Origin of the sequence: Brevibacillus humidisoli, from assembly GCF_020923435.1 — a bacterium.
In the GTDB taxonomy this organism is placed as follows: Bacteria; Bacillota; Bacilli; order Brevibacillales; family Brevibacillaceae; genus Brevibacillus_E; species Brevibacillus_E humidisoli.
Genome location: NZ_CP087263.1, coordinates 2,645,301 through 2,760,643, shown reverse-complemented (window position 1 = coordinate 2,760,643; position 115,343 = coordinate 2,645,301). Strand labels below are relative to the sequence as shown.

The following is a 115,343-nucleotide window of genomic DNA, read 5'->3' as shown; positions in this document are numbered from 1 at the left end:
CCTCACGCTGCCGGTGAAGGTAGACAGGCAGAGTCCGCGTGTCAGTGCATCGCTTGACGGCAATCGGATTCGATGGAGCGCCAAGGATAAGGATGTGCAGGGCTATCTGCTCTATGTGGACGGATTGAAAGTGGGCGGTCCGTTTTCCGCTTCCGTAGATAGCACACTTATCAGTCAACCGCATAAGACCATTACGTTGGTGGCGTACGATTATGCCGGCAATATCACAGTTGTTCCCGTCACCGGACAAAGTGATGTGACCCCTCCGTACATTCAGTTTCCTGACGATCTGTTTGAGCAGGTGGTGGTAAGCGACCAGCCGGAGGTGGCGATTCATGGGCGAATCGTAGGTGAGGATATGGTAGACCGGGTGAAACTGTCGATTCACAAACAACCGGTCCCGGTGGAGGGGGATGGGCAGTTTGAAACGATTTTGCGCCTGTCGGAAGGGCTCCACTATATCACCTACAGCGCAACCGACCTGTACGGCAATAACCGCCAGTTTACGCAACGGATCATCATCGATCAGACCCCCCCGGAATTGCTGCTCACAAATGACGGGACCGAGGAAGTCCTGTTCGATCCCAACACTAGGCAAGCTGTGCTGCCTCTCAGATTTCAATATCGGGACAAAACGTTCAAGGGGAATGTCAGCGTAAACGGCCAAATGATCGCCAGTTGGGAAGAAGAGCAGTTGGAGCTTCCAGTGGAGCGAAGCTTTCACCAGCCTGTTGCCCTGCAGCAGGGAGATAATAAGATCCTGTTGGAGGGGAGAGATGAAGCAGGTAATCTGACTGCACTTGCTCTGCACGCTTATCTAGATGGATCGTCTGGCACACTGGTGTTGTTTCATGATGAGCAACGCATTGAATACAAGGCGGAGCAGGCAAAACCATTGTCGATCGATCTTGGGCGGACCGAATACGAGGCTGCGGCAGGCGAGAGCCTTGTGATCACCGGGCGGGTCGTCGGGCAGGCACCGATTGGGCTACAGATTGTCTACGGTGACAATCGACTGGCCGCTGATGTAAATGACCGTGGGGAGTTCCGTTGTGTCCTCCAGGAGGTTGCACTGGGCAAAGCAAAATTGTCAGTGACGGCCACCGATTCATTGCGCCGAGAACGTCGGGTCGAGGCCAGTGTGGTCGGCAAACAGAAGCAGGAAGGTCGCTCGCAATAGACAGGGGAAAACGACTCACAGGAAAGATTGGGAGAAAAGGATGTTTTATCATGGAATAGACAGGGAATATGTATACAAACATTTTCCGATATTATCAGCTCGCAGGAGCGTATCAGCGAAGAGAGACGAGCAGCTTGCGGATCGGCGTCATCTGCTTCAACAGTTTGGGCTGGAGCCTGTCCATCTGTTGGAAGCGGCTGACGATTATCCGCCGCATCGTTGTGTCGAGGAGTGCTTCGCGTATGGGGACACGGTCTTTGCCTTTCAGACGCTGGAAGCCCCTTTTTGGCAGCTCAGCGTTAGGGAAGTGGGTGTGCCGATTCTCGATCTGCGTCGTGTGGATGCCATCTATACGGTACAGCCAGACCAGCGATTGGCTTCGTTGTTTCGTGGTGTCCCGATCTACCTGGTGCTGGTAAGCAAAATCGGTGAACGGTCAATGAGGCTGTGGAGGGGAGAGAAAGCGTAACATGAAGACGGAATACATTACCCCGTTTCTCGAATCAGCGGCAACGGTGATTGAACAGGTATGCAACGTTGCGACGCTGCGCGGAGAGCTGGAGTTGAAAGAAGTCTCCCTTCGCGAAGATCACGTCTGGATCATGGTAGGTTTGGTCGGCCAATTCTCCGGTGACGTCCTGTTCGGGATTCACAGAGAAGTAGCTCTGAAGATCGTTTCGGCGATGATGGGCGGATTTCCGATCGCTGATCTAGATGAGATGGGCAAAAGCGCCATCTCCGAACTAGGCAACATGATCTCTGGGAACGCCAGCACACTCCTGTACAGCCGCGGAGTGCAGATCGACATCTCACCACCGATACTGGTCGACGAATCAGCTCCTCCCACTTTCAGCGGGAAAGCGCTCAGCATTCCCCTCACACTAGGAGAAATGGGGCAAATGGAGGTTCAGGTGCTTGTCATCAACTGAGCTTACCTTAATATGAGAAAAGGAACAGTGGTTTCCCTGATCGGTGAACAATAACCTGTCACCGGTCAGGGTTTTTTTATTTGAAAAAACAATATTTGCTTGACAGTGTGAGTCTACCCCATAACATTATTGTTGCAAATGATAATCAATTTCAATTAATAAGGCAATAAACTTGGGAGGAGAATTTTTCATGTTGAACAAGAAACGCTTTTTAGGAGTTCAAGCAACGATGATTTGCTTGATTATGTTACTGCTGCTGTTGACAGGCTGCGGCGGAACGGAATCAACGGTACAGCACCATTCTGCTACCGAACACACACCTGCTGAGTCAAACGATAAACTGACAGCGGAGAGTATGCCGCCTGCCGGTGAAGAGAGAACTGTCAAACACGCGATGGGGGAGACAAAACTTAGTGGAACACCTCAAAAGGTTGTCGTCCTGACCAGTGAGGGAACGGAAGCTTTGCTCGCACTTGGTGTCAAACCAGTGGGAGCAGTGCAATCAGGATTGGGCGACCCCTGGCACGATCACATCAAAGACCGAATGCAGGGCGTAGAGGTATTGGGTGATGAAACACAGCCAAATATGGAGCTGATCGCCAGCTTGAAGCCCGACTTGATTCTGGGCAACAAGGTGCTTCATGAGAAAGTTTATTCCCAACTGTCCAGCATGGCGCCAACTGTCTTCTCGGAAGATTTGGCCGGTGATTGGAAAGTGAACTTTCGTCTCTACGCCGAAGCTCTTAACAAAAAAGAGGAAGGCGATAACATCCTGCGTGAGTTTGACCAAAAAGTTGAACAGGCGAAGCTCAGGATGGGTGACAAAACAAAGAGCAAAGTCTCGTTGGTTCGTTTCCTGCCCGGCAAAGTGCGTTTGTACATGAAAGATACGTTCGCCGGTGTGCTGCTGGATCAAATCGGCTTTGCACGTCCCGCTTCCCAAGATAAAGATGAATTTATGGAGGTAATATCGAAGGAGCGCATCCGCGATATGGATGGCGATATCTTGTTTTATTGGGTGTCTGATTACGACGAGACAAAAGCTGCCGCTGAATACAAAAACGAATGGATGAAAGATCCACTGTGGCAGAACCTGAATGTATCCAAAACCAACAAAGTGTATCAAGTGGACGAAGTGATCTGGAACACTGCTGGAGGCGTATTGGCGGCCAATCTGCTGCTCGATGAACTTGTAACGTATTTTGAAGCGGAATAAACCGAGTTTGAATTCGGACAAACAATAGGACCGTCAGGGCTTTTCCCTGACGGTTTATCTATTTGTAAAGGCCAAAGATAATAAAGAAAAATAAAATAAATTTTAACGACTGGCAAATCTTTTGTTGATTGTAGTATCTTTTGGAATAGCGAAATGTGTATGAATAGTCAAAATACAAAAAGAGACAAACTAGGGGGTCTTGTCGTTGTTGCGCTCACTTCTGCAACTGGTTGTCATCTTTTTGCTCGTCCTGACAGTGGCGGGGGCGCCGCTGATGATTGGGATCAGGGGCGAAGCGATTACGATCCAACCGGAGAGTTTTGTGATTCATACGGTGAAGCTGCTGGAAGACATCTCCAGTGGTTCGCTGGGTACCTATTATCTAGGGGAGAACGAACGAGAGATCGCTGAGGATATCTGGAGGTATGCGGAGAACTCCTTTTTCCTGCTGTTTTCCAGTATGTTGATCGCTGTGGGCATTAGTATCGTGTTCGGGATCTTTCTCCATCGGTTTGGGCCAGTCAGAATCGTGCAGCGTTTCTTTGATGTGATGTCGACGATTCCAGATTTTGTCCAGGTTCTGTTTGCTCTCACACTAGCCATCTCCTTTTACAAGTGGACCGGGATTCGGCTGGTTACGCTCTCTCCGTTTAGTGAAAACAAATCGTTCTGGTTTCCGGTGCTGGTTCTTTCCCTGGGTCCAACCTTGTATCTGCTCAAACTGGTTACACTCAAGTACTACCAGACGAGCGCCGAGGATTACATCCGCACCGCCCTGGCGAAAGGCCTAAACGTCTGGCATATCAATCTGCACCACGTCTTTAAGAACATCAAGCCCTTTCTGATCGCCGATCTGAAAAAAGCGATTTCCGTCTCCTTGGCCAACCTGTTCATGGTGGAATATCTGCTCAATGTGGTGGGTGTGACACGCTTTATCTTTGGAGGGTATCAGTTTAATGCGGTAGCGATCGGGCTGTTTATCCTGCTGGTTCTCTCCACAGTGGTCTACCTGTCAATCCGCTTGATTCTCTACGTGTTTGAACGGGGGCTTGTCTATGAATAGGGGAAAATATCCGCTGTCGCTATGGATCGGTGGGCTGATGGTGCTGATGTTGATCTTGCTTGCGCTGTTCGGCCCCTATCTGGCACCTTATGACATCACATACCAGGAGAACGTTCGTACCGAGATCATTGATGGCAAAGAGGTACTGATCAAGACGCCAATGCCGCCGTCGTCCGCTCACTGGCTGGGGACGGATAAGTGGGGGTACGACATCCTCACGCTGCTTCTGCACGGGGCCCGTTACACCATGCTCGTCACCTTGCTGATCGCATTTCTCAGAATTCTGATTGGCACGTTGTTCGGGCTTTATTTAGGGATGGCAGAGCGAAGACAGGGGTGGTGGCTGGGAGTTGAAAACGCCTGGAGCCACATTCCGATCGTGTTGCCCGTCTATTTTCTGCTGCTGGGAATCAACTTCAACTCTGAACTCTCTGTGAGCGAATTGATCGGTTTGTTCGTAGTCATCGTGACCATCCTGGGTACCCCCAGCGTTGTCTCCTCGATCCGCCAAAAAACGGAACAGGTGAAAGAGATGCCGTTCGTGCTGGCCGCCGTTTCGCTAGGAGCAGGCCGTAACAGGCTCGTCCTGCACCACATCCTGCCTCAGCTGCGGGAAGAGATCATGCTCGTGTTTGTCATGGAAGTGATTGCCGTGATGACGCTTATGGGGCAGCTGGGCCTGTTTAACTTGTTCGTCGGCGGTACCATCATGCAGTTCGACCCTATGCTGTACCATTCAGTTACACATGAATGGGCGGGGCTGATCGGACAGGCACGCAACTTCATCTTCAGCAACAGCCTGTGGATCCTGTACGCTCCGTTAGGCGCCTTTATGCTGGCGATCATCGCTTTCAGCCTGCTGGCCAAGGGCCTGCGGGACCGGTCCAAGCAGCGTTACCAGCGCGTGCCGTATCTGTAGAGCGCTCGAGCGAGTGGAACGCATCGGCTGATCGATGAATAGGATGTAAGGCAAGAGCCTAAAATCCTTGTCACTTCGGCACCACCACCACCCCTGCAACATAGGATAAGGTGACTGTAATCCCTCAACCTTGTTCCTGTAGAGCCCACAAGGAGGGGTGGCACGATTGAAGGGTAGTGACCAAACCAAGCCGTTATTGACGAATCGCGAAAGAGAAGTGTTTGAGCTTTTGGTCCAAGACAAGACGACAAAAGAGATTGCCGGACAACTCTTCATCAGCGAAAAGACAGTACGTAATCACATAAGCAATGTGATGCAAAAACTCGGGGTTAAAGGCCGGTCTCAGGCGGTGGTCGAACTAGTTCGACTTGGACAATTAAAAATTTGAGCCGTGTCCACCCACCCTCCCTGCTCCTTTCCAAAGGAAGGGAGGTTTTTTGTTTTTGTCAAAGAATAGCGAAAATTGCACCATCTGATGGTGAAGAGAATCGTTCTTTACCGAGAGAAAACGGTTACATATAATGTGGGTTAAACACGCCGTAATCAAAAGATCGGTTTGGACAGCGCAGAGAGGGGGGACGTGTACATGCTTTCTTCGCGATCACGCGAACTGTTGAAAGGGATGATCGATGCTGGTCACCCTGTACGCATCAAAGATCTTGCCCGTGAGTTTCAAGTGAGCGAAAGAACGATCAAGTACGACCTGGAGGCGATTCGTCTCTGGTTGAAAGAGCAAAACGTCACTCTCTACTCTCAACCGAACAAAGGGATCTGGATTGAAGAAGGAAGCGAGAAGCGGGCTGAACTGCTCTGCCTGTTGTCAGAGACGGGGACAGGAGAGGTCTATCTCAATCAGAAAGAGCGGGTCCAGCACATCGTGATGGAACTGTTGTTCCGCGATGACTATCTGCGAATCGGCGATCTGGCCGATACACTGCTGGTTAGCCGCAACACGGTGATCTCTGACTTGAGAGAGGCGGAGTCGTTTGTCGAAAGCTGGGGGCTTGCGTTGGAGAGAAAGGCTCGTCACGGGCTTAAAATCACGGGGGATGAATTAAAGCGGCGCCTGGCGATGGAGAATCTGATCCAGACCTCACTGGACAGCAGTGAAATGTATCGGCTGATCCAGACCGCTTTATTCCAGTCGGAGCATCCGCTCCTGGTTGGCGAGTGGTTTCAGCGCTTTCAATTGTCAGAAGAGGATGACATCCAGATCAGACGGTCGATGGAGCGCTTGGCCAACAGGTTGAAAACAGAGATGGAGACGTATATTTCCGATCGAGTACTGATCAGTGTGATGATCCGTCTCTGCCTGTCGCTGCAGCGGATGCACAGACTGCATTCGGTTCATCTGTCCCACCCACCGCTTGGCGATGAGAGGGCACGTCAAATCTACCAACTGTTCCGCAGAGAATTGCACGGGCTAGGGCAGGAGATGGGTCTGGACATCCCGGACGTAGAAGTATCGTTTATCTGCCTGCCGTTGATTGGCACGACCCTGCCGCCCACTGATAAACAGCCGGAGGGAGAAAACAGACTGCTGGATTTCTACTCGCTGACAGCAGAGTTAATCGAGCTGCTTAGCTCGCGCTTGCGGCTGCCGCTTCAGGACGACCCGGAGTTGTCCGCCTATCTGCTGGCACACTTGTCAGACCGGATTGTGAAGCTGCAAAACGGAGTGCTTGACCCCAATCCGTTTGTCGACGACATCAAGCGTTCCTACCCCCAGATGTATGCGGCGGTCAAACAAGAATGTGAACACATTTTTCATAGACATGGCATTCGCTTGCTTGATTCCGACATCGCCTACATCGTCCTGCACTTTCAGGCTGCGTATGATCGCATGCAGGAGAGGAAAAAAGTGAATGCGCTGGTTGTTTGCGGCACGGGCAGAGGAACATCCCGTTTTTTGAAGACGTATCTGGAAAATGAGCTCAAGTCGCTGCGGGTGGTAGGGCTGTGCTCCAGCCTGGAAGTAGAAAAGTACCTGGCGACGAGAAAAGTAGATATTATCGTGACCGTACTGCCGCTGCAGTCATCGCTGCCGGTGGTCACTGTTCACCCGCTGCCAACCCGTCAGGATATCGCAGCCATCAAGCAGTTGGTGAAAGAGTTGGAACAGACGGCGGAAGATCCGCAACAGACACAGCGTCGACACACACCGGCATATACCGACCTGGGGACGGATCTCAATGAAAGGGATTTGCCGGTTCTGGAGCGTATCTCACAAGATGTGATTTGCAGAGGATTTGAGCTCAGTCAAAAGATCATTCACGAATTCCGTGAACATCTGACAGAGCAGGCTGCCAGCGGGTTGGTGCTGCACATCTTGCTGATGGTAAACCGGCTTACGTTTGGCTCGCCTTATCTGTATCCGGATGAACAAACGCGCGTGGAACAGGGCGGTGTGCTGCGGGATCGTTTACAAAGGCTGCTGGAGGAGACGCCGTTCCACCTGCCGCAGAGCGAGATTAGTGCCATACTGAGATATTTTTCACTGGAGAGGAGCATGATCAGAGGAGATGGAGATCGACCTGGTGATTACGAATGGATGGGTCATTGATCCGTCGCAGCAGGTAAATGGGAGGTACGATGTAGCCGTGGCTGATGGCAAGATCGTCGGCATCCGGGAGACGGGTAAGCATCATCTGACAGATCGAGTGCGAGAGGTGCTGGATGCGGACGGGATGCTTGTCACTCCGGGATTGATTGATCTGCATACACATGTATACGTAGGAGAAACCCCACTGGGGATCAGCGCCGATCAGGTTGGCGTGGAACAGGGGGTTACTACTGTCGTAGATGCTGGTAGCGCTGGCGCTCATACCTTTGCGGGTTTTGTAGAGAGAGCCGTGAAGCCATCGGTCACACAGGTGCTGGCGTATCTCAATATTGCAGGTGCGGGGCTCTGTGAGGGATTGTCCGAACTGGCCGACCTGAGCAAACTGGCACCTGCTGAGACGGCCGCCCTGATTCGCGAGAACCCGCTGATCCGAGGGATCAAGGCCCGCATGAGCGGATCGGTAGTAAAAGAGAGTGGCATCGAGCCGCTAAAGATAGCCAAACAGGCCGCACAACTAGCAGACGTACCGCTCATGGTTCATATCGGGAACGCACCGCCAAAACTGACGGAAATCCTGGATCTGCTGGGAGCAGGTGATGTAGTGACACACGCCTTTCATGGGAAAAAGGCGGCATCCTCGATGAAGAGGGCAGGCTGATTCCTGAGGGGGAAGCTGCTCTTGAACGTGGTGTGTTGTTCGACGTCGGACACGGCACAGCCAGTTTCAGCTTTGCCACCATGCGACAAGCGAGATCATTAGGAGTTGTACCGTATACGATCAGCACCGATATCTACTGTCAAAACATACGCGGACCGGTACACAGCCTGGCGATGACGATGACCAAGTTTCTGGCCCTCGGATTTCCGTTGGAGGAGGTTGTGGCTGCTGCGACGACAGCTCCTGCTGCCGTTTTGCGACTGGGTGAAGAGTTGGGGACACTGCGGGTAAGCACGGTGGCTGACATCTCAATCTTGCAGCTCACAGATAGGGTGGTCTCACTGATCGATTCGGAACAGGCAGCCATGACGTCAGAGCAGGTGCTGGAGCCCAGGTACACGATCAAATCGGGAAAGGTTTTGAAATGCAAATGATAATGGAAAACATAGTAGCAGAGATCGCGCAAGAGAACCAGCTAGAATTTACGGAAATTTCAGAATTAAAAAAACTGCTCTCCATCGTGGAAGCAGAGACACTGCAGGTAAACCTGGTGATACCAAACGATCGCTGGCTGGCGGTAGCCGTTCATTTATTGGGGTTTATCCGTCGGATCAACAGTGGCGAGACGCTCCCGCCGGTCGACCATGCGTTGTTCGCCGAGATCGCACCAGAGATGGTCTCATTGAGCGCCCGTGTGTTTGACGTGTACGGGGAGAAGACCAGTCGCCGTTATGACCAGAGCGAAATCATGCTGATGGCGGTTCATTTTGAGACAGCCAAAAGCCTACAGGAAGAACTTGGAGGAGGAGAAGATGGAAAACAAGGTAAAAGTGGTGATCGGTGATCGCCTTGGAAAGGGACAGAACATCGCCAAAGGTGTAGAAGCAGCAGGCGGTATTGCCGTTGTGATTCCAGGTGTAGGAGCCGACATGAAAGTAGGCGACGTGATGCAGGCGGAAAATGCCGACTTCGGACTCTCGTTTTGTGGGAGTGGCGGAGCCGGTGCCCTGACGGCAAAGACGAAATACGGGTATCCCGTCGAATATGGACTTCGTTCCGTTGATGGAGGCATATCCGCCTTGCGCAGCGGCTGCAAGGTGGTCGGATTCGGCTTTATGGATACGGAAGAGTTGGGCAGACGGATGACAGAAGAGTACATCAAGTTGAAGGGGAGATAAAGGTGTATAAAGAGCTGATCCACTCTTTGACGTTAAGCGGAAGTGGCGAAACGAAAGAAGCAGCGTTCAACCAGATCTTTGGTCAGATCAAAAAAACGATTGCCAGAGAGATTCCCGATCTTGTCGTCCGTATCGAGCCGATGCAGGTTGATGTGCTGTCGGCAGTGATGAGTTCGTACACGGAGCGATTCTTCGGCCTATTCTTTCCCAGGACGAGGATCAAGTACGAGATCAAGGCGATTGTGCAAGTCCGCCTCGGTCTGATCGAGCTGGACAAAATCGAATTCAAGCAGAAAGAACATCAGGTCTCAACCGTACAGCAATTGCTGCGGCAGGGATAAAGACAGAAGAAGACAAGGGGGAAAAGAATGGACACGTTCATGATTGTGGTCGAATCAATCATCATTGGGGCGCTAGTCGGCTTCGGAGTCGGTGCCGGTGCTGCACGCATGTTTCATGCTCCCAATGTACAGGGCATGGGGGCATTCCGTACCTTTGGCGAGTTGAATGCCTGCGCCGGGGACCCTATCTCGCACTTTTCATTTGGTCTTGGCTTTTTGTTTAATTCCTGGGCTTCCGTCGTCGGTGCCGGTGCCTTGACGCAGGACGTCGAACACCGGATTTTGCCCAACTGGGCGGCTGCTGTGTTGCTGTCCAAGAACAAAAACGTGGAGGAGACGCTGCACAACCCGAAAAAAATGGCCTTTGCCGGTGCGGCTGTGGGTGCAGTCGTCGTCACACTGCTGAACTCTACGGCTGCTGCGATCCCCGTGTCGATGCAGTTGGTGGCTACCGAGGTACTGGTGCCTGCAGCCAACTGGCTGATTAACCCGATCATGCCGATCGTCTTCTGGATGGCCGCGATCGACGCTGGACAGCGCACCGGATTATGGGGCACGGTGCTGGGGGGTCTGTCTCATCTGATCATGGGCAATGCCGTACCCGGTATTGTGCTAGGGATCTTGATCGGCAAAGGGGTGGATGATAGCGGCTGGAATCGCCTCACCAAAACGATGGTGACAGCCGTTGTGCTGCTGTTCGTCCTGAGTGGATTCTTCCGTGGATTCGATGCGGCTCTGCTGCACAGCATCGATGTTGACGTGCCACAATGGCTGATTGATCTGCACAAATTCTTTGGATCGGTGGTGAAATAAGGATGGAAACAACCAATCAACAGACGAAAGGTTTCTGGTATTCCGAATGGGCTTTTCCGCTGTTTGTGGCTTTCTTGTCGGCAGGTATTTTTGCCGGGACTCATCTCTATTACGTCTACCGTGTAGGGGCCTTTAACGACATTGCGGTCGTGGCCATGCTGGAAGCAGGGTTAAAGGGAGGCAGTTTTGGCGCGGCAGCTGCGTTTGGTGCCAGCTTCTTATTTGCCCGCGTCCTGGAAGGGCCGCTGGTGGGGATTCTTGACATTGGCGGTTCCTTACAGACAGGTGTAGGGATCGGGATCCCGGCGATGCTGCTGGGAGCAGGAATTACGGCTCCGCTTACTTCGTTCCCGCTCGCTCTGCTCACAGGAGCCGGACTGGGGCTTTTGATCGGTGGCGTGATTATCTTGATACGCAAGTTTACGATCAATTCGGCCAACTCTACGTTTGGAGCAGATGTGATGATGGGAGCGGGAAATGCGGCCGGCCGTTATCTTGGCCCACTGATCGTCATCTCGGCGATTATGGCTTCCATCCCGGTAGGCATCGGAGCCACAATCGGAGCGGCTGTCTTCTACTATTACAAAAAACCAATCGCGGGCGGAGCGATACTCGGGGCGATGCTGCTGGGAGCGATCTTCCCTATCGCCACCCAATAGGTTTGAAACAAAGGCGGGACAGATGATGAACATTTACCAACGCTACGGTTTGCGCCAGGTGATCAATGCAAGCGGCAAGATGACAGCACTGGGAGCCAGTGCTGTCCACCCTTCTGTCGCCCAGGCGATGGGGGAAGCAGCGATGGAGTACGTGGATATCGCCGCATTAATCAAAGCAGCCGGCCAAAAAATCGCCGCTGCAACGGGTGCGGAAGATGGCTGTCCTACCTTGGGCGCAGCCGCGGGGATCGCCATCTCAACCGCTGCGGTGATTGCCGGGACCAATCTTCGCTTGATTGAGCAACTTCCTTTATCAGAAGGACTGGCCAATGAGGTGATCGTGCAAAAAGGGCATGCGGTTCACTTTGGCGGATCGGTCGCACAGATGGTTCGGTTGGGCGGGGGCAAGGTAGTGGAAGCAGGCCACGCCAATCTGGTGGAAGCAGCGCACATCGAGGCGGCGATCAACGAACGAACCGTTGCCCTGCTATATATCAAATCCCATCATGCCGTGCAAAAAGGGATGCAGTCCCTCGAGACGATGCTAGCCGTTGCACATCGTCACGCCCTTCCCTTGATCGTCGATGCGGCCGCCGAAGAAGATCTGACCCGTTATGTGCAGGCAGGTGCCGATCTGGTGATCTACAGCGGGGGAAAGGCGATTGGCGGACCGACATCCGGTCTGATCTGCGGTCGAGCCAACCTGATCGAAGCGTGTCGCGCCCAGTACAAGGGGATCGGCCGCGCTATGAAAGTAGGGAAGGAAGCGATCATCGGTCTACTGGCTGCCCTAGCCCGATACGACCGCACCGAAGCGGAGGCCGAGCAGCAACGAAAACGGATGGAGTGGCTGGCGGAGAGAATCAACGAGCTGTCTGGTGTGAGCGCCCGTGTGATTCAGGATGAGGCAGGTCGCCCCATCTACCGGGCACAACTCACCATAGACAGAGAAGTGGCCGGGATAGATGCGTATGCGGTGATCCGCCGACTGGAGGCTGGCAATCCCGCTATCTATACCCGCAATCACTATGCCAACCTAGGGGTGATCAACATCGATCCGCGCCCCTTGTTCCAAGACCAGGAACAGATCATTCTGGAGCGGATCAGAGCGATTTTCGCCAATCCAGGAGAGGAGAAAAACCAGTGACAGAGAGAAAGCAACAGGTGAGACTGAACGTACTTGCCAGGGATGTAGAGAATGCGAAAGCGATTGTAGAGGAGACAGAGGGCAACGTATTGATCGGACTGATGGTGAAGCCGTACCCAACCGTCGAAGCGGCTGTTGACGTCGTACGTCAATATCAGCAGGCCAAGATCCCGGTCTCAGTAGGCTTGGGGGCAGGTGATCCCAGTCAATGGGCGAAAGTGGCGGAGGTGGCCGAACGAACCAAGCCGGAGCATGTTAATCAGGTATTTCCTGCTGCCGGCTATACGCTGGCCCGATTGCAGAGTGTTGGGAGCGCTCAGACGATCGTGAATGCCCTGATTACTCCCAGCGGCACACCAGGTAACGTGATCGTTTCCACCGGTCCGCAAAGTCAGGCTTATCCCGATCCGATATCTTGTGACGCAGCGTGTGCGATGCTGGCGGAGATGGGCATCCCTTCGGTCAAATTTTATCCGATCAACGGTGTTGACAGGCTGGACGAAGTGGTTGAGATGGTAAAGGCTGCTGTCCGTCACCAGATCCGCATCTTTGAGCCAACAGGCGGGATTGATGTACAGACGATCGGCCAGGTCGTACAGGTGTGTCTGGAAAATGGTATGGAACAAGTGATTCCGCATGTCTATACGGCTATTGTTGACAAATCTACTGGATTGACACGGATAGAGGATATTCGTCAGTTGCTGCGGGCCATATCGTAAGAAAGATACGTTTGATGGATGGGAGTGGTGATCGACATGATAGAGAAAAAGATTGTCGTCCAACTGGAACAGGGGCTGCACGCCCGACCTGCCGCTGCATTTGCACAGAAGGCCACTTCGTTTACAGGCGAGATTTCCATCAGCAACGGGGGCAAGTCAGTCAACGGGAAAAGCATTGTCGGGATCATGTCGCTGGCGGTGAAAAAGGGAGACGAAGTTGTGATAGCAGCCGACGGTCCCGATGAACGAGAAGCCATTGCCTGTCTGGAGCGACTGTTGGTTGACGGTGATCATGGATGAACAATAAGGACATCAAGCTGGTTGCCATCGATATTGACGGTACATTGCTGGACCGGGATAGCCAACTGCATCAGGATACGGTCGATACGCTGCAAGCGGTGAGGAAGGCCGGCATACAGGTTGTACTGGCCAGCGGCAGGACCTATCGATCGACGGCAATGATTGCCGAACAGGTCGGACTAGAGATCCCTATCGTTGCCTATAACGGTGCATTTGTTGCCCGACCAGGTGAGGAGCAGCCGCTCTGGAAAAGACCACTGCCCCTCACCAAAGCCCAAATGTTTTTGCGAGAAGCAGAAGCAATGGGCTGCTATGTCAAGGTGTATGTAGATGATCATTTGTACGTCCAGGCGGCGACAGAGGAAACGATCCGTTTTTCGGCCATTCATCAGGTAGACTATACGGAAGTGGGGGTGGGCCAGCTCTCACGGATCGACGTTGCGCCGATGAAGATCGTGATCATCGATGAACCGGAGCGGATTGACCAACTCTATCATCGCTTCCAGCACTGGACGGCGATTTTTAGCATGATTCGGGACTCTCCGCGGGGCATCGAGATCGTCCACAAGGGCGTGAATAAAAGTATCGGCATTGGCAAGCTTTTACCGTTGATGGGGCTTACCTGGGTACAGATCATGGCGATTGGCAATGAGCAAAATGACCTTGAGATGGTAACCGCTGCCGCCGTAGGTGTTGCGATGGGCAATGCCAGTACGCGTCTGAAACAGGAGGCTGATGTGATCACACTGTCGAATGACGAGCAAGGGGTAGCCCGCGTCTTGCAGCAAATGCTGTTGCTGGGACGAGGATGAGCGAAGAGCGGTCCATTGGGCCGCATCTGTTTCTGCTCTTGCTCATCCTTGTCAAAAGGAAGGGACGGGTACAGGCAGCTAGGTATTTTGATGCAGCGAATGGAGTCAAATCATACAAAATTTATCGATATTTTGGATTTGATGTGATAGAATCGTTTTTGTGATGACACAACAATGGTTATGAACAGCAACAACAGGGTATACACATAATAAAGACCGACAGGTGGGGCAACACCTGTCGGGCCTGTACAATAGTCGTTCCACGGACGGGACGGCTCGTAAGTGCAGGCGAGTGACCTCCCGGCTTAATCAGTGGCAGGGGAGGTCACTTCTTTTTGGTCGAGAACAGGAGTGCGATCAGTGTCCCAAACGCAAGCATCAGACTTAATGCCTCGTACACTGTCATGGCGTCACCCCCTTTCGCACGGGGATGAGCCGACTGTCCTCGAGGAGCCGAGTCTATTGTACATGGTAAATTATAACATGATTAACAGATCCGCAAAATCCTATCATCTAAGAAAAATGTTTCAAGTGCCATAACCTACTGTCGCTCCTGAAATAGGCCTGCACGGCTGCAGAGCTTGCCCTTACCATTGGCTCGTACAACCTGATGAGAGGGTGAGAGCCGGACTTAGGATTTGCTGGACAATCCATGTGCTGCCGCAAGAAACGTCTCTACCGTGCGGGAAAAGGTGACACTCCGCCCGTCGTTTTGCGAGCGAAGTGTCACCTGTCCCATTTTAGTAAGGCTGCCAGCGAAGTCGTCTCGCCTGCAGGTACCGATCCTGGACGTGGGGCCAGTTGACGACATTCCACCAGGCTTCAATATATTTTGACCGCTGGCTTTGATACTTGAGGAAGTAGGAGTGCTCCCAGACGTCGAGGACGAGCAGCGGAATCGATTCCCACTGGCTGAGGTTTTGATGCTTTTCTGCCTGCAGGATCGTTGTTCGTTGGGCGCGCGGCGACCAGACAAACAAGGCCCACCCGCCTCCCTCCACTTTTTCAGCGGCTTTGGAGAAATGGCGCTTGAAAGCATCAAACGAACCGAAGTCACGAATGATTTGCTCGGCAAGTTCACCTTGTGGCGTGCCGCCTCCGTTCGGATGCATCACCTGCCAAAATATCGTGTGCAAGTAATGTCCGGCACCGTTAAAAGCAGCTTCCCGCTCCCAGTGCTTGATGAGGTCAAAATTGTTGGTTGTTCTGGCTTCAGCCATCATGGTTTCGGCTTTATTCAAACCCTCAACGTAATTGCGATGCAGGATATCGTGATGGATCCGCATCGTTTCCGCGTCGATATGCGGCTCAAGAGCATCGTAATCGTAAGGCAGCGGCGGCAGTTTGTGCGCGCCGATGGGAACGGGTCGATTGATTGGCACTGGCTGACGCACTTGATTGGAAACAGGGAGCATTTGGTGCGATGGCTCGGATTGGCTGTTCTGGATCTGCCGCAGCAGCTGATGAAAGCGCTGCTGGATCTCCTCTGCTTGCGTCGTAAGACGGGTAATCTCAGTCTTGGGATCTCCTTTTTTGCGGAGCATGCTTGCTTTTTTGCCTATCTCCATAAATGCGTCGGTAAATCCGGCCAGATCTCGTTCTATATCCTGGGAAGGAAACTTGCGCCGCAGGTATTCTACCCACTGCATTCCCCATTGACTCCAGTCGATTAACTGCTGAATCTCATGTCTCAACACGATTCCTCCTTCTCTCCTGTACACTCGGAAAGTTGTCAGTTCGCGAAACTAAGTTTTTCTCATTCCCTTCCCACTATATGAGAAACGCCCAGCAAGGGTTCTGACCTCGCCAGAGAGGGTAGTACGATACGGGGCTGTGAAGAGAGAAGGGGTGCTGTCGGGAGGAACGCCTGCTAAAATAAAGTTGCGTGGCTATCTGAGTCCGCATATGGTAATAGCACCGACTTATCCCTTTCAAACAAAGGAGACTCCCAGACATGAGCAAACCGCAAGCAATCGGCATTATAGACTCTGGCGTCGGCGGACTAACGGTAGCGCGTGAAGTGATACGTCAATTGCCACGGGAACAGATTATCTATTTTGGCGACAATGCACGATGTCCGTATGGATCGAGGCCTGCGGACGAAATCAGGATGTTTACCAATCAAATGGTACAGTTTGTATTGCAATACCCTGTGAAAGCGTTGGTGATCGCCTGCAACACGGCGGCTGCCGTCGTGTTGGAAGAGGTGCGGAGCCGAACGGCGGTTCCGGTCATCGGTGTGATCGAGCCGGGTGCCAGAGCAGCGATTTCCGCTTCAAAGACGGGACGAATCGGCATCATCGGCACAGAGATGACGGTTCGGGCGGGAGCGTACGAACGAGTGCTGCAGCGGCTGAAACCAGATTTGTACACGATGGGCATGGCTTGTCCGCCTTTTGTCACTTTGGTGGAAAGCGGCCGATATCACACGCCGGAAGCACGGCAAATTGTGGAGCAAGTAATTGCTCCGCTTACACATGAAGAATTGGATACGCTGATCCTGGGCTGTACCCACTATCCGCTCCTGGCTCCGCTGATCGAGCAGGCAATCGGCAGTGACGTGACGTTGATCAGCTCAGCGGAAGAGACGGCACGTGAATTGAGTGCGCTGCTCTCCCTTCACCAACTCTACGCCGATCAGGGCCAGAGCAGGGTACGGCACCAGTTTTATACCAGCGGTGATGCACACCTGTTTCGACAGATCGGTGAAGAATGGATGGGATTCGAGATTGACGTTGAAACGAAATCACTCGATACGATTTATCAAGTGAAGTAAGCAGCGACGGATTCTGTCAATCGCTTTTGATGATTTGGGCAGTTTGTACGTTTCTTTCGGACAATGTACGCATAAACCCAAGCCCTGCTCGTATACATGTAGTACAAAGTGTGTCGAGGAGGTTGGGAAACTATGGTACTACGGCGCATCGGAGTTATGACTGCCGTGCTTGGAATCAGTACCGTTCTGCTTACAGGTTGCGGGTTGTTCGGCCCGGAAGAGGAGACGCGAACCAGTATAGATCCACCACCGCTTACCGAGGACGGCGGCGTAGAGATCGACGCAAGCGATGCGATCGACAGTGGCATCACTGATCCTGATGCGTCGGGGACGGATGACCAGGAGACCTCGCAGACCATTAATCGAACGGTCTACCTGCTGGATGCCAATGACTATGTCGTCCCGGTCACATTGCCGCTTCCTCAGACGGATGGTCCGGCCAAACAGGTGCTCAGTTACATGGTAAAAGGTGGACCGGTCGAAGAACTGCTGCCACAGGGGTTTGCTGCGATATTACCGGAGGGAACCAATGTGCTTGGGGCAAATATCTTGGAGGGCACGGTCACAGTAGACTTCTCTCCCGAGTTTACCAAGTACGCACCTGAGCAAGAAGAGGAGATCCTGCACGCCATTACGAGAGCGCTCACTCAGTTCGATTCGATCGAAAACGTGGAGATTTGGGTAAACGGCACTCCGCTGTCAGAGATGCCAGTCAACAAAACACCGATTACCGCGCTGAATCAGTCGACCGGGATCAATCTGGAATTGGCTGAAGGGGCCACTCCGGGAAGGACGAGTGCCGTGACGGTCTACTTTCAAGGTCAGCTTGATCAGGAACGCACCTACTATGTCCCGGTGACGCGCCTGATACCGGAGACCGACGATGTGGCCAGGGCGGTCGTAGAAGAATTGATCAGAGGGCCTAAGGAAGGTTCCCCGCTGTTCAGCTCACTGCTTGGCACGACAGAGGTAATCAGTGTTGAGAAGCAGGATGAGACGGTGGTAGTCAATCTGAGCGATGATGTGCTCAAGTATAACAATGGAAAAGAGGCCAATCCGGAAGCGATGCAGTCACTGGTATTGTCGCTCACGGAAAACACAGGGGCAAACAAGGTACAGGTGATGGTGGAAGGCAAGCCGCTTACTACTGCTGGTTCATACGATTTCAGCAAGCCGGTTGTGCGTCCGATGGAGATTAACTCATTCGCATTTTGACGGAGTGCCAACGTTAGTGGCGTGACTTAGACTGTCGACAATGGGGAGGTGTGGGGGGAGATGGTCCCCTGTCCCCGCCGCTTACGCTGTTGCCACCTACAGAGAGGCAAGATTGCCCGCCACGCCGGAATGGCGTGGTTTTTGTTTTTACGTTAGAACTGCGGTTGATGTCAGGGTTTGGCTACTATGTCCTCTTTTCATCGGGCAAGCTAGGTGTGGGAAGGTAGTGGCACAAGAGAACCTGCCTTGTTATAATGGCAAAAGTAGCCATCACTGTGTAGAGTGTTCGGGGCATGAAACAGATTCTAGGAGGAACTTGTATGAGAGTCGATGGACGAGCAAACGATCAGTTGCGTTCGATTACGATCACACGCGACTTTATCAAGCATGCGGAAGGGTCTTGCCTGATTGAGGTTGGCGATACCAAAGTGATTTGTACAGCCACGCTGGAGGAACGCGTGCCCCCCTTTATGAGAGGAGCAGGCAAAGGTTGGGTGACGGCTGAGTACGCGATGCTGCCCCGGGCGACCGAGACCCGCAATACTCGGGAGTCGTCAAAAGGCAAGGTTGGCGGACGTACGATGGAGATTCAGCGGCTGATTGGCCGTGCCCTGCGCTCGGTCGTCCACCTAGAGGCGATGGGAGAGCGGACCATTTGGCTCGATTGTGACGTAATCCAGGCAGATGGGGGAACACGGACGGCTTCCATCACCGGCGCATTTGTCGCGATGGTGGACGCGATGAACAAACTGGTCCAATCCGGGGTGTGGAAACAACTGCCGATCACTGATTTTCTAGCTGCTACATCCGTTGGCATCATCGACGGCGAAGCTGTCCTCGATCTAAACTACATAGAAGATTCGTCCGCAATCGTGGATATGAATATCGTGATGACCGGCTCAGGCAAGTACGTGGAACTGCAAGGGACTGGCGAGGAAGCGCCGTTTGGCGCGGACCAACTGCAGGCATTGCTCGCATTGGCTGAAAAAGGAGTTATGGAGTTAATCCACTTGCAGCGAGAGACACTGGGCGAGCTGCCCATGCTAGGTGCGGTTGAGAAAGCAGACGGGTCGCAGTCTGCATCGCAGACGCCGGATGGAGCGAAGCAGCCGAGCGATTCCGCTGAGCTAACGGAGGAAAACCGTGTCTGATCGGATGGAAGGCAAACGGATCGTATTAGCCACACGCAATCAGGGTAAAGTGCGGGAGTTTGACAAGCTGTTTGCCCGACTCGGCTGGGAAACGGTTAGTGTGGCAGCGTATCCGGATGCACCAGAAGTGGTGGAAGACGGGGATTCGTTTGAGGCAAATGCGATCAAAAAAGCGACGACGATCGCCAACTACCTCGGACTGCCTGCGATTGGCGACGATTCGGGTCTAGAAGTGGATGCCCTCAAGGGGGCGCCGGGTGTCTACTCGGCACGGTATGCGGGGGAGCGCGCCAGTGATGAAGAGAACTGGCGAAAACTATTGTCCGAACTGAAAGATGTGTCGCTGTCCAAGCGCACCGCTCGCTTCCGCTGTGTGCTGGCGTACGTCGAGCCCGGCCAAGCTCCGATTGTGGCCAGCGGCCAGTGCGAAGGGGTCATCGTGCACGAACCTGCAGGTGACGGTGGCTTTGGCTACGATCCGGTGTTTTTCCTGCCGCAGCGGATGTGTACCATGGCGCAGTTGGAACCGGACGAGAAAAACAGGATCAGCCACCGGGCCCAGGCGATGCAAAATTTGCTGCAAAAGCTGGAGGAGGCGATCCGATGAGCGCGTTGATTGTCAGCGATACCCATGGACTGGTCTATGAAGTAAAACAGACAGTAGAGAGACACCGACCAGAAGCCATCTTTCACTGTGGCGATTTTTGTATCGATAAAGGGAGGGAGCCGTTTTCAAGCATGCGGTTGGTCCGCGGCAATTGCGATACAGACCGGGGAGTGCCGCTTGAGCTGACCACCCATTGGCATCAGCTAAAGATTTACCAGACTCACGGTCATCTATACGATGTGAAAAGCTCGCTGATGAAACTTCACTACCGAGCGGAAGAAGTGGGGGCCAATGTCGTCTTGTTCGGTCATTCCCACTTTCCGTTGTGCACGGAGGAACGCGGGGTTCTCTTTTTGAATCCGGGCAGTCTGCAGCTTCCACGCGGCTATGATGTTCCGACGTATGCCTGTCTGGAACAGCTCGCCTACGACAGCGATCAGGTAGAGGTGGAAGTCCGTTTTTTCAATCATCACGGTGAACCTGTGACCGATCGGGGAGGGCGTTTTACCCTTCGTCGTTGAGTTCTTGAAATTCTGTAAGCATGTTGATATACTATAGTGGTTATGAACATCATCGTATTGCTACCTATAGATTGGCCCTAAGCGGGCAATCTTCTTGGATACAATCTAGGAGGGAGAAGTTTACGTGGCTGCAAAATGGGAAAAGGTAGAGAATAACCAGGGGGTCCTCACGGTTGAGGTGGAAGCCGAACAGGTAGACCACGCTCTGGATCAGGCATTTAAAAAGGTTGTTAAAAAGGTAAACGTTCCAGGTTTTCGCAAAGGCAAAATTCCGCGCAAGATTTTTGAAGCGCGTTTTGGTGTAGAATCACTGTACCAGGATGCGCTGGATATCCTGCTTCCTGAGGCGTATGGACAAGCTGTTCGCGAGACGGGGATCGAACCGGTTGACCGCCCGGAAGTGGATGTCGAACAGATGGGAAAAGGTGAAAAGCTGGTATTTAAGGCGACCGTTACAGTTAAGCCTGAGGTAAAACTGGGTGAGTACAAAGGCCTGGAGATCGAACCGAAAGATTTCACCGTGACGGATGAAGATGTGGAAGCTGAGCTGAAGCAGATGCAGCAGCGTCATGCCGAGCTGTACGTAGTGGAAGACGGCGGTATCGAGCAGGGTGACATGGTGCTGATCGACTTCGAAGGTTTCCAAGACGGCGTGGCATTCGAAGGCGGAAAAGCGGAAAACTACTCGTTGGAAGTAGGTTCCGGTACGTTTATCGCCGGCTTCGAAGATCAACTTGTCGGGATGAAGCAGGGTGAAGAGAAGGAGATCACCGTCACCTTCCCGGAGGAGTACCACTCCCCCAACCTGGCCGGCAAAGAAGCGCTGTTTCAGGTGAAAGTGAACGAAATCAAGCGGAAAAACCTGCCGGAGTTGGACGACGAGTTTGCCAAAGATGTGAGCGAGTTTGACACACTGGAAGAATTGAAGGCAGACGTGAAGAAAAACCTGGAGGAAAAAGCTAGTCGCGAGAAAGAGACTTACGTTCGTGAACAGTTGGTGTTGAAAGCATCGGAGAATGCGGAAATCGATATTCCCCAAGTGATGATCGAACACGAACTGGACCACATGGTGAATGAGTTCGCACAGCGTTTGCAGTACCAAGGGATGGATATCGAGCTCTACTACCAATTCTCCGGGATGGATGAAAGCCAACTGCGCGATCAGTTCCTCGATGATGCGACCAACCGCGTTCGCACCTCGCTGACGCTGGATGCAATCGCCAAGGCGGAAGAGATCCAGACAACCGAAGAAGACGTGACGGAAGAGTTGAACAAACTGTCCGAGATGTACAATCGTCCTGCGGAGGAACTGCGCAAGCTCTTCACCGCACAGGATGGTCTCGCCGGGCTATACCGCGACATTCAAACGCGCAAAACGGTAGATTTCCTGGTTGCAGAAAGCAAAGTAACCGCATAATCTAAGCACAAGGCACGAACACTCTATTCGTGCCTTGTTTTTCCAAGCGTCCCTTTCCGTACACTTGCGTCGGCAAACCCGAAGTAGTTCAATCGAGGTAGTGGATCTGTAGGAACAGTGGGCAAACAGGTAGAGGAGGTTCATCTGTATGTTGATTCCTATGGTAATCGAGCAAACCAACCGCGGCGAACGGGCATATGACATCTACTCGCGACTGCTGAAAGACCGGATCATTTTTTTGGGAACGGCGATCGATGACGATGTGGCCAACCTGGTCGTCGCTCAGCTGCTTTTTCTGACTGCTGAAGACCCCGAAAAAGATATTAGTCTGTACATAAATTCTCCTGGCGGCTCCGTCACAGCCGGGATGGCGATTTACGACACGATGCAGTTTATCAAACCAGATGTGTCTACTATTTGCATCGGAATGGCTGCCAGCATGGGAGCGGTCTTGCTGGCAGGCGGTGCAAAAGGAAAGCGATACGGGTTGCCAAACAGCGAAGTGATGATTCACCAGCCGCTGGGGGGCGTTCGCGGCCAGGCGGAGGACATCCGGATTCATGCCGACTGGATCTTAAAAACCAAGCGTCAGTTAAACGAAATCTTGGCGGAGAGAACCGGCCAGCCCTACGAACGCGTAGAACAAGATACCGACCGTGATCGCTTTATGAGTGCTGAGGAGGCAAAGCAGTACGGGTTGATCGACGACGTGATTGTTCGCAAGGAATTGTCCTGACGAGAGGTGATGAGTGATGTTTAAATTTAACGATGACAAGGGCCAGCTCAAATGTTCTTTCTGCGGCAAGTCGCAGGAGCAGGTCCGGAAGCTTGTTGCAGGTCCGGGCGTATACATTTGCGACGAGTGCATTGAACTGTGCAACGAGATCGTTCAGGAAGAGTTGGGCGGCGAAGAAGAAATCGATCTGAAGGAAATCCCGAAACCGGTGGAGATCCGTCATATTCTTGACGATTACGTAATCGGTCAGGAGATGGCGAAAAAATCACTGTCGGTTGCGGTTTACAACCATTATAAACGAATTAACTCCGGCGCGAAGATCGAAGATGTGGAACTGCAAAAATCCAATATTGTGCTGATCGGACCGACCGGGAGCGGAAAGACTCTGCTTGCACAGACGCTTGCGCGCATTCTCAACGTACCGTTCGCGATTGCGGATGCCACATCGCTCACGGAAGCCGGTTACGTCGGGGAAGACGTGGAAAACATCTTGCTCAAGCTCATCCAAGCGGCTGATTATGATGTGGAACGGGCCGAAAAAGGGATCATTTACATTGATGAGATCGACAAGGTGGCTCGCAAGTCGGAAAATCCATCGATTACTCGTGACGTTTCCGGTGAAGGGGTGCAACAGGCGCTGTTGAAAATCCTGGAAGGTACCGTTGCAAGTGTGCCTCCGCAGGGTGGACGGAAACACCCACACCAGGAGTTTATTCAAATCGATACGTCCAACATTCTGTTTATCTGCGGTGGCGCTTTTGACGGAATCGAGCAGATCATCAAACGCCGCATTGGCAAAAAGGTAATCGGATTTGGCGCCGATTTGGCCACAGACGGTGTGAAAGGCGATCTGAAACCAGGTGAATACCTGAAGTACGTACTGCCTGAAGACTTGTTGAAATACGGGTTGATTCCCGAGTTCGTCGGTCGTCTGCCGGTATTGGCCACACTGGAGCCACTGGACGAGGAGACACTGGTGCGCATTCTGACGGAACCAAAGAACGCACTTGTGAAACAGTATCAAAAACTGCTCAGTCTCGACGGGGTAGAGTTGGAGTTCGAACCGGGAGCACTTACACAAATTGCCAAAGAGGCGATCAAACGGAATACCGGCGCCCGGGGCCTGCGGGCGATCATCGAGCAGATCATGCTTGACATGATGTATGAATTGCCGTCGAGAGAAGACGTGGAGAAGTGTCTGATCACGGAAGAGACGGTGCGTGATCGGGTCAGTCCGAGACTAACCAACAAAGACGGCAACCTCCTGCACGGTGAAACCGCCTGATCTCGTCATAGGCACTCCGAATGTCGGAACCTATTTCATACGCCATCCTTTCGAGGGTGGCTTTCTTCGTTTACTCCCTCCTCCCTCAGGCAATACTACACAATAGCGAACACACGCAGAGCGGGTTGGGAGGGATGATGAATAATGGGCTATACAACGATGGTGATTGCAGGAATTGAAGTGGTGGTCGGTATCATTATCGGCACCTACTTTTGGAATTTGTTAAAAACGCAGCGGAGCAGTAAAAACTCGGTGGATCGAGAATCGAGAAAAGAAGTGGATCAGTTGCGCAAGATGCGCATGGTCGTCTTGACCGAACCACTTTCGGAGAAGACGCGTCCGGCCAAGCTGGACGAGATTGTCGGTCAGGAGGACGGATTGCGAGCACTGAGAGCGGCGCTTTGCGGTCCCAATCCACAGCATGTGATCATCTATGGCCCCCCTGGGGTAGGCAAAACCGCGGCCGCACGGGTCGTACTGGAAGAGGCGAAAAAAAACCCGCTTTCCCCCTTTAAGAACGATGCCAAATTTGTGGAGATTGACGCGACGATTGCCCGTTTTGATGAGCGAGGCATTGCTGACCCGCTGATTGGTTCTGTCCACGATCCGATCTACCAGGGTGCAGGGGCCCTCGGCCAAGCGGGTGTCCCCCAGCCTAAACCGGGAGCAGTAACCAAGGCACACGGCGGGGTGCTGTTCCTGGATGAAATCGGGGAGCTTCATCCGATCCAGATGAATAAACTGTTAAAAGTGCTGGAAGACCGTCGGGTGATGCTGGAAAGCGCCTATTACAGCGAGGAAAATTCGCAAATCCCCACTCACATTCACGAGATCTTTCAACAAGGACTTCCAGCTGATTTTCGCCTGGTGGGAGCCACCACACGCACTCCTGAAGAGATCCCTCCGGCGCTTCGTTCCCGCTGTCTGGAGATTTTTTTCCGCCCCTTGAAGCCTGCTGAGATCGGCAGCATTGTGCGCACCGCGGCCAGCAAGATGGACGTGGAACTGCTGCCAGAGTCGGTGCAGGTCATCGAGCGGTATGCGACGAATGGTCGGGAGGCGATCAATACCCTGCAGATCGCTTCCGGCATTGCCTTGACGGAAGAACGACGCACGATTCAGGCTTCCGATGTAGAGTGGGTGGTGCACAGCAGTCAGAAATCGCCGCGCCAGGAGAAACAGGTTCACCAGCAACCGCAGATTGGACTGGTTAACGGCCTTGCCGTTTACGGTCCCAACATGGGTGTGGTGATGGAAATCGAGGTGACGGCGACTCCGGCCAAGATGCCTGGCACCGGTCGGGCGACCATGACCGGTTTGGTGGAAGAAGAGGAACTGGGCGGGCGAAGCCGTACGATTCGCCGCAAGTCAACGGCCAAGGGATCGATTGAAAATGTACTGACTGTCTTGCATCGAATCGGTGTGAAGCCGTACGACTACGACCTGCACATCAACTTCCCCGGAGGTATCCCGGTGGACGGACCGTCCGCAGGCGTCACGATTGCGGTGGCCATCTACTCCGCGATTTGTGAGAAACAGGTTGACAATCTGGTTGCCATCACGGGTGAAGTGAGCATTCATGGAAAGGTAAAACCGGTTGGCGGAGTCGTATCCAAAGTGGAGGCGGCGAAACAGGCAGGGGCTGCCCGAGTGCTGATTCCCGAAGAAAATTGGCAATCGATCTTCGAGAACATGGAAGGAATCGAAGTGATTCCGGTCAAAACCGTTCAGGAAGCGATCAATCTGGCTGTCCTGCACGAAGAGGAGAAAAACGAGGAACCGGCAGCAGAACCGTTCGCCATTCCTGTCCAGCCGGATGAGTTGGCATCTCCTACGCTGCCCATGTAGTGTGCGGGAAACTGTATGCGGTATTAGACATCGCTTTTGGTTTACGCTAAAATTGTACAAAAACGTCTTACTTTCTAGGAAAGTGCTATTGACAAGAGGATTGGGGAGGTGCTTGGCCATGGGTGAATCGACGAAACGAGAAATCCCGTTGCTGCCGCTTCGGGGCTTGCTCGTCTACCCAAGCATGGTACTCCACCTGGATGTAGGCCGAGAGAAATCGATTAAGGCTCTCGAGAGCGCGATGGTGGATGACAACAAAATCTTATTGGCCACACAAGAAGAAGTACAGATCGAAGAACCGGATGCAGAACAGATTTACAAGGTAGGAACAGTAGCACGCGTCAAGCAGATGTTGAAACTCCCGAACGGAACGATTCGCGTTCTCGTCGAAGGACTGCAGCGGGCTAAGATTAATGAGTTTATTCGCCAGGACGACTACTTTCAGGTTTCCATTACCTATCTGGATGAGGTCAAATCAGACGATAATGAAGTGGAAGCACTGATGCGTACCGTTCTTCAACATTTTGAGCAGTACATCAAACTGTCCAAAAAAATTTCGCCAGAAACGTTTACCTCCGTCAGCGATATTGATGATCCGGGTCGGCTCGCTGATGTTATCGCGTCCCACCTGCCGCTGAAGATGAAAGACAAGCAGGAAATCCTGGAGACGATTGAGGTGCAGCAGCGTCTGGAGCGTCTGCTCAACATCCTCAACAACGAACGGGAAGTGCTGGAACTGGAACGCAAGATCAGCCAGCGTGTCAAGAAGCAAATGGAGAAGACACAAAAAGAATACTATCTGCGCGAACAAATGAAGGCCATCCAAAAAGAGCTGGGTGATAAGGAAGGACGCGCCGGTGAAGTGGAAGAACTTCGCGCCCAACTGGACAAGTCGGATATGCCGGAGAGAATCCGCAGCAAGATTGAAAAGGAACTGGAACGTCTGGAAAAAATGCCGTCTACTTCGGCAGAAGGCAGTGTGATCCGTACTTATATCGATACCCTGTTGGCATTGCCGTGGACGCGCAAGACGATCGACAATCTCGATATCAGCCACGCGGAAAAAGTGCTCGACGAAGATCATTACGGATTGGAAAAGCCAAAGGAGCGGGTGCTGGAATACTTGGCCGTCCAGAAGCTGGTCAACAAGATGCGGGGGCCGATCCTTTGTCTGGTAGGACCGCCCGGAGTCGGCAAAACCTCGTTGGCTCGCTCGATCGCCCGCGCGATGGAACGCGAATTCGTGCGAGTCTCGTTGGGGGGGCGTGCGTGATGAAGCGGAGATTCGTGGTCATCGCCGTACGTACGTGGGAGCGATGCCTGGCCGGATCATTCAAGGGATGAAGACAGCCGGTACCGTAAACCCCGTCTTTTTGCTGGATGAGATCGACAAGCTTGCTTCCGATTTCCGCGGCGACCCCGCTTCGGCGCTGCTGGAGGTACTTGATCCCAACCAGAACGACAAGTTCAGCGATCATTACATAGAAGAGACATACGATCTGACCAACGTGATGTTTATCACTACGGCCAATACCCTGCACACGATTCCGCGGCCCCTGCTGGATCGGATGGAGACGATCTACATCTCTGGCTATACGGAAGTAGAGAAACTGAAGATCGCACAAGGGTACCTGCTGCCCAAGCAAATGGAAGACCATGGACTGGGCAAAGATAAACTGCAGGTAAATGAGGAAGCGCTGCTCAAAGTAATCCGTCACTACACGCGGGAAGCGGGCGTTCGCAATCTCAACCGTGAAGTAGCCAATCTCTGCCGCAAAGCAGCCAAGTTAATCGTCTCAGGTGAGAAGAAGCGAGTCGTCGTCACCCCCAAAACGGTGGAGGGTCTGCTTGGCAAGCCGAAATACCGCTATGGTTTAGCCGAGGCAGAAAACCAGGTAGGCAGCGTTACCGGATTGGCCTGGACGGAAACAGGCGGTGATACGCTAAATGTAGAAGTTAGCCTGTTTCCGGGAAAAGGCAAGCTAACACTAACCGGTCAGCTTGGAGACGTGATGAAAGAGTCGGCGCAGGCAGCATTTAGCTACATCCGCTCCCGAGCCAATGATTGGAACATCGACCCGGATTTCCACGAAAAGAATGATATTCACATCCATGTGCCGGAGGGTGCGATTCCCAAAGACGGTCCATCTGCAGGGATTACCATGGCGACAGCACTCATATCAGCGCTCACCTCTATCCCTGTACGCAAAGAAGTGGGCATGACGGGTGAAATCACGCTGCGTGGACGGGTGCTGCCGATCGGCGGTCTCAAGGAAAAGGCGCTATCTGCCCACAGGGCCGGATTGACAACGGTGATCCTGCCCAAAGATAACGAGAAAGATATCGATGACATCCCGGAAAGTATACGAAACGAGTTGAAGTTGATTACGGTAGAGCACCTCGATGAGGTGTTACGTCACGCACTCGTGAAGAATGATCTGGTGAAGTAAGATGAAAGTATTATCCGCAGAGTTTGTGATCAGTGCGGTTGCCCCCAAACAGTATCCAACGGACGGTCTTCCCGAGGTAGCGCTCGTAGGCCGCTCCAATGTGGGCAAATCGTCTCTGATTAACAAGATGTTGAACCGCAAGTCACTAGCCAGAACCAGTTCCAGACCGGGCAAGACCCAGACGCTCAACTATTTTCGGATCAATGGGGAACTCTACTTTGTGGATTTCCCCGGATATGGCTACGCCAAGGTCTCCAAATCAATCAAGTCCCAATGGGGCAAGATGATTGAGACATACCTGACAGGCCGTGAAGAGTTGAAGCTTGTGATTCAATTGGTCGATATCCGTCATCCACCGAGTAAAGACGATATTGCGATGTATGACTGGTGCAAGCAGATTGGTCTGCCGACCGTTATTGTCGCTACTAAAGGGGATAAAATCGCTCGAGGCCGTTGGTTGCAGCACACCAAAGTAATCCGCCAGGACCTTCGGCTGCGGGGAGATGATACGATCATCATCTTTTCCGCCGAGACCGGACAGGGACGCGATGAGCTGTGGTCGGAAATCAACAGAAGGCTGTTTCGGGAGGAAGAAGCATGAGCAGCACCGAGTGCTTTCCGCTTCGCGGTGTTATCGAAGGATTTTATGGGAAGCCGTGGACACATCAAGAGCGGCTGGACATGATCGCATTTCTGGCCAATCATCGCTTTAACAGCTACTTCTACTCGCCAAAAGATGATCCGTATCTACGGGAGCGCTGGATGGATCCGCATCCGCCGGAGCAGTTGGAACAACTGCGGCAGTTGGTGGAACAAGCAAATCAATGTGGACTGATGTTTTTTTATTGTGTGAGTCCCGGACTGCAGTTGGAATATGCCAGTGACGCTCATTTCAACCTTCTGGTCGGGAAGTACCGTGTGATGTATGAGCGGGGGTGTCGTCATTTCGCGCTGCTGTTTGATGATATCCCACTCGCGTTAATGCACCCTAACGATAGCACACGATTCGACCATCTGGCAGAAGCACAGGTGCATCTCACCCAGCGCTTGTGGCATACCCTTCAACAGTGGATGGATGATCCCAACCTGATAATCTGCCCAACCCAATACCATGGGTTGGGCAGTGAACCTTACATCACCTATCTCAGCCGACATCTTCCGCAGGAGGTACCCGTCTTTTGGACAGGACGCTTTGTCTGCTCTCCTTTTTTGACAGAAGGGGATGCCCGCTATTTTGAACAGGAGTCCCTCCGACGTCCCTTATACTGGGACAACTATCCAGTCAACGACTTGGCGATGTCCGATGAACTGCATATCGGTCCGCTTCTGCACCGCGACCCCATGTTGTACCGCTACGCTGCAGGTTACGTCTCCAATGCGATGCAAATGGCAGAAAGCTCCAAAATCCCGTTGCTGACGATCGCCGATTACCTGGCAGATCCAAAACAGTACGATCCGGAACAGTCGTGGCGTTGCGCAATCGTGCAGGTGGTGGGTGAAGCGGATGCGGAGGCCTTCATGCAGTTTGCCGACAATGTGCGCAGTTCATTTTTAAACGATCGGGAATCGCCCGTACTGATGGAGACGCTGCAGCAGTTTCGCTACCGTTTTTTGTACGGTGATCGCGGCGAGGCAGTGAACCGATTAAAGCAGGTTTTCGCGGAGATGGAGCAAAATGCGATTCGTTTGCTTGACGGGATGCAGAACCGGAAGCTGGCTCGGGAAATGCGCCGTTGGCTGGAAAAATATTGGCATTGGGCCAAGGTGGGACTTGTCGCTACAGCGCTGATCGAGGAAGGGATGAAGGGAAGAACGGTGCATGCAGCCGTTCATCTGCTCCGGTTAAAGCGGTGGATGAGAAAAACGGAACGTTTGCCGGCCAAGGTTTGTGGAGACGTCATGAGGCTGTTCGTAGGTGCCGTGCTGCAGGAGGCGACGAAGCGAACCTAATCCTCTTTAGACATATCATTCCTGAATCATGGTCATCCTACACACAGGAGGGATGAGACCATGGATAACGATCTGCTGTTAATGAAGGAATTAACGGAAACGGCAGGTCCGCCCGGTTTTGAAGTGCGCATCCACAACCTGATGCGTGGGCAAATCGAGCGGCATACCGCACATGTGATCAGCGACAATCTGGGTAGTATTGTTGGCAGGATGGGAGAACAAGGGCCTAAGATCCTGCTCGCAGGGCACATGGACGAAGTAGCTTTTATGGTCAGCCATATTACAAAAGACGGCTTTTTGCGTATGCAGCCATTGGGCGGTTGGTGGGGGCACGTGGTTCTGGCACAGCGTGTGAAGGTCCTCTCGCGCAAGGGCGATCTGACAGGGGTGACCGGCTCCAAAGCACCACACGTCCTATCGATTCAAGAGCGAAAAAACGTGCTCGATATCGATACGATGTTTGTGGACATCGGCGCCTCAAGCCGGGAAGAAGCAGAAGCCTTTGGTGTAGAAGTGGGTGATCCGATCGTCCCGGTCTGCCCGTTTGAAGTGCTGCCCAATCCGCGTCTGCTGCTGGGTAAGGCATGGGATAACCGGGCGGGATGCTACGTAGCGTTAAAGGTAATGGAGAGATTGAGACAGGAGGATCATCCCAACACGGTATATGCTGGAGCGACGGTGCAGGAAGAAGTAGGTCTGCGCGGTGCCCAGACGTTAGCCAACACGATTGCACCAGATATTGCTTTTGCCCTCGATGTAGGCGTTGCGGGAGATACTCCCGGGATGAACCAGAAAGAAGGTCATTCCCGCTTGGGAGCTGGGCCACTGCTCGGTTTTTACGATACCAGCATGATTCCCCATCTCAATCTGCGTGACCTGGTGATTGAGACGGCAAGAAAACATCGCATCCCATATCAAATCGACCTGATGCCGGGTGGAGGAACCGATGCCGGAAAAATCCACACGGCAAACCGCGGCGTTCCCACCATGGTCGTAAGTGTCGCGGCCCGCTATATTCACAGCCACGTGTCGATCGTACACCGGGATGATCTTGAACATTCGATCCGTCTGCTGGTGGAATTGATCAAGATCCTTGACCACAGTATGGTGGAACGGATTAAAGGACTGGAGCGTCATGTTGGCACAGTAAAAGCTCAAGGCAGCATCATGGAGCGGGAACCTAGTTATGTATGAGAAGACTCTGTCGTGACACGCATGTTGCGCCGCAGTTCGTCTCACGGCAGGTTGACAAAGGAGGGAAGTGACTGTGATGCAGGATCGGGAGAATCGATTTCCACCGGCGATGCAGGATGTGGGAACGCCGGAGGAAATGAGTCCGACGGAAGGAATCACTGAGTCGTACAATGAGACTCCGCCTATCGTAGAAGTAAACCGGCCCCTGTCCGCAGGTGAGCCGACGGAGATCAGAGAGGCGCTTGCTCTCGGAGATATCCGTGAGGAACGGCTGGATAAATAATAGGAGCCCCTCATCCATTGAGGGGCCCAGCCTGTAGACAAAGTTCCGTAAGGAACAGGGTCTGCAGGCTTTTTTGTTGAATATAGAACATGTTACGTTTTCAATAGTTATTTTTGGAGGTGGCATTATGCTTAATAAGCAACAGGCCGAAGGCCGTTATCAGATATCTGCATTCTCGTTAGATGAGTTGGTGCCAAAAGATCATCTCGTACGAAAAATCGAAAATGCAATCGACTTTTCATTCATCTATGACTTAGTGGAAAGCCTCTACTGTCATGACAACGGCAGACCCAGTGTTGACCCTGTAGTCTTAGTCAAAATTGCTCTCATCCAATATCTTTTTGGTATTCGTTCCATGCGGCAAACGATTAAAGAGATCGAAACCAATGTTGCCTATCGGTGGTTCATTGGCTATGACTTCAGTCAGCCCATTCCCCATTTCACGACCCTAGGCAAGAACTATGTTCGCCGTTTTCGGAATACTCAACTCTTCGAGTCGATCTTCCTTCGAATATTGGAAGAGGCGGTACATCATGGATTCGTGAAGCCTGACGTGCTTTTCATCGATGCTACGCATGTAAAAGCCAGTGCGAATAAGCATAAATACGTGAAAGAAATCGTTGAAGAACAAGCCAAGAAATATCAAGAGCTACTGGACGAAGAAATCAATCAGGATCGTATTGCACATGGAAAGAAGCCCCTTGAAAAAAAGACAGAAACTTCGAAGAAGGAGGTGAAGGTCAGCACAACTGACCCGGATTGCGGATTGTTTGTAAAGGGGGAAAAGGAACGTGTATTTGCCTATAGTTTTCATACGGCATGTGATCGAAATGGATTTGTGCTTGGCGCAAAGGTAACGCCAGGCAATGTGCATGACAGTCAGGTTTTTGAGGATGTTTTGAATCAAGTGCGACAGACGTTCGAACAACCTCAGGCTGTGGCGGTGGACTCCGGATACAAGACGCCTTACATCAGTAAAACACTGATTGATGACCAGATTCGCCCCGTTATGCCCTACACAAGACCACGCACCAAAGAAGGTTTTTTTAAAAAGTACGAATATGTGTATGATGAATATTTCGACTGCTACATCTGCCCGAACGAGCAAATCTTAACATATGAGACAACAAACAAGGATGGGTACCGTATCTATCGATCAAATTCTCAAGTTTGCCGAAGTTGTCCGTTTTTGAAACAATGCACGGAAAGTAAAGACTACACAAAGAGAGTGAGTCGCCACATCTGGGCTGATTACCTCGAAGAGGTAGACCACCTCCGGCATACCGAGGAAAACAAACAGATCTATAGCCAACGGAAAGAAACGATTGAACGTGTATTCGCTGATATGAAGGAAAAGCATGGCATGCGTTGGACGACCTTACGAGGACTGGAGAAGGTCACGATGCAGGCGATGCTTGTTTTCGCTGCCATGAACTTAAAAAAAATGGCGACCTGGCTATGGAAATCAGGTCGCCAAAAGGTGAAGGATCAAAACACCTTCGGTATTTTCATCAAATTATTAAACAAACGCCCTCTGCTGTTCGTTCAGCGAGGGAGTTTGTCTGCAATCTGAGCCCCTCATCCATTGAGGGGCCAGGGGACTGACCCCATAGACTCGGCGACTGCCGGGTTTTTTTATTGTTTAGACTGTGAGCGGGCCAGTTTTGCCCGTTTCCATGAAGCCAGCCAAGTACTGATGGGCAGCTCCGCCAGAATCATGCCGCTGAAGATGAGCACACAGCCGAGCAATTGCTTCGCAGTCAGCACCTCATCAATCCACAGATAAGCTGTGAGTGCGGCAAAGACCGGCTCCAGCGCGAAGATCAGGGCTACACGGGTCGCTGACGTCTTCTTTTGCAGTGCTGTCTGAGCGAGGAAGGCGAACGCGGTGGCAAAAATCGAGGTAATCAACAGACCCCAGAAGACATCGGCGTGCAGGTATGTTTCCAGAACCAGTGCCTGCTGCCAGTTTTCAAAGAAAAGGGCGTAAAGCAAGCTAAGCACGGATACGACCCACAACTGGACAATCGCCAAGGGGAGTGCCTCATAATGAGGCGCATATTTGCCGGTAAAGACAATTTGCAGGGCAAAACAGACTGCGCAGCCAAACACCAACAGATCGCCCAGATTGAGACTTAGCGTGCCGGTAAAGGCAAGCAGGTAGAGGCCGCCAACAGCAAGCACGACTCCAACGACTGCCGGCCACTTGATCGCATCTCTAAGTATCAGATAGGAAAAGAGCGGAACCAAGACGACGGACAATCCGGTGATAAAGCCTGCCTTGGACGGTGATGTATACAAAAGCCCTACAGTTTGCAAGGCGTAACCGCCAAACAGCCAAAACCCGATAAATACGCCTGCTGCAACCAGCTTCCAGGAGAAGATGGAACGCAGGTTGCGTGATACGATCAGCAAGACAACCGTCAGAAAGAAGGCAGCAATCGCAAAGCGGACTGCGTTAAACATGTTGGGATCAAGAAAAGCAATTGCATTTTGGACAATGACGAATGTGGCGCCCCAGACAAAGGCAATAGCAAACAAAGTGAGATCCGCCGCGTAAGACTTGTTCATGTCGGTTCCTCTTTTCTGCGTATTCAGACGATTGCACGTTTTCTATCTATACATATTACCTGATTGCAAAAATAAGGTATACTGGAAATAAGAAGTGGCAATATTTTGATATATTCAACAGGGGAAAAAGGGGGAGTTTGATGAACCCAACCATGCTTCGCACGAGACGAGCCCGTCGTGCCGGTGCCAAGGTGCGCAAGGTAGCAGAACAGATAGCGGCGATCTTGGCTGGAAGTCTTGACCTGTCCGGACAGCGGGAAGAAATCAGGAAGTTGTTGGACGAAGAACTGAAAGAGCATGAATACTTTGTCATTGTCAATGAAGAAGGTCGCGGCGTCCTGCACACCAACCGACTGCGTGAGGGCATGCTGTTTGAGGATGAAGTGGGTCAGCGGTCGGCGAAAGCTGACGAACTGCTGCTGCAGCTGTATCCCCGCAACACAGGCGAGTGGCTGATTGATGCTGCCTATCCGATTATCCGTCAGGGAAACCACTCCTATGTGCTGCGGCTTGGTATGGTGTTGCATCGTCCCTTTCTCGGCCCGGTCATCTGGGGCGTTGTCCTGCTGCCTGTATTGACAGCGCTTACAGTCGGGGTGACAGCGGAGTTGAGCATAGAGATGCTGCTGTTGTTGGGCGGCAGTTCTCTCTGTATGGCACTGCTTGCGGGTGGCTGGCTGTATCGGTTTGTGCGAACGCGACTGATGGAGTGGCACCGAATGGCGCGTGATATCTCGGCGGGCAACTTGCAGTCGAGGATTGAGACGCGATCCCGTGACCAGTTTCATCAGATGGGATTTGAACTGAACAAGATTGTGTTGGGCATCAGAACGATCATTCAGGAGATAGCGGCCACGTCAACAACCACTCGTGAGGTAAGTCAGGTGCAGGCTGCACAAGCAGAAGAACTGTCGGAGACATTTGATGAGCTGAGCGGCATGATGGAACAGTTTCGTACGGGAGCGGACAAGCAGGCGGATGGGGTCCATCAGGCAATCAGACGTATGGAATTGATGTTGACCATGCTTGACGAGATGCAGGCAGCGATCGCAGAAGCAATCAATGTAAGCGAAGCAGCCGCTGATGCCACCCATCGCGGTACAGGAGCAGTGGGAGCGGCGGCACGACAGGTCACACAGGTGGAGCAGGCGATGGGACGCTCTACCGAACGCATCCGTTCACTGGCAGCTGGAGCCGACCAGATCGGCGAACAGGTATCGGCGATTACCCGTATTGCCCGGCAGACCAACACGTTGGCGCTCAATGCTTCTATCGAGGCAGCCCGTACAGGTGAACAGGGGAGAGGATTTGCCGTTGTAGCCAATGAAGTGAGAAAACTGGCGGAAGAGACAGCTGCGTTCGCAGAATCGATCCTGTCCGGTATTGAAGGGATTCGCACAGAAGCCTCGGAAGCGGCTGACGGAGCCGAGCAGAATCTGCAGGAACTGCATGCGGCAACCGGCCATGTCAACCAGGCGGGGGAGGCCATTCGCGCCCTGCAGGTGGTAATCAGTTCGCTTCAGGACCAGTCCGTCGACAATGGCGAACGAATTGGTCACATCCTGGAGCACTGCGGAGCCATTCAGCAGACGATGAGAGAAGTGGAGTTGATCGCCAGTCAGTTCACCGAAGCGGTGGGAACGGCAGCCAGCTCGGTTGAGGAGCAGAGCGGGCAGATACGCACGCTGGCGGACGATGCCAATACGTTGGCCGACAAGTCGCAATCGCTAGATGAGATTGTGGGCCGATTCCGTTATTGACCTTTCCACACCCTGTATAGAACTCTCAAAACTAGGTCGATGGACAGAACAAAGCAGCGTTGAAGAGAATCGATAAGAGTATGATTCTGTACTGAGACAGTAGGTCAGACAATCCCTGCAATTCCCAAGGATCAAAAGAGCCGACGGCAAAGTAAAACAGCAGACACAAGGGGAAAATCACAACCAATGTCAATCCGACCTGGAAGAGTCCAGAGAACAGCCAGCCAACTCGCTTGAATGACTGCGTGATATAATCCGTCATCAGCGAGATCGGCAAGGAGAAGATGAGGAAGCAGTTTACCACCACAAAGCTGTAGACAAACAGCAGCGGGAGGTAGAACGAGAACTGCATTCCCCAGGTCATGATCGAGATAATGGAGGCGATGACGACAGATACTATTTTTTTCGCCGCACCCAGGTTCTCTATGATCGATTCCTCCTCTGAAGTCAAACAAAAACATGTTTGCCAAGCATTTTATCAATCTTACTAATATATAGTAAATCAGAACAAGAGGCGACCTCCCAGATGGATAGACCTAGCTAGTGAACGATTTACGGGGATAGGAGGAAAGATCATGAACATTCGTTCCTATAAGCCTGAAGATTGGCAGCGGCTGTGCGAGATTCACGACTCATCTCGGCTTGATGAGTTGCGCTTGACGGTAGGAACAGAAGCTTTCTTGTCTTTGCAGCAAACTGCGGAGACGGAAGGCTTATTTGAAGGAAGACTCGATGTTGCAGAATTGAATGGGTTGGTGGTAGGCTTCGTCGCCTACGATGACGAAGAACTAACTTGGCTCTATGTTGATCCGCTTTATTACCGCAAAGGAGTCGGCAGGAACCTGCTGCGCCATGCGATCGCAAACGCAGGTCCCGTTTTTCATAGCAACGTCTTGGAAGGAAATCGACCCGCACTGCAACTGTACTTATCAGAGGGGTTTATCGTTGTCGAGCGTATGGAAGGCCGACTCGTCGGCAACGAAGCGTTTCCAGCGAGTGGCTACTTGCTGAAGCGAAGGAAGGAGTAACTTTGATCCTAAGGCTGTTCCACAGGTGGATTCATACCTTGTGGAGCAGTCTTTTTTTATGTGATCGTCACTTTTTTCGATCAGATACATCATCTCGCTAGAGCTTTTTGCTCCAGTCATTCAGCTCTAAAAAAACACTTGAGGGAATCGAAACACTGTGTTAAATTAAAAATAATCCTTTTTGATAATAATTATAAAATGATTTCAAATATAATTTTACTCTTATTATCAAAAAGACAAAGAACACGCAGAGGTGATCATCATGGAGAAAAAGAACATTCTGACCACAAACCAGGGGGCTCCTGTCGCGGATAACCAACACTCCAAAACCGCCGGACGCCGTGGCCCTACGCTGCTGGAAGATTACCATTTGCTTGAAAAGTTAGCCCACTTCGACCGTGAGCGCATTCCGGAACGCGTGGTTCACGCCCGGGGGGCCGGAGCATTCGGTGTGTTTAAACCCGTCCAGAGCATGAGCACATACACGCGAGCAGCTTTCTTGCAGGATCCGGCCATTGAAACCCCTGTATTCGTCCGCTTTTCAACCGTGATCCACGGAGGCCACTCTCCAGAGACCTTGCGGGACCCACGCGGTTTTGCCGTCAAGTTCTATACCGAAGAGGGGAACTACGATCTGGTGGGCAACAATCTACCTGTGTTTTTCATCCGCGATGCGATGAAGTTTCCGGACATGGTTCATTCACTGAAACCTGCGCCGCACACCAATGTCCAGACGCCGAACCACTATTGGGACTTCATGTCGCACTCGCCGGAGTCTACTCACATGCTGACCTGGGTCTTCTCCGATTACGGCATCCCGGCCAATTACCGGCAGATGGAAGGTTCCAGTGTCCATGCCTTCAAGTGGATCAACACCGCAGGTGAGGTAGTCTATGTCAAATATCACTGGAAACCGCAGCAGGGAGTGAAAAATCTGACAGCTGCTGAAGCGAGAGAGATCGGCGCGGATGACTTCAACCACGCTACCAGCGACCTGTATGAGGCGATTGAACGTGGAGATTTCCCGCGCTGGGATCTGTATGTGCAAATCCTTGAGCCGGAAAAGATAGACGATTTTCCGTTTGATCCGCTCGACCCGACAAAAGTATGGCCAGAAGATGTCCTGCCGCTGGTACATGTGGGAACCATGACCCTAAACCGCAATCCGCTCAACTACTTTGCGGAAGTAGAACAATCTGCGTTCTCCCCAAGCGCAGTCGTGCCGGGAATCGAACCGTCAGAGGACAAACTGCTGCAGGGGCGTCTGTTCTCCTATCCAGATACGCAGCGCCACCGGTTAGGCCCCAACTACCTGCAGATTCCGGTCAACTGCCCGTTTGCGCCGGTGCGAAATCATCAGCGAGACGGCTTGATGACGGTGAAGGCAGATCCATCTCCGTACAATTACGAACCGAACAGCCGTGACGATTCTCCAGCAGAAGCGCCTGCCTATGCGGAAAGCAGCGCGAAGCTAACGGGGCATACTACGCGTCAGACGATTGAGAAGACGGATGACTTTACGCAGGCTGGTGAGCTGTACCGACGCTTTACGCCTGAGGAACGGAATCGACTGATCGAGAATCTGGTCCATGACCTAAAGGATGTAGACCCACAGATCCAGCTTCGCCAGATCTGCAACTTTTACCGCGCGGATGCCGAATACGGTACACGGGTAGCAGAAGGGCTGGGGGTTGATCTCGCTGGATTCTTTGCGGGCCATCCCTCTTCCTGACATGGATGTGTCTGAGCCACCGTTGACGCTTGCTTTGTTCATCCACTGTCTTGTCTTTCGACAAAATCCTGGGCTGGCGTTGATCGTCAGCCCTGTTAATAAACTTTTCACATTTTAAACGACTCCCGCTGGGACATAATGTTATAATAATAGTGCATTTCATAGAGTCAAAAGCACGTGGCAACTGGGAGGAAGACTATGGAAATCTTGACACTTGGCCTTAACTACAAAACGGCTCCTGTCGAAATCCGCGAAAAGTTTACGTTTAGCGACGACAGTACTCCACGGGCTCTTCATCTTCTCTCCCAGACGAAGAGCGTGGTGGAATGCGTCATTCTCGGAACTTGCAACCGTACGGAGATCTACATCGTTTGCGACCAACTGCACACAGGCCGTTTCTATACACGCAACTTCCTCGCTGAGTGGTTCGGCGTTGATCGCGATTCGTTTCAGGAGCATATCTATATGAAGGAAAACGATGAGGCGATTGAACATCTGTTCCGCGTCACCTGCGGGCTTGATTCGATGGTGATGGGGGAGACCCAGATTCTCGGTCAGGTACGTGATGCCTTCTTCCTGGCGCAGAAGCACCAGACGACGGGTACAGTCTTTAATACGCTGTTCCAGCAGGCGATTACGCTGGCCAAGCGGGCCCACACGGAAACCGGCATCGGACAAAACGCCGTCTCCGTCAGCTACGCGGCGATTGAATTGGGCAAGAAAATTTTTGGCACGTTTGAAGATAAGTCGGTGCTGATCCTGGGTGCCGGCAAAATGAGTGAACTGACGGCAAAACACCTGCATGCCAACGGTGTGTCTCAGGTTCGGGTGGCGAACCGGACGCTGGAGCGGGCGCAGCTGCTGGCCCGTAAGTTTCAAGGAGACGCCTGTACGATGGACCACCTGGCGGAAGCCCTGTTGGAAGCTGACATCGTGATCAGTTCCACGGGAGCCTCTGGCTACGTGGTCACCTATGAACAACTGAGGCCGATCATGAAGCAGCGCAAACATCGTCCGCTGTTTATGGTCGACATCGCCGTGCCCCGCGATCTCGATCCGCGCCTGCATGATCTGGATAACGTCTATCTCTATGATATCGACGATCTGGAGGGGATTGTGGAGAGCAACCTAGAGGAGCGCTCCCGGGAAGCAGAGCGCATCACCGGGATGATCAGCGAAGAAGTGGTGGCCTTCCAAAACTGGCTCAATACGCTGGGGGTCGTTCCGTTAATCTCTGCTTTGCGTGAAAAAGCGTTTGTGATCCATGGCGACGCGATGCGCAAGATTGAAAACAAGCTGCCTGATTTGACGGAGCGGGAACGGCACATTATCCGCAAACATACACGAGGGATTATCAATCAACTGCTGCACGACCCTGTCGTTCGTCTCAAAGAACTGGCTGTGCAAAAACGCGGCGACGAGGTGCTGGAGATGTTCTCGACCATCTTCGCGTTGGAAGAGATTATCGAACGCCGCCGCCAAGAGGCCGACTGGGAGGAAGAGAAGAAGCACGCGGCAGGGGTCAAAGAGAAAGTGATGGCCGCTCATTCCAGAGAGTAGACACATACGAGTTTAGCGATGGAAAGAGAGGGGACGACAGATGGCAGATGCGAGATGGATCTACGATTTGACGATCTTTCTCTATGCGGCGAGTGTCCTCTTTTACTTTAACGATTTTTTGCTGCGCAACCGGAAAGCCAATCTGATCGCTTTTGGCCTGCTGGCTGTCGTTTGGTTGCTGCAAACCGCTTTTTTCGTCTCACAGATGGCCGCGAAAGAGTACTTTCCGGTGCTGACGTTGTTTGAGACGCTCTTTTTTTATTCATGGGTATTGGCAACGGTCTCATTGGTGATCAACTACTTTTTCCGGATTGACCTACTGGTTTTCTTTGTCAACGTAATCGGCTTTGTCGTGCTCGTCTTGTCGATGTTCTTTCCCGAGACCACGCCACTGGCTCAGATGAAGGTGATCGTTTCCGAACTGCTGTTCATCCATATCACGATTGCGATTCTGAGCTACGCCGCCTTCTCTCTGTCGCTGATCTTGTCCGTGATGTTCCTGCTGCAGCACAACATGCTGAAGCAGAAAAAGTGGTCTCCGCTGCTGCGTCGCCTGCCCAGCCTTGGTAAAATGGAACTGTTTTCACACAGGATGAACATGGTTGGCGTGCCGATGCTGTTTCTGGCGATGATTTTGGGTGCCATCTGGGCCTATCTGGTACACGGCAACAGCTTCTGGTTGGACCCAAAAGTATGGATGTCGCTGCTGGTGCTGTTGGCGTACTCGATTCTGCTGTACAAACGGAGCGCAGAGAAATGGCAGGGGCGAAAGTTGGCGGTATGGAATCTGGCTGCCTTTTCCATCCTGTTATTAAACGTGCTGTCTACTGACTTCTCAAAATTTCACCAATGGTTGTAATCAAGAGGGGATGACCTGATGAGAAAGCAGTACCCGCTGATGTTGGATCTTACAAAACGCACCTGTTTGGTGGTCGGTGCAGGGGAAGTGGCTGTACGCAAAATCGAGTCGCTTCTTGCGGCAGGCGCAGCCGTAACCGTAATCTCACCCGAAGCTGACCCGCAGGTGGTAGAGTGGGCCGCTCAGGGACAGCTCCAATGGCACCAGACTACCTACAACGGCCAGGATGTGCGCAGTTACGCACTGGTCATCGCGGCTACAGATCGTCCGGACGTGAACCTTGCCGTCCACCGGGCCGTCACAGACTGTGGCGGCTGGATCAATGTCGTCGATCGGCCTGATTTGTGCACTTTCACCGTTCCGTCTGTCGTCCGGCGGGGAAAGCTGGCTATAGCAGTCTCCACCTCTGGTGCCAGTCCCAGTCTCGCCCGAAAGATCAAACAACGGTTGGAGGGTGAGTTTGGGACCGAGTATACCGGGTATGTCGACTTCCTCGCCGAGATGAGACAGCGCGTGCTCGCGCAAGTAGATGACCCCGGAGTGCGAAAACAAATCTTTCGCCGATTGCTTGGCGACGTGTATCTGCATGCTTCTGACGAACACCGATATCGGATGGCAGAGGCTTTACTTGCAGAAGCTCAGACCGATGACGGAGGACAGGGAGGCAACGATGATGAAACAGTGGAAAGTTGGAAGCCGCAGAAGCAAGCTGGCGCTTACGCAGACAAACTGGGTCATTGAACACTTGAAACAGTTTGACCCTACCGTCGATTTTGTCGTAGAAGAAATTGTGACCAAAGGGGACGTGATCCTGGACGTTACGCTGTCTAAAGTAGGAGGCAAGGGGTTGTTCGTCAAAGAGATTGAACAATCTTTGCTTGATAAACAGACAGATCTGGCAGTCCACAGTATGAAGGATGTACCTTCCGAGCTGCAGAGCGGGCTCGTGATCGGTGCTGTGCCGAAACGGGTTGATCCGCGGGACGTGTTGATATCGCGAGAAGGCACTACACTGGATGAACTGCCGCATGCTGCGCTGGTGGGGACGAGCAGCCTGCGTAGAGCCTCACAACTGCTCGCCTATCGTCCTGATTTGCGGATCGAATCGATTCGCGGCAACATCGATACGAGGATGCGCAAGTTGAACGAAGGCAATTTTGATGCCATCGTGCTGGCAGCAGCCGGACTGGAGCGGGTCGAGTGGGAAGGGGCAGTCAGTCAATACTTGCCTATCGACATCAGTCTGCCGGCTGTCGGACAGGGGGCGTTGGCGATCGAGTGTCGCGCCGATGACGATGAACTGCTGGCGCTGCTGGCCCGTCTCGACGATCAAGAGACGAGGCTTGCGGTTAGTGCGGAGCGGGCCTTTTTGCAGCGGCTGCAAGGGGGCTGTCAGGTTCCGCTCGGGGCGTACGCTACGCTTGCCGGAACAGGAGATGACGGCACACCATCGATCCGCTTGACCGGATTCGTCGGATCACCTGATGGACGTCGTCTGTTTAAACATTCTCAGACAGGTAGTGATCCGGCTGCATTAGGCCGTGCCGTAGCAGAGCATCTGCTCTCCGATGGTGCGGGTGAGGTGCTGGCGGAGGTATTGGAGGAGAATCAGGGATGAACAGAGGAAAGGTGTATTTAGTCGGTGCTGGTCCGGGCGACCCCAAGCTGCTTACGATTCGCGGATTGGAGACGATCCAGGAGGCGGATTGTATCGTATACGACCGTCTGGTCAGCCCGCGCCTGTTGGCCAACGCCAGAGTAGATGCCGAGATGATCTACTGCGGCAAGCTACCGGATCGGCATACGCTTACCCAGGAAGAGATCAATCAGGTATTGGTGGAGAAAGCGCTTGACGGTAAAATCGTCACCCGTTTGAAGGGAGGCGACCCTTCCATCTTTGGCCGGGTGGGCGAAGAAGCAGAGGAACTGGCTAAACACGACATCCCGTTTGAGATTGTACCGGGCATCACATCCGGCATCGCTGCTCCGGCATACGCCGGAATCCCGGTGACCCATCGTGATTTTAACTCATCGCTGGCCATTGTCACTGGTCATGAACGTCCAGACAAAACGGACTCAAGCATTAATTGGGAAAAGCTGGCCACTGCGGTTGGGACGATCATCTTTTACATGGGAGTGGGCAATCTGCCGTTTATCCGGGAACAGCTGATCAAATACGGACGCGCACCGGAAACGCCGGTGGCATTGATCCGTTGGGGAACCACGGTGGAACAGCAGACGGTTGTCGGGACGCTGGCCGACATCGTAGAGAAACGGGAACAGGCTGGATTGACCAATCCCGCGATCATCATCGTGGGGGAAGTGGTTTCCCTTCGCGACAGGCTGCAGTGGTTTGAGAAAAAGCCGTTGTTCGGCAAGCGGGTACTGGTCACAAGGGCGCGCAGTCAGGCCAGCGAGTTGTCGGAGCAGATCATGGAGCTGGGCGGGGAGGCATACGAGTTTCCACTGATCAAGATGGTCCCGCCAAAAGAGCTGGAGCGACTGGATGAAGCACTGTGGAAACTGGACCAGTTTGACTGGGTTATCTTTACCAGTGTCAACGGTGTCAACCATTTCTTCAAACGGCTGCGTGAACTGCGCATCGACATTCGCACAATGACAGGGCGCCTGGCGGCAGTCGGACCAAAAACGGCAGAAGCGTTGGAAGCGAAGGGGCTGACCGTCAGCGTGCTGCCGGGAGAGTTCCGTGCGGAAGGGCTGCTGGAACGGTTGAAGGACGAGTTGAAGCCAGGTCAGTCCGTGCTGCTGCCGCGTGCGGATGTTGCTCGTGAAGTTTTGCCTAAAGAACTGCGAGAGCGTGGACTGAACGTAACGGAAGCAGATACGTACCAGACGGTGATCGATGCTGAAAACAGTGCTGAGACAGCTGCACTGCTGAAAGAAAAAGCGATCCACATCGTCACCTTTACCAGTTCCTCGACTGTGAAAAACTTCGTCCAGGCACTGGAGGGATACGATCTGCAGGAACTGCTTGCCGGGGTACAGGTTGCCTGTATCGGCCCGATAACCGCTCAGACGGCACGTGACCTGGGACTGCCCGTACACATCGTCGCGACCGACTCTCACATTCAAGGGCTGGTGGATGCCATCATCCAAAGTCAGGGGAGGGAGAAACAAGATGCAGCCGTTTGAACGACATCGTCGCCTGCGCAAGACGACGGCCATGCGCAATCTCGTTCGTGAGCACCACGTACGGATAGAGGATTTGATTTATCCATTGTTTATTGTGGAAGGAGAAGGAATCAAGGAAGAAGTGCCCTCGATGCCAGGAGTCTACCATTTCTCACTGGATCGGTTGGATGAAGAACTGCAGGAGGTTGTCAGCCTAGGGATTCAGGCTTTGCTCGTCTTTGGCGTCCCGGCGGACAAAGACGATTGCGGTTCACAGGCCTATGCCGAGGATGGCGTCGTCCAGAAGGCGATCCGCCGGATCAAAGAAAAGCATCCTGAACTGTTGGTCATCGCTGATACCTGCCTTTGCCAATATACCGATCACGGGCATTGCGGTGTCATCGGGGAGGGCTACGTGCAAAACGATCCATCGCTTGCCCTGCTTGCCCAAACCGCCGTATCCCAAGCTAAAGCGGGGGCCGATGTGATTGCTCCATCCAACATGATGGACGGTTTTGTCGCCGCGATCCGCCAGGCTCTGGACGAAGCCGGGTATGCTGACGTGCCGATCATGTCATACGCCGTTAAGTATGCCTCTTCCTACTACGGCCCATTCCGCGATGCGGCTCATTCTGCTCCCCAGTTCGGCGACCGCCGGACCTACCAGATGGATCCGGCCAATGCCCGTGAAGGGCTTCGAGAAGCGGCAGCTGACGTTGCCCAGGGAGCAGATTTCCTGATGGTAAAGCCTGCTTTGGCTTATATGGACATGGTGCAGCGTCTGAGAGAACGGTTTGACCTGCCGCTGGTCGTCTACAATGTGAGTGCCGAATATTCCATGGTGAAAGCAGCAGCGGCCAACGGCTGGATTGACGAGCAGCAGATCGTATGGGAGACGATGGTTGGCTTTAAACGGGCTGGTGCTGATCTGATTATCACGTACCATGCCAAAGACGTGGCCAGATGGCTGCAAGGAGGGAAGTAAATCATGTCAGTAGATTTGTTGGATACGTTGGACAAAGAGATTCTGGATCTGATTCAGAAAGAGATTCCCATGGTCGATCAGCCATTTCAAGTGATTGCCGAGAAACTGGGAACGGACGAAGAGACGGTACTGACCCGACTGCGCAATATGAAGGGAGATCAGATCCGGCAGATTTCGGCCATTTTCGATACCAAAGCACTTGGTTACAAATCCAGTCTGGTAGCGGCGAGAATTGCTCCGGACAAACTGGACGAAATGGCGGTAAAGGTATTTAATCAGCACCCCGGCATCACGCACAATTACAAGCGCAACCACGATTTCAATCTCTGGTTTACGATTGCTGTACCACCCAACAGTCGGCTTGGATTGGAAAAAACCGTTGACATTCTTGGTGAACTGGCTGCTGTAGAGTCGATTCGCATCCTGCCAACGCTGAAGCTGTTTAAGATCGGTGTGCAGTTGGATGTGAAAAAAGAGTCGAAAGCAGATGACAAAGCAGCTCCCGTCTACACCGAAGAGATGCGCAATGCTGCGATGGAAAAACAAGTAACGGACCAGGATATCGCTGTGATCCTGGAACTGCAGAAAGATCTGCCGCTCGTCTCCCGTCCATTTGACGAATGGGCGGCTAATCTCAAGATGACCACGGATGAGCTGTTCGCGCACGCCGGCCGGTTGGTGGCAGACAACAAAATGCGTCGTTTTTCTGCGGTGTTGAACCATCGCAAGGCAGGCTTCCGCGCCAACGGCATGGGCGTTTGGAACGTACCGGTGGAGAAGACGGATGAGATCGGATACAAAATGGGATCGTTCCGTGCTGTCAGCCACTGCTACTTGCGTCCCACCTATCCCGATTGGAAATACAACATCTTTACCATGGTTCATGGACGGGATATGGAAGAGTGCGAGTCGATTCTGCAGGCCATCGAGGACGAGACCGGCATCACGGACCGGATCACCCTGTACTCCACCAAAGAATACAAGAAAACCCGTGTCTCCTACTTTACGCCGGAGATTTACGAGTGGGAAGCGGAAGTCATCGAGCGTCTCAGCCTGGAGAAATCAGAGTAAACAAGGATTCCGAGAAAAAGAGCGCTTGTTGCTTCTATCCGCAAACAGGCGCTTTTCCCCTATACCTACCCAAAGTTGAGGTGAGGCAAAGATGACTCGATCGATTCAACGGTCGACAGAGATGTTTGCAGAGGCGAAGCAGTACATCCCCGGTGGTGTAAACAGCCCGGTTCGCGCCTTCAAGAGTGTTGGCGGCAATCCGCTGTTTATCGAAAAGGGGGAAGGCTGCCGGGTGACCGATGCAGATGGACATACATACATGGATTACATTGGATCATGGGGCCCGCTGATACTGGGTCACGCGCATCCAAAAGTCCTTTCTGCGATTCAGGAAGCGGCTGTGTTGGGGACCAGTTTTGGCGCCCCTACCCAGCGGGAGACAGAGATGGCCAAACTGGTTTGCGAGATTGTGCCCTCAGTAGAAGTGGTGCGGATGGTCAACTCCGGTACGGAGGCGACGATGAGTGCACTGCGTCTGGCCCGTGGTTATACCAAGCGCAATAAAATCATGAAGTTTGCGGGCTGTTATCACGGTCACGCGGACAGCCTCCTGATCAAGGCAGGTTCCGGCGTGGCCACGCTTGGCCTGCCAGACAGTCCGGGTGTGCCAGAGACAACTGCGGTCAACACCATCACTGTCCCCTATAACGATCTGGAGAGTGTGAAGCTGGCTTTTGAACAGTTTGGCGAAGATCTCGCCGCCGTGATCGTCGAACCTGTAGCCGGCAACATGGGCGTTGTCCCCCCGCAAACGGGCTTTCTGGAGGGATTGCGGGAGATTACCCGGGAGTACGGCAGCCTGTTGATTTTTGATGAGGTGATGACTGGTTTTCGGGTCGCACTTGGCGGGGCACAGCAGTTGTATGGTGTCACCCCGGATTTGACGACGATGGGGAAAGTAATCGGCGGCGGTCTGCCGGTCGGAGCGTACGGTGGCCGGCGGGAGATCATGGAGCAAATCGCACCGGCGGGACCGATTTACCAAGCTGGCACTTTGTCAGGAAATCCGCTGGCCATGGCCGCCGGTATCGCCACCTTGCGGGAATTAGCTAAACCGGGCGTGTATGAACAACTGGATGCCCGTTCCGCCCGCTTGGCGGAAGGCCTGGCCGCAAACGCGCGCAAGTTGGGAATTCCGCACACCGTGAACCGTGTCGGTTCGATGGTTTGCCTGTTTTTTACTGATACCCCTGTGATGGACTACGAGACGGCCAAAACGGCCGATTTGCAGCGGTTTTCCGCCTATTTTCACAACCTGCTGGACGAGGGCGTCATGATTCCCCCTTCGCAGTTTGAAGGGATGTTCGTCTCGCTCATGCACAGCGACGAGGATATCGAACATACGATTGAAGCAAGCTATCGAGCGATGGAGCGCCTATAGTTTCGACCTGCCCAAACGCGAGACGATGTGTCTTGCGTTTTTCGGGTTTCACTCGTTATTTAGGATTTACATAGAGGTACGTTTATGTTTTAAATAGACTTGTCATGTTATTCTTATTTTTTGAAAGGAGAGATCGTTGTGAAGCACTTTCGTCGTACTAGTGTCGGCGTACTGACGACGGCGATGGCGGTCGCGATGCTGGCTAGCCCGGCTGCTGCTGCACCACTGCAGTCCGTCAACCACGTTGACTGGCTGGTGAACGAAGCATTGGTGACCGGTGATGCCAAAGGGGGACTATCCCTGGAACGAAACGTGTCCCTGGGCGAAGTGGCAACGGTGTTTGCCCGTCTAAAAGGGGCGTCGGTCACACCTGCTGTGAGCGGATATTGGGCGGCTCCCTATCTGGCTTGGGCCGGGGAACAGGGAGCCGTGACGGCTGATGAAGCGAGCGCGCCGAACCAGCCAGCCAGTGCCGCCAAGATCAAGGAGATGGCCAAAGTGTTCGGCTACGAGATCCAATTGGCCGACAGTGATACGGTGAGCCGCCAAGACTTTTTCCAGGCACTGGGGGATGCTGCATCGCTCCATATCACGATCGGCCACGTAAATGACGTGCATGGACACATACAGGAAGATAGTTTCAACAAAGAGTATGGCTACGCGAAAATGGCCACTCTGATCAAGGAATGGCGGGGCGAAAACGACAACTTCCTGCTGCTTGATGCCGGGGACACATTCCAGGGAACGATTTATGTAAACCAGTTCCAGGGAGAAACGGTCGTACCGATTTTGAACAAGTTGGGTTTTGATGTGATGGCTGCGGGCAATCACGAGTTTGACTTCGGTCATCAGCAACTGATCAAACTGCGTGATCAACTGGAACACCCGATTTTGTCCGCCAATATCTCTAAAGCGGATGGGACAGGCTTGCTCGCTCCTTCCGTGATCAAAGAGATAGACGGTGAAACATTTGCGATCTTCAGCCTTACTGCCGAAGATACACCGATCCTCACCCATCCGGACAACGTCGAAGGTCTGACCTTTAAAGATCCGGTCGAAGTGGCCAAGGCAACTGTACCGGAATTGAGAAAGCAGGCCGATCATGTCATCCTGCTCTCCCATGTGGGTTATGAAGTAGACAAGCGGATTGCTGAGAACGTAGACGGTATCGACCTGATCATCGGCGGACATTCGCACACTGCATTAAAAACGCCGGAAAAGGTGAATGATACCTATATTCTGCAGGATTGGGAATACGGCAAATCGATTGGACGGGCAGACCTTTTCTACTATAATGACGAACTGGTAGCATTCAGTGGCGGCTTGGTTGAGTACGACGAAACAGTGACTGCCGATCCCGAAGTCGATCAACTGGTTCAGGAAGTGGTACAAAAGGTTGATGAATCGATGAATGTTGTGATCGCCAAGTCGGAAGTAGCTCTGGATGGCGACCGCAATTTCGTCCGCAAGCGCGAAACAAACGTAGGGAACTTGATCACGGATATCATGCTGGAGCGTACCCAGTCGATCCCGGGATACGAGGCTGACGTGGCGCTTACCAACGGCGGCGGAATCCGTACGCAGTTGGACGCAGGAGATATCACGAAAAAAGATCTCTACAGCCTCCTGCCATTCCCGAATACATTGGCCGTTGTGGAAGTAACCGGCGAAGAACTGAAACAGGCACTCGAGAATGGTGTAAGCCAAGTGGAAGAAGGAGCCGGACGCTTCCCGCAAATCAGCGGCATGTCCTTCTCGTACGATCCCAAAAAGCCAGCAGGCGAGCGGGTCGTCGAGGTAAAAGTAGGCGACGAACCGCTTGATCTGAACAAAACGTACAAAGTAGCGACAAACGACTTCATCGCCGCAGGTGGAGACGGCTACGAGTCACTGAAGAAAGAGGACTTTTTCAACACCGGACTGACACTCTACAGCGTGATGGAAGAAGCATTGATCCAGAAAAAAGTGGTCAATCCACAGGTAGAAGGACGGATCGTGGAAGTTCAATAAGACAACATACGCACTGCAGCACAAAGCTGTCGGGATTATCCCGGCAGCTTTTTTGCGTGGCCTGACAAAACGGAAGGATTAGTTTGGGGAGGTCCCCCCTCCTTCTACAAAGGAGCGAATCTGTTTTTCTCTTTGCACTCCCCACTATGCTCGTCCCAAGCAAAGGGCCGTCAGGGTAGAACTGCCACCTCAATTGTCAGCCACCATCTACCATCGGAGGTGCAGTTCACCTGACGGTTTTTCTCACATGACCTCGCCAAAGCGAAAGGATAGTTGGTCTAAACCGGGCCTGCTGTCCATATAGTATAGGGAAATGTTTTGTACTCGAAAGGAGGAGCACACGTGACACGTCATGATGAGTTGCTGTCGTTTCAAATCAGGGAAACGGTCTTCCTCTCTTCGGATAAAGCAGGTATCGGAGAGTTGAAAGAACTGGAGCTGCTCCCGGATGTAGAGATAATAGAGAACACACAGGAGATTTCGATTACGGGCTGCCTGCAACTGTACGGCAAATACGAACCGGCAAGGAGCGCCCAGACGGACGAGTCAGGCGGATCGGAGACCTTGCTATCGGCGATGCAGTTTACCCCGTTTCGACTGGAGGAAGAGCAGCAGACTAGTTACTACGCCAGGGGCGAACAGGATCTGGCCCATCGAATTCCGCTCAACGTCACGATCCCGCTGTCGCGAATAAAGGAGATCGGCGAGATATACGCGATCGTGGATAGTCTCGACTATGAGATGAAGACGCCCTATCAACTGCAGATCCAAGCGGAATTGAAGATATCAGGCATAGAATTAAAAGAAGAGGAAGCGAAGGATGCCAAGCCAAACGAGGTCTGGGAGTATGTCCACGTGGCCAGTCAAGATGGGCAGCAGGAGGCAGAGCCGGTCTCGATCGACGACATTGAACGGAAGCTGGCCCAATTGGAGCAGGAAGTGGAGGAGCAGCGGCAGAGGGAGCGAACCGATCCGCCTGCACCCTATCTGGCAACCAATAGTATCCAGAAAGACCACGAGAGAGATGCTGACCTTGTTCCGCCTACGTACTCTAAACCAGCTATGCCAGCTGCGCCGTCGGAACAGCAGGATGAGAGCGTCACATCGGCAGGGGAACAGCGGAGTGAAAGCCGGAAGAACTTGATTGATTTCAACGCCTTCCACCGTGCTTCTACCGAGGCAGGAAAGCAGTCTGGTGAAGGACTGGCAGTCACGCCGGCAGCCGGAAGATCGTCGGAATCTGAAGGAATGGCAGAATCTGCAGCAGAGCCGGCAGCAAGAAAACAGCAGCAAGGAAGAGACGATTCGGAAGGCGAAGGCACACCATCTACAGAGGCAATCGCTCAACCGGCGTCCGGGGACTCTCAACAGCATGATTTGCCGACAGGGGGAGAAACAGCGGACGGATCGATTGAACAGGTGTCCACAGAGGCGGAGTATCCGGCGGAAGTGTCGGAATTGGCGGAACAGACGGATGAGACGGAGCAACTGACGCCGGAAGCAGTGGAGCCAGAGCCGACTGCACCACCGAACAGTGAACGGGAATTCAAAGTGGCGATCAGCGGAAAACCCTCGAAAGAGATAGAAGAATCGATAAATATAACGTCTATTTTTTCAAATGCCAGACGTGCTGTCGCTGAACAGCCAGCTGCCCAACAGGAGGGAGAGCCAGCATCCGAAACCACAGTGCAGGATGATGAAGGGACGTCAGAAGAGATGGAAGCAGTGGGGAATCTCACCTCGTTTGTGCGCGGTGAAGAAGAAACGTTCAGCAAGCTGAAAATGTGTATCATCCAGCGCGATGAGACGATTCAGGAGATTGCGGAACGATATTCACTCACCGTGTCACACATTCTCGAGGTAAACAACTTGTCATCCGAACGTTTGGTGGAGGGGCAAGTCCTTTACATTCCCCAGTGAGGGAAGGAGAGAGAAGCTGGTGGCACGTGAACGGATTCAGCTCAGCTACATTTGTCAGCGCTACAAGATCCGGGTGATCGATGTAAAGGCCAGAGGTGATCATTATCTGCTGGAGACCAACCGGGGGCCGAAAGAACTGCATATTTGGCCGCGGCTGGATGTGCTCCGCTGGTCGTTCGCCTGGCGTGAACAGTTGGCCAGGCAGGGATTTCGCGAAGTAGAGCGGTTTATCCGCACACGGGACGCCAAGCCGTACGTGGTCGTGCGGAAGACCGGATTTACCTTAAACGATCATTTGCGGGATGTTGAGACCTTTAGCCCTACGTCTGAACAGGCGAACCAGTGCGGCCAAATAGCGGCACGAATGCACCAGGCGCAGGCTATGAGCGAATACCCGCAAGTCGTTGACTTGCTAAGACGGGAACAGAGCCATGCGGAGTCAGAAGTGAAGCGGGCACGTGAGTTGTATCAGCAGTTGAAGCAAAGTCCCAAGGGGCTTGGCCAATCGTTCCGGTGGGTTGTACAGCAGTTCCCGGCTTTGCTGGAGCGGATGGATCGAAGTGTAGAGCTCCTCCACTCCCCTTTGTTGAACGAGGAACTGTTAGCGGCCTCTCATCTCAGTCTGGGACCGGAAAACTGGGCTTGGCTGGATGGCAAACTGTTCTTGCATGGTTTTTATCGCTCCACATTGTCCGTACAGCCGCGTGACATGTCTCTGTACCTGCAGTATTTATACCAACAAGACGAGACGTTTGAGCGGGTCGATGCTTTTCTTGACGGCTACGAGCAGATCAAACCACTCCGATATGAGGAATATCTCTTGATGCTTGCGTTTCTGGCTTTTCCCGCACCTACATGGAAACAAGTTGAACAATTCGTAACGGATGGCCAGGAGTCAGATGAGGAGGCGGTCGGCAACATCAGACAGACCCTCCAAAAGCAGCAGGACTTAGATCACCTGCTGTTGCATCTTGCCCGGCGTTCGGAACGGTTGGGAAGAGGGATCGCCAATGAGCCGATTTGAGGATATTTACCCGTTGTTCGGAGAGTATGACATGTTTGCTCAGACAGTTGATGTGGTAAAGGAACCAAATGTCTACAAAGCGATCACACCTTATGGTTCGTTTGTCTGCAAACGAACCACTGCACCGCAGGGAAGGCTCCACTTTATGGGGGGGGTACTCCGTCACCTGCAGCAGCGAGGTTGGGACGGGGCGATTCCTTTTGTCTACACCAAGTACGATGAACCGTTTGTAAAACGCGGGGAGCACACCTACTACCTGACTCCATGGCAGCTTTCTGTCCCCTTTGATCGTATGCAGTTGTCCACTTGGGGAGAGGCTACGCTTGTCCGTCTGGCCGAACTTCACCATCTGACGCAAAACTATCGATTCGATGATCCGAGGCAGGTGGAACCGCTCGTCAACTCGCTGCTGACCCGTTGGCAGGATTGGACGGACAAGACCAAACGCTGGGCAAAGGAAGCGGAAAGCAGTCAATACCCCTCACCATTTGATATCGTTTTGCTGGCCAATCAGGCATTTTTACTTGATTTGGCCGAAAATGCGGTTCGTCTGCTGCGGGAATGGAGGGAGCGGCATCGCACTCATGCCCATTTTCGTCTATCGATTATTCACGGCCATCCTCAACCCGCCCACACCCTGGTAGATCGTTCCGGGCAAGTCCGGCTCATCAACTTCGACCGATCGGCATTCGATACACCGGCCCGAGATGTGACGATGTTTTACCGTACCTACTTTCAGATGGGAGGCACGGAAGCGTCAGCCAGCGAACTGTTTAACAAATACACAACTGTTTTCCCCCTGCGACCGGAGGAGGTATCGCTGGTCTCCATTTTTTTACTTTACCCCGAGCGAGTGATGCGTGATATCGAGATGTATTACGAGCGAAAGCAGGACTGGAACGAACTTTTTGCAGTTAGGCGGATGGAAAAGGACATCGATCGGCTGATGCATCTGTCCAGATGGGTGCAGCAGGCGTTCTAAGCAGTGGGATAACCGCACCTTTCACGGAGGAGCGGTTTTTTTTTGTTTTGGATCACGGTTTCGTTAGAGCCACTCCAACAAGATAGCTGCGTAGAGAAGCGCCAACAAGCCGAGAAGGATCACGTCAAACGTAGTAGGGAGAAGCACGGTGCGGATGAACTGGAAAATGATCAGCGGAAGCAGGATCTGTTTGCAGCCGTACTTGGCGCGTATATAGAAAGGATGGTGTTTCCATCGCCGGTACATGGTCATCACCTCTATTCAGCATATGCGGCTAAGGGGAATGCGGTGTCGCTGCAGTGGGCAGCTATCTCTCGGCTGACGATGATCGAGTGGATCTGTTGGAGTGGATGACAGCATCCAGGAAAATAGGTGAAGCGGACAGCCGGTACGCCATTTTGTGGTATGATGAACATGTGATCATAAGTCCGTCCTTATCCATTCTATGCAGGGCGGCGGATAGAAAGAGAGAGGAGAGCGTTTCATCTATGACCCATCACAACACACAAATCCACATGCAGCAAGCACAGCATCAAAAGTTGACCCCGCTGAAGATCTTGAAACGCATGTTTTTTATCATACTGGGGGCTATCGGGGTTGCCGTTTCTCTGGAGGAGTTTCTCGTCCCTAACAACATTATTGACGGGGGTATCGTGGGGATCTCCATCATATTGTCTCACTTGACAGGTTGGGCGCTGGGTTTGTTTTTGTTTGTGCTCAATATTCCGTTTCTGATCATTGGCTACAAACAGATCGGCAAGACATTTGCGCTATCTACGTTATTGGGCGTCACCGTACTCTCACTGAGCACCATGTATCTGCATCCGTTTCCTCCCCTTACCGAAGATCCGCTGCTCGCAGCTGTCTTCGGGGGAATTATCCTCGGTATCGGTGTCGGTCTGGTCATCCGCTATGGCGGATCACTTGACGGAACGGAAATTGTTGCCATCCTGATCAACAAAAAGACGCCATTTTCCGTTGGCGAGACGGTCATGTTCTTCAACATTTTTATCTTGAGCAGCGCCGGGTTTGTCTTTGACTGGGATCGTGCGATGTACTCGCTGATCGCCTATTACATCGCCTTTAAAATGATTGATATTACAATTGACGGGTTTGTCGAGTCGAAATCCGTTTGGATCATTAGCGACAAGCATCAGGAGATCGGGGATACTCTGCTTGCCCGTTTAGGACGCGGCGTTACCTATTTACGTGGCGAAGGAGGATTTACCGGAGATGACAAGAAAGTAATCTTTTGTGTGGTGACCCGACTGGAGGAAGCCAAACTAAAGTCTATTGTGGAAGAAGTGGACCCAACCGCTTTTCTGGCAATCGGCACCATCCATGATGTGAAGGGCGGCCGTTTCAAAAAGCGGGACATTCATTAAGTTTTAATCGCTTGTTAAGGGGGAATAAAATCAGCAGGATGATACGGGGAGTCAGACTGCAGAGGAGGTGTAGGGGTGATCTGGCAGGCATTTCTCTACATACTAGTCTTGCTCGTCTCATTGATTCTGCTGCTTACGTCACGTTATCTGGTCACGATCAGGCGCTGGTATGACTTCTCATTTTTACAGGGAGTGGCCTTTTTTTGTTGGGGACTGGGGCACTTGTTCAGCTTGCACGATGACCCGCTGTACCAGATCGGCAGCACTGTCCTCCTGTACCTGTTCTACTTGTTCTTCTTTCTCGCATTTCGGGCGTTTCCACTATCTCCTCACCTTTATTTCGACCGCTGGAAGACGTATTTGGATGCTGTCTTGTTGACGGTCATCTACACTTCGCTCAGCATTTGTATACTGGTCAATCCTGCAAAACGTGATTGGTACGATTTGTTGATACATCTGCAAACCGGCTTGTTTCTATCCGTAACAGGACTGTTGATGATTGCGGCACATCGCCGAAGAAGTGTGTGGGGACGACACAACGGGGGACTGTTTGCCTCGATTTTGTTTTTGTTGGTGGATTCGCTCACTTACTTACTGCCGGATTGGCTTGGCTTTTTTCTGATGACCGGCACGTTGGGAGGGCTCCTGTATTACCAGTTGACGACTGCGGAGACAGCACCACAAGTGGAAGTACAGGAAGAATACGTCTATTTCCAGCAGAAGCTGCAGTTTTCGTTGCGTGATGAGACCGTAGGCAGTTTGTTGATCGTTCTCAGCGTTTTGGCGATGATGATGACCCCTGATGCAGATATCGCTTATGAGGTGGGGATGGGGTGTTTTGTTGTCCTCATGCTTGTGCGCTGGCTGCTGTCGATTCGCAGCAACAACCAAATCGCCAACGAATTGTTCGTGATTTCCCGCAACCTGGAAAAACATTTTGCTGACAACTTGCGGGAGAAATATTCGAAAAACGAAAAACTTTCTCATCTGCTAACTGTAAAGCAACGCTATGAAAAACTGCTGGTGGCAAGCAATGAGCATAACATGCGAACGATTCACTACGAAAACCTGCACAAAATGATTGAAGAGATCGTGAACGTCTGGTACGACACGTTGACTGGCATTACGTTTTTACGTGTTTCACTCCAATCAGAGACGGGAACATCATATTACGAGGTGGTGCGCAGCGAGAATGGTTTTTTGGTTGACCCCTCGTATATGACCGTCACGGTTCGGCTAACGGTTAGCGAGAATGCCGATACCCTGCTGTCGCCCCGTTATGTGGTGGTGGAAGCGGTCAAAGATTTGCCAGCAGTGAGCAAGGAAGAAAAACCTTTTTTTGACCTGCTGGCGATTCACGTACGCGGGCTGATCCAGCGATGTCTGCAAAACCAGCAGTCGATGGAGATTCGTCTCATGGAGCAGGAGATGGAGCTGGCTTCCAAAATACAGTTCACACTGATCCCGCGTGAGCGGCTTTCTCTTCCTTATGCGGAAGCCAAAGCGGTTTACATTCCAGCCGCGTACGTGGGAGGCGATTATGTAGATTATTTGGCTGTCGATAATCGCTACAGCTGCTATCTGGTAGCCGATATTTCCGGGCACGGCCTGCCCGCCAGTCTGCTCACCACTGGCATACGCAGCGCGTTTCGGGCCGTGATCCAGACCTGCATCTCACCTGACGAGATCCTGTCCAGACTAAACCGTCTGTTGTATGAAGACTTGTCCCGCACCCGTTCATTTGTGACGATGTGCCTCGTCGTTCTGGATCAGGAGGCAGGCGTGTTGAGGATGAGCCGGGCCGGTCATCCTGCACCGATTTACTTGTCAAAGACGCGACAAACCGTCCTAGAATGTGGGCGCGGGGTAGGACTTGGTCTCTACGAAGACGCGGCCTATCCACTCGATGAATGGCGAATCGAAGAAGATGGGATGCTGCTGATCTACACGGACGGCTTAACGGATCTCGGACGCAAGAAGAACGCTCTCACACTTCAAGATTGGCTGCATCAGCTGGCATCTGCCAAAACCCAAGCAGGTGAACACTTCGACTCGATTGCAGCTGTAGAACAAAACATCTGGCGGCAGGCGAGGCAGTTGGAACAACAAGATGATATCTCCGTGCTGATTCTCGATTTGAAACAACGATTCATATTCGAGAAAGGAGAGAATGACGTTGTATCTATGCGATCGATGTCCTGATGATCCCAATTGCACGTTTTGTCTAAACGATCTTGGGGCGGGACACATGGCGCAAAAGGTAATCCCCCCCAGGCGGATCCGACTGGTTCACCTCACGACCGGAAAGAAGGTCATAGCGGAACTGCGAGCAGTCAGTCGAATAGCACTAGGCGTCTACATTAGTGGGCAGTGCCCGCCTGGCAGATACGAAATCGAACTGGATACAGACTTCCGAATTATCGGCAGCACCGTTAGAAAACTGAGTGATACCCCGTATCAAGTCGTTGATATCGAGAAAGTGCTGCGCAAGCAGGAAGTGCTGGATCGACTGTTGCTGGAGGAATTTCATCTCTGGCACTTGTCTCACGAGTTGGAACCGTCGGAGGTTTTAGCTGATCCAAGTGATCTGGCCGAGGAACAGAAGCAGTTGATCAAGCAGGAACTGGACAAGCTGTTTATTCTCAGGCAGATTCACGATATCCGGATGTTTATTTGGAAAAAAGGGAACTATCAACCGCTTGGAGAATTTTTTCTGGATAGCAGTTGTGAATCTGACATGAACCGACTGATCGAACGGGCTCTTGCCAGCGGAGAACCGATTCGTGAACAGTTGTTGGCGCAGGAGATGGACCGGGTATTTGACGTACATGTGGTACCACTCCAGAAAAAATCGTGCGGCATTGCCATGATCGACATCACTGATATGGTTACCACGGAGCGAAAGCGACAGCGGCAGGAATGGGATCTCTACAAACAAGTGTTATCGATTGTCACCGAGAACAAGCTGGTTTTGCTGCAAGATGTGGAACTGTACGAACTAATCAGGCAGAGTGACAGGCAATCTACCATTTATATCGAAGAAGCGGCCGATTTGGCTCGGGTACGACAGGCAATCCGCGAAGTGCTGGAAGTCTGCCAGCTTTCCCCGGCCAGGCTGCTTCACTTTATCGTTGCGGTCAATGAAGCCGCTACCAATACGATAACGCACGGTGAAGCAGGCAGGGTTGACATCTATCTCTCTGAAAAAGAGCAAGTTTGTCGGATCGTTGTTTTTGATCAGGGGACGGGCATATCGCTGTCCGACTTGCCGCAGGTAACGCTGTTGCCGGGTTATTCGACTCGGGCATCCCTTGGGGCTGGGTTTCAAGTGATGCTCAGCTATGCCGATCGGGTACTGTTAAACAGTTCACCCATGGGCACAAAAATCGTCCTGGAGCTGAATACCAGTCAAGCGACGGCCCCCAAGAGGGAGAGATAGTTTTGCCAGAAAGGAGACCGAACATGGACTACCACGTAAAAGAGGCAGAACAACAAGCGATTGTTTACCTACAAGGTGAACTAGACATGTTGGTTGGAGAAAGGCTGGGAAGTCTGATTCGCGAAGTAGGGCAGCGCAATCAGACGATCCTGTTGGACTTTCGCGAAGTGACGTTTGTCGATTCGTCCGGCATCGGCAGCATGTTTTTTGCAACCAAAGATTTGCTGAACACTGGCAAACGGGTGGAGATTGTTAACATCCGTGAAGAAGTGCTCGACATCCTGCGCGTGCTTGGTTTTACCGAGGCGCTTCGGATTCAGGTAACACCGCTCGAATCGTAACAGCGGACTCGGTCTGCTTTTTTCTTTATAGGACAGGCGATTTGACGGAGCAAAAAACGTTCGTATATAATACTGTATATTACCATATGGAAAACAGCAATGAGTGGGAAGAGTAAGCCGTAACAGCCTTGGCAGAGAGGGAGAATCGTCTGCTGCGAGATTCTCTAAGGTACTGGCGGTGGAAGGTCGCCCATGAGCAGTTTCGGTGAATGCGGATCGGACAGTAGGTCACCCGCATCAGCCGGAGCCGGCAAACAGCCGTTATCTTAATTGAGTGAGCAGAGATGAAGACGGGGGCATACCCAAAGGTGAGTCCCGCGTCTGAGGTCTTTTGCTAACAAAGGTGGTACCGCGAAACGACTCCTTTCGTCCTTTGGATGGTAGGAGTTTTTTATTTTCCATAAGGAGGGACTTTCAGCAGATGTCAATGGAGTCTGTGTCAAACCATCAACTGCCGAAAAACTTCGATCCGAAGACGGCAGAAAAAAAATGGTATACGTACTGGATCGAAAAACAGTTTTTCAAAGCGGAGCGCGATGCCAAGAAGCAGCCGTTTACGATCGTCATCCCGCCACCGAACGTGACGGGGAAGCTGCATCTCGGCCATGCTTTGGATACGACCCTGCAGGATATTATTACCCGCACCAAGCGCATGCAGGGTTACAGTACGCTGTTTTTGCCTGGGATGGATCATGCCGGGATTGCTACTCAGGCACGGGTGGAGGCCAATCTGCGGGAAGAGGGCATCTCCCGGCACGATCTGGGCCGAGAAAAGTTTCTGGAAAAGGTATGGGAGTGGAAGTACATCTACGCCGATGCAATTCGTGAACAATGGGAAAAGTTGGGCCTGGCGCTTGATTACTCCCGCGAACGATTTACGATGGATGAAGGGCTCTCGCGCGCTGTTCGCGAGGTTTTTGTCCGATTGTATGAAAAAGGTTTGATATATCGCGGCAACCGGATCATTAACTGGGATCCGGCGGCACGCACCGCTCTCTCCGACATCGAAGTGATCTACAAGGAAGTGAAAGGCGCGCTTCATCACATGCGCTATCCGTTGGCAGACGGTTCCGGCTACATCGAGGTAGCGACGACTCGACCTGAGACGATGCTGGGAGATACGGCAGTCGCTGTACACCCGGAAGATGAACGCTACAAGCACCTGATTGGCAAGACGGTCATCCTGCCGATCGTCGGGCGGGAAATCCCGATTGTTGCTGACGAGTACGTCGACCCGGAGTTTGGTTCCGGTGCGGTCAAAATCACTCCGGCCCACGACCCTAACGATTTTGAGATTGGATTGCGGCACAACCTGCAGCAAATCATCGTAATGGACGAAACGGGAACGATGAACGAGCATGCCGGACCTTACAAGGGACTGGATCGGTTCGCCTGCCGAAAACAGATCATTGAGGACCTGACGGAGCAAGGGGTTATGTTTAAAATAGAAGAGCACGTCCATCAGGTGGGCCATAGTGAACGAAGCGATGCCGTAGTGGAACCGTACTTGTCCACACAGTGGTTCGTCAAAATGCAGCCTTTGGCTGATGCCGCATTGGCCCATGCAGCTGGTGAAGACAGTGTCAAGTTCGTGCCGGAACGCTTCAAGCATACGTATCTGCGATGGATCGAAAACATCCGCGACTGGTGCATCTCTCGGCAGCTTTGGTGGGGGCACCGCATTCCGGCCTGGTACTGTGACGACTGTGGGAATGAAATCGTCTCCCGTACCGATGTCACCACCTGCACAAGCTGCGGCAGTCATCGCCTGAAACAGGACGAGGACGTCTTGGACACTTGGTTTAGTTCAGCGCTGTGGCCGTTCTCTACGCTGGGCTGGCCTGAAGAAACGGAAGACATGAAGTACTTCTATCCAACAAACGTATTGGTAACCGGCTACGACATCATCTTTTTCTGGGTGGCGCGGATGATCTTCACTGGTTTGGAGTTTACCGCTCAAAAACCATTTGAGCACGTGCTGATTCACGGCATCATCCGCGACTCGGAGGGACGCAAGATGTCCAAGTCGCTCGGTAACGGTGTCGACCCGATGGAAGTCATCGACAAGTACGGGGCTGATGCGCTTCGATTCACGCTCGCGACTGGTAACTCGCCGGGTAATGATCAACGCTTTTATTGGGAGAAAGTAGAGGCTAACCGCAACTTTGCTAACAAGATCTGGAATGCCTCCCGCTTTGCTTTGATGAATCTGGAAGGCTTCCGATATGAGGATATCGATCTGGGCGGCAGTCTGTCCGTACCGGACAAATGGATCCTCAGCCGTCTGCAGGAAACCATCGCTGATGTGACCCGCTTGATCGATGCGTTTGAATTCGGTGAAGCCGGGCGGTTGTTGTACAACTTTGTCTGGGACGACCTGTGTGACTGGTACATCGAGATGGCCAAACTGCCGCTGTATGGAAGCGATCAGCAAGCGAAACGGACCACTCAATCGGTGCTGGTGACAGTACTGGACCAGACGCTCCGTCTGCTTCATCCGTTCATGCCGTATATGACGGAAGAGATCTGGCAGGCCCTGCCTCACAAAGGTGAGAGCATCACCATCGCTGCTTGGCCAAACATTGATGAACGTCATGTCTATCCGGAAGCGAAGGAAGAGATGAACCTGCTGGTGGAAGTGATCCGCAGTGTTCGCAACGTACGGGCAGAAGTAAATGTGCCGATGTCGAAGAAGATTGAACTGCTGGTCAAGGCAAGTGACCAGAACACCTTGAAACGACTGAAGCGGGGAGAAGAGTATCTCGTCCGTTTCTGCAATCCGGAGCGGCTGGTCATTGCCGACGCGATTGATGTACCGGACAAAGCGATGTCTGCCGTGGTAACCGGAGCTGAGTTGTTCTTCCCGCTTGCTGGCTTGATTGATCTCGAGCAGGAAGTGCAGCGCCTGGAAAAAGAGCTGGCAACGCTGAACGGGGAAGTAGAGCGGATTGAAAAGAAACTGGCCAACCAAGGCTTTATCGCCAAAGCGCCAGCCAAAGTAGTGGAAGAAGAAAAGGCCAAACTGGCCGACTATGCTGACAAGCGGGAGAAGGTTCTGGCGCGCCTGGCAGAACTAAAAGCGTAAGCATGATTCGCCGGTTGCGGTCATATTCATGAGAATGGAGTTATGCCTTATGAAGTGCCAACCCTTTGCTCACTATACAGAAGCGCTTGAGTGGATTCACGGATTACTGCGCTTCGGACAAAAGCCGGGGCTGGAGCGAATGAAGTGGATGCTGGAAGTACTTCATCATCCCGAGCGGCATGTGCCGTTTGTACACATTGCAGGTACCAATGGAAAAGGGTCAACGTGCGCCTTTTTGACACATATGCTGATAGAGGCGGGGTACAGTGTCGGCAGTTTTACCTCGCCGTATCTGCACGACTTTCGCGAGCGCATCTGTTACAATCGGCAGATGATCGCAGAGAAGGACTTTTTACAACTTGCCAACCAGGTAAAACCGCTTGTAGAGCAATGTGCCGAGTCGACGCCATACGGCTCGCCTACAGAGTTTGAAGTTGTCACCTTAATTGCGATTCTTTACTTTGCGACCGTTCGTCGCCCAGCTGTTGTGGTTTGGGAGACGGGTCTGGGCGGACGGCTCGACTCGACCAATGTCGTCCATCCGCTTGTTTCCGTGATTACCAATGTGGGCACGGACCACACAGATGTGCTGGGGACGAAGCCGGAGCAGATCGCAAGCGAAAAGGCAGGTATCATCAAGCCGGGGGTACCTGTGGTTGTGGGGGAGATGAGTGACCAAGCCTTCGCCGTTGTGGAGGAGATCGCGCGAAGCAAACGATCCCCTGTTTACCGGCTGGGACAACAGTTTGAAGTCAGGCTGCAGGAGACATCCCGCAGTCTGGATGGAATGCGTTTTTGCTTCAACAGTCTGCTGCGTCGAGATGGAAAAGAATACGGACTGCGGGTGTTGGGGGATCATCAAGCTGTCAACGCTGCTACAGCTTTGATGACTGTTGATCTGCTCAAAGAGTTTTACGCTTTTTTACTGGAGGAGGAGGAAATCGAACGAGGTCTGAGACAGACCCGTTGGCCGGGACGATTGGAAGTAGTCTCCAGACGACCGTTGTTTATCCTCGATGGTGCGCACAACGTCGAGGGTATGGAGGCCCTAGCCAAAACCATGCGTCAGCTTGTTGGGGCACAGCCCATTGAACTGCTGTTTGCAGCGCTGGCTGACAAACCACTTGTCGACATGGTGAAGGCTTGGAAGCGCTGCGGTCCAGCCGTTTCCCGGTTTTATCTGACGACCTTTGATTTTCCGCGTGCGGCATCCATCGAGCAGCTTGTCGATGCGTTTCATGCCGAGTACGGGCCAGAGCAGATAACGGTAATTGACGACTGGCCATCATTTATCCGTTCGTGGTTGAGAGCAGAGGAGCAGCGGGAACAGGTTCTCCTTACGTGTGGATCGCTGTACTTTATCTCTCAAGTTCGGGCGGGTTTACCGACATCCGTAGAAGAGGCAGGTGAATAGGGTGGACCAACGACAACATGTCCACTTCGTAGGTATCGGCGGTTATGGCATGAGTGCCATTGCCCGCGTCTTGGTCGACCTGGGCATGAAGGTGACCGGGTCTGACGTTGCACTTAGTGATCTAGCCAGAAAATTGCAAGCGCGGGGAGCACAGGTCATGGTCGGACATGATGCAGCGCATATCGAAGGCGCTGATCTCGTTGTGTACTCTACGAGCATTCCCAGAGAAAATCCGGAAATCGCTGCAGCAGAAGCCAAGGGAATCCCCCTATTGCACCGTTCGCAAATGCTGGCTCGGATCTTAAATGAACGAACGGGTGTCGCGGTTGCCGGTGCGCACGGCAAGACGACCACGACCTCGATGATTGCTCACGTCTTGGAAGAGTGTGGGGTTGATCCTACCTATATCATCGGTGGCGAACTGATGAACGCGGGGACCAATGCCAAGGCGGGAAAAAGTGAATTCGTGATTGCTGAAGCCGATGAGAGTGACGGTTCGTTCCTTGAATATTCTCCGGCGTTGGCGGTTGTAACCAATATCGAGCCGGATCATTTGGAGCATTTCGACGGTGATTTTGACAAGCTGAAGCAGGCGTACGCCCGCTTTCTAAGCCGGATCAAACCGGACGGGAAAGCGATCCTGTGCATAGACGACGCCTACAATCGTGAACTGATGACCAGTTTGCAGCAAGAACTGATCACCTATGGGATTGATCCGGAACAGTGTGCAGTGGCTGAATACCGGGCCACCGAGATCACGTGCGGCGACCGGAAAACGACTTGCTTGATCTGGCACAAACAAGAGTGTCTTGGTACCCTCTCGTTAAACGTGCCTGGACGGCATAACGTCTGTAACGCTCTCGCCGCGATCATCGTGTGCTTGCAAGCAGGGGTGCCGTTTGAGCAGATCGCGGCCGCACTACAGACCTTCCGTGGCGCAAAACGTCGCTTTCAAATCATCGGCGAAGTGCGCGACATCCTGGTGGTCGATGACTATGCTCATCATCCCACGGAGATTATCGCGACATTGAGCGGGGCCAGTGCTTCGGGGCGCCGTGTGATTGCCATCTTCCAACCGCAGCGCTACACACGCACGTTTTTTCTAATGGATGAGTTCAGCAGGGCATTTGCAGAAGCGAACGAAGTGATTATCACCGATATCTATTCTCCAGCAGGAGAGAAGAAGATTGACGGTGTAAGCGCTGAAGTGCTGGTTGAAAAAATACGCGCCAACAGTCACCCCTTTGCCCAGTACATCCCGACTAAGGAGGAAGTGCAGGAACACTTGCTAAAGCAGGTTCGTCCAGGCGATCTGGTGTTGACGATGGGGGCAGGAGACATCTGGAAGGCTGCGTATTGGCTGACGGAGCAGCTGGTCGCTGAATCAGCGGAATCAAATAAAGCCTAGATATTAGTTGACCTTTCGTTCAGGGTCTTATTGACAGCTCGCCGTTTTTGAGGGCGGGTTGTCTTTTTTTTCTGACAACCTGTCATACCCTGTCCACTCGGATCATAAGCTGGTAGTACGAGATGTCTTGCGACCGAGGAGGTTGGCGGAGTTGGAGCAAAAAAAACATCGGATATCGATCAGGCTGAACGGAACGCAGTTGGATGGACAGGAAAAAACGACGGGACAGACGGGGAGTGTCGGGCGTCCACACGAACAACGGCAGGAACTCCCGTTTCCTTTTGCAGAGGAAGCGACAGGCGGGGCGATGGTGCCGCCAGCGACAGGAGAGCAGTTGAATCGTGACGACACACTACAAACGGAGCAGGGAGAGTCCTCTGTCGGGCCAGGGATATCGGAAGCAACCGAACGGCTGTCTCAACTACGCAGCACACGTATTGCGGAGGACGTCAATGCAGGACACAATGAACGGAACGAAAGGCCAACATGGGACAATGGCAGTGGCTGGGGTGTTGAATGGTCGGATCAGGAACTGGAGCATGGATTGCTGACAGGGCGGATCAGCAAGAAATCGCAGTTTGGCGGGGGGAGATTCTTCGATCAGCGGAACTGGGCCAAGATGTTGATTGCTTCTGCCAGCGCTGTCGCGATCGGACTCTGCTTTGGTTTTATCGTACTTAGTATTTTTTCAGATGACAAGCTGAGTCAATCGTACCGATATGTACTGGATGGGACGATGCAGACATTGACAGCTGCACCGGAGGATGGGCAGGCTGAGCAGGCGGAAGCGAACCAGATGGATGCAGCGGGAGAGAAGCCTGACGAGGCACCTGTTTCACAGGAGGGTGCAGGAGAACCGCTTCAACTGCCGGAACTGCACGCGTTTATGGCGCAGGTAGGGGCGTTTCAGGATGCGGCATCGGCGGAGATCGCGATGGAATCACTGGAAAAGCAGGGGTACCCGCAACTGCTGTATGCGCAGGACGGCCAGCATTACTTGTTTGTTGCTGCCGCACCATCCCGGGACGAGATTCTGGGGATCGCCAGCGTGCTCAAAGAAAAGGCGATCGATGTCTACGTGAAAGAAGTGACATTTCCCGGGTTTAGCGGACAGCTGGACATTCCAGAGAAAAAGACGGCAGAGGATCCAGCAGTCTTGGAGGAACAATCACTGCAGTCCTTTTTTTCCACAGGAGCCCAACTGGTTGATTTGTTAACGGAATGGTCGGCACAACGGTTGACACAGCCGGGAGCCGCCTCATCCGCCGGGGAGGAAGAGACGAAGCTGAAAGAACTGCACCTTCGTTTTCTCGAACAAAATCGTCTGCTCCAGCCCGTTCTTCCTGAGGAGTGGAAAGCACCGATCACAGAGATGGTTAGCGGTCTCAATCAGGCCATGACTGCTTTTAGTAAAGCTAATACTGCCAACGTCCAATCGTATGCCTGGCAGGTGCAAGACGGGGTGCTCCTCTACATCGAGAGGTATGTGAGTTTTTTGCAGAAGCAACAATCACAGGAGGAGCAGTCACAGCAGCAGCCATCACAAAAACAGCCATCAGAGTAACAGCAATAATGGGAAAACGAAGCGCCTGTTCGCATTTTTTTGCGGGCGGGTCTTTCTTTTTTTACGATGGAAGAAGCTCAGGATTGTCTCGTTTCCGCCCATTTGTTACACTTAAGTTTGGTTAACGTAAATACGCTCCTCCTGCTTTGTGGGAGATGGGACGAGGGAAGAGAAACATATGAGGGGAAAAGAGACAGTCATACTCGTCATCATACTGATAGGCGGTCTGCTGTTTGGCAGCATCATTGGGGAAGTGTTGTCGCCATGGCTGCCGTTTTTACAAGCGTCGGAAACCATCACATGGTCTCCCGCGGCGGATTTGGAGATTTTGAAGTACAATCTTCACTTTGAGGTAAAACTAAATCTAGCCAGCATTGGGGGGCTTGCCCTCGCCTTCTGGATTTTTCGCAAAATCTACTAGGGAGGGACATGTATGCAGAGTACCATTACTTTGACCTTGGCGTCAGCTTCACCACGTCGTAGAGAGCTGCTGTCATCATTGGGCCTGCCATTTCAGGTGCAGGAAAGCCATGTGGATGAGCAGATTTCGACGGACCTCGCACCAGAGACGATCGTAGAGACGCTGTCGCTGGGAAAGGCGCAGGCAGTTGCCGGGAAAGTCGGATCAGGACTTGTGATCGGCTCGGATACGATTGTCGTACTGGACGGGGAAGTGCTCGGAAAACCGCGGGACGAAGCAGATGCGCTGCGCATGCTGTCTTCTCTGCAAGGCGAGGAGCACACGGTCTATACAGGTGTTGCTGTTATCGACGCCGGATCGGGGCGGACAGAGTTGGCCCACAGTGCGACAAAAGTAAAAATGCGCCCGCTGACAGAGCGGGAGATCAGGGCCTACATCGCAACTGGCGAACCGATGGACAAAGCCGGCTCTTATGCCATTCAGGGGATTGGTGCCACGATTGTGGAACGGATTGCAGGCGACTATTTTACTGTTGTTGGTCTTCCTCTTCACCTCACGTCGCAACTTCTCTCACGGTTTGGAGTTTCTGTATTGAAGTGACCAAGCATCTGATGGATCCGTACTATAGTTTAGCAAGCGGAAAAGGGACTTTCTCTGACAATTACGAACGGCAGCGATGCCTTTCTCCATGTTTTCAGATGGCAGATCGGGCGAACTGTCGTTCTCAGGTAGGAGGCGCTATTATGGAAGCGATCACCTGTAACAAAAGTCAGATGAAAAACGTCCCATTATATGAACGCCCGCGTGAACGATTGTTGAGGCAGGGGACAGCCCCGCTGTCTGATGCGGAACTGCTCGCTATTCTGCTGCGCACCGGTTATCAGCGGGAGACATGCTACCAGCTGGCGCAGCGTATTTTGAGCGCATTTGGCAGCTTATACGGGATTGCGCAGGCTTCTCATCAAGAACTGGTAAAAATAAAAGGAATTGGCCCGGTTAAAGCGGTGGAGTTGCATGCTGCATTTGAACTGGGGCGTCGACTGGCGAAAAGCGACCGGAAAGAAGGGACTCCTATCCGCCTGCCGCGTGATGTGGCTCAGTTGATGATGCCTGAGATGCGGCATTTGACACAGGAACATTTTGTTTGTCTCTATTTGAACACAAAGAATCAGGTGATCAGTAAACAGACGATTTTCGTCGGCAGCCTCGACGTTTCTATCGTACATCCACGGGAAGTGTTTCGGGAAGCGATCAGACGCAGCAGTGCTTCCGTTATATGCCTACATAACCATCCCAGCGGCGATCCCACGCCCAGCCGGGAGGACATTGCGGTGACACGGACACTGCGTGAAGTTGGCGAATTGATTGGTATTACCTTGCTTGATCACGTGATTATCGGTGACGGGAGCTTCGTCAGCCTGAAAGAACAGGGACATTTGTGAAGGCAATACACAATACAACACGCATGGGATCAAGGGAAGCGAAGTGTCTATCTTTGCTGCTGCTTGACGGAACGGAAGGAGATCTTTGGTATGTTTGGCGGATTTTCACGTGATTTAGGGATAGATTTGGGAACGGCGAATACCCTTGTGTATGTAAAGGGAAAAGGAATCATTGTGCGTGAGCCTTCGGTAGTGGCGATTCGTACAGATACGAATACGATTGAAGCGGTCGGCAATGCCGCAAAAAATATGATCGGTCGTACGCCCGGCAATATTGTGGCAGTCCGTCCGATGAAAGATGGCGTCATTGCCGATTTTGAAACGACAGCAACGATGATGCGCTACTTTATCCGCCAGGCTCAGAAAAATCAGGGAATGTTCAACCGCCGTCCCAATGTGATGGTGTGCGTGCCATCGGGGATTACGGCAGTGGAAAAGCGTGCCGTAGAGGATGCAACCAAGCAGGCAGGAGCGAGAGAAGCTTACACGATTGAAGAGCCGTTCGCCGCCGCGATTGGGGCGGATCTCCCTGTATGGGAACCGACTGGAAGCATGGTGGTGGATATCGGCGGTGGAACAACGGAAGTAGCGATTATCTCACTGGGCGGGATCGTTACCAGCCGCTCTATCCGAATCGCCGGAGACGAAATGGACGAAGCGATTATCCAATACATCAAACGACGCTACAATCTCATGATTGGGGAGAGAACCGCAGAAACGTTAAAGCTGGAAATCGGTTCAGCGATGGTACCTGAGGAAGCAGAGTCGGTGGAGATCCGTGGCCGCGACCTGGTTACCGGTCTGCCCAAGACGATCACGGTTACGGGATCGGAGATAGCCGAAGCCCTCTCAGAGACAGTGCAGGCGATCATTGAAGCGGTGAAGATTACGCTGGAGAAAAGTCCGCCGGAATTAGCTGCCGACATTATGGACAGAGGGATCGTGCTGACAGGAGGTGGAGCGCTGCTGCGCAACCTCGACAGACTGCTTTCCAAAGAGACCGGGATGCCGGTCCACGTGGCGGAGAACGCCCTGGACTGCGTGGCGATTGGGACCGGACGTGCACTGGAGAATCTGCATCTGTTCAAATCCAAACACGGAATAACCTCCTCTCGCTCGAAGCGGAGCAGGTAGTCGGGAGATAGGAATGATGTCGTTCTTTGGCAACAAGCGACTGATCATCATGCTCGTGGGGTTGGTCTTGCTCATCTCGGTGATGGGATACACAGCGAGAGAGCGAGACACTCTGACTTGGCCGGAAGAGTTTCTCAAGGATACGTTCAGCTTGATGCAGGGGCTTTTTTATCGCCCTGCTCAGGCTTTTTCCCATTTTGTGTCAGGGGTGTCCGCTGCCTATGACGTATATCAGGAAAACCGTGTGTTAAAAGCAAGCCTGGATCAGTATGCGCAGGTAACGGCACAGTTAAAATTACTAGAAGCGGAAAACGCCCGGCTCCGTACACTGTTGGATGCCAAAACACGGCTTCACGACTATAAACTGCGGGTGGCAGAGGTGGTCGCTCGCAACTCCGACCATTGGAATGACGTCGTCACGATTGACAAGGGACGTGTGCACGGGATCAAAAAAGATATGGCCGTCATCTCTGCCACTGGAATGATCGGCCGGGTGGAAAGCGTAGCCAACTTCTCCTCTACGGTCGAGCTTGTAACGGCGATTGAAAACAGCAATCATCTGTCGGCCAAGATCATCACGGAACGAAAGACGGATAACGGAGTGGAACCTCAGCCGATCGCCGGAGTGATAGAGGAGTACGATCAGCGTCGACGCTTACTGATTATGCGAAAAATTCCGTTGGGATATAAAGTAGAACCTGGACAGGAAGTAGTAACGTCCGGGATGGGCGGTGTCATCCCTCGTGGTTTGTTGATCGGAAAAGTGGTTGGTGTAGAGGCGGGGGATTACGGTCTGACGCAAACTGCTTTCGTCAAACCAAGCGCCGATCTGAGCCAACTCAGTGAGGTGATGGTGGTGGAGCGAGCGTTTGTCACCACTCCTGAGGGCGAACTAATTCCCTCCGCACCAGACGAACAGATGGGCGATACGGAAACCCAGGGGGAAGCGGGAGGAACCTCGGAAGGCAATCACTCCCCTGCTCAAGGGGGAGGGAGTCGGTAATGCCCCGGCTAATTCTTACCCTTACCTTGTTGGTGTTGTTTTTGCTGGAAGGGACGGTGCTGCAGCTGCTACTGCCGGATACATGGGGGCTCACCTGGGAGGCGGTCCCCCGATTCGTCCTGGTCGGTGTGGTTCTGATCGGTTTGTTTCTGAACCGACGGGAATCACTGATCTACGGCATGGTGTTCGGGTTCCTTCACGATGTGCTGTACAATCAGATCATTGGCGTCCACACCTTGACGATGATGGTAGCCGGCTACTTTGCCGGACTTGCGTTGCTGTTGTTTCACCGCAGTCTTGCGGTGGCTTTTGTCACACTCACATTGGTATTGTTTGGCCACGAGTGGCTTTTGTACAGTTTATACCGCTTGTTTTTCCCCATTGATGTTGATGTACAATGGATGTTGAGACAGCAAATACTGCCGACAGTCGGCCTCAATCTGCTGTTTGCCGTACTCATTTACTTCCCGCTGAGCAAGATTGCCGCAGGCGTGAATGCAAAAAAAGAGATGAAGTTGGATTAGCTGCGGCTGATATCTGGATATCTGGATGAGAGAATCAGATGACTTGAGTTGCAGGGAGGAGAGATACAGGTTGGAAGAGAAAAAACCGGAGCAGTCTCACATCCCAATCAGGCTGAACATTTTGTTCTTCATCGTATTTGTCTTTTTTGCCGCTATTATTCTGCGTCTGGCATACGTTCAACTGGTAGAAGGCGAGCAGTACAAACACGATTTGGAGCTGTACAGTACACGTGAGTTGCCCATTCCCGCCCCCCGCGGCCGGATTCTCGATCGCAACGGCGAGGTGCTTGTTTCCAATAAACCGGTCTATACCGTCACCTATGTGGAAGAGCAAAATCAAGAGATCGATGAGGAGAAAGTGGCGGAAAAACTGACTACCATCTTGCGAATGGATGAGCAGCCAGGGACTGACAAGGAACTGTTGAAAAAAGCAGTCGAATTGAATACCGTCCTGCCTGTTTCTTTTGGACCGGAGGAAACCGCTCAACTGATATCGAGGCTATCCGAACGGCTGAGCACACTGCCGACGATTGAAAAAGCAGCTTCTCTATCCGATGCGCAGCTGGTAAAAGCTGCGATATTGGTCGGCATGTGGACGAATCCCAATCTGGATGAAAAACAGCTTGATCAGCTCAAGCAGCAGATTGGTACCGTGCTGAAGAATGCTCAGACTGATCTGGAGCAGATGTCCACGTACCTTTTATTGAAAACGGCAATCCAACACAATGTTGATATTTCTGTTCGACTGGATGATACGGAGCGGAATGACCTGCGCAAGGAACTAAAAACGCAACTGCAGACGCTGCCTAGTCCCAGTAAACTGAAAACGTTGTCCGACATGGACCTGCTGCGACTCGCTTCGCAGTTTGATTTTGACGTGACCCTGCCGCTGAGCGACGAACAGCGGTTGTTCCAATGGAACAAGCTGACGATCTTGAAAGAAATGCGTTCCTACGAACTCCCCAGTTATGTCCCGCGTCGAGTAAAGGTGAACATCACACAGCAGGAAATGGCTAAAATCGTGGAACGGCGTACAGAGCTTCCCGGCATTGACGTCATCGTAGAGCCGATCCGCCAGATCAAGGAGGATAACGACGGTGCCTTTGGGACTCACATCCTCGGCAGCACCGTAGCGATTCGGCAGGAGCAGCTAGAAGAATATCTGGCACGTGGGTATAGCCCGACGGACCGTGTTGGCGAGTTAGGCCTCGAGCTGTATTACGAGGAGCAGCTGCGCGGTAAGGATGGCGTCATGGAAGTACACGTGAACAAGAACTCTGAGACAGTAGAAAAACAGATGACTCTGCCGGCACAACCAGGAAACGATCTGGTGTTGGCCATGGATTGGCGTTTTCAAAGTAAAGTGGAAGAAATCCTGGAAACAAGCATAAAGGAAATCCAAAAAGATCCGAAGAAGAGTAAAAATATCACGGAAGCCCACGCCATCGTGATGAACCCGAATACGGGAGAGATTCTGGCGATGGCCAGCTACCCCGACTACAATCTCAACTGGCATTACAACCGGGAGGAGTTCAACAAACGATATCATGACGAGATTTTGCCCAACCAGCGCAATGATCTGATCAACGCCGCTTATGCACCTGGCTCCACGGTCAAGCCGATTTCCGTGATGATTGCCCTGCAGGAGGGATTGACCACTCCCAGAGAAACGATTTTTGACAGCGGCGGGTTAATGGTGGGAAACGTCTATATGCGCAACTGGAAGGCGGGCGGCCATGGTTCCGTTGATGCCAGACGTGCCCTGAAGGTATCGAACAACACCTATATGTATACGATGGCCATGCGTCTGGCTGAAAAGGCGTACAGTCAGAACAAAAGCTACAAGACACAGTTTGCCGTTCTCGACTACTACAACGCACAGTTTGGATTAGGTGTCAAAACAGGCGTTGACCTACCCGGTGAGATTACCGGCTGGTTTTCCAGCTACGACTATCTGGGCAACCTGGCGCATGCCTTTATCGGCCAGTACGACAACTTTACACCGATGCAGTTGGCGCAGTACGTCTCCACAATTGCTAATGACGGCTACCGCCTGCGGCCGCATTTTGTCAAAGAAATTCGCAAGGGCACAACCGATCCAAGTCAGCCGGGGCCGGTACTTACGACAGTAAAACCGGATGTGTTAAACCGGATCGAAATCGATCCCAAGTGGCTCACAGTGATTCAGGAAGGGATGAGGATGGTCACGGAGCCGGGCGGAACGGCATACTACTCGTTTAAAGACCTCCCCTTTACCGTTGCGGCCAAAACCGGTACGGCACAAACGGGTTCCACCGAAGACAATTCACTGATTGTCGGATACGCTCCGTATGAGAATCCACAGGTATCGTTTGTGGTGATCGTACCGAAAGGCGGCCATGGTTCTGATTCGTCCGGGCCGATCGCCAGGGAGATTTTGGAGGCCTATCACCAACTGTATCCGCTGTCGTCAACAGCCTCTGCATCTCAGACGACTGTTCGTTAAGGCTGCTGGTACCATTAGGGCAACAATGCAAGTTACCTTACGGCAGAGGTCAAGACGTCCCGGTGGGGCAAATTTTCTCAGCAGAGCAGGATTCTTTTCCCTCTGTGGCGAATGGTAACGGTCGAGGTGAAACAGGCTGATGACCACAACCAGAAGTAAAGTGACGATCAAAGGAACAAAAGACGGACTCGTTTTCTTCATGGACGATACATGTTCCTTTGACGAATTGATAACCGATCTGCGAGAGAAGATTGAACACAGTCACCAGCAAATCTTGACCGGTCCACTGATCCGTGTCTCGCTTCGAATGGGCAAACGGTACTGTACTCCGGAACAGCAAGAACAGCTAACGCAGATCATTCGGCAAAAAGGGAATCTGGTCATCCATACGATCGATGCTGACGTGATCTCCAAAGAGGAGGCGTTTGCAGAACGGGAAAAATCAAAATTCATGATAGAAACACGGACGATCCGCTCCGGGCAAGTGCTGGAGTTTGACGGCGACATTTTGCTGCTGGGAGACGTCAATCCCGGAGGGACGGTGCGGAGTACCGGCAACATCTACGTGATGGGAGCCCTGCGAGGAGTTGCTCATGCAGGGGCAAATGGAGACGATGCCACGGTAATCGCTTCGGCCTCGCTGGAACCGACCCAACTGCGGATTGCAGAAGTGATCAGTCGTCCTGGTGAGGAGTGGGCGGATAAGCAAGGCTCGGCCGAATTTGCTTACGTAGAAGACGGCAAAATGATGGTGGCCAAGATGAACTACCTTCATCGCGTCCGCCCGGATATTGGATGGAAAAAAGCTTTTGGTGTGTAGGAAGAGGAGGTTAGCGCAGTGGGCTTAGCGATTGTCGTAACTTCAGGCAAAGGCGGAGTAGGGAAAACGACGACTTCGGCAAACATCGGAAGTGCCTTGTCACTGCTCGGACAAAAAGTGTGTATGGTCGATACGGACATCGGTTTGCGCAATCTCGACGTGGTGATGGGACTGGAAAACCGTATCCTGTACGATCTGGTCGACGTTGCGACTGGCACATGTGCCCTGCAAAAAGCGTTGATTAATGACAAGCGCTTCGAGAATCTGGCGCTCTTGCCGGCTGCTCAAACCAAGGACAAAAGTGCAGTAACCCCGGAGCAGATGGAAGAGATCGTTACCCAACTAAAACGCGAGTATGATTATGTGATCATCGATTGTCCGGCAGGCATTGAACAGGGATTCCGCAATGCCGTGGTTGGTGCGGATCAGGCCATTGTGGTGACCACGCCAGAGAAAGCGGCGGTTCGAGATGCTGACCGAATCATCGGACTATTGGAACGGGAAAAAGTGGGGATGCCCAAACTGGTTATCAACCGTGTCCGGCATCACATGGTGAAAAGCGGCGACATGCTGGATGTGGAAGATATACTGGCAGTGTTGGCCATTGACTTAATCGGGGTCGTGCCGGATGATGAGTATGTGATCAAGTCAGCTAATGCAGGTGAACCGGCTGTGATGAACCACGAATCTCGTGCCGCGATCGCGTACCGCAATATAGCACGGCGATTGCTGGGTGAGTCCGTGCCACTTCTGCCCCTGGAAGAAAAGAAGGGCGTATTCAGTCGCATGCGGAAATTTCTGGGGCTGACATAAGCGGTATTCCGCAAGAAACGGGTTTGTTTCAAGAGGAGAGACGGAACAGGGGCAGGCTCCTGTTTCTTTTTTACGGCTGACGAAGCAGCGAGTACTCACGCAGCATACTTGGTTTCGAAAGCGACGTCGGCTGTCAACCGATACGTGTTTTACTGAATTCGGAGAGGCTAACTTGTCTTACGTCCAGAGGGAGGGAAGAGATGGACCTGGAGAAACGTCATCTGAAGGAACTGGACTGGACCATCCTGTTGATCTTCGTCGGACTGGGAGCCTTTAGTTATCTGGGCATTTCCGGATCGGGAGCGGGCATAGAAACAGCGCAAAAGCAGGTGGTTTGGTATGTGCTCGGTTTTGTCGTCCTGGGCGTCAGCCTGTTGGTTGATTATCAATTGTATAAAAGTTTGGCCTACTTATTGTACGGCTTCGGACTGGTCCTTCTGGTCGGCGTCCTCTTCACCAAGCCGATTAACAATGCGCACAGTTGGTACGACTTAGGGCCCGTGCTGTTTCAACCTTCGGAAGTTGTCAAATTGTTCATCATCTTGGCCGTAGCCCGCTACCTGTCCAAAAACAGCGAAAACCCGGATCGCTTTGGGGCATTTTATCAGCTGATACCGCCAGCCCTCTTGGTCATTGTACCACTTTTACTCGTTCTGATTCAGCCAGATCTCGGAACGTCGATGGTCTATGTGGGCATCCTGACGACGATGCTGGTAGTTGGCGGTATCCGCCTGCGACATGTCCTGTACCTGGGCTCTTTGGTTGGCAGTTTTCTGGCCACGATGACGGTCCTGTATTTCTATCGAGATGATCTGTTTTTCAAGATTATCAAGCCGTATCAATGGGACCGAATCGTCTATTGGCTTAACCCCGATCTGGAAGCGATGGGACGAGGGTTTCAATTGAAGCAATCGCTGATCGCCATTGGTTCCGGACAGTTGATGGGAAAAGGTGTGAATACCGCTACCCAAGCCAGCTACGGTTGGGTGCCGGTTGGCGAGAGTGACTTCATCTTTACTGTTATCGCGGAGAGAATGGGCTTTATCGGAGCGGGCATCTTGATGATGTTGTTTTTCTTCTTGATCTACCGCATGATTCGGATTGCCATGGAAGCAAAGGACGCATTTGGTTCCTATGTGGTGGCAGGGGTCGTAGGGATGCTCACCTTCCAGGTATTTGAGAACATCGGTATGACCATCCAATTGATGCCGATCACCGGGCTGCCGCTGCCGTTTATCAGCTATGGGGGGAGTTCGCTGATCAGCAACTTCCTGATTATGGGGATTGTACTCAATATCGGCATGCGAAAGCAAAAGCTGATGTTTGACTAAATCGTTTACATGCCTGCCGTTGTCCGCAAAAACGGACGTGACAAAAGGATGAAGATATGCTATCATCTGAAGTAAGTTAACCATTTTACGGGTCCAAGTGATTTGATGGATTGGCTGATTTGACCGTACAGGTAAGAGATGTCACCATGTGATCAAATCTCTTGCTGCTGTACGGTTTTTATCGTTACCAGCAAGTTGTCAAGGAGTAAAACGGTTAACCCGACTTTAGCGCCGCGTCAACGGCGGATATGTGTAGGAGGTTTGTTTACATGCAACAAGGTACGGTAAAATGGTTTAACGCTGAAAAAGGATACGGCTTCATCCAGGTAGAAGGCGGAGATGACGTATTCGTTCATTACAGTGCGATCCAATCGCCGGGTTTCAAAACCCTCGAAGAAGGTCAACGAGTGGAATTTGAAATCGTACAAGGTAACCGTGGTCCGCAAGCAGCCAATGTCATCAAGCTGTAAATCGGCACACTGATCGGCAAGCAGTCTCTTCAGAAGAGACTGCTTTTCTTTTTGTAAAGGGAAGGCACTCCTCACGACAGCATAAAGCAGGTGTACAAGTCATAGGATGGTACAAACGTCCGGTCGGAGGGGAGATGTCTATGTTTGATGAAGTGGAACGCGTAAGGGAGAGACGGCGGGAGCGGATGGAGCAGATTCGGCTGCAGACGCGGGACAGTCTGCCTCCTTATATACACGAGCTCAATGATCCCATTGAAGAGTCCTATACCGTGGGACGAGTGTTTGGCGGTTCATATGGCGACGACAGCCGCGGATCGGGACCACAGACACGGGAAGTGCTAGGCATGCAGGCTGTAGGGGCATTGTTGATCCTCGGTGCAGCCTATCTGTTCTTTCAGTCAGCGGTCCCTTTTCCTTCCCCCTGGAAAGAGACAGCCCGCCAGATTATGACCCGCGACTTTAATTTTGAAGGGGTGGCGGCCTGGTACGAGTCCCGCTTCGGCAGCAGTCCCAGCATACTTCCGGTCCTGACTCCCGACCAAGCAGCAGATCCTGCTTCCCAGACCGCTCCTCATCCCGTCTGGCGGTTTCCACAAGAATGGAGACTGGTCAAACCTTACGATCCCTCTAGCGCCAAGGTGGTGATAGACGTGGGAGAGAGCGGTCAAGTGATCAATGGAGAAACCGGATGGGTAACCTATGTCGGTGAGAAACCGGGATTTGGCACGACCATCGTGGTCAAGCTAGCCTCGGAGCGAGAGGTTTGGTATGGAAACGTGGAAACAGCGGAGGTGGTCGTCAACGACTGGGTCAATCCGGGTGATGTGCTCGGCAAGGCCAAAACGTTTACTGGCAGTACACGTTATCTGTATCTCGCGCTTCGACAAAAGGAGCAGTTTGTCGACCCGATGGACGTGATTACGTTTGAGTGAGACATCACTCCTGGGAATCCGGTTTCGTATCCACCCTTTGTTTTGGCTGGTGGTTGGTCTGTCGATTGCTGCCGGATACTTTCTCGAAACCCTCGCCTTATTTGTCATCGTCATCATCCACGAATTGGGCCATATTGCCGCTGCCCGGGAGCTTGGCTGGCACATACGGGAAATCCAACTGCTGCCGTTTGGCGGTATTGTAGCCATTGACGAGGAGTTGGAAGCTGATCCGCTTGATGAAATCGTCGTCGCACTTGCAGGCCCGTTTATGAACGTAACGATGGTGGCGATCTCCTTCCTCTTTTGGAAAACGGGTGTCTGGTCGGATGAGTGGACACGTTTTTTTATGACCAGTAACTGGCTGATTGCGGGTTTCAACTTGATACCGGTGTGGCCGCTTGACGGCGGACGAATTGTGCAGGCACTGCTTTGTTACTTCCTTGCTTACCGCGTAGCTGTGCTTGGTTCGCTGGGGGCGAGTTGTTTGTTGGCCGGGCTGATGCTAGGGATCGGTTTTTTGGAGCAGCATGTCCAACTGGTCATCGCCTCCACTTACCTTGCCATTTTGAATGCCAAGGCGTTTGTCCGTTTTCCTTTTCAGTTTATCCGCTTCCTACTCGGGAAACATGCGGGTAGCGTAGGGATAAACAGAATCTACCCGGTCACAGTGGAGCCGAATGTGACGCTGTTGCAAGCCGTACAGTGCCTCCGTAAAGGTCAATACCATGTGTTCCATGTGAGCGGCAGGGGAATAGTGGAAGAACGAAGGCTGCTCCATGCGCTTCTGTTCGAGCAAAAACATCAGGAACCGATTGCACGTCTGCTTTGAAACGCTTTTCGCAATCTGCCTAGCCAACATGGTACAATAAAGCGAATTCCATGTGAGGAGGCAGTTCTGGTTGAAGCAGATCGTCATAGGAAGAACAGGTGGCCAAACACGCATTGCCATACTGGAAGAAGGAAAATTGGTAGAGCTGATGATCGAATCACTGGATCAGGCGCTGCTCGGCAACGTGTACCGTGCACGTGTTGCCGACGTCGTTGCGGGGATGCAGGCGGCATTTGTCGACATTGGAATCGATCAGAACGCTTACCTGTACATAGATGATATTAGTCTGGAACAGATTGGCGAAGAACGCAAGGAGCAAGCGAACCCCAAGCCGGGGATCCGCCAACTCGTACAACGCGGTGCCCAACTGCTGGTGCAGGTCAGCAAAGAAGGCATTGGCAGCAAAGCCCCGCGTGTGACGACCAAGATCAGCCTTCCTGGCAGAACGCTGGTCTACCTGCCGCATGGCGGCCAGGTAGCTGTATCGCGTCGGATCAGGGATGAACGGGTGAAAGAGCGGTTGGTCAACATGATAGGCGCTCTGCTAGGAGACGGAGAGGGAGCCATCTTGCGTACAACGGCAGCAGATGCATCTGAACAGCAGATCGCGACCGAACTGTCGGCACTTCGGCAGACGTGGATGGAAGCACTGGAGCGTACCAAGGATGTGAAACCGCCTCATTTGGTGCATCAGGCAGCCGATGTCGTCCTTCGAACGGTACGTGACCAATGCACGGTTGATGTGGATGAGGTGGTTGTTGAGGACGCATCAACCTACCGTCGGATCAAACAGGATCTGAGCGCTTTTTCTCCAGAACTTACCGATCGGATCCGACTGTACCAAGGGAAGCAGCCGCTGTTTCAGGCGTTGGGGATCGATGTGGAACTGGATAAGGCACTGCGCCGCCAGGTCTGGCTGAAAAACGGTGGTTTTATCGTCCTTGACCAAACCGAGGCGATGACGGTGATTGACGTCAATACCGGCAAGTTTACCGGCAAAAGTGCACAGCAGCTGGAGGAGACAGTTACGGCAGCCAACCTAGAAGCAGCGTCGGAAATCGCTCGTCAAATCCGCTTGCGCGATATTGCCGGAATCATTATTATTGATTTTATCGATATGAAGGCGGAAGCCAACCGTGCACGGGTGCTGGAACATCTGCAGCAACAGTTGGCCAATGACCGAACCTCCACTTATGTCTGCGGCTTTACCCGGCTTGGATTGCTGGAGATGACTCGTAAACGAGTGCGGCCCAGCCTTGGCGAGGCCCTTACGGTGACTTGTCCCGTCTGCAGCGGCAGAGGACGTGTGCTGTCTGCAGTTGAACTGGCCAGACGGCTGGAGGAAGAAGTGAGCGGTCTTGCCAAAAGTCAGGAAGCTGAAGCAGTTGTGGTTCAACTGCCCGCCTTGCTGTTCGAACATTTTCTGGCAGGAGAGAAGGCGGAATGGCACCGCTTAGAGCGGGAACTGATGCTGAAGCTGTACCTGCACAAAACAGAATCGATCTCTCCTGATCAATACCGGATCCTCTACGTCGGCAGTGAGAAAGAGGCCAGTCGTTGGCAGAAAGAGGAATCGGCAAATCCTTGACGAGATACTCGCATTGTGGTATCGTATTGTTTGTTGCACAGATATGCTTGTCACCTCAAGCATGCTGTAACCGCTCGAATCAGGTTGATCAAGCTGGCGGATTGCCACACCTGCAGAGGCGAGTCTGAGTATAGGAGGTGCGTGAAAACATGTACGCGATTATCGAAACTGGCGGCAAACAGTACAAAGTAGAAGAAGGCGCTGTGCTCTACATCGAGAAGCTCCATGCAGGAGAAGGAGAAAGCGTGACGTTCGACAAGGTTCTGTTTGTCAGCAAGGATGGCAAAGTAACTGCCGGTTCTCCGACAGTTGCCGGTGCAACTGTTACCGGTAAAGTGGAAAGACACGGCAAAGGCGCGAAAGTGATCGTCTACAAATACAAGGCCAAGAAAAACTATCGTCGGAAACAAGGTCACCGTCAACCGTACAGCAAAGTCGTGATTGAAAAAATCAACGCGTAATTTGGTGACGGTATGATTGTGATCACTGTACGACGAGATCGGCAGGCTATAGCCGAGATCACCATCTCAGGCCATGCCAATGCCGGAGAGTATGGAAAAGACATCGTCTGTTCCGCCGTCTCTGCGATCAGTTTTGGCATGTTGAATGCCGTGCACCTGACAATGGGGATCGTCCCTGATGTGGAACAGGCTGCACAGGAGGGCGGGTTTCTCCGCTGGCGTGTACATCCGCTTGACGATCAGGCAGGCCAAGAGAAACTGCAGTTGCTTGCAGAAAGCATGGTTATCTCGCTCTCTGCTGTCGCAGAGCAGTATGGGCAGTATGTGACAGTTGAAGATACGACACAAAAAGGAGGTGCATCATGATGAAAATGCTGTTTACTGTGAATCTGCAGTTCTTTGCATCCAAAAAAGGGGTAGGTTCCACCAAGAACGGCCGCGACTCCATTGCGAAACGTCTGGGCACCAAACGTGGTGACGGGCAATACGTGAAAGCCGGAAATATCTTGGTTCGCCAACGCGGCACCAAAATCTACCCGGGGATCAACGTTGGTATTGGCGGCGACGACACCCTGTTTGCAAAAGTGGACGGTGTGGTTCGCTTCAAACGCTTAGGCCGTGACCGCAAACAAGTGGTGATTGAACCAGTTGTTGCGCAAGCCTAATTGCTAACTCAGCCTAGAACCCAGCCTAGCGCTGGGTTTTCTTTTTGTGATGGGTTTGTGATATGGTACAATAGGAAACAGTGATGGGATGAAGGGAAAATAATACAGTTCAGGTGGGGGAAGATGAGCGACCAACAGAAGCTTTTTACCCAGCAAGTCGATCTGTTGCTCTATTTTTTAAACCAGCAGCGGCACGACTGGCTGAACCACTTCCAGGTTTTGCTTGGCTACCTGAAGCTGGGCAGAGCGGAAGAAGGCGAGGCCTACCTCAGGCGGGTGACAGAAGAGATACAGCAGGAGAGCGGAATCGCTCGCATCAACAGCCCCTTCTTATCAGTCTTCTTCCTAACCTTTAATGCTCTCCATAACGATCTCCGGCTGCAGGTAGAAGCTGACGATCAGTTGGATCTCACCCGATTGGCGATGGAGCAGGAGACATTCTCCCGGTTGCTGATCGACCTTGTATATGCTGTCCAGCAGCATCTGGTTGAAGGGCAGCACGAGCAGCCCAGTCTGCTGGTATCGTTGGCAAACGGGAGAGGACATGTGACGATCCGATTTGATCTAGTAGGTGAATTCAACAGTTCCGGTCAGACGGCAGTAGAGTCTCTGCTGAATGAAGTGCGGCAGTACGGTGGAACGGTTGCCAACTGGATACATAAGCAAGGAGAATGGGTTCTGGAAATGAAGTTTGCTTGCCGTACGTAAAAGAGGTGACATCATGTTTGTCGATCAAGTAAAGATTTATGTTAAAGGTGGAGACGGTGGCAACGGTTCCGTCGCATTCCGGCGGGAAAAGTACGTACCGCTTGGCGGACCTGCAGGAGGAGATGGCGGACGCGGCGGTGACGTCGTCTTTCTCGTTGACGAGGGATTAAACACGTTGATGGATTTTCGTTATCAGCGTCACTTCAAAGCACAGCGCGGAGAAAACGGACGCTCCAAATCACAGCATGGCGCAAGTGCCGAGGATATGATCGTTCGCGTACCGCCTGGGACGATTGTGACAGATGCTGATACGGGCGAGACGATTGCTGATCTAATCGAGAATGGACAGCGAGCGGTCATTGCCAAGGGGGGGCGCGGCGGACGGGGGAACATCCGGTTTGCCAACCCGGCCAACCCTGCACCGCACATCGCGGAGAACGGTGAGCCAGGTCAGGAGCGTCACGTCATCTTGGAACTAAAGCTGATTGCCGATGTCGGTTTGGTGGGCTATCCCAGTGTAGGCAAATCTACACTGCTCGCCAGTGTGACGGCAGCTCGGCCCAAAATCGGGGCGTATCACTTTACAACCATCGCTCCTAATCTCGGTGTGGTGGATGCCGGTGAGCGAAGCTTCGTGTTGGCTGACCTTCCCGGACTGATCGAGGGAGCGCATGAAGGCCATGGGTTGGGACATCAGTTTTTGCGCCATATCGAACGAACTCGTCTGCTCATCCATGTGCTGGACATGGCGGGTTCGGAGGGACGTGATCCCTATGAGGACTACCTGCAGATCAATGAAGAATTGAAACTGTACAACGTCAAGCTGGAAGAGCGGCCGCAGATCATCGCTGCCAACAAAATGGATCTGCCGGAAGCAGAGGAGCATCTGCAGCACTTTAGGGAACGGATGCCTGATGTGAAGGTCTATCCCATCTCTGCTGCGACTAAGCAGGGTGTTCGGGAGTTGATGCAAGCGGCGGCGGAGATCCTGGAGACGATTCCGAAAAAGCCGCTGGTAGAAGAGGTGGCGGAGGTGGAAGAACGCGTTGTCTTCCGCGCCGAACCTGAACCCGTTCCATTTCAGATCACCAGGGAGAACGAGGTTTTCGTGGTGCAGGGTGACAAGATTGAGAAGTTGGTACGGATGACCAACCTGAACAGCTACGATTCCATCCAACGGTTTGCACGGATGATGCGCAGCATGGGAGTTGATCAGGCGCTGCGCGAGCGGGGAGCCAAGGATGGAGACACCGTTCGCATCGGCGAGATGGAATTCGAATTTACGGACTAACCGAGCAAAGCGGGACTGAAAAGCCCCGCTTTGCAAGCAGTGAGTGTTGACACCTAAGATAGACAGCTATATGATCATACTATCGTTTGGAAAAACAGTGCAATTGGATAGACTCTCTTATCATGAGCAGGCTGAGGGACTGGCCCGATGAAGCCCGGCAACCGACCGCGTGTGATCCCGTTATACCGCATCACACCGGCACGGTGCTAATTCCTGCAGGGAAACTCCTGAGAGATAAGAGCCCGTGGATCAACCATGGTCATCAAAACCTCTTTTCCCTCAGGAAGAGAGGTTTTTCTGTATTGCAGCAGATGTATACATTGACGGTGGGGAGGGGAGTCGTTGATCGTTGTTATTTCCGTTCATCATCTTGTGCCGGGCAATCTTCAACGTCTGTCAGTTGCTCATCGATCGCTTGGCCGAACTGATCGAGATCGCTCGGCTTTGCTGCCGGGTGGTTGTTGCGACGCTCCGACTTGTCTGTTTTACCGCGTCCCGCCATGATTGTCACCTCCTCGATTCGATTCTTCTTTAATCTGTACCAAGGGGACGCAAACTTTTCATACTTTTTCCCGTTTTGGGGTTGTCACATCGTCAGCCCTCCGTTATAATGTCTCCCATAGATAAACAACTGTATACTCTGGGAGGACATATGACCAAACGGGAAGAAAAGTTCTATCTGATTCGCTCCGATATCCTGCCTGAATCGATCGCCAAGACGATTGAGGCAAAAAAGCTGTTGGAGTCAGGAGAAGCCGATACGGTACATGAGGCAGTGGAGCGTGTTGGTCTCAGCCGCAGCGCTTTTTACAAGTATAAAGACGGCATCTTCCCATTTAACGCGATGATGAGCGAGGAGATCATGACGATCACGTTTGCTTTGGAGCATCGCTCGGGAAAGCTGTCCAGAGTGTTGCAGTTCGTTGCGGATTGCGGTGGCAACGTATTGACGATCAACCAGACGATTCCGCTGCAGGGAATTGCCAACATCGCCATGTCCATCGATATGGCCCATCTGAATCTCTCCAGTACAGATTTTGTGGATCAGCTTCAACAGATAGACGGCGTCCGCCGGGCGATGATCGTCGGACGCGGATAGGTTTTTCAGGAGGATAGGAGGACGAGAAAATGGAAAAACAAGTAGTCAAAGTGGGGTTAATGGGATTAGGGACGGTTGGTACGGGAGTGGTGCGGATCGTCAGAGGTCATCAGGAAGATTTGCAGAAGCAAACCGGCCTTGGCATCGAGATCCACAAAATCCTGGTCCAAAATATGGGCAAGGCACGCAGTATCACAGATGTAGACGACTGCATCACCACCGATGTGAATGACCTGCTGTTCGATCCGCAAATCGATGTCGTCGTGGAAGTGATCGGAGGAATCTCGCCAGCCAGAGAGTACATACTGGCTGCCTTGGACCAAGGAAAGCATGTCGTCACCGCCAACAAGGACCTGATGGCTCTGCACGGGGCGGAAATCCTGCAAAAAGCACAGGAGCGCGGGTGTGACGTCTTTTATGAGGCAAGTGTTGCCGGCGGCATTCCGATTCTTCGCGCACTGGTAGAAGGCTTCTCCTCTGATCGGATTACCCGGATGATGGGGATCGTCAACGGTACGACCAACTACATCCTGACCAAAATGAGTCAGGAAGGAGCCGAATATGCAGAAGTGCTGAAAGAAGCCCAGGAGCTAGGATACGCGGAGGCAAATCCTACATCAGATGTGGAAGGACTGGATGCTGCGCGGAAAATGGCGATTTTGTCGACGCTCGGCTTCCGCGTTCCGATGAATCTGGACGACGTGGAAGTAAAAGGGATCAGTCAGGTGAGCAAAGAGGATATCGCATACGGCAAGCGGATGGGCTACGAGATGAAGCTGCTCGGTATCGCCCGTCGCGACAACGAAGAGATTGAAGTAAGCGTGCAGCCGACGATGATTCCGAAATCACATCCGCTGGCCACGGTAAACGGTGTCTTCAACGCTGTCTACGTACATGGGGAAGCAGTCGGGGAGACGATGTTTTACGGGCCTGGAGCAGGAGAACTGCCGACCGCTACGGCTGTTGTTTCAGACCTTGTAACGGTGGTGAAAAATATGAAACTGGGAGTGAACGGCCGGGGAATGGTCGCTCCTTATAAAGAGAAGATCCTCAAAGAGGATCACCAAAAAGTATCGAAGTACTTCCTGCGGCTGATCGTTGCCGACCAACGCGGCGTGTTGGCACAGATTACACAGCTGCTCGCAGAGAATGATATCAGCCTGGATCAGGTGCTGCAGCAGCCGTACAACGGCGGTGAGCAATCGGAGATCATCATGGTGACGCATCTGGCGGCAAAGAGCAGCATGGATACGGTGCTCGCGGCACTCTCCGATATGTCCGTGATTTACGAACTGAAAAGCTGCTATCGCGTGGAAGGGGGCGAAGCGTAATGGCCAACCTGTCAAACGTTGCCGGACATTCGTCAAGGCAGTTGGGGCTGATCGACCGGTACCGCTCGTTGTTGCCCGTTACCGACAAGACGCCGGAGTTGACCTTGCATGAGGGAAGCACGCCGCTGATTTACGCTCCCAATCTCTCGAAACAATTCGGCGTGGAACTTCACTTTAAATACGAAGGTCTTAACCCAACCGGTTCTTTTAAAGATCGCGGGATGGTCATGGCGGTAGCAAAAGCGGTGGAAGAAGGCAGCACGACAATCATGTGCGCCTCCACAGGGAACACCTCAGCAGCCGCAGCTGCCTATGCGGCTCGCGCCGGGCTGCGCTGCATCGTGTTGATTCCGAGCGGCAATATCGCGCTTGGCAAGCTGGCGCAGGCGATGATCTACGGTGCTGAGGTAATCGCTATCGAAGGCAATTTTGACGAAGCACTGCGCATCGTCCGGGAGATCACTGCTTCCGAACCGATCACACTGGTCAATTCGGTTAACCCTTACCGCATCGAGGGACAGAAGACAGCAGCTTTTGAAGTGTGTGATGCGCTTGGCAAAGCCCCTGACATTCTGGCCATTCCGGTGGGTAACGCGGGCAATATCACAGCGTATTGGAAAGGGTTTAAAGAATACCGGCAAGCTGGGCAGATTGAAAGCCTGCCGCAGATGTTCGGCTTCCAGGCTGCAGGTGCGGCACCACTGGTTCATGGAGAGCCGGTGCCCCATCCGGAGACGATCGCCACTGCGATCCGCATCGGAAACCCAGCCAGCCGGGAAGGGGCTCTGGCGGCTTTGGATGAATCAAACGGCCACATTGACGCGGTAACGGACGAAGAGATTCTGGAAGCTTACAAACTGCTGGCCAGTTCCGAGGGGATTTTCTGTGAACCGGCGTCGGCAGCATCTCTCGCCGGCGTGATCAAGCTACGCCGCAGCGGCAAGCTGCCGGAAGGACGAACCATTGCCTGCGTCCTGACCGGGCATGGCCTGAAAGATCCTAACATCGCTCTTGAATCGGTTGCGGTGGAGCCACGTACGGTGGCAGCCAATCGTGAGGCGGTTATGGCGATGATCCGGGAAGGACATGCAAATGAATAAGCAGGAGCCCAATCCAGTCATACGCGTACGGGTGCCGGCCAGCACTGCCAACCTGGGCCCGGGATTCGACACAATCGGCATGGCTTTTCAATTGTACACCACGATTACCATGCGCTTGGCGGAGACCACGCAGATCCGTCCGCTCAGCACAGAACTGGGCGGACTGCCAACCGGCAAGGATAACTTGCTGTACCGTGCTGCTGCCGCTCTCTTTTGCGAAGCGGGACTGCCTGAACCAGAGATCTACATGGAAGTAGAGAGTGAGATCCCGCTCACGCGTGGCCTGGGCAGCAGTGCGGCGGCCTTGATCGGGGCGCTAACGGGAGCGAATCGGCTGGCGGGCGAACCGTTTACGGCAGAGCAGTTGTTTTCCATTGCCAGTAAGTGGGAGGGGCATCCAGATAATGTGGGTGCGTCGTTGTTTGGGGGAGTAGTGGTAGCCACTATGCCGGAGACGGAAGAACGGCTGGCACCGATCCCGCATGTCCGCTTGTCGGTGCCCAATGGGATCAAAACGTTGGTTGTGATTCCCGATTATGAACTGCCCACGGAAAAGGCGCGCTCAGCCCTGCCTGAACATTATCACCGTGGGGATATGATCTATAATGTCGGAAGGAGCAGTCTGCTGGTGGCTGCAATGGCCCAGGGACGGCTTGACTTGCTCTCACAAGCGATGCGGGATCGACTGCATCAGCCTTATCGCTGCCCCTTGGTCCCTGGCTTGAGTGAGATGCTGCAGATGGCAACGGAGCATGGAGCACTTGGCGCCGCACTGAGTGGAGCAGGACCGACAATGCTGTTTTTCTATTCGGACGATCAGCAGAAAGAGCGGCTGCAATCTTTTATCGATCAGGTGATGACACGCCATGCCATTGGTTACAAGGCAATGGTGCTTCTCCCCGATGAGAAAGGTGCAACGATTGACGTGAGCAAATCGTCTGGCGCATAATAGACAGATATTCGAGAATCGCGTCAAAGGATAGGAGAGAACGATGAGAAACAAGATCGCTTTTCTGGGGCCGTCTGGTACGTTTACCGAAGAAGCGGCCCGTCTGTTGCCGCTCGGCAAAGTCCAGTACCAACCTTGTGCCAGCATCATGCATGCATTGGATGCCGTAACCAAGGCCGAGGCCGATTACGGTGTCGTCCCGATTGAGAATTCCATAGAGGGTTCTGTCAATTCAACACTCGATTACTTGATCCACAGCGTGGAGATGCCGATTTTGGCCGAAGTGGCACTGCCGATTACACAGCACCTGGTCATTGCGAAGCGTCCAGAGCCACTGCCGTTGTCCGCTGTCACCAAAGTGATCTCTCACCCGCATGCGGTGGCACAGTGCCACCACTTTCTGCAGGAGCACATGCCGCAAGTGGAGATTGAGTACGCCAACAGCACTGCGACGGCGGCGCAGTTGGTCAGCCAGAATCCGGAGGAGCCGTGGGCCGCTATCGCCACCCGCTTGACTGTGGAGATCTACCCGTTAATGTTTGTCAAAAACAACATTGAGGATTACCCCAACAACTTCACCCGTTTTGTCCTGGTGGGAAAACAATCGCTGGACCTGCCGCAAGCAGATTCGGAGAAGACGACGATTGTCGTCACCCTGCCGGAAGACTTTCCAGGAGCGCTCTACCAAGTGTTGGTCGCTTTCGCCTGGCGGAAGGTAAACCTCTCGAGGATCGAATCACGGCCAACCAAGAAGGGCTTGGGCAGCTATTATTTCGTGATTGACATTGAACAGCGCATGGATGATGTGCTGTTGCCAGGCGCTTTTGCCGAGATTGAAGCACTCGGCTGTCAGGTTCGTCAACTTGGCACGTACCCGGTATACGTTAAACAAAAATCTCTGTCTGTACAAAATGGGTGAATCAAGGCATTCCGGGGGAGCGTTTCCCCCGGTGATGTTTTCATGGGGTGTCTGGATCAAGCAATTCCCTTTTGTTTCCGCAAAACGAAAAAATGTTCAGCATCACCAACTTGTTTTTCATCAATTGTTCTCATATTTACTGTGAAAGTGATTGACGAGTCCATTTCACAGTTTTATAATCGTACTCATACTCAGAAAGTTTTGTCGATTTTTCACACATGGTACTATTGTGGAGGGAGAACCAGATGGCAGCACAGTGGATCTATCTGAATGGAGAGTATGTAGAAAAAGAAAATGCGAAAATCTCCGTTTACGATCATGGCTTTTTGTACGGAGACGGGGTATTCGAAGGGATCCGGGTATACAACGGAAACGTATTCCGGTTGAGAGAGCATATTGAGCGGTTGTACGAATCAGCTCTTTCGATTTTGTTGGAGATACCGATGACCGTGGAAGAAATGATGGACAAAGTGGTGGAGACGGTACGCCGCAATGAACTGCGCGATGCCTACATCCGATTGGTCGTTTCCCGCGGTACGGGCGATTTGGGGCTTGATCCGCGCAATTGCAAAGCACCTAACGTGGTTATAATTGTCGAACAATTGCAACTCTTTCCCAAAGAACTTTATGAACAGGGAATGCGGATTGTTACCGTTCCGACGCGTCGCAACAAGCCGGACGCGCTTAATCCCAAGATCAAATCACTCAACTACTTAAACAACGTGTTGGTTCGGATCGAAGCTAGACTGGCCGGGGTAAGCGAAGCCTTAATGTTGAACAGTGAAGGATACGTAGCCGAAGGATCGGGAGACAACGTCTTCATCGTGAAACGAGGAGTGCTCTACACTCCACCCAGCTATGTTGGAGCACTGGAGGGCATCACGCGGCAGGCAATCATCGAAATCGCTCAGCGTCTCGGCTACACAGTAAAGGAAGAGCCGTTTACCAGACATGATGTCTACGTAGCGGATGAAGTATTCCTGACGGGAACTGCGGCTGAAGTGATTTCCGTGGTAGAAGTAGACGGACGCAAAATCAAGGATGGCAAACCGGGACCGGTCACTCACCATCTTTTGGACGAGTTTCGCCGTTTCGTCCAGGAAGACGGTGTCAAAGTGTACGAACAACCTGGTGTACTGCCAGAGGTTAGATAGAGGTTTGCGTGTATCGTAACGGAGGGTATCCCTAATCGGGTAACTCCAAATAAGTAAAGTCAAACGAGCTTATAAACAGCGTATAAACATCTCGTTTCACGATGAAAAGTGAGACGGGATGTTTCTTTTTTGTCTTCTGTTCCTTTCGACAGCGAGCCGGCAGTGCGCTGCTTCTTCTGCCGGAGAGACGTCCAAAAGCGGCATCCTTTCTTTTGGGCTTACTCTCTCTTGTTGGCATTTGTGAGCAAATCGCCTATGGGTGCATACCATGGTAGGGACCTGGAACCAAGGAAGGAGTGCAAGTCCGTGAAGATTCACATCGTGCAACAGGGAGACACCATGTGGAAGATCGCAAAGCAGTATGGTGTCGATCTTGAAGAATTGCTTCGGGCCAACAATCAATTGAAAAACCCCGATCGAATCATGCCGGGGATGAAGATCAAAGTCCCTGCCAGACAGGTTCCGCTGCGTCCTCGTGGGGAACAAAAGGAAACTTATCAAGTCCCTGCTCGCCCTCGTAAGGAAATGCCTGTAGCGCCTGAAGAGGAAGAGCCGAGGATACCCTCTACACTGCCCAGAACCATCGAACCAGAGACGATAGAAGAAGAGTTGATGCAGTTGGAAAAGCAACGAATCGAACAGGAGAGAAGGGAGCTTCAACAGAACATAGAGCCGAACATCAGAGGCAACGTAGAGCCGAACATTAAGGACAATGTAGAACCCAACCTGAGGCCTAATGCAGAACCCAACCTGAGGCCTAACGTAGAGCCCAACTTGAGGCCTAACGTAGAGCCCAACTTGAGGCCTAACGTAGAGCCCAACTTGAGGACTAATGTAGAGCCTAACTTGAGGCCCAACGTGGAGCCCGACGTAAAGCCCAACGTACAGCCCGATGTAAAGCCCTATCTACAACCAAACGTCAAGCCCAACGTCAAGCCCAACACGGAACGGAGCATCCAGAAACAGCCAATGGAGCGATCACCGGCCGAGCAGATGCCGCCTACTGGAAGAGGCTACCCGCCTCAGCCGCCGGCATACAGAAAGGGAGATCCATATGGTTACACAAAGACACCACCACCTGTCATGCCTTATCCCATGCCGCCGTCTCATCCGTCACCAGTGATGCCAACACCTCCAGCTTCGTCCACGTTACCATCGCCGCCGCCCATGCCCTACGCTTCATCGATGATGCCATATCCAATGATGCCAACACCCGACACTTCATCGATGATGCCTTACCCGATGATGCCGATGCCCGATACGTCATCGATGATGGGATTGCCGATGATGTCGATGCCCGATACGTCATCGATGATGGGATTGCCGATGATGCCGATGCCTGACACTTCATCGATGATGGTGGTTCCGATGATGCCGATGCCTGACACTTCATCGATGATGATGGTTCCGATGATGCCGATGCCTGACTCGTCGATGATCATGGCCCCTCATGTTTCACCGATGATGCCTGGGTATGACTCTCCACCGATGCCCAACGATTCCTATGACGATTCCAGCAGAACGAGAAGCGGCAGCAAAAAGAGAGAGCGCATGAGCGACGGTAGGTCCAAGCATGACCATGTATACATGTCGTCCGATTATTCATACGACTCGTTTAGGGCTTACAGTTACTCTACTGATAGTACACCCTATATGTTGCCCCACCCCGGTATGAGCAGCTCGATGTACCCTCCCAATCAAACGATGCCACAACTGCCTCATTCAGAAGTGTGGCCGTCTTGGGAGAAGGGTCATGAAGAATCCTCTTCCTGCCGGTAAAACTGCAGATGAATGAGGCGTTTCTTTCTGCTCTAGAAAAGAACTTTGGCTGTCATATCAATGGGGTGAAACCGCGTAGAAACGTATTATTTGTCAGAACCAACCGTGGAAACTGGGTGATCAAGGCATACAAAGACAAGGAGAAGGCGCAATGGGTTACGCAGCTGTCTCATCTACTGCAAGAAAACGGTTTTTCTCATACCGTGAGTTATCTGCAAACGGAGGAGAATGGCCCTGTTTTTCCTTATGGAAACCATTTTTACACCATAATGAAGGCAATCGATGGCAGGGAGTCAAGCTATGCGTTTCAGGATGATATCAGGCAGGCTGCGCTCACCTTGGCGCGCTTTCATCGGGCAGCGAGAAGCTGGAATCCCGGTCTGGTGCAGTTCAGATATAAACCTCCGCTGATTGAGAAGTGGGAAACCCGATTGACAGAGTTTACCCGGATCGCGGAAAGGATCGCCGCGAGAGGGCCTGTCAATCGATTGGAGTCGATGATCCAGAGTATGGCCCCCGAGGTGTTGCGTGACAGTCGCCAAGTGCTGGAACAATCATACCGAATGCCGTTGATAGCGGAGATGCACCAGGCGATTGAAGAGGGGACGGTCGCCCACCGTGACGTTGCCAGTCACAACTTCCTCTTGACACCATCCGGGGAGTGTTATTTGATCGATCTCGATACGGCCCACTTTGATATGCAGTTGGTTGACTTGGTCCAGTTTGTTGGCAGGATGCTGCTGCTGCAAGGGTACCAGCCGGGCATATTCACAGATGTGATCAACGCCTATAGCATCGTCAATCCACTACAAGACAATCAGATACGAATGATCCACCAGTTGCTGCGCTATCCCGACAACATCCTGCGGGAGGTGACTGGTGTTTACAGTAGACGCCCTGGTTATCGTGCACGCGGTGCCATGCAGCTTTTGCAGTTGGAGGGAAGGTATCGTAGGCAGCGAAATCATTTCCTGAGAGCAGAACATCAGGTGATGGGGTCCTGGTCCAACTGGACGATGGGCGGCACAGGTTAGACTGACAGACGACGATTGTTTGTACGGAACGGGTTGTGCGAAAGGGGGGCTGACACGTGATGAGGCGATTTCTCCCCTCAAGTAGAAAAAAGCTGATGACCGAAAGGCCATCAGCTTTTTGATGCGATTTAGAAGCCAAATGCATTTTTTAGAACGGATTCAGGAAGATACAGGCGATCATTTTCAATCTTCGCCTCCACCGCAACGGAGCTTCCGTTGACGATGGCCTGGTCCGCCCCCAAGGTGTATTCCAGTGTCGCATCGCCTTTGCTCAACGTTACTTTGCGGCTGTCAAAGTCATACGCCACATCGATTCCGTTTGCCTCGGCGGTAACACGGACCGGCACCAGTTGATCAGCCTTAGCCTCATCGGCAACATTCGCTTCGTCGTTTGCCTTGTTGTCCACAGCCGGGGTGTCTGTGTCAGCAGCGTTGTCAGCATCGGTTGCTTCGTCCGTGCTGCCAGACAGATTGATTTGGTACTTGGCAAAACCGCTGTCCAGTGTGGAGAGGTACGTCAGATCTGCTAGATTCTTTGCGTACTTCTCGGCGTTCGGAGAGGTCTCAAAGGTGACCGTTGGGTTGCCGTCAACGGGAGCAAACGACCAGTTGTTGTCTGCAGATGGATTGATCGTTTTCTCAGCCATCAGGTAGTTGATGACTACTTGACGGTTTTCGTCAGGAGAGTCGATTACGATGTTGCTGCCATCCAGGCCAGGGAAGTTTCCACCGCCACCTGCACGGTAGTTGTTGGTAACAACGATGAACTTCTGGTCTGCTGTTACCGGCTTCCCTTGGTACTGCAGATTAACGATCCGGTTGGCATCCGGATTGACCAATTCCCCTTTCACATCGTATCGAGCCGGCTGTGTCACATCGACTTGATAGGTGACACCGTCGATCACGTCAAAGTTGTAGGTTGGGAAACTGTTGTCAACCAGTGGCTGCTCCCCTTCTTTATTCGGGTCGATCTGGTTAAACTGACCTGCCGAACGCTCCAGCCATTCTTTCACTGTCGTTCCATCGACCAGCACGGCTTTCAGGGTGTTCGGATAGATATACAGGTCGGAAACATTCTTCACGGCAATGGTTCCGGCCGGGATATCGGTATAGTAGCTGGCGCCGCCACGACCGCCTGCTTTAAACGGTGCGCCTGCGGACAGGACCGGAGTGCCTTCCAGTTCTGTTCCCTGGATATGGTTCTCTACATACCACTTTTGGGCGTTGGTCACGATCTGAATGGACGGATCGTCGTACACCAAGGCGAAGTAGCTGTTGATCGGTGCAGTGGTAGTGGCTACCGGGCCACGGACGTACTCCAGTGTCGCTTCGTGATCTTCTTTCACAGCTTCTACGATATGCGGATCGGCTTCTACCAGCGGAACGATCTCGCTTCCTTCTTTTTTGTAGATCGGGCGAGCTTCCGACTGAGAATCTACAACTTCCCACTCACCGTCCACCTGCTGCAGGGTGAGATCGATCACGCCGAGGTGGTCGCCCCAGAAGCCTGGTTCAACAGCAGCTACACCATTGATGGTCCCTTTAGCGTTGTCTACTCCCGGAGCGCCTTCAAATGTGGGGCCAGGGAAGACTACGTGAGAGTGACCAAACAGGATCGCATCGATGCCTTCTACCTTGCTCAAGTGGAAGGTAGCGTTTTCATCGTTGCCTTTCAGATCTTCACTTCCGAAGCCGGAATGCGGGATGGCAACGATGACGTCAGCGCCTTTTTCCTTCATTTCAGGAACAAATTTTTTGGCTGTCTCGATGATGTCTTTGGCGATCACTTTACCTTCCAGATTGGTTTTGTCCCACTGCATGATTTGCGGCGGCACGAACCCGATGACGCCAACCTTCAGGTTTTGGTCATTTCCGCTCTCGTCTTTGAAGGTCTTGTCCAAGATCAGGTATGGGGTGAAGTAGTTTTTGTCGTTGTCCGGATTGTCATCCTGATCGTCAACGTATACGTTGGCATTGACGTATGGGAATTCAGAACCTTCCAGACTCGTTTTGAGAAAATCCAACCCGTAGTTGAACTCATGGTTCCCGATGTTGCCCGCGTCGTAGTCCAGCAGGTTCATCGCTTTGTATACAGGATGGACCTCCCCTTCTTGAAGCGGGTCAATCTTGGCTACGTAATCACCCAATGGATTTCCCTGGATCAGGTCGCCGTTGTCGAACAACAAGCTGTTTTGCACTTCTTCCCGTGCCTGTTTGATCAGAGTAGCCGTTTTGGCCAGGCCAAACTCATCTGTTGCAGCATCTTTGTAGTAGTCGTAGTTGACGATGTTGACGTGAATGTCAGTCGTCTCCATCAGTCGCAGCTTTAGCGTTGTCGGTTGGTCTGCGGCACTTGCCGAAACCGGCAGAACCAAGCTGCCCAAGACCAGCGCTGAGGCCAGGACACTACTCAGCAGCTTCTTCTTCAATGTACAATACCCCCTCATGGAAAATTTAAAAATGTAAGACAACCTGATAGTACCACAAAATTTTTAGGGGCGAAACGCTCACATGAACTACCAAAAAAATTTTTTGAATACGGTGTGTTGACAAAGAGACGGAGATAAGAGTACCCTTTTGTTGAGTAAACACTTAATAAAATGGTAGTGGGAGCAGAGCGACTATGAAGAAAAAGGTTAATCGAAAGGCAAAACAGGGACTGGAGACCAGACAGAAATTAATTGAAGCAGCTCTGCGAGTGTTTTCACGCAAAGGGTTTTCAGCCAGCACCACAAAAGACATCGCCAGAGAGGCAGGCGTCACGGATGGACTGATCTACCACTATTTCCAGTCTAAAGAACAACTGCTGTGGGTAGTCCTAGAGCAGCAAACGCTCAACCACAAACTGCGGGAGATGGTTGACCAGTACAGCCAGTTTGCTCTGCTGCTTGAACACACGCTGCAGCAAATCTTTCGCTCGCTGCTGCAGATGCTTCATCAGCAGCAGGCGTTTATCGTCATGTTTTTTGGGGAATCACAGCGCAATCCAGTGATTCAGGAGCGGTTGTCGGAAATCATCCAGCAAGGTGTCCAACACCTTTACCGTCTGCTCGCGCCAAAGGTGGCTGTGGAAGAAACCTACTTGCGCACAGCGATTCGCAACGTACTGGCATCTGTGATGATGTTTTTCCTCACGCATGACCGGTTTGCCGGGGACGAGACAAGTCGTGAGCAGTATATACGAGATACGGTGCAGCAGTTTATGAAGGGGCTGGAATAGCACCATCTATTTTTTAACTGATTATTAAGTAAGTACTTAGTAAACAAAAGGAGAATGTACAGATGAAAACAGATGAGATGACAAATACTGTAAAAACCACCTCGGTCGAAACAGACGTGGTGATTGTCGGAGCGGGACCTGCCGGCACGGTGTTGGCTTACCTGCTGGCACGCAGCGGAGTTCGTACGATTCTGCTGGAACGCCACTCCAGTCTGGAGCGAGAGTTCCGCGGCTATGCCTTTCAACCGCTGGTACTCAAGATGTTTGACCAGATGGGGCTGCTTGCAGATCTGCTGCGGTTGGAGCATCATCGGGCAGATGCCTTTCACTTTGTTGATCGGGGGAAGGAACTGTTTTCCGTCCGATTTGACGAACTGCCGCAGCCGTACAATTACGCCTTGCTGATGTCCCAGCCGTTACTGCTTCGTTTCCTGATTGAACAGGCTTCCCGTTATGATACATTTTCTTTTTGGTCCGGGACTACAGCTCGCCGCTTGTTTCGGCAGGGGAAAGAGGTGGCGGGTGTGGCTGTCAGGCGTGGGGAACAGGAGGTCGCGATCAGGGCCAGGTTGGTTGTCGGTGCTGATGGCCGCTACTCCACCATTCGCAAACTGGCTGGAATTGAACAAGAGGATCAACCGATTCCGTATGATTTTCTCTGGTTTGATTTGCCGGGAGGTACATTTGATCACACCTTCCCGCTGCAGATTTCCATCGAGGAGGGGGGGATGCTGATCTATATTCCCAAAGGCCCTGATCTGGTTCAAGTGGGATGGGTGATTGAGAAAGGCAGTTATCCGGACCTGCGCAAGCGGGGGATTGATGCTTTTCGTCACCAGTTGGCAACCGTTGCTCCGGAATTGACGCAAATGCTGTCAAAGCACCTGACCGATTTCAAGCAGGTATCTGTCTTGGACATCCAAGTCTCTATGGCTCAACAGTGGTGCCAGGATGGGCTGTTGTTGATCGGAGATGCAGCCCATGTTGCTTCCCCGTTTTCCGGTCAGGGGAACAGCTTGGCGATTCAGGATGCTGTGGCGGCTCATCCTCGCATTGTCACGGCGCTCAAGGAGCAGCACGGCCTGATAAGCGCTTCTCGTCTGCAGGCGTTTGAAGAATACCGGCGGCCGGCAGTATCGGCGATCACCAGGATTCAGCAGATGCAGGCAAGGCTGATTGGGATCAACCATCCATTGCTGGTCAGGTTGAGGAGGATTCTGCTGCCGCTTGTCAGCAAAACCCCCTTGTTGCGCCGGATGCGCGAACAGTTGGCGATGGGAGCACAACCCATTCACGTTGCCAGTGAGTACTTTGTCCGGTCAGAGTCGTAGAAACAAGTGGGGCAGTCCGGCTTGATCCACTCGTGGAGCAAAGGAAGCCCATTCATTTGTTCCTATCAAACTGCTGATCCAGACTCTTCATGCTTGCCTGCTTGGATGTCGGCTTGCTAAAGGCAAGCAGCATTTGATAGAAGCATCCGGGTATGAGGGACGGATAACATCAGCCAGATAGACGTTGACAGCGAAGCCGATCTGCTAGAGTAATAGGTATAAAGCCCCTTTTGATTGGCGAAAACTAGTAAAAAAAGTCGAGAAAAAGGGGTTATTTTTCATGAAGCGATTGTTCCTGATGGTATCGGTCGGGGCATTGCTGACGAGCGGTCTGATTTATGCCAAGCTGTATGACCAGCGTGTCGCTGAACAAGAGCAGAAGGCGAACAGCCAAGCGGCAGCAGTGCAAGCAGAAAACGGTGATCAGGCGGAGCCTGCTTTGGCCAATCCGCTGGAGTTGGTGTTAAGACGCACTTATCTATGCGGTGTCAAGACAGAAGAACAGAAAGAGCTAACAGGTGAAACGATGGAGCAGGTGCTCGCCAAGCACAGGGGATGGGAGATCGTCTCGGTGGCGTCCGAACAAGTGATCCTGCACAAAATGGAGAACGACATCGCTCCCTCCTGCAAGGAGAATGGGTATTTCGGCTTGTCAGAAGACGGCGTACTCACGCTGTTTAACGGACTGCCTAGCGAACAAAAGGTGATTCAAACCTTTTACCCGATCAATACGGAGCGGATGGAAGTGAGCCTGCCCAAAGAGGAAGTGGAACTGCTCAAGCAGGGAATCCGCGTTCGCGACTTGGCGGAGTATAACAGCATCTTGTCCACATACGGAGATTTTCAGATTGAATCGTCAACAGGCAGTGGTCATTGAGCACATTGGAGCTTCTGTATCGGGAAGCTCCTTTATTTTTCTCATCGATCTGAGGATGGCAGCTCCGGCTCTGTTAGCTTGCCCAACACTGTCGCCCGGAGTACAATCAAAATAGCGCCGCTTCTCTTTGCGGATGGTTCCGGGTACGACAGAATGTGGTTTGCATAAGGGAGGGGTACCCATGATTCGCTGGCTCGTGATCGTGCTCGGCGTGATGGTGGCCACGGCGATTGCCGGTGAGTTGAAAATGAGCCCGTTTCATGGTGCCTTTCGCATCAGTCTGGGCAGTGCTGTCTTCTTTTTTTTACTGCTGTTGTTCAAACCCCGCTATCTTCCCATCGTCGGTGTTATCGTCGGATGCTTTGTCAGTTTGTTTCGGATGACGGTGGACGTGGTGAGTGGAGTTGCCCAGTGGGAAGAAGCGTATCTCACACATATTCCGGCAGCCTGGTACTACATTGCTTTCGTGATCGTGCTCTCTTTGATTCGTTATAAACATTTTCTCTCTGCGCCGCTGCTGCTCGGGTTGATTGGAGGGTTGGTCGATTTCGGCTCCAATCTGGTGGAGCTGTTGGCGCGGATGGTGATTGAACAGCGTCAAACCTCTCTGCACGACGACGCGCCGATTCTGCTGTTGGTCGGGGTGCTGCGCAGCTACCTGGTTGTAGGGGTCTACAACATGCTGGAGATCCGTCAGCTTCGCGCCGTCAGCCGGGAACAGCAGAAACGGATGGAAAAGCTGCTCTTGATCCTCTCTGAACTGTATGAAGAGCGGTTGTACCTGCAAAAGCTGATGGGTGAGGTGGAACAGATTACCGCTGACAGTTATCAGCTATACCGGCAACTGGCGGGAGATCCACGTGCCTCGAAAGCGCTGCGTCTGGCCGAGGAAGTGCACGAGGTCAAAAAAGATGCGCAGCGGATTGTTGCCGGCCTGTCCAAACTGATCAGGCAGGAAAACATGGCGGAGCGATTGTCCCTGGCCGACGTCGCCAAGCTGGTAAGCAAGGCGAATATGAAGTATGCCGAACACTTGGGGAAACAGGTTGACATCCAGGTGAACATCCAAGGTCCTTGGGAGACCAATCGGTTCTACTCGCTGCTGTCGCTGTTGAACAACATAGTCGCCAATGCGGTCGAGGCGTTTAAGGACGAGGGCAAGATTGTGATTGATATCTTCGCATATGACGACGACATCTGGTTTGAGATTAGCGACAATGGACCGGGGATCGAGAAACGTGACTGGGAGCTCATCTTTCAACCAGGCTACACCACAAAGTACGATCAGGCCGGCAATGCGTCGACAGGGATTGGTCTGGCGCACGTGAAGTCAACACTGCGGGAGATTTCCGGCAAGATCGAAGTGGGCGAGAGCAAGATGGGAGGGGCGATGTTCCGCATCATTGTTCCCGGAAGCTCCTTATAAAAAGTGAATGAGGGAGAGGAGGGGAGGCATGACAACATTTTTCGTAATGGATGACGATCTGGCGGCCAGGCGGATGTTGAGCACGTTGATTGAGGATAACGATCTGGGTACGGTTGTCGGTGAAGCCGAGGACGGTAACGGGGCGGAAACCCAGGTCTTGCGGCATCATCCAGACGTTCTCGTGATCGATCTGTTGATGCCTGAGCAGGATGGTATCGAGACTATCCGACGCCTCAAGGAGTTGGGGTACCAAGGCAAGCTTGTGATGCTTTCGCAGGTGGAGCATAAGGAAATGATCAGTGAAGCCTACCAGAATGGCGTTGAATACTACATCCAGAAGCCGATCAACCGGATAGAGGTGGTTGCCGTGCTGCGCAAGGTGATTGAGCGAATCCAACTGGAAGCCTCGATCCGGCAGATCAGGAAGTCGCTGGCCTGGATTGAGCAGGATACGCCGACCAGACAGCAGAAAACGGCGTTGTCTATCACCGATCTGGTACGGGCAGCGCTGACGGACCTCGGAATCGTTGGTGAAGCCGGTACGCGAGACCTCACGCGAATCGTCGATTATCTAGTGAGCAACGAGCACAAACTGGATGAACACCATTTGCCGCCGCTGCGAGAGCTGTATGCAGCCGTTCTGCAGCCGGGGCTGTCCACAGAGGCGAGTGAGAAGGAGATCAAGGCAATTGAGCAACGGGTGCGCCGAGCCGTTGCCCAGGCTCTGCTAAACGTTGCCTCCATGGGCCTAACCGATTATACCAATCCGATATTTGAACAATATGCAACCAGGTACTTTGACTTTGCCGATGTACGACAGAAGATGCGGGAAATCGAAACGGATGAAGAGCAATCGCGTGTGAGGCTCAATCTGAAAAAGTTTTTGTACGCTCTATATCTGGACGTAGTTCAGCAGTGGACGGACCAAGTGGATACCTTCTAAAATCCGATAGGGTTCGGCGGGCACATAACCCACCTGTCGTTTGTGTCATACTGTAGCCATACGGCGCATGTAAAGGAGGAGTCTGGGCATGTCTTCGATGCCGCGAGGAAGCTACAAGGACCAGTTCCACCAACGCTTGTACGTTCAGTTAAACCAGGGGCATAACAAGCTGGATTACCGGAGAATTAACCGGATTCAGGATGAAATGCGAGCCGCTGTCGACGATTATGCGCATATGCAGCATGATGAAGCGGATGCACTGGGAATGAACAAACACTAGCGAGCGCCGTACAGCCTGACCCGATGGGTCGGGTTTTCTTATTGTGCGGTGCTGCCTGGATGGGTACGCGGCCATCGCCGGGGATTCATGCGGTGGCAGGTTGGGGGCGGTTTTGTTGCATGAGGGAAATGCATGTTCGCTTTTAATCCGAATTGTGGTACAGTAAAAACGAGTACAGTAACGAGAGCGGAGAGTGAATCATGCGCATCTTGGGAGTGGATCCGGGGATTGCGATCGTCGGATTTGGACTGATTGACCAGTTGGGCAGCAAACAGCGTCCTGTACAATATGGCAGTATTCAGACCGAGGCAGGGCTGCCGGTGCCGCTGCGATTGCGACAGATCTTTGAATCGGTTCAGCACCTGTTACAGAAGTATCAGCCGGATGAAATGGCCGTAGAAAAGCTATACTTTAACCGCAATGTGACCAATGCTTTCGTCGTCGGCCAGGCCAGGGGAGTGATCGTACTAGCTGCGGAATTGGCGCAGATTCCCGTCTACGAATACACACCGATGCAGGTGAAGCAGGCGGTCACGGGATGGGGTGGAGCGGAAAAGCGGCAAATCCAGGAAATGGTTCGCTTGCTGCTTTCCCTGCCGGAGATCCCCAAGCCGGATGATGTAGCTGATGCTTTGGGGGTGGCGATTACCCACGCCAACAGCAGAACCTATACTCAGATGGCAGGCGGTGCAGACAGATGATTGATTTTGTGGAAGGAACCATAGACTACATAGAAAACGATTATGTCGTAGTGGCGGCGGGAGGAGTTGGCTACCGGCTATTCTGCCCCAACCCTTATGCGTTTATCTCCGAGCAGGGACAGGTAAAGCGGCTGTACACACACCAGCACGTTCGAGAAGATGCGCTGCACCTATACGGATTTGCTGCTCGTGACGAACGCGACCTATTTCGTCGGCTGCTTGACGTGAGCGGTCTCGGTCCCAAAGGGGCGTTGGCGATCTTGGCAGCGGCCAAGCCAGAACAGATTGTGGGCGCGATTCAGCAAGAAAATGTACAGTACTTGACCTCTTTTCCAGGGATCGGCAAGAAGACCGCACAGCGCATGATCCTCGACTTGAAAGACAAGCTGAAAGGAGCCGCTGCTGCATCCTTTTTGCCGGAGAGCGCTGTCGGTGAGCAGCAGGAGGCAGGGAATGCGCTGAGAGAAGCGTTGGACGCACTCGGCGCACTAGGCTACACTGAGGCGGAGCTGCAGCGGATCAGACAGACACTGATGGATCATGTTCAGGGCGGAGCTGGTGTGGAACAGCTGATCAAACAGGGATTGGCGCTGTTAGTGAGGGGATAAAAAATGGATGACCGCTTGATAACGACACATATGCAGTGGGAAGACGAGGGGATGGAGGGGAGTCTGCGTCCCCGTTATCTCGCTGAGTATATCGGCCAGCAGCAGGTAAAACAAAATCTAAAGGTGTTCATCGAAGCGGCCAAACTGCGTCGGGAAGCACTGGATCACGTCCTTCTGTACGGACCTCCAGGACTGGGCAAGACCACTCTCTCCCAGATTATCGCCAATGAATTGGGCGTCAACATCCGCACCACCTCGGGCCCGGCGATTGAACGGCCAGGCGATCTTGCAGCCATCCTGACCAATCTGCAGGAAGGTGATGTGCTGTTTATCGACGAGATACACCGCCTTCATCGAAGTGTGGAAGAAGTACTGTATCCGGCGATGGAGGATTTCGCGCTCGACATCATCATAGGCAAGGGACCCAGTGCACGCAGCGTCCGCCTGGAGTTGCCCCCGTTTACGTTGATTGGGGCGACTACACGAGCTGGACTGCTCTCTTCACCGCTCCGGGACCGCTTTGGCGTAGTGAACCGCTTGGAATACTACACTGTTGATGAGCTGGCGTTTATCGTCAGCCGGGCTGCGGACATCCTGCAGATCGGCATCCAGGAAGGGGGAGCAGCGGAAGTGGCGAAGCGTTCCCGGGGGACGCCTCGTGTGGCAAACCGGCTGCTGAAGCGGGTGCGCGACTTCGCCCAGGTACAGGGCGAAGGCGTGATTACGGAGCAAATCGCTCAGGAGGCATTGATTCGCCTGCAGGTGGATTCCCTTGGGTTGGATCACGTGGACCACAAACTGCTGCTCAGTATTATCGATCAGTTTAACGGGGGGCCTGTCGGGCTCGACACCATCGCGGCAACGATTGGCGAGGAAGCGCAGACGATCGAAGACGTCTGTGAACCCTACCTCCTCCAGATCGGCTTTCTGCAGCGCACTCCCCGTGGGCGTGTCGCTACTGCCAGTGCTTACCAACACTTTGGTCGGGAGATGAGAACGTGAATCCAATAGCCAAACTGTTGATCCTGATGGGCGTTGTACTGATTGTGATTGGATTGATCTGGCAGTTCGGCGGGAGATTTCTGCCGCTTGGGCGACTGCCGGGAGACATTGCGGTAGAGAAAGAAAATGTGCGCTTTTATTTCCCGATCGTCACCTGCATTATCATCAGCATCCTGCTCTCTTTGGGCAGCTATTTGTTTCGTTTGTTCAAATAAGCGGTTCTGCCAACAGTCCTCCATCCACTTACGGTGGCAGGAGGACTGTTTACCGTTGCCCCCAGCCGATGGACCCAACTTTTGCTAATCAGGAGGAAAACCCTCGGTATTTGTCGAAACAACCAGAAATCGCAACAAAGAAAGGAACGAACCGGGATGAACATACGATCGGTTGGGAAAAAAGCCGTGCAGATCGCTGGCGCTGTCTGTCTGGCCTTTTCCTGGATGGGACAGGCTGCACTCGCGGCAGGAGAAAATATCCGTGTCGCCCTCTTTGTCGACACAGGTACAGGATACAGAGGTGTTGTACCATCTGTGACATTAGGCAGCGACAGTGGTCTTGCTATCCGTATGACAGGTGATAAGGGTGCTGCTTTGCTGCCGGTCGGCGATGTCCGGCAGGCACGATTCAGTCTGGATCGGTTCAGCGTAATCGCAGTTGAGACGGAGCGGCTGGTAGAAGCCCAGCAGGTGGCGCAGCAGCTGAGCCAACAGAAGCTGGATGCTTCTATTCAGGTGCAGCCGCTCGGCGGAAGGAACATGTATCAAGTAGTCAGCGGTTCCTTTCGTACATACGAACAAGCGATCAATCAAGCAGAAAAGATTGGGAATACGACAGGAACGGCTCCCAAGATCTCCGGGCCTTATCGCCTGGAAGCAGGGGCGTTTGGAACCCTCCAGGAGGCGAGGGATTGGGAACGGGCATTTGAAACGTCCGGCATCCCTGCTCATACCGTGATTGTGCTGCAAGGTGAAAGCCCTTCCTACGAGGTGTGGGTAGGCGATGAAGTATCAGAGGCAAAGCGGAACGAACTGGTTGCCACCGCTTCCGCGCTGTATCCCAGTTTTTCCTATCAAAAACCGGACAATCAGGCCTACGTAGTTCTGGAACAAGACGTGGTTGCTGACGGAACGGAGGCAACCACGATTCCCCGTTATTCCTTTTCACCTGCCGCCAAGCTGATAGCCGCACCCAGAGGTGGTGAGCCGCCGCTGATCACGGTAGAAGAACGGGCAGCCCGACAGTATCGCGGGATGATCGAGATGTCGGAATATAATGGACACCTAACTGTAGTGAATGAGCTGCCGTTGGAACAGTACCTGTACGGTGTCGTCGGTTCAGAGATGGAGACTGGCTGGCCGATCGAAGCGCTCAAAACGCAGGCTGTTCTAGCTCGCACCAGAGCACTTGGCCAAGGCAGCAAATACGGAGTGGCCCACTTGTCGGATACTGTACATGAACAGGCCTACTACGGTTACGGACGAGAGGCGGACGACATCCGTCGAGCTGTCAATGAGACCGCTGGCGTGGTCATCCGTTACCAGGGGGAGTTAGCTGAGTCACTCTATTACTCCAACGCAGGCGGCATAACGGCAGACGGCAGAGAGGTCTGGGGCAGTCCGATTCCTTACCTCGGCTCGGTAGAGAGCAATGACATCTACCCGATGCTCTCCGCCAATACGTGGTACCTCGTACAACTGTTGGACAGATCGATCGGCTATGTGCGGCACGATTTTATCGATCTGCTGCCGATCAAAAACGGGATGGGACTGCAGTTGGGAGAAGTAAATACGGACAATCTCAACTTCCGCACCGGCCCCAGTACTACTTATCACCGCAGCCTATTTACACTGCCGGCCGGAACCCAGGTGACGATTATTGCCCAAGAACCGGAAGAGAACGCTTTTTCCTGGACGCGCGGACCCTACAGTGCCGTAGAGATAACGGAGATGATCAACAAGAGCCAGCAGCAGAACAAAGCAGAGCCCTTCTCCCGTCCGATCGGTTCGCTCACTGTGACGGAACGCGGGCCGTCGGGACGGGTCATGTCCATGGAAGCGGATGGCGTCAGACTGGCCGTCTCTTCCCCGGATGCGCATCGGTCGGTGTTCCGGCAAGGAGAGAGTGGTCTGCGGAGCACCAAGTTTGAAGTGGAGCAGATGGGTGCATATACGGTGCTGGGTGCCGGAGGGCGGACCTCTCAGTTCCCGCAGTCGTCTCCGCAACTGCTCGCAGTAGGGGGCAATGGTGCAGGACCGATCCCGGTCAACGGGGGCAGCGAAGATTTTCTGATATACGATGGATTAAACTGGCGGGTCGCGTCACTCACATCCAAGTTCCTGTTTCGTGGATACGGATATGGGCATGGATTGGGCGTCTCCCAGTATGGGGCCAAGGCACTGGCTGAACAAGGGTATGACTATGTACAGATCTTGCAACACTACTATCAAAACGTGACGATCGGACCGTAGCCGTTTGAAACAAGACAAGGAGACTAGGAGCAGTGGACGTACAATTATTCGACTTTGAACTGCCTGAAGAATTGATTGCCCAGCATCCGCTGCAAGAACGAACTGCTTCGCGAATGCTGGTGCTCGACAAAGAAACAGGTGAGATCCAACACCGCCGTTTCCGCGATTTGATCGACTACCTCGCTCCCGGTGATGTACTTGTGCTAAATGACAGTCGGGTGCTGCCGGCAAGGCTGATTGGTGTCAAGCCGGACACAGGGGCAAAAGTGGAACTGCTGCTGCTAAAGTCGTTGGACGACGATCGATGGGAAGTGCTGGTAAAGCCCGGCAAAAGGATAAAGCCCGGTACGACGATCCAGTTCGGCGACGGTCTGCTCACCTGTGAGTGTGAAGCAGTCACAGAAGCTGGAGGACGGATCGTTCGTTTCTTCTACGACGGCATTTTTTATGAGGTGCTGGACCGGTTGGGCTCCCTGCCCCTCCCTCCGTATATCCATGCTCAGTTGGAGGATAAGGAACGCTACCAGACGGTATACGCCCGTCAACGGGGCTCGGCGGCAGCCCCCACTGCGGGTTTGCACTTCACGGAAGAGTATCTGCAGCAGATAGCCGACAAAGGCGTTCAAATCGCCTATATTACGCTACACGTGGGGCTTGGCACCTTCCGTCCGGTCAGTGCAGATCAGGTGGAAGAGCACACGATGCACGCCGAATATTTCGAGATCTCAGAGGAGACGGCAGAAGTGGTCAACCACGCCAAAGCGGCTGGACGCCGCGTGATAGCTGTCGGGACAACATCCTGCCGCACGCTGGAGACGGTTGGGCAGCAATCCGGCGGTAGACTGGCTGCCGGTTCCGGCTGGACCGATATTTTTATCTACCCCGGTTACCGATTTCACATCATCGACGGACTTTTGACCAACTTTCACCTGCCTAAGTCCACGCTGGTGATGCTGGTCAGCGCGTTGGCCGGACGCGAGCACGTGCTCAACGCTTACCAGGAAGCGATCAAACAACAATACCGTTTTTTCAGCTTTGGTGATGCGATGTTGATCGGATCATTCTGATGACACATCCCCCTTCCAGGAGGAGTACTGTACGCATGTGCAGGCTTTTCGGAGGGGGTGTTTTGTTTTGTGCGGCACATTGCATGAGGTAGGTAGTGTCCTCCTTAACGTTTTGTAACACTGCATTTACGCTGCATAAATAGCAGCCCCCTACCGGCCCAAGTACAATCGAGAGGAGACTATTTGCACAAGGGAGGAAACTCATGCCGCGCAACATCTTGCTCGTCTGTTTGACCATCGCTTTGATCTTTTCGGCAACGCCTGGGAATGCTGCATCTGATCTGCCGTCGGTTCCCTTTGACAGCAAGATAGTGGATCGCCTAGAGGTTGACCGCATGTATGAAACAATTCGCTTTCTATCCCAGTCACCCCGGGAAGCGGGAAGTCCAGGTGAGAATCAGGCAGTAGCTTATCTGAAAAACCGTTTTGCTTCATATGGCTATGAGACGCAGGCACAGTCGTTTCCTTTCGCTCACTATAAAGAGCCTACTACCCTGTCTCTATCCGTGAGTGGATTTGAAGATGTAGATTGGTCTCTTGGTTCTTTTCACTTCGGTGTCAATGGTGAGGTGACGGGTGAGCTAGTCGATGGCGGAATCGGCAGTGAAAGTGATCTGGCGGGAAAAGATGTGTCCGGCAAGATTGTGCTGGTGGCTCGGGGAGTGATTCCTTTTGCCGACAAAATTCTCAATGCTGCAAAAGCGGGAGCGGTGGGGGTGATTGTTTACAACAATACCCCGGGAATCCTCCACGCGACACTTAGTGCGCCAGATGAGCGATTGATCCCCGCTATTACGATCGGACAGGAACAAGGAAATCAATTGGTGAAGAGACTGGCTTCCGGGGAGAAGGCAACCGCTTCTTTTGTGGTGGAAGGAGCCTTAACGACGCTGCGGACGTCGCACAACGTGATCGCTGTCAGAAAGCCGGATACGGATGAGGGGACAGGGCAGATTGTGATTGTCAGTGCACACCATGATACGGTGGCAGGATCTCCAGGTGCCAATGATGACGCCTCAGGGATAGCGATTACATTGGAATTGGCACGTGTTTTGGCCGATGTGCCGATCGATACGGAACTTCGTTTTATTACCTTTGGTGCAGAAGAAAGCAGTTTGATGGGTTCCTTTGCGTACGTCGAGTCACTCACGGATGCAGAGAGGGAGAGGATCGTAGGGGTTTTTCAACTAGATATGGTGGGCAGCAAAGATTCCGGCGAATTGATGATGTACACGGCAGACGGACAGAAAAACCTGATCACAGACATGGCCGCGGTCGCCAGTTCCCATTTTTCTGATGTGCTTCATTACGGTCAGGAAGCGGGCAGCGACCACCTGCCGTTTCACCTGGCAGGGATTCCGGCAGGCCTATTCACCCATGCGCCGCGCGAGCCATGGTATCACTCGCCAAATGACACGATTGAGCACATCAGCAGGGATAAGATAAAGCAGGTGGCACAAATCATAGGAGCCTCCGTTTATGAAGTCGCGCGACCTGATACGCCTGCGATTGAAAAGGTGTACCGGAGTCCGGTGACTGTTGATTATCCCTTTGATGACAGAGCGATTGAGGACATGGCACAAGACAATCGGGAGCAAGACAATCAGGCGCAAGAGAGGGAGCTCCCCGACAGACAGGTAGAGATGGTACCTTAGCAGGGAATGAACAAAAATGCCGCTCACATGGGCGGCATTTGTCTTTTGGCACTAAGCAACGCCGAACATCTATCGGGTGTAAATCCCGAACGGGGACTGGTGAGCGAATACCTGTTAGGCAAGAACAAGAGGGGCCACGGAACTGTTGAACAAGACGTAGTCCAGTGCTGCCAAGACCCCCTCCTGTTGGAATATGTTTTTAGCCTTATTGTAGAGGCAGGGGACAAATATCGCATACAAAAGCAAGAGAGGGTTAATAAGATACTAGAGAAACCTATCCATTGAGGTCTGGGGGGGAAAGCATGAACACTGTGGTCCCAAACGTACCACGGATCACTATCACAGGAAGCTCAGGGAAAACGACAACAAGAGAAATGTTAGCCTCCATTTTGCAGACAAAGTGGCGCATTTTGAAGACTTCAGGCAATAAAAACCTGCCACTGCATACAAAACAAACAATGCAGAAGTTGCGTGCCAACCATCAAGCTGTCTTGTTGGAATTGGGCATGGGAAAACCTGGCGCAGCTCACCGGCATTGTCGATTTATCAAACCAGATATTGCGGTCATTACGAATATAGGCACCGCCCATTTCGGCAATTTAGGAAATAGCATTCGTGCAACGGCGAAAAATAAATCCGCTCTGATCCAGTATATGAACAAGAATGGCATTTTGCTCATCAATAACGATGACCACAATTCAAAATGGTTGGAAACAGACATTCATACAGGGAAAATTCTTACAATCGGAGTCAACAGAAGCGCCGATTATCGGGCCAGTATGATCCAGTACAGGAACGAGGGTATGAGTTTTTCTGTGACCATAGATGGAGCAGCCGAAAGCTTCTTTATCCCAAGCTATGGATATCACAATGTGTATAACGCATTATTTGCGATTGCCATTGCTCATCAGCTTCGTTTTTCAGTCCATGACATCAGGCGAGGATTGGCGCGATACACACCCCCCGTGAAACGTTTGAACGTGACGAACCTAAATGAAGGTTCCTTGCTCATTGATGACACAGTCAATGCCAATCCGCAATCGGTAAAATCGGCAGTCGATGTCTTGGTTCGGATAGGGGAGAGCAAGAGGAAGGTTGCTGTCATCGGCAGCATGTTGGAATTAGGTGACTACACAAACGAAGCACATCTAGAGATCGGCAGATATATGGCACAGAATGGAGTAGACGCCATTTACACGCTTGGAAAAGAAACCGAATGGGTAAGGCAAGGAGCGCTTAAAGCAGGGCTTGCTGCTCACCAGGTCCACTATTTTACCAATCGGCAACGGATGCACGCTGCGTTACAGAGAGAGAATCTTGCCAATAGCGTCATTTTGGTAAAAGGATCAAGATCAATGAAAATGGATATCACCTCAACTTTCATTAGAACTCGATTCACCTGTAGTATTCAATTCGATCAACACCAGGACAGCCATGAAGTACACGTCCATCCTCTTACCCTGAACCGCCTGAAAATCTTGTCTTCCCGCATTCGATTACATTTTGGCAATTACTCCAAAGTATTGCGAACGAGGAAAAATGACCAGGTTGCTCCGGGCGTGCTGCGGATCCCCCGGCGCCTGACTCGTACCATCACCATTCCTGACCTTCCCTATGATTATTATCTAAAAAGGAACCACTTGCACGTAGGACCAGTGATTGGTTTTTTTGTATTGTCCAGCTATTATGATGATCCCCAAAAGCAGTTGTTGCGGTTTTCCGATTACAACCGGACAAGAGGGCTGATCTTTCTCTTAAAACCAAATCAGAGACTTGGACAAGATAAAACAGTGAGAGGCAAATATTATGATCCTATCCGGAAAACGTTTGTAAATGGAATATTTCCCCTTCCATCGTCCATTTTTAGCCGAGTCTCGTTAAAGCGGGAGACGTACCAGCGCTATAGAAGACGAATCGGAAACAAGCTGTTTAATTATCCCTACAAAAATACGAACAAATGGCTGTTTTGGTCCCGATTCTCCAAAGATCCGCTGATCAGGAAGCATTTGCCTGCAACAACCCGGTATACGGGGATACCAAGTCTGCTCCGCATGCTAAACAAATACAAGTTCATTTATTTAAAACCGACAACAATGGCCGGGGGCAAAGGAATTGTGGCGATTCGTTCCATCAGCAACAACAGAAAGGTATGGATCAACGGAAACGGTGAAACATGGAACATTGAATCCAAGCCGCAATTGTTGTCGTTGATCAAGAAATATGGAATCAGCAGCAAACCTTATATTGTGCAGCAAGGAATTCCATCAGATTTTCAAATCGGGAAAGTGGACTTCCGCATCTATATTCAGAAGGACGGAGCAGGCCGCTGGAATTTTTCAGGTCTGGAAACGAAGATAGGCAAGCGGGGAAGCATTATTTCAAACTCCAAAAACAGGTCAAAAATTGTGCCAGGAAAAGTGACGCTGAGGGAATTGTACGGATTAACCGATGTGCAGATAAAGCAGAAGATAAAACAAGTTACCCAGTTAGGAGCAACCATATTAGAAAAGATGGAAAGGCAAGGAGGGCTTTTAGGAGACGCTGCCATCGATTTTGTGATCGACCATAGTCTGAATATCCACATATTAGAGGTTCAGCTAAACTATGCGGCCGAAATCAAGCAGGACCGAACAGAAGATGAGCGTGAGGTGTTGCCTTCTATTCTTCACACCCCTTTTCAGTATGCCAAGCACCTTGCAGGGTTTTATTCCTAGTGGAGGTGAACAAATGAGCAAAGTGATAGGGGTATTGGGCGGGATGGGACCAATGGCAACCTTGGATATGGTGAAAAAAATAATTGAGAACACCCCGGTCCAACAAGAACACGATCACTTGCGTATGTTGATCTATAACAATCCCAAGATACCGTCGAGAATCGATGCTTTAAAACCAGGCCATGAGAGTCCTGTACCGGAGATGATCCGAACGGCAATCACGCTGGAACAAGCAGGAGCTGATTTTATTGTCATCCCGTGTCATTCAGCACATTATTGGCTGGATGAGATCAGCGCTTCCATATCGATTCCGATCTACAGCATCATTGAATGTACGGTTGAACATATCATCACACAGACCAAAGGGAGGAGTGAGCAGATTCTTCTTCTCGCGACAGAGACCACCATTCGCAGTGGACTATATCAAAGAGCGTTTGAGAAAACCTCTGTACAACTGATTATTCCCGATATCGATCAACAAACTCTCGTCAATCAGATCATACACGAAGTCAAAACCAAGCATAGGCCAACCCTTTCGACAATAGAAAGCGTGCGTGAGATGATAGCGGGATACCAAATCACAAACGTTTTGGGTGGTTGTACAGAAATTCCTCTCCTTTTTCCACCTTTCGAAAAAGAGTTTACATTCATTGATCCGACCTTGCTTTTGGCAAAAAAGACGGTGCGCTTGGCACTTCAAAAGTAGCGACTGCCGTTGCCGATAGACAACGGCAGCCGTTCAGAAGCAAAAAAAGTACCGCCCCCAACGGGCGGCACTTTTGCACATCACGCGCTCTGCACACCCCCGATGTACCGCAGTCCGCGTACCATCGGGCTGTTTTGCACTGGCCAACGTGATTGAGAAAGATGATCCTCAGGCGAGATCCGTTTTTTTCACCGTAACGCGACCATCAGGGAACAGCAGGACGAGATCCGTGTCGGTCTCCTTCAGTACCATTCCCAAGTGTGGATACACATACTCTGTACCCTTTTGCTTTGATCGCACCGCAATTCTTTGACCGTACGAAAACATTTGACCAACACCTTCCTTTACCATATGATTTGGGCAATGTCCATGAGCTTTACAAAAACTTAATAAAAATTTTAAGGTTATTTTACATTATAGTCGGTTTGCGAGAGATTGCCAGTACTTTTTTTGCTCTAGCTTGTGATTCTTGTCCAATGCCTCTATAATAGGAATGGCTTATATGTAAAATTTTCTTCTGAGACAAACGATTGAGGAGTGCGAGCGATTGGCTGTCCGCTATGAATTGATCAAGACATGCAAACAAACGGGGGCGAGACTGGGAAAGCTGCACACGCCCCATGGTACGATAGACACCCCAGTGTTCATGCCGGTCGGAACCCAGGCGACCGTCAAGACGATGAGCCCGGAAGAGATGACGGAAATGGGGGCCGGCATCATCCTGAGCAATACCTACCATTTATATCTGCGGCCTGGTCATGAGGTTGTCCGTGAGGCGGGTGGACTGCACCGCTTCATGAATTGGCCGGGAGCGATCCTGACAGACAGCGGCGGCTTTCAGGTATTCAGCCTGAGCAATCTGCGCAAGATTACGGAGGAAGGGGTCTCGTTTCGTTCCCATCTCAACGGGGAAAAACTGTTTATTGGACCTGAGGAGGCGACGCAGATTCAGAATGCGTTGGGAGCCGACATCATCATGGCGTTTGATGAGTGTGCCCCCTATCCTGCCGAATACGATTACGTTAAGCAGTCGCTTGAGAGGACGACTCGCTGGGCCCAGCGCTGTCTCAAGGCGCACCAGCGGCCGCACGATCAGGCGCTGTTTGGCATCGTGCAAGGCGGTATGTACCGTGAGCTGCGCGAACAAAGCGCGCGTGAACTGGTTTCACTTGGGTTTCCCGGTTACGCCATCGGTGGACTCTCCGTAGGCGAGCCGTTTGGCCTGATGTATGAAATGCTGGATCACACGGTTCCGCTGCTGCCGTCAGACAAACCGCGTTACCTGATGGGAGTCGGCTCGCCCGATGCGTTGGTTGAGGGGGCGATGCGCGGTATTGACATGTTCGACTGTGTCCTGCCGACGCGGATTGCACGCAACGGGACCTGCATGACCAGCCAGGGCCGACTGGTGATTCGCAACGCCAAGTACGCCCGGGACTTTACACCGCTTGATCCAGCTTGCGACTGCTACACCTGCCGCAACTATACACGGGCTTATATTCGCCACTTGATCAAAGCTGATGAGACGTTTGGGATTCGGTTGACCACATACCACAATCTCTACTTTCTGCTTCAGTTGATGACACAGGTGAGACGAGCCATCTACGAAGATCGGCTGGGCGACTATCGCGACCAGTTTTTCGCTCAATATGGATTGAGTGAAGATAGATCATTTTAGTACATAAAGGAGGCATCATGTCATGCAAGGATGGGAAAGCTTTCTGCCGATTATCATCATGTTTGTGATTTTTTACTTTTTGTTGATCCGCCCGCAGCAAAAGCGGAACAAAGAGCGCAACGCGATGCTTGCTGCACTGAAAAAGGGGGATAAGGTGACGACGATTGGCGGGGTTCACGGCACGATTCAGGATCTCGACGATGCCACTGTTACGCTGCGCGTCGCGCACAACGTGAACGTTACCTTTGATCGCGGTGCAATCAACTCTGTTGTTGCCGCATCGCCTACCGCAGCTGCTGATAAGGAAGAAAGCAAGTAGCAGGGAATCTGACACGCTATGAATGGTGTCATACATAACAGCATGGCAAACAAGCAGACGGGAAACAGCAAAGGCTGAATCCCGTCTCTTTTTTTGTTCTCCATCGCAAGTCGAAGGCACGTCAATACTGCTATCGCGCGGATTGTCGCACTGATTCGGTCGATGGAGACAGCGAGGCTGGCTTTCGTTACCGACGGTTGGTCATATTGACGCCGATGACACCGCCCAATGCACCGAGTATAAACGCTCCTGCGAGGTACAGCAAAGTGACAAGCTGCATGGGTACATCGAATCCAAGAAAGCCGATCAGCAATACCAAAATGAAGTAGAACAGCCCGGTAAGTCCTCCATAATACCACCCTCTGTTGCCGCAACGGCGCCCTGTCACGATCCCGCCAATCAACAAGCCAAGCGTATTGATCGCGTATGTGAAATAGGGAAGTGAGCTCTCATGAAGATCGGTAAATGCCAGCAGCAGCGCGGTTATCAATGCACCGACCAACACTAGGCCGAACGTAAATAGAAGCCCGGTTATGACAGATGCGGAAGAACTCTGCACATCAAACGCCTCCCTCGTGGACAGATGTTTGTACCATCTATATGAGAGGCTTGACAGGCTTATTCATTTGTTCGTTGAACAGACAGCAGAATTTTCGTATGATGGATGAGGAATGAGTCAGGGGGGGTGAGATTGTGATCAAAACCTATTTTTACAATCATTCAGAGTTGAAGATGTACCACGATGTCGATTTGTCCAGAAAAGACGAATGGCTCAAATCGCCTGAGGATCTGCTGTGGATCGACTTGTATGATGTAGGCAACGATGAACTGCAGTACATCGCGCAAATTTTTGATTTCCACCCGTTGGCGATCGAAGACTGCCTGCACGTCAGCCCTCGGGCGAAGGTGGACAAATACGATGACTATTACTTTTTTGTCTTTCACGCCCTCAGGTACAACGAGGAAAGTGACACGGAGATCACCACCCTTGAACTGAATGTCTTTCTCGGCGTCAATTACATTGTCACGATTCACAAGTCGCCGATGAACACAATCGGCCGGATCGCCGCGCAGTGCCACCGCAACATGTCGTACATGAACCGGGGACCTGACTACCTGTTGTACGCGATTGTCGACGGGATCACGGACGAGTACTTTCCGATCATGGATCGGCTGAGTGTGCGGATTGATGAGTTGGAGGACGAGATCTACGAACACCAGATGGAAGAGATTACCGAGGAATTTCTCGCTTTGAAGCGAACGATTATCTTGATCCGGCGCGTCATCCTGCCACAGAAGCGGATCTTTGCCAATGTAAACGGGCGCTATTCGTTTGACATATCAGAAGAGAACGTACCGTTTTACGTCGATCTGACCGACCACCTGGAGCGCATCGCCGATTCGACGGAGACGTTTCGTGATCTGGTCAACGGTGCGCTTGACACGTACTACACCATCATCAGTGCGAAGACGACGGAGACGATG

Annotated in this window: 109 protein-coding genes, 2 pseudogenes, 1 riboswitch and 2 other annotated features (2 of these 114 cut by a window edge); of the genes and pseudogenes, 102 read left to right on the top strand and 9 right to left on the bottom strand. The window is 52.4% G+C overall.

Translation table 11 applies throughout. The features are described 5' to 3' along the window. The 19 genes from LOK74_RS24140 to LOK74_RS13545 all read left to right on the top strand — a co-directional run. A protein-coding gene (locus tag LOK74_RS24140) for a S8 family serine peptidase (protein WP_277613387.1) crosses the window boundary here: on the top strand, window positions 1-1,180 show its 3' end. 2,633 nt of this gene lie to the left of the window's left edge; the window shows 1,180 of its 3,813 coding nt (coding positions 2,634-3,813); its start codon lies off the left edge, out of view; it ends in the stop codon at window positions 1,178-1,180. Between the two features lie 40 nt (window positions 1,181-1,220). Then, window positions 1,221-1,649: a hypothetical protein gene (locus LOK74_RS13630; protein ID WP_230042582.1), complete on the top strand. Its 429-nt coding sequence runs from the start codon at window positions 1,221-1,223 to the stop codon at window positions 1,647-1,649. Window position 1,650: 1 nt separating this feature from the next. Next, window positions 1,651-2,109 carry a chemotaxis protein CheX gene (locus LOK74_RS13625; protein WP_230042581.1) on the top strand — a complete coding sequence of 153 codons (459 nt, stop codon included), beginning with the start codon at window positions 1,651-1,653 and terminating at the stop codon, window positions 2,107-2,109. Between the two features lie 190 nt (window positions 2,110-2,299). Then, window positions 2,300-3,325 carry an ABC transporter substrate-binding protein gene (locus LOK74_RS13620; protein WP_230042580.1) on the top strand — a complete coding sequence of 342 codons (1,026 nt, stop codon included), beginning with the start codon at window positions 2,300-2,302 and terminating at the stop codon, window positions 3,323-3,325. A 205-nt stretch (window positions 3,326-3,530) separates the two neighbouring features. Continuing rightward, entirely contained in the window at window positions 3,531-4,388 is an 858-nt protein-coding gene (locus LOK74_RS13615; RefSeq protein WP_230042579.1) for an ABC transporter permease subunit, read from the top strand. Beyond that, complete coding sequence (locus LOK74_RS13610; RefSeq protein ID WP_230042578.1) at window positions 4,381-5,307, top strand: ABC transporter permease; 927 nt, start codon at window positions 4,381-4,383, stop codon at window positions 5,305-5,307. The genes LOK74_RS13615 and LOK74_RS13610 overlap by 8 nt, the downstream gene beginning before the upstream one ends. Before the next feature lie 166 nt (window positions 5,308-5,473). Continuing rightward, entirely contained in the window at window positions 5,474-5,695 is a 222-nt protein-coding gene (locus tag LOK74_RS13605) for a helix-turn-helix domain-containing protein (RefSeq protein ID WP_126427995.1), read from the top strand. A gap of 198 nt (window positions 5,696-5,893) precedes the next feature. Further along, the gene (locus LOK74_RS13600; protein ID WP_230042577.1) at window positions 5,894-7,870 is read left to right on the top strand and encodes a BglG family transcription antiterminator; all 1,977 of its coding nucleotides are present in this window, start codon (window positions 5,894-5,896) and stop codon (window positions 7,868-7,870) included. After that, window positions 7,830-8,528 carry an amidohydrolase family protein gene (locus LOK74_RS13595; protein WP_230042576.1) on the top strand — a complete coding sequence of 233 codons (699 nt, stop codon included), beginning with the start codon at window positions 7,830-7,832 and terminating at the stop codon, window positions 8,526-8,528. Before LOK74_RS13600 ends, LOK74_RS13595 begins: the two co-directional genes overlap by 41 nt. A 35-nt stretch (window positions 8,529-8,563) precedes the next feature. Continuing rightward, complete coding sequence (locus LOK74_RS13590; RefSeq protein WP_230042575.1) at window positions 8,564-8,962, top strand: amidohydrolase family protein; 399 nt, start codon at window positions 8,564-8,566, stop codon at window positions 8,960-8,962. Then, on the top strand, window positions 8,953-9,372 hold the full coding sequence (locus LOK74_RS13585) for a PRD domain-containing protein (protein WP_230042574.1): 420 nt from the start codon (window positions 8,953-8,955) through the stop codon (window positions 9,370-9,372). Before LOK74_RS13590 ends, LOK74_RS13585 begins: the two co-directional genes overlap by 10 nt. Beyond that, on the top strand, window positions 9,341-9,706 hold the full coding sequence (locus LOK74_RS13580) for an SFCGS family glycine-rich protein (RefSeq protein WP_230042573.1): 366 nt from the start codon (window positions 9,341-9,343) through the stop codon (window positions 9,704-9,706). Before LOK74_RS13585 ends, LOK74_RS13580 begins: the two co-directional genes overlap by 32 nt. Window positions 9,707-9,708: 2 nt before the next feature. Then, window positions 9,709-10,047 carry a DUF4312 family protein gene (locus LOK74_RS13575; RefSeq protein ID WP_230042572.1) on the top strand — a complete coding sequence of 113 codons (339 nt, stop codon included), beginning with the start codon at window positions 9,709-9,711 and terminating at the stop codon, window positions 10,045-10,047. 27 nt (window positions 10,048-10,074) lie between these two features. Next, the gene (locus tag LOK74_RS13570; RefSeq protein WP_230042571.1) at window positions 10,075-10,860 is read left to right on the top strand and encodes a DUF4311 domain-containing protein; all 786 of its coding nucleotides are present in this window, start codon (window positions 10,075-10,077) and stop codon (window positions 10,858-10,860) included. 2 nt (window positions 10,861-10,862) lie between these two features. Next, window positions 10,863-11,519 (top strand): DUF4310 family protein, encoded by a 657-nt coding sequence (locus LOK74_RS13565; RefSeq protein WP_230042570.1) that lies wholly within the window; start codon window positions 10,863-10,865, stop codon window positions 11,517-11,519. A gap of 25 nt (window positions 11,520-11,544) precedes the next feature. Further along, window positions 11,545-12,666 carry a DgaE family pyridoxal phosphate-dependent ammonia lyase gene (locus LOK74_RS13560; protein ID WP_230042569.1) on the top strand — a complete coding sequence of 374 codons (1,122 nt, stop codon included), beginning with the start codon at window positions 11,545-11,547 and terminating at the stop codon, window positions 12,664-12,666. Next, the gene (locus LOK74_RS13555) at window positions 12,663-13,385 is read left to right on the top strand and encodes a KDGP aldolase (protein ID WP_230042568.1); all 723 of its coding nucleotides are present in this window, start codon (window positions 12,663-12,665) and stop codon (window positions 13,383-13,385) included. The genes LOK74_RS13560 and LOK74_RS13555 overlap by 4 nt, the downstream gene beginning before the upstream one ends. 36 nt (window positions 13,386-13,421) lie before the next feature. Continuing rightward, window positions 13,422-13,685, top strand: a complete 264-nt coding sequence (locus LOK74_RS13550; RefSeq protein WP_230042567.1) for an HPr family phosphocarrier protein — start codon at window positions 13,422-13,424, stop codon at window positions 13,683-13,685. Then, window positions 13,682-14,497 (top strand): Cof-type HAD-IIB family hydrolase, encoded by an 816-nt coding sequence (locus LOK74_RS13545; protein ID WP_230042566.1) that lies wholly within the window; start codon window positions 13,682-13,684, stop codon window positions 14,495-14,497. The genes LOK74_RS13550 and LOK74_RS13545 overlap by 4 nt, the downstream gene beginning before the upstream one ends. A gap of 325 nt (window positions 14,498-14,822) precedes the next feature. On the opposite strand, the gene LOK74_RS24380 is transcribed toward LOK74_RS13545, so the two are convergent. Both LOK74_RS24380 and LOK74_RS13540 read right to left on the bottom strand, forming a co-directional pair. Then, the gene (locus LOK74_RS24380) at window positions 14,823-14,876 is read right to left on the bottom strand and encodes a hypothetical protein (RefSeq protein ID WP_420908788.1); all 54 of its coding nucleotides are present in this window, start codon (window positions 14,874-14,876) and stop codon (window positions 14,823-14,825) included. Between the two features lie 361 nt (window positions 14,877-15,237). Beyond that, the gene (locus LOK74_RS13540; protein ID WP_230042565.1) at window positions 15,238-16,191 is read right to left on the bottom strand and encodes a superoxide dismutase; all 954 of its coding nucleotides are present in this window, start codon (window positions 16,189-16,191) and stop codon (window positions 15,238-15,240) included. A gap of 260 nt (window positions 16,192-16,451) precedes the next feature. Between LOK74_RS13540 and racE the strand changes: the two genes are divergently transcribed. The 15 genes and pseudogenes from racE (at window position 16,452) to LOK74_RS13465 (ending at window position 33,503) form a co-directional block, all read left to right on the top strand. Next, window positions 16,452-17,273 carry a glutamate racemase gene (gene racE / locus LOK74_RS13535; protein WP_230042564.1) on the top strand — a complete coding sequence of 274 codons (822 nt, stop codon included), beginning with the start codon at window positions 16,452-16,454 and terminating at the stop codon, window positions 17,271-17,273. Between the two features lie 132 nt (window positions 17,274-17,405). Then, window positions 17,406-18,488 (top strand): GerMN domain-containing protein, encoded by a 1,083-nt coding sequence (locus LOK74_RS13530; protein ID WP_230042563.1) that lies wholly within the window; start codon window positions 17,406-17,408, stop codon window positions 18,486-18,488. A 320-nt stretch (window positions 18,489-18,808) separates the two neighbouring features. Next, window positions 18,809-19,639: a ribonuclease PH gene (gene rph / locus LOK74_RS13525; protein WP_230042562.1), complete on the top strand. Its 831-nt coding sequence runs from the start codon at window positions 18,809-18,811 to the stop codon at window positions 19,637-19,639. Between the two features lie 4 nt (window positions 19,640-19,643). Then, window positions 19,644-20,246 carry an XTP/dITP diphosphatase gene (locus LOK74_RS13520; RefSeq protein WP_420908787.1) on the top strand — a complete coding sequence of 201 codons (603 nt, stop codon included), beginning with the start codon at window positions 19,644-19,646 and terminating at the stop codon, window positions 20,244-20,246. Then, the gene (locus tag LOK74_RS13515) at window positions 20,243-20,767 is read left to right on the top strand and encodes a metallophosphoesterase family protein (protein ID WP_230042560.1); all 525 of its coding nucleotides are present in this window, start codon (window positions 20,243-20,245) and stop codon (window positions 20,765-20,767) included. The genes LOK74_RS13520 and LOK74_RS13515 overlap by 4 nt, the downstream gene beginning before the upstream one ends. 124 nt (window positions 20,768-20,891) lie before the next feature. After that, window positions 20,892-22,184 carry a trigger factor gene (tig, locus tag LOK74_RS13510; protein ID WP_230042559.1) on the top strand — a complete coding sequence of 431 codons (1,293 nt, stop codon included), beginning with the start codon at window positions 20,892-20,894 and terminating at the stop codon, window positions 22,182-22,184. 148 nt (window positions 22,185-22,332) lie between these two features. Further along, window positions 22,333-22,920, top strand: coding sequence for an ATP-dependent Clp endopeptidase proteolytic subunit ClpP (gene clpP / locus LOK74_RS13505; protein ID WP_230042558.1), 588 nt, complete (start codon window positions 22,333-22,335; stop codon window positions 22,918-22,920). A gap of 16 nt (window positions 22,921-22,936) precedes the next feature. Next, window positions 22,937-24,205, top strand: coding sequence for an ATP-dependent protease ATP-binding subunit ClpX (clpX, locus tag LOK74_RS13500; protein ID WP_230042557.1), 1,269 nt, complete (start codon window positions 22,937-22,939; stop codon window positions 24,203-24,205). A gap of 144 nt (window positions 24,206-24,349) precedes the next feature. Continuing rightward, complete coding sequence (lonB, locus tag LOK74_RS13495) at window positions 24,350-26,053, top strand: ATP-dependent protease LonB (protein ID WP_230042556.1); 1,704 nt, start codon at window positions 24,350-24,352, stop codon at window positions 26,051-26,053. Window positions 26,054-26,171: 118 nt separating this feature from the next. Next, window positions 26,172-28,503: pseudogene (lon, locus tag LOK74_RS13490) on the top strand (endopeptidase La). A gap of 1 nt (window position 28,504) precedes the next feature. Continuing rightward, window positions 28,505-29,104 carry a ribosome biogenesis GTP-binding protein YihA/YsxC gene (gene yihA / locus LOK74_RS13485; RefSeq protein ID WP_230042555.1) on the top strand — a complete coding sequence of 200 codons (600 nt, stop codon included), beginning with the start codon at window positions 28,505-28,507 and terminating at the stop codon, window positions 29,102-29,104. Then, window positions 29,101-30,453, top strand: a complete 1,353-nt coding sequence (locus tag LOK74_RS13480; protein WP_230042554.1) for a protein O-GlcNAcase — start codon at window positions 29,101-29,103, stop codon at window positions 30,451-30,453. The genes yihA and LOK74_RS13480 overlap by 4 nt, the downstream gene beginning before the upstream one ends. 60 nt (window positions 30,454-30,513) lie before the next feature. Beyond that, complete coding sequence (locus LOK74_RS13475; protein WP_230042553.1) at window positions 30,514-31,647, top strand: M42 family metallopeptidase; 1,134 nt, start codon at window positions 30,514-30,516, stop codon at window positions 31,645-31,647. Between the two features lie 73 nt (window positions 31,648-31,720). Beyond that, window positions 31,721-31,930, top strand: coding sequence for a hypothetical protein (locus LOK74_RS13470; RefSeq protein ID WP_230042552.1), 210 nt, complete (start codon window positions 31,721-31,723; stop codon window positions 31,928-31,930). A 127-nt stretch (window positions 31,931-32,057) separates the two neighbouring features. Continuing rightward, window positions 32,058-33,503, top strand: a complete 1,446-nt coding sequence (locus tag LOK74_RS13465; RefSeq protein WP_230046894.1) for an IS1182 family transposase — start codon at window positions 32,058-32,060, stop codon at window positions 33,501-33,503. Window positions 33,504-33,565: 62 nt separating this feature from the next. Here the strand turns inward: LOK74_RS13465 and LOK74_RS13460 are convergent, their stop codons facing one another. Beyond that, entirely contained in the window at window positions 33,566-34,501 is a 936-nt protein-coding gene (locus tag LOK74_RS13460; protein ID WP_230042551.1) for a DMT family transporter, read from the bottom strand. A 140-nt stretch (window positions 34,502-34,641) separates the two neighbouring features. Here LOK74_RS13460 and LOK74_RS13455 point away from each other — a divergent pair, with 140 nt between their 5' ends. Continuing rightward, window positions 34,642-36,261: a methyl-accepting chemotaxis protein gene (locus tag LOK74_RS13455; protein WP_230042550.1), complete on the top strand. Its 1,620-nt coding sequence runs from the start codon at window positions 34,642-34,644 to the stop codon at window positions 36,259-36,261. A 31-nt stretch (window positions 36,262-36,292) separates the two neighbouring features. On the opposite strand, the gene LOK74_RS13450 is transcribed toward LOK74_RS13455, so the two are convergent. Beyond that, window positions 36,293-36,712, bottom strand: coding sequence for a hypothetical protein (locus LOK74_RS13450; protein ID WP_230042549.1), 420 nt, complete (start codon window positions 36,710-36,712; stop codon window positions 36,293-36,295). 124 nt (window positions 36,713-36,836) lie between these two features. Between LOK74_RS13450 and LOK74_RS13445 the strand changes: the two genes are divergently transcribed. The 14 genes from LOK74_RS13445 (at window position 36,837) to LOK74_RS13380 (ending at window position 53,945) form a co-directional block, all read left to right on the top strand. Then, entirely contained in the window at window positions 36,837-37,289 is a 453-nt protein-coding gene (locus tag LOK74_RS13445; protein ID WP_230042548.1) for a GNAT family N-acetyltransferase, read from the top strand. Between the two features lie 262 nt (window positions 37,290-37,551). After that, entirely contained in the window at window positions 37,552-39,021 is a 1,470-nt protein-coding gene (locus tag LOK74_RS13440; protein WP_230042547.1) for a catalase, read from the top strand. A 198-nt stretch (window positions 39,022-39,219) separates the two neighbouring features. Further along, entirely contained in the window at window positions 39,220-40,581 is a 1,362-nt protein-coding gene (gene hemA / locus LOK74_RS13435; RefSeq protein WP_230042546.1) for a glutamyl-tRNA reductase, read from the top strand. 40 nt (window positions 40,582-40,621) lie between these two features. Continuing rightward, window positions 40,622-41,440: a cytochrome C assembly family protein gene (locus LOK74_RS13430; RefSeq protein WP_230042545.1), complete on the top strand. Its 819-nt coding sequence runs from the start codon at window positions 40,622-40,624 to the stop codon at window positions 41,438-41,440. A gap of 18 nt (window positions 41,441-41,458) precedes the next feature. Further along, window positions 41,459-42,181, top strand: a complete 723-nt coding sequence (locus tag LOK74_RS13425; RefSeq protein WP_230042544.1) for a precorrin-2 dehydrogenase/sirohydrochlorin ferrochelatase family protein — start codon at window positions 41,459-41,461, stop codon at window positions 42,179-42,181. Next, on the top strand, window positions 42,114-43,058 hold the full coding sequence (gene hemC / locus LOK74_RS13420; RefSeq protein ID WP_230042543.1) for a hydroxymethylbilane synthase: 945 nt from the start codon (window positions 42,114-42,116) through the stop codon (window positions 43,056-43,058). Before LOK74_RS13425 ends, hemC begins: the two co-directional genes overlap by 68 nt. Continuing rightward, the gene (gene cobA, locus LOK74_RS13415) at window positions 43,055-44,593 is read left to right on the top strand and encodes a uroporphyrinogen-III C-methyltransferase (RefSeq protein ID WP_230042542.1); all 1,539 of its coding nucleotides are present in this window, start codon (window positions 43,055-43,057) and stop codon (window positions 44,591-44,593) included. Before hemC ends, cobA begins: the two co-directional genes overlap by 4 nt. Next, complete coding sequence (hemB, locus tag LOK74_RS13410) at window positions 44,580-45,557, top strand: porphobilinogen synthase (protein ID WP_230042541.1); 978 nt, start codon at window positions 44,580-44,582, stop codon at window positions 45,555-45,557. Before cobA ends, hemB begins: the two co-directional genes overlap by 14 nt. Window positions 45,558-45,560: 3 nt before the next feature. Next, window positions 45,561-46,628, top strand: coding sequence for a siroheme decarboxylase subunit alpha (ahbA, locus tag LOK74_RS13405; protein ID WP_230042540.1), 1,068 nt, complete (start codon window positions 45,561-45,563; stop codon window positions 46,626-46,628). 91 nt (window positions 46,629-46,719) lie between these two features. Further along, on the top strand, window positions 46,720-48,009 hold the full coding sequence (hemL, locus tag LOK74_RS13400; protein WP_230042539.1) for a glutamate-1-semialdehyde 2,1-aminomutase: 1,290 nt from the start codon (window positions 46,720-46,722) through the stop codon (window positions 48,007-48,009). 138 nt (window positions 48,010-48,147) lie between these two features. After that, window positions 48,148-50,019 (top strand): bifunctional metallophosphatase/5'-nucleotidase, encoded by a 1,872-nt coding sequence (locus tag LOK74_RS13395; RefSeq protein ID WP_420908666.1) that lies wholly within the window; start codon window positions 48,148-48,150, stop codon window positions 50,017-50,019. A gap of 342 nt (window positions 50,020-50,361) precedes the next feature. Further along, window positions 50,362-51,939, top strand: coding sequence for a LysM peptidoglycan-binding domain-containing protein (locus LOK74_RS13390; protein ID WP_230042538.1), 1,578 nt, complete (start codon window positions 50,362-50,364; stop codon window positions 51,937-51,939). A 19-nt stretch (window positions 51,940-51,958) separates the two neighbouring features. Then, window positions 51,959-52,963 carry a phosphotransferase gene (locus LOK74_RS13385; protein ID WP_230042537.1) on the top strand — a complete coding sequence of 335 codons (1,005 nt, stop codon included), beginning with the start codon at window positions 51,959-51,961 and terminating at the stop codon, window positions 52,961-52,963. Then, window positions 52,950-53,945, top strand: a complete 996-nt coding sequence (locus LOK74_RS13380) for an aminoglycoside phosphotransferase family protein (RefSeq protein WP_230042536.1) — start codon at window positions 52,950-52,952, stop codon at window positions 53,943-53,945. The genes LOK74_RS13385 and LOK74_RS13380 overlap by 14 nt, the downstream gene beginning before the upstream one ends. A 63-nt stretch (window positions 53,946-54,008) precedes the next feature. On the opposite strand, the gene LOK74_RS13375 is transcribed toward LOK74_RS13380, so the two are convergent. After that, window positions 54,009-54,191: a hypothetical protein gene (locus tag LOK74_RS13375; protein ID WP_230042535.1), complete on the bottom strand. Its 183-nt coding sequence runs from the start codon at window positions 54,189-54,191 to the stop codon at window positions 54,009-54,011. A 242-nt stretch (window positions 54,192-54,433) separates the two neighbouring features. On the opposite strand from LOK74_RS13375, the gene LOK74_RS13370 reads away from it, so the two are divergent. From LOK74_RS13370 to obgE, 27 genes are all read left to right on the top strand, one after another. Beyond that, on the top strand, window positions 54,434-55,330 hold the full coding sequence (locus LOK74_RS13370) for a YitT family protein (protein ID WP_230042534.1): 897 nt from the start codon (window positions 54,434-54,436) through the stop codon (window positions 55,328-55,330). A gap of 75 nt (window positions 55,331-55,405) precedes the next feature. Then, on the top strand, window positions 55,406-57,532 hold the full coding sequence (locus LOK74_RS13365; RefSeq protein ID WP_230042533.1) for a PP2C family protein-serine/threonine phosphatase: 2,127 nt from the start codon (window positions 55,406-55,408) through the stop codon (window positions 57,530-57,532). A 46-nt stretch (window positions 57,533-57,578) separates the two neighbouring features. Beyond that, entirely contained in the window at window positions 57,579-58,769 is a 1,191-nt protein-coding gene (locus tag LOK74_RS13360) for an ATP-binding protein (protein ID WP_230042532.1), read from the top strand. Window positions 58,770-58,792: 23 nt separating this feature from the next. Next, window positions 58,793-59,110: an STAS domain-containing protein gene (locus LOK74_RS13355; RefSeq protein ID WP_230042531.1), complete on the top strand. Its 318-nt coding sequence runs from the start codon at window positions 58,793-58,795 to the stop codon at window positions 59,108-59,110. Window positions 59,111-59,200: 90 nt separating this feature from the next. Then, window positions 59,201-59,487, top strand: a binding site (T-box leader). A 44-nt stretch (window positions 59,488-59,531) separates the two neighbouring features. Beyond that, window positions 59,532-62,195: a valine--tRNA ligase gene (locus tag LOK74_RS13350; protein ID WP_230042530.1), complete on the top strand. Its 2,664-nt coding sequence runs from the start codon at window positions 59,532-59,534 to the stop codon at window positions 62,193-62,195. A gap of 49 nt (window positions 62,196-62,244) precedes the next feature. Further along, complete coding sequence (locus LOK74_RS13345; protein ID WP_230042529.1) at window positions 62,245-63,609, top strand: bifunctional folylpolyglutamate synthase/dihydrofolate synthase; 1,365 nt, start codon at window positions 62,245-62,247, stop codon at window positions 63,607-63,609. A 1-nt stretch (window position 63,610) separates the two neighbouring features. Beyond that, window positions 63,611-65,017 carry a UDP-N-acetylmuramate--L-alanine ligase gene (murC, locus tag LOK74_RS13340; RefSeq protein ID WP_230042528.1) on the top strand — a complete coding sequence of 469 codons (1,407 nt, stop codon included), beginning with the start codon at window positions 63,611-63,613 and terminating at the stop codon, window positions 65,015-65,017. A gap of 151 nt (window positions 65,018-65,168) precedes the next feature. Then, entirely contained in the window at window positions 65,169-66,581 is a 1,413-nt protein-coding gene (locus LOK74_RS13335) for an SPOR domain-containing protein (RefSeq protein ID WP_230042527.1), read from the top strand. A 178-nt stretch (window positions 66,582-66,759) separates the two neighbouring features. Next, window positions 66,760-67,002: a DUF4321 domain-containing protein gene (locus LOK74_RS13330; RefSeq protein ID WP_230042526.1), complete on the top strand. Its 243-nt coding sequence runs from the start codon at window positions 66,760-66,762 to the stop codon at window positions 67,000-67,002. 12 nt (window positions 67,003-67,014) lie between these two features. Beyond that, window positions 67,015-67,602 carry a Maf family protein gene (locus tag LOK74_RS13325; RefSeq protein WP_230042525.1) on the top strand — a complete coding sequence of 196 codons (588 nt, stop codon included), beginning with the start codon at window positions 67,015-67,017 and terminating at the stop codon, window positions 67,600-67,602. Window positions 67,603-67,745: 143 nt separating this feature from the next. Continuing rightward, on the top strand, window positions 67,746-68,444 hold the full coding sequence (gene radC / locus LOK74_RS13320) for a RadC family protein (protein WP_230042524.1): 699 nt from the start codon (window positions 67,746-67,748) through the stop codon (window positions 68,442-68,444). A gap of 90 nt (window positions 68,445-68,534) precedes the next feature. Continuing rightward, window positions 68,535-69,578 (top strand): rod shape-determining protein, encoded by a 1,044-nt coding sequence (locus tag LOK74_RS13315; RefSeq protein ID WP_277613386.1) that lies wholly within the window; start codon window positions 68,535-68,537, stop codon window positions 69,576-69,578. Between the two features lie 16 nt (window positions 69,579-69,594). Then, window positions 69,595-70,581 (top strand): rod shape-determining protein MreC, encoded by a 987-nt coding sequence (gene mreC, locus LOK74_RS13310; protein ID WP_230042523.1) that lies wholly within the window; start codon window positions 69,595-69,597, stop codon window positions 70,579-70,581. Continuing rightward, the gene (gene mreD / locus LOK74_RS13305; RefSeq protein ID WP_230042522.1) at window positions 70,581-71,105 is read left to right on the top strand and encodes a rod shape-determining protein MreD; all 525 of its coding nucleotides are present in this window, start codon (window positions 70,581-70,583) and stop codon (window positions 71,103-71,105) included. The genes mreC and mreD overlap by 1 nt, the downstream gene beginning before the upstream one ends. 70 nt (window positions 71,106-71,175) lie before the next feature. Further along, on the top strand, window positions 71,176-73,590 hold the full coding sequence (locus LOK74_RS13300) for a peptidoglycan D,D-transpeptidase FtsI family protein (RefSeq protein ID WP_230042521.1): 2,415 nt from the start codon (window positions 71,176-71,178) through the stop codon (window positions 73,588-73,590). Window positions 73,591-73,729: 139 nt separating this feature from the next. Further along, window positions 73,730-74,410 (top strand): septum site-determining protein MinC, encoded by a 681-nt coding sequence (minC, locus tag LOK74_RS13295; protein WP_230042520.1) that lies wholly within the window; start codon window positions 73,730-73,732, stop codon window positions 74,408-74,410. Window positions 74,411-74,428: 18 nt separating this feature from the next. Then, a complete protein-coding gene (gene minD, locus LOK74_RS13290; RefSeq protein ID WP_230042519.1) occupies window positions 74,429-75,223 on the top strand; it encodes a septum site-determining protein MinD in 795 nt (264 codons plus the stop codon). 200 nt (window positions 75,224-75,423) lie between these two features. Then, window positions 75,424-76,554 carry a rod shape-determining protein RodA gene (gene rodA / locus LOK74_RS13285; protein ID WP_230042518.1) on the top strand — a complete coding sequence of 377 codons (1,131 nt, stop codon included), beginning with the start codon at window positions 75,424-75,426 and terminating at the stop codon, window positions 76,552-76,554. A gap of 269 nt (window positions 76,555-76,823) precedes the next feature. Next, on the top strand, window positions 76,824-77,024 hold the full coding sequence (locus tag LOK74_RS13280) for a cold-shock protein (RefSeq protein WP_126427940.1): 201 nt from the start codon (window positions 76,824-76,826) through the stop codon (window positions 77,022-77,024). Window positions 77,025-77,158: 134 nt separating this feature from the next. Continuing rightward, a complete protein-coding gene (locus LOK74_RS13275) occupies window positions 77,159-77,956 on the top strand; it encodes a M23 family metallopeptidase (RefSeq protein ID WP_230042517.1) in 798 nt (265 codons plus the stop codon). Next, window positions 77,949-78,785 (top strand): M50 family metallopeptidase, encoded by an 837-nt coding sequence (locus LOK74_RS13270; RefSeq protein WP_230042516.1) that lies wholly within the window; start codon window positions 77,949-77,951, stop codon window positions 78,783-78,785. The genes LOK74_RS13275 and LOK74_RS13270 overlap by 8 nt, the downstream gene beginning before the upstream one ends. A gap of 70 nt (window positions 78,786-78,855) precedes the next feature. Beyond that, a complete protein-coding gene (locus LOK74_RS13265; protein WP_230042515.1) occupies window positions 78,856-80,373 on the top strand; it encodes an Rne/Rng family ribonuclease in 1,518 nt (505 codons plus the stop codon). 58 nt (window positions 80,374-80,431) lie between these two features. Then, window positions 80,432-80,509: a sequence feature (ribosomal protein L21 leader region), on the top strand. A 13-nt stretch (window positions 80,510-80,522) separates the two neighbouring features. After that, window positions 80,523-80,834 (top strand): 50S ribosomal protein L21, encoded by a 312-nt coding sequence (rplU, locus tag LOK74_RS13260; protein ID WP_230042514.1) that lies wholly within the window; start codon window positions 80,523-80,525, stop codon window positions 80,832-80,834. Between the two features lie 12 nt (window positions 80,835-80,846). Beyond that, window positions 80,847-81,200 (top strand): ribosomal-processing cysteine protease Prp, encoded by a 354-nt coding sequence (locus tag LOK74_RS13255; protein WP_230042513.1) that lies wholly within the window; start codon window positions 80,847-80,849, stop codon window positions 81,198-81,200. Beyond that, complete coding sequence (rpmA, locus tag LOK74_RS13250; protein WP_420908786.1) at window positions 81,200-81,499, top strand: 50S ribosomal protein L27; 300 nt, start codon at window positions 81,200-81,202, stop codon at window positions 81,497-81,499. The genes LOK74_RS13255 and rpmA overlap by 1 nt, the downstream gene beginning before the upstream one ends. Window positions 81,500-81,622: 123 nt before the next feature. Continuing rightward, the gene (locus LOK74_RS13245; protein WP_230042512.1) at window positions 81,623-82,207 is read left to right on the top strand and encodes a Spo0B domain-containing protein; all 585 of its coding nucleotides are present in this window, start codon (window positions 81,623-81,625) and stop codon (window positions 82,205-82,207) included. Window positions 82,208-82,220: 13 nt separating this feature from the next. Further along, complete coding sequence (gene obgE / locus LOK74_RS13240; RefSeq protein WP_230042511.1) at window positions 82,221-83,498, top strand: GTPase ObgE; 1,278 nt, start codon at window positions 82,221-82,223, stop codon at window positions 83,496-83,498. 114 nt (window positions 83,499-83,612) lie between these two features. After that, window positions 83,613-83,739: riboswitch (SAM riboswitch) on the top strand. Window positions 83,740-83,850: 111 nt separating this feature from the next. Here obgE and LOK74_RS13235 read toward each other — a convergent pair. Further along, window positions 83,851-84,000, bottom strand: coding sequence for a hypothetical protein (locus tag LOK74_RS13235; RefSeq protein ID WP_230042510.1), 150 nt, complete (start codon window positions 83,998-84,000; stop codon window positions 83,851-83,853). Between the two features lie 150 nt (window positions 84,001-84,150). Here LOK74_RS13235 and LOK74_RS13230 point away from each other — a divergent pair, with 150 nt between their 5' ends. The 7 genes and pseudogenes from LOK74_RS13230 to LOK74_RS24375 all read left to right on the top strand — a co-directional run. After that, window positions 84,151-84,597, top strand: coding sequence for an ACT domain-containing protein (locus LOK74_RS13230; protein ID WP_230042509.1), 447 nt, complete (start codon window positions 84,151-84,153; stop codon window positions 84,595-84,597). Window positions 84,598-84,626: 29 nt separating this feature from the next. After that, window positions 84,627-85,928 carry a homoserine dehydrogenase gene (locus LOK74_RS13225; protein WP_230042508.1) on the top strand — a complete coding sequence of 434 codons (1,302 nt, stop codon included), beginning with the start codon at window positions 84,627-84,629 and terminating at the stop codon, window positions 85,926-85,928. Beyond that, window positions 85,928-87,028: a threonine synthase gene (gene thrC, locus LOK74_RS13220; RefSeq protein ID WP_230042507.1), complete on the top strand. Its 1,101-nt coding sequence runs from the start codon at window positions 85,928-85,930 to the stop codon at window positions 87,026-87,028. Before LOK74_RS13225 ends, thrC begins: the two co-directional genes overlap by 1 nt. Continuing rightward, on the top strand, window positions 87,021-87,977 hold the full coding sequence (gene thrB, locus LOK74_RS13215) for a homoserine kinase (protein ID WP_230042506.1): 957 nt from the start codon (window positions 87,021-87,023) through the stop codon (window positions 87,975-87,977). The genes thrC and thrB overlap by 8 nt, the downstream gene beginning before the upstream one ends. A 43-nt stretch (window positions 87,978-88,020) precedes the next feature. Beyond that, complete coding sequence (gene pheA, locus LOK74_RS13210; protein WP_230042505.1) at window positions 88,021-88,896, top strand: prephenate dehydratase; 876 nt, start codon at window positions 88,021-88,023, stop codon at window positions 88,894-88,896. A gap of 245 nt (window positions 88,897-89,141) precedes the next feature. Continuing rightward, window positions 89,142-90,050, top strand: coding sequence for a branched-chain-amino-acid transaminase (gene ilvE / locus LOK74_RS13205; RefSeq protein WP_230042504.1), 909 nt, complete (start codon window positions 89,142-89,144; stop codon window positions 90,048-90,050). Window positions 90,051-90,305: 255 nt separating this feature from the next. Continuing rightward, a pseudogene (locus LOK74_RS24375) lies at window positions 90,306-90,443 on the top strand (LysM peptidoglycan-binding domain-containing protein); the annotation flags it as partial. A gap of 842 nt (window positions 90,444-91,285) precedes the next feature. Here LOK74_RS24375 and LOK74_RS13200 read toward each other — a convergent pair. Beyond that, complete coding sequence (locus LOK74_RS13200; protein WP_230042503.1) at window positions 91,286-91,492, bottom strand: hypothetical protein; 207 nt, start codon at window positions 91,490-91,492, stop codon at window positions 91,286-91,288. 345 nt (window positions 91,493-91,837) lie between these two features. Between LOK74_RS13200 and LOK74_RS13195 the strand changes: the two genes are divergently transcribed. Further along, window positions 91,838-92,863: a protein kinase family protein gene (locus LOK74_RS13195; RefSeq protein WP_230042502.1), complete on the top strand. Its 1,026-nt coding sequence runs from the start codon at window positions 91,838-91,840 to the stop codon at window positions 92,861-92,863. A 128-nt stretch (window positions 92,864-92,991) separates the two neighbouring features. Here LOK74_RS13195 and LOK74_RS13190 read toward each other — a convergent pair whose 3' ends face one another. Continuing rightward, window positions 92,992-95,310 carry a bifunctional 2',3'-cyclic-nucleotide 2'-phosphodiesterase/3'-nucleotidase gene (locus LOK74_RS13190; RefSeq protein WP_338148670.1) on the bottom strand — a complete coding sequence of 773 codons (2,319 nt, stop codon included), beginning with the start codon at window positions 95,308-95,310 and terminating at the stop codon, window positions 92,992-92,994. Window positions 95,311-95,486: 176 nt separating this feature from the next. On the opposite strand from LOK74_RS13190, the gene LOK74_RS13185 reads away from it, so the two are divergent. From LOK74_RS13185 to yajC, 17 genes are all read left to right on the top strand, one after another. Continuing rightward, complete coding sequence (locus LOK74_RS13185) at window positions 95,487-96,083, top strand: TetR/AcrR family transcriptional regulator (protein WP_230042500.1); 597 nt, start codon at window positions 95,487-95,489, stop codon at window positions 96,081-96,083. 62 nt (window positions 96,084-96,145) lie between these two features. Continuing rightward, on the top strand, window positions 96,146-97,414 hold the full coding sequence (locus LOK74_RS13180; RefSeq protein ID WP_230042499.1) for an FAD-dependent oxidoreductase: 1,269 nt from the start codon (window positions 96,146-96,148) through the stop codon (window positions 97,412-97,414). Window positions 97,415-97,694: 280 nt separating this feature from the next. After that, window positions 97,695-98,291 (top strand): BofC C-terminal domain-containing protein, encoded by a 597-nt coding sequence (locus LOK74_RS13175; protein ID WP_230042498.1) that lies wholly within the window; start codon window positions 97,695-97,697, stop codon window positions 98,289-98,291. Window positions 98,292-98,472: 181 nt separating this feature from the next. After that, window positions 98,473-99,717, top strand: a complete 1,245-nt coding sequence (locus LOK74_RS13170) for a sensor histidine kinase (protein ID WP_230042497.1) — start codon at window positions 98,473-98,475, stop codon at window positions 99,715-99,717. Window positions 99,718-99,745: 28 nt separating this feature from the next. Continuing rightward, window positions 99,746-100,660, top strand: coding sequence for a response regulator (locus LOK74_RS13165; protein ID WP_230042496.1), 915 nt, complete (start codon window positions 99,746-99,748; stop codon window positions 100,658-100,660). Window positions 100,661-100,748: 88 nt separating this feature from the next. Beyond that, on the top strand, window positions 100,749-100,940 hold the full coding sequence (locus LOK74_RS13160; protein ID WP_230042495.1) for a hypothetical protein: 192 nt from the start codon (window positions 100,749-100,751) through the stop codon (window positions 100,938-100,940). A gap of 200 nt (window positions 100,941-101,140) precedes the next feature. Beyond that, complete coding sequence (gene ruvC / locus LOK74_RS13155) at window positions 101,141-101,641, top strand: crossover junction endodeoxyribonuclease RuvC (protein ID WP_230042494.1); 501 nt, start codon at window positions 101,141-101,143, stop codon at window positions 101,639-101,641. Continuing rightward, complete coding sequence (ruvA, locus tag LOK74_RS13150) at window positions 101,638-102,249, top strand: Holliday junction branch migration protein RuvA (protein ID WP_230042493.1); 612 nt, start codon at window positions 101,638-101,640, stop codon at window positions 102,247-102,249. The genes ruvC and ruvA overlap by 4 nt, the downstream gene beginning before the upstream one ends. Before the next feature lie 3 nt (window positions 102,250-102,252). Beyond that, complete coding sequence (gene ruvB, locus LOK74_RS13145; protein WP_230042492.1) at window positions 102,253-103,251, top strand: Holliday junction branch migration DNA helicase RuvB; 999 nt, start codon at window positions 102,253-102,255, stop codon at window positions 103,249-103,251. Beyond that, window positions 103,248-103,466: a DUF2905 domain-containing protein gene (locus LOK74_RS13140; protein WP_230042491.1), complete on the top strand. Its 219-nt coding sequence runs from the start codon at window positions 103,248-103,250 to the stop codon at window positions 103,464-103,466. The genes ruvB and LOK74_RS13140 overlap by 4 nt, the downstream gene beginning before the upstream one ends. 156 nt (window positions 103,467-103,622) lie before the next feature. Then, window positions 103,623-105,719, top strand: a complete 2,097-nt coding sequence (locus tag LOK74_RS13135; protein WP_230042490.1) for a SpoIID/LytB domain-containing protein — start codon at window positions 103,623-103,625, stop codon at window positions 105,717-105,719. 32 nt (window positions 105,720-105,751) lie between these two features. Continuing rightward, entirely contained in the window at window positions 105,752-106,786 is a 1,035-nt protein-coding gene (gene queA, locus LOK74_RS13130) for a tRNA preQ1(34) S-adenosylmethionine ribosyltransferase-isomerase QueA (RefSeq protein ID WP_230042489.1), read from the top strand. 203 nt (window positions 106,787-106,989) lie between these two features. Beyond that, window positions 106,990-108,441: a M28 family peptidase gene (locus tag LOK74_RS13125; RefSeq protein WP_230042488.1), complete on the top strand. Its 1,452-nt coding sequence runs from the start codon at window positions 106,990-106,992 to the stop codon at window positions 108,439-108,441. A gap of 302 nt (window positions 108,442-108,743) precedes the next feature. Beyond that, the gene (locus LOK74_RS13120) at window positions 108,744-111,155 is read left to right on the top strand and encodes a YheC/YheD family protein (RefSeq protein WP_230042487.1); all 2,412 of its coding nucleotides are present in this window, start codon (window positions 108,744-108,746) and stop codon (window positions 111,153-111,155) included. 13 nt (window positions 111,156-111,168) lie between these two features. Next, window positions 111,169-111,861 (top strand): cysteate racemase, encoded by a 693-nt coding sequence (gene cuyB, locus LOK74_RS13115; protein ID WP_230042486.1) that lies wholly within the window; start codon window positions 111,169-111,171, stop codon window positions 111,859-111,861. A 547-nt stretch (window positions 111,862-112,408) separates the two neighbouring features. Beyond that, a complete protein-coding gene (gene tgt, locus LOK74_RS13110) occupies window positions 112,409-113,539 on the top strand; it encodes a tRNA guanosine(34) transglycosylase Tgt (protein ID WP_230042485.1) in 1,131 nt (376 codons plus the stop codon). A gap of 22 nt (window positions 113,540-113,561) precedes the next feature. After that, window positions 113,562-113,858: a preprotein translocase subunit YajC gene (yajC, locus tag LOK74_RS13105; protein ID WP_230042484.1), complete on the top strand. Its 297-nt coding sequence runs from the start codon at window positions 113,562-113,564 to the stop codon at window positions 113,856-113,858. Window positions 113,859-114,045: 187 nt separating this feature from the next. Here yajC and LOK74_RS13100 read toward each other — a convergent pair whose 3' ends face one another. Continuing rightward, a complete protein-coding gene (locus tag LOK74_RS13100) occupies window positions 114,046-114,417 on the bottom strand; it encodes a TIGR04086 family membrane protein (RefSeq protein WP_230042483.1) in 372 nt (123 codons plus the stop codon). A gap of 134 nt (window positions 114,418-114,551) precedes the next feature. Here LOK74_RS13100 and corA point away from each other — a divergent pair, with 134 nt between their 5' ends. Further along, window positions 114,552-115,343: the 5' portion of a magnesium/cobalt transporter CorA gene (gene corA / locus LOK74_RS13095; protein ID WP_230042482.1), read on the top strand. 186 nt of this gene lie beyond the right edge of the window; only the first 792 of its 978 coding nucleotides appear in the window; its start codon is at window positions 114,552-114,554; its stop codon lies off the right edge, out of view.

Bases quoted from the DNA above. Each gene is read 5' to 3' on its own strand.
- cobA (WP_230042542.1), top strand. From the start codon at position 43,055: ATGAACAGAGGAAAGGTGTATTTAGTCGGTGCTGGTCCGGGCGACCCC.
- LOK74_RS13515 (WP_230042560.1), top strand. From the start codon at position 20,243: ATGAGCGCGTTGATTGTCAGCGATACCCATGGACTGGTCTATGAAGTA.
- ilvE (WP_230042504.1), top strand. From the start codon at position 89,142: ATGGCAGCACAGTGGATCTATCTGAATGGAGAGTATGTAGAAAAAGAA.
- LOK74_RS13190 (WP_338148670.1), bottom strand. From the start codon at position 95,310: ATGAGGGGGTATTGTACATTGAAGAAGAAGCTGCTGAGTAGTGTCCTG.
- LOK74_RS13120 (WP_230042487.1), top strand. From the start codon at position 108,744: ATGAACACTGTGGTCCCAAACGTACCACGGATCACTATCACAGGAAGC.
- LOK74_RS13165 (WP_230042496.1), top strand. From the start codon at position 99,746: ATGACAACATTTTTCGTAATGGATGACGATCTGGCGGCCAGGCGGATG.
- LOK74_RS13520 (WP_420908787.1), top strand. From the start codon at position 19,644: ATGGAAGGCAAACGGATCGTATTAGCCACACGCAATCAGGGTAAAGTG.
- LOK74_RS13465 (WP_230046894.1), top strand. From the start codon at position 32,058: ATGCTTAATAAGCAACAGGCCGAAGGCCGTTATCAGATATCTGCATTC.
- LOK74_RS13370 (WP_230042534.1), top strand. From the start codon at position 54,434: ATGACCCATCACAACACACAAATCCACATGCAGCAAGCACAGCATCAA.
- LOK74_RS13380 (WP_230042536.1), top strand. From the start codon at position 52,950: ATGAGCCGATTTGAGGATATTTACCCGTTGTTCGGAGAGTATGACATG.
- LOK74_RS13180 (WP_230042499.1), top strand. From the start codon at position 96,146: ATGAAAACAGATGAGATGACAAATACTGTAAAAACCACCTCGGTCGAA.
- hemC (WP_230042543.1), top strand. From the start codon at position 42,114: ATGAAACAGTGGAAAGTTGGAAGCCGCAGAAGCAAGCTGGCGCTTACG.
- yihA (WP_230042555.1), top strand. From the start codon at position 28,505: ATGAAAGTATTATCCGCAGAGTTTGTGATCAGTGCGGTTGCCCCCAAA.
- rph (WP_230042562.1), top strand. From the start codon at position 18,809: ATGAGAGTCGATGGACGAGCAAACGATCAGTTGCGTTCGATTACGATC.
- thrB (WP_230042506.1), top strand. From the start codon at position 87,021: ATGAATAAGCAGGAGCCCAATCCAGTCATACGCGTACGGGTGCCGGCC.
- LOK74_RS13585 (WP_230042574.1), top strand. From the start codon at position 8,953: ATGCAAATGATAATGGAAAACATAGTAGCAGAGATCGCGCAAGAGAAC.
- LOK74_RS13560 (WP_230042569.1), top strand. From the start codon at position 11,545: ATGAACATTTACCAACGCTACGGTTTGCGCCAGGTGATCAATGCAAGC.
- LOK74_RS13455 (WP_230042550.1), top strand. From the start codon at position 34,642: ATGAACCCAACCATGCTTCGCACGAGACGAGCCCGTCGTGCCGGTGCC.
- LOK74_RS13620 (WP_230042580.1), top strand. From the start codon at position 2,300: ATGTTGAACAAGAAACGCTTTTTAGGAGTTCAAGCAACGATGATTTGC.
- LOK74_RS13350 (WP_230042530.1), top strand. From the start codon at position 59,532: ATGTCAATGGAGTCTGTGTCAAACCATCAACTGCCGAAAAACTTCGAT.
- LOK74_RS13425 (WP_230042544.1), top strand. From the start codon at position 41,459: ATGAGAAAGCAGTACCCGCTGATGTTGGATCTTACAAAACGCACCTGT.
- LOK74_RS13610 (WP_230042578.1), top strand. From the start codon at position 4,381: ATGAATAGGGGAAAATATCCGCTGTCGCTATGGATCGGTGGGCTGATG.
- LOK74_RS13330 (WP_230042526.1), top strand. From the start codon at position 66,760: ATGAGGGGAAAAGAGACAGTCATACTCGTCATCATACTGATAGGCGGT.
- LOK74_RS13595 (WP_230042576.1), top strand. From the start codon at position 7,830: ATGGAGATCGACCTGGTGATTACGAATGGATGGGTCATTGATCCGTCG.
- LOK74_RS13325 (WP_230042525.1), top strand. From the start codon at position 67,015: ATGCAGAGTACCATTACTTTGACCTTGGCGTCAGCTTCACCACGTCGT.
- LOK74_RS13375 (WP_230042535.1), bottom strand. From the start codon at position 54,191: ATGTACCGGCGATGGAAACACCATCCTTTCTATATACGCGCCAAGTAC.
- hemB (WP_230042541.1), top strand. From the start codon at position 44,580: ATGCAGCCGTTTGAACGACATCGTCGCCTGCGCAAGACGACGGCCATG.
- LOK74_RS13230 (WP_230042509.1), top strand. From the start codon at position 84,151: ATGACCAAACGGGAAGAAAAGTTCTATCTGATTCGCTCCGATATCCTG.
- LOK74_RS13630 (WP_230042582.1), top strand. From the start codon at position 1,221: ATGTTTTATCATGGAATAGACAGGGAATATGTATACAAACATTTTCCG.
- mreC (WP_230042523.1), top strand. From the start codon at position 69,595: ATGTCGTTCTTTGGCAACAAGCGACTGATCATCATGCTCGTGGGGTTG.
- LOK74_RS13360 (WP_230042532.1), top strand. From the start codon at position 57,579: ATGGCGCAAAAGGTAATCCCCCCCAGGCGGATCCGACTGGTTCACCTC.
- ruvA (WP_230042493.1), top strand. From the start codon at position 101,638: ATGATTGATTTTGTGGAAGGAACCATAGACTACATAGAAAACGATTAT.
- ahbA (WP_230042540.1), top strand. From the start codon at position 45,561: ATGTCAGTAGATTTGTTGGATACGTTGGACAAAGAGATTCTGGATCTG.
- LOK74_RS13475 (WP_230042553.1), top strand. From the start codon at position 30,514: ATGGATAACGATCTGCTGTTAATGAAGGAATTAACGGAAACGGCAGGT.
- ruvC (WP_230042494.1), top strand. From the start codon at position 101,141: ATGCGCATCTTGGGAGTGGATCCGGGGATTGCGATCGTCGGATTTGGA.
- thrC (WP_230042507.1), top strand. From the start codon at position 85,928: ATGGCCAACCTGTCAAACGTTGCCGGACATTCGTCAAGGCAGTTGGGG.
- LOK74_RS13545 (WP_230042566.1), top strand. From the start codon at position 13,682: ATGAACAATAAGGACATCAAGCTGGTTGCCATCGATATTGACGGTACA.
- LOK74_RS13280 (WP_126427940.1), top strand. From the start codon at position 76,824: ATGCAACAAGGTACGGTAAAATGGTTTAACGCTGAAAAAGGATACGGC.
- radC (WP_230042524.1), top strand. From the start codon at position 67,746: ATGGAAGCGATCACCTGTAACAAAAGTCAGATGAAAAACGTCCCATTA.
- LOK74_RS13440 (WP_230042547.1), top strand. From the start codon at position 37,552: ATGGAGAAAAAGAACATTCTGACCACAAACCAGGGGGCTCCTGTCGCG.
- minC (WP_230042520.1), top strand. From the start codon at position 73,730: ATGACCACAACCAGAAGTAAAGTGACGATCAAAGGAACAAAAGACGGA.
- LOK74_RS13245 (WP_230042512.1), top strand. From the start codon at position 81,623: ATGAGCGACCAACAGAAGCTTTTTACCCAGCAAGTCGATCTGTTGCTC.
- LOK74_RS13275 (WP_230042517.1), top strand. From the start codon at position 77,159: ATGTCTATGTTTGATGAAGTGGAACGCGTAAGGGAGAGACGGCGGGAG.
- cuyB (WP_230042486.1), top strand. From the start codon at position 111,169: ATGAGCAAAGTGATAGGGGTATTGGGCGGGATGGGACCAATGGCAACC.
- pheA (WP_230042505.1), top strand. From the start codon at position 88,021: ATGAGAAACAAGATCGCTTTTCTGGGGCCGTCTGGTACGTTTACCGAA.
- LOK74_RS13445 (WP_230042548.1), top strand. From the start codon at position 36,837: ATGAACATTCGTTCCTATAAGCCTGAAGATTGGCAGCGGCTGTGCGAG.
- rpmA (WP_420908786.1), top strand. From the start codon at position 81,200: ATGAAAATGCTGTTTACTGTGAATCTGCAGTTCTTTGCATCCAAAAAA.
- LOK74_RS13530 (WP_230042563.1), top strand. From the start codon at position 17,406: ATGGTACTACGGCGCATCGGAGTTATGACTGCCGTGCTTGGAATCAGT.
- LOK74_RS13345 (WP_230042529.1), top strand. From the start codon at position 62,245: ATGAAGTGCCAACCCTTTGCTCACTATACAGAAGCGCTTGAGTGGATT.
- LOK74_RS13185 (WP_230042500.1), top strand. From the start codon at position 95,487: ATGAAGAAAAAGGTTAATCGAAAGGCAAAACAGGGACTGGAGACCAGA.
- LOK74_RS13625 (WP_230042581.1), top strand. From the start codon at position 1,651: ATGAAGACGGAATACATTACCCCGTTTCTCGAATCAGCGGCAACGGTG.
- ruvB (WP_230042492.1), top strand. From the start codon at position 102,253: ATGGATGACCGCTTGATAACGACACATATGCAGTGGGAAGACGAGGGG.
- LOK74_RS13225 (WP_230042508.1), top strand. From the start codon at position 84,627: ATGGAAAAACAAGTAGTCAAAGTGGGGTTAATGGGATTAGGGACGGTT.
- clpX (WP_230042557.1), top strand. From the start codon at position 22,937: ATGTTTAAATTTAACGATGACAAGGGCCAGCTCAAATGTTCTTTCTGC.
- LOK74_RS13135 (WP_230042490.1), top strand. From the start codon at position 103,623: ATGAACATACGATCGGTTGGGAAAAAAGCCGTGCAGATCGCTGGCGCT.
- LOK74_RS13355 (WP_230042531.1), top strand. From the start codon at position 58,793: ATGGACTACCACGTAAAAGAGGCAGAACAACAAGCGATTGTTTACCTA.
- LOK74_RS13570 (WP_230042571.1), top strand. From the start codon at position 10,075: ATGGACACGTTCATGATTGTGGTCGAATCAATCATCATTGGGGCGCTA.
- LOK74_RS13255 (WP_230042513.1), top strand. From the start codon at position 80,847: ATGATTGTGATCACTGTACGACGAGATCGGCAGGCTATAGCCGAGATC.
- LOK74_RS13550 (WP_230042567.1), top strand. From the start codon at position 13,422: ATGATAGAGAAAAAGATTGTCGTCCAACTGGAACAGGGGCTGCACGCC.
- rodA (WP_230042518.1), top strand. From the start codon at position 75,424: ATGGACCTGGAGAAACGTCATCTGAAGGAACTGGACTGGACCATCCTG.
- LOK74_RS13175 (WP_230042498.1), top strand. From the start codon at position 97,695: ATGAAGCGATTGTTCCTGATGGTATCGGTCGGGGCATTGCTGACGAGC.
- LOK74_RS13430 (WP_230042545.1), top strand. From the start codon at position 40,622: ATGGCAGATGCGAGATGGATCTACGATTTGACGATCTTTCTCTATGCG.
- LOK74_RS13600 (WP_230042577.1), top strand. From the start codon at position 5,894: ATGCTTTCTTCGCGATCACGCGAACTGTTGAAAGGGATGATCGATGCT.
- LOK74_RS13580 (WP_230042573.1), top strand. From the start codon at position 9,341: ATGGAAAACAAGGTAAAAGTGGTGATCGGTGATCGCCTTGGAAAGGGA.
- hemL (WP_230042539.1), top strand. From the start codon at position 46,720: ATGACTCGATCGATTCAACGGTCGACAGAGATGTTTGCAGAGGCGAAG.
- LOK74_RS13235 (WP_230042510.1), bottom strand. From the start codon at position 84,000: ATGGCGGGACGCGGTAAAACAGACAAGTCGGAGCGTCGCAACAACCAC.
- racE (WP_230042564.1), top strand. From the start codon at position 16,452: ATGAGCAAACCGCAAGCAATCGGCATTATAGACTCTGGCGTCGGCGGA.
- mreD (WP_230042522.1), top strand. From the start codon at position 70,581: ATGCCCCGGCTAATTCTTACCCTTACCTTGTTGGTGTTGTTTTTGCTG.
- LOK74_RS13200 (WP_230042503.1), bottom strand. From the start codon at position 91,492: ATGATCATCGACGAGTCAGGCATCGGCATCATCGGAACCATCATCATC.
- obgE (WP_230042511.1), top strand. From the start codon at position 82,221: ATGTTTGTCGATCAAGTAAAGATTTATGTTAAAGGTGGAGACGGTGGC.
- LOK74_RS13170 (WP_230042497.1), top strand. From the start codon at position 98,473: ATGATTCGCTGGCTCGTGATCGTGCTCGGCGTGATGGTGGCCACGGCG.
- LOK74_RS13480 (WP_230042554.1), top strand. From the start codon at position 29,101: ATGAGCAGCACCGAGTGCTTTCCGCTTCGCGGTGTTATCGAAGGATTT.
- lonB (WP_230042556.1), top strand. From the start codon at position 24,350: ATGGGCTATACAACGATGGTGATTGCAGGAATTGAAGTGGTGGTCGGT.
- hemA (WP_230042546.1), top strand. From the start codon at position 39,220: ATGGAAATCTTGACACTTGGCCTTAACTACAAAACGGCTCCTGTCGAA.
- LOK74_RS13160 (WP_230042495.1), top strand. From the start codon at position 100,749: ATGTCTTCGATGCCGCGAGGAAGCTACAAGGACCAGTTCCACCAACGC.
- rplU (WP_230042514.1), top strand. From the start codon at position 80,523: ATGTACGCGATTATCGAAACTGGCGGCAAACAGTACAAAGTAGAAGAA.
- LOK74_RS13460 (WP_230042551.1), bottom strand. From the start codon at position 34,501: ATGAACAAGTCTTACGCGGCGGATCTCACTTTGTTTGCTATTGCCTTT.
- LOK74_RS13125 (WP_230042488.1), top strand. From the start codon at position 106,990: ATGCCGCGCAACATCTTGCTCGTCTGTTTGACCATCGCTTTGATCTTT.
- LOK74_RS13195 (WP_230042502.1), top strand. From the start codon at position 91,838: ATGAATGAGGCGTTTCTTTCTGCTCTAGAAAAGAACTTTGGCTGTCAT.
- clpP (WP_230042558.1), top strand. From the start codon at position 22,333: ATGTTGATTCCTATGGTAATCGAGCAAACCAACCGCGGCGAACGGGCA.
- yajC (WP_230042484.1), top strand. From the start codon at position 113,562: ATGCAAGGATGGGAAAGCTTTCTGCCGATTATCATCATGTTTGTGATT.
- LOK74_RS13315 (WP_277613386.1), top strand. From the start codon at position 68,535: ATGTTTGGCGGATTTTCACGTGATTTAGGGATAGATTTGGGAACGGCG.
- LOK74_RS13565 (WP_230042570.1), top strand. From the start codon at position 10,863: ATGGAAACAACCAATCAACAGACGAAAGGTTTCTGGTATTCCGAATGG.